This is a genomic window from Saccharospirillum alexandrii, assembly GCF_004000275.1.
GTDB classification, from domain to species: Bacteria; Pseudomonadota; Gammaproteobacteria; order Pseudomonadales; family Natronospirillaceae; genus Saccharospirillum; species Saccharospirillum alexandrii.
Window position 1 is genome coordinate 228,583 of the sequence record NZ_RCIP01000005.1, and the last position, 108,780, is coordinate 337,362.

Annotated in this window: 97 protein-coding genes and 1 pseudogene; 52 read left to right on the plus strand and 46 right to left on the minus strand. The window is 56.7% G+C overall.

The features are described from left to right. Positions 1 to 325 precede the first annotated feature (325 nt). Both EP166_RS18690 and EP166_RS18695 read left to right on the plus strand, forming a co-directional pair. Complete coding sequence (locus EP166_RS18690; protein WP_127559917.1) at positions 326 to 1,279, plus strand: HamA C-terminal domain-containing protein; 954 nt, start codon at positions 326 to 328, stop codon at positions 1,277 to 1,279. After that, a complete protein-coding gene (locus EP166_RS18695) occupies positions 1,269 to 3,848 on the plus strand; it encodes a DEAD/DEAH box helicase (protein WP_127559919.1) in 2,580 nt (859 codons plus the stop codon). Before EP166_RS18690 ends, EP166_RS18695 begins: the two co-directional genes overlap by 11 nt. Positions 3,849 to 3,866: 18 nt before the next feature. Here the strand turns inward: EP166_RS18695 and EP166_RS18700 are convergent, their stop codons facing one another. The 4 genes from EP166_RS18700 to EP166_RS18715 all read right to left on the minus strand — a co-directional run bounded on the left by EP166_RS18700 (position 3,867) and on the right by EP166_RS18715 (position 8,106). Next, positions 3,867 to 5,468 carry a replication endonuclease gene (locus EP166_RS18700; RefSeq protein ID WP_127559920.1) on the minus strand — a complete coding sequence of 534 codons (1,602 nt, stop codon included), beginning with the start codon at positions 5,466 to 5,468 and terminating at the stop codon, positions 3,867 to 3,869. Between the two features lie 234 nt (positions 5,469 to 5,702). After that, the gene (locus EP166_RS18705; protein ID WP_181952734.1) at positions 5,703 to 5,912 is read right to left on the minus strand and encodes a helix-turn-helix domain-containing protein; all 210 of its coding nucleotides are present in this window, start codon (positions 5,910 to 5,912) and stop codon (positions 5,703 to 5,705) included. A 140-nt stretch (positions 5,913 to 6,052) separates the two neighbouring features. Continuing rightward, positions 6,053 to 6,799, minus strand: coding sequence for a hypothetical protein (locus tag EP166_RS18710; RefSeq protein ID WP_127559922.1), 747 nt, complete (start codon positions 6,797 to 6,799; stop codon positions 6,053 to 6,055). Next, positions 6,796 to 8,106, minus strand: a complete 1,311-nt coding sequence (locus tag EP166_RS18715; protein ID WP_164744012.1) for a tyrosine-type recombinase/integrase — start codon at positions 8,104 to 8,106, stop codon at positions 6,796 to 6,798. Before EP166_RS18715 ends, EP166_RS18710 begins: the two co-directional genes overlap by 4 nt. Positions 8,107 to 8,478: 372 nt before the next feature. Between EP166_RS18715 and EP166_RS18720 the strand changes: the two genes are divergently transcribed. Then, the gene (locus EP166_RS18720; RefSeq protein ID WP_164744013.1) at positions 8,479 to 9,018 is read left to right on the plus strand and encodes a cytochrome b; all 540 of its coding nucleotides are present in this window, start codon (positions 8,479 to 8,481) and stop codon (positions 9,016 to 9,018) included. A gap of 15 nt (positions 9,019 to 9,033) precedes the next feature. On the opposite strand, the gene mdoH is transcribed toward EP166_RS18720, so the two are convergent. Both mdoH and EP166_RS18730 read right to left on the minus strand, forming a co-directional pair. Next, on the minus strand, positions 9,034 to 10,920 hold the full coding sequence (gene mdoH / locus EP166_RS18725; protein ID WP_127559927.1) for a glucans biosynthesis glucosyltransferase MdoH: 1,887 nt from the start codon (positions 10,918 to 10,920) through the stop codon (positions 9,034 to 9,036). Next, complete coding sequence (locus tag EP166_RS18730) at positions 10,917 to 12,476, minus strand: OpgD/OpgG family glucan biosynthesis protein (protein ID WP_127559929.1); 1,560 nt, start codon at positions 12,474 to 12,476, stop codon at positions 10,917 to 10,919. Before EP166_RS18730 ends, mdoH begins: the two co-directional genes overlap by 4 nt. A 201-nt stretch (positions 12,477 to 12,677) precedes the next feature. On the opposite strand from EP166_RS18730, the gene EP166_RS18735 reads away from it, so the two are divergent. Both EP166_RS18735 and EP166_RS18740 read left to right on the plus strand, forming a co-directional pair. After that, a complete protein-coding gene (locus tag EP166_RS18735) occupies positions 12,678 to 13,496 on the plus strand; it encodes a CDP-alcohol phosphatidyltransferase family protein (protein WP_127559931.1) in 819 nt (272 codons plus the stop codon). Continuing rightward, positions 13,493 to 14,527 (plus strand): lysylphosphatidylglycerol synthase transmembrane domain-containing protein, encoded by a 1,035-nt coding sequence (locus EP166_RS18740; RefSeq protein ID WP_127559933.1) that lies wholly within the window; start codon positions 13,493 to 13,495, stop codon positions 14,525 to 14,527. Before EP166_RS18735 ends, EP166_RS18740 begins: the two co-directional genes overlap by 4 nt. Here EP166_RS18740 and EP166_RS18745 read toward each other — a convergent pair. Genes EP166_RS18745 through ribA form a run of 4 tightly spaced genes read right to left on the minus strand, consistent with a single transcriptional unit; the run spans position 14,516 to position 17,282 of the window. After that, positions 14,516 to 14,896: a 6-pyruvoyl trahydropterin synthase family protein gene (locus tag EP166_RS18745; protein ID WP_127559935.1), complete on the minus strand. Its 381-nt coding sequence runs from the start codon at positions 14,894 to 14,896 to the stop codon at positions 14,516 to 14,518. The genes EP166_RS18740 and EP166_RS18745 overlap by 12 nt on opposite strands. Positions 14,897 to 14,911: 15 nt before the next feature. Further along, positions 14,912 to 15,943: a zinc-dependent alcohol dehydrogenase gene (locus EP166_RS18750; protein WP_127559937.1), complete on the minus strand. Its 1,032-nt coding sequence runs from the start codon at positions 15,941 to 15,943 to the stop codon at positions 14,912 to 14,914. After that, entirely contained in the window at positions 15,940 to 16,683 is a 744-nt protein-coding gene (locus tag EP166_RS18755; RefSeq protein WP_127559939.1) for a RibD family protein, read from the minus strand. Before EP166_RS18755 ends, EP166_RS18750 begins: the two co-directional genes overlap by 4 nt. Continuing rightward, the gene (ribA, locus tag EP166_RS18760; RefSeq protein WP_246026346.1) at positions 16,680 to 17,282 is read right to left on the minus strand and encodes a GTP cyclohydrolase II; all 603 of its coding nucleotides are present in this window, start codon (positions 17,280 to 17,282) and stop codon (positions 16,680 to 16,682) included. The genes EP166_RS18755 and ribA overlap by 4 nt, the downstream gene beginning before the upstream one ends. A 139-nt stretch (positions 17,283 to 17,421) precedes the next feature. Here ribA and EP166_RS18765 point away from each other — a divergent pair, with 139 nt between their 5' ends. After that, positions 17,422 to 18,480, plus strand: coding sequence for a glycosyltransferase family 4 protein (locus EP166_RS18765; RefSeq protein ID WP_220432635.1), 1,059 nt, complete (start codon positions 17,422 to 17,424; stop codon positions 18,478 to 18,480). 198 nt (positions 18,481 to 18,678) lie between these two features. Further along, positions 18,679 to 19,491 (plus strand): class I SAM-dependent methyltransferase, encoded by an 813-nt coding sequence (locus tag EP166_RS18770; protein WP_127559943.1) that lies wholly within the window; start codon positions 18,679 to 18,681, stop codon positions 19,489 to 19,491. Positions 19,492 to 19,690: 199 nt separating this feature from the next. Here EP166_RS18770 and EP166_RS18775 read toward each other — a convergent pair whose 3' ends face one another. After that, positions 19,691 to 20,446, minus strand: a complete 756-nt coding sequence (locus EP166_RS18775) for an FkbM family methyltransferase (RefSeq protein WP_220432636.1) — start codon at positions 20,444 to 20,446, stop codon at positions 19,691 to 19,693. After that, positions 20,446 to 22,056, minus strand: coding sequence for a sulfatase-like hydrolase/transferase (locus tag EP166_RS18780; protein WP_127559945.1), 1,611 nt, complete (start codon positions 22,054 to 22,056; stop codon positions 20,446 to 20,448). Before EP166_RS18780 ends, EP166_RS18775 begins: the two co-directional genes overlap by 1 nt. A gap of 301 nt (positions 22,057 to 22,357) precedes the next feature. On the opposite strand from EP166_RS18780, the gene EP166_RS18785 reads away from it, so the two are divergent. The 4 genes from EP166_RS18785 to yjfF all read left to right on the plus strand — a co-directional run bounded on the left by EP166_RS18785 (position 22,358) and on the right by yjfF (position 26,924). After that, a complete protein-coding gene (locus EP166_RS18785) occupies positions 22,358 to 23,308 on the plus strand; it encodes an ABC transporter substrate-binding protein (RefSeq protein WP_127559947.1) in 951 nt (316 codons plus the stop codon). Between the two features lie 66 nt (positions 23,309 to 23,374). Then, on the plus strand, positions 23,375 to 24,880 hold the full coding sequence (locus EP166_RS18790) for a sugar ABC transporter ATP-binding protein (RefSeq protein WP_127559949.1): 1,506 nt from the start codon (positions 23,375 to 23,377) through the stop codon (positions 24,878 to 24,880). Between the two features lie 18 nt (positions 24,881 to 24,898). After that, complete coding sequence (locus EP166_RS18795; protein WP_127559951.1) at positions 24,899 to 25,915, plus strand: ABC transporter permease; 1,017 nt, start codon at positions 24,899 to 24,901, stop codon at positions 25,913 to 25,915. Beyond that, a complete protein-coding gene (gene yjfF, locus EP166_RS18800) occupies positions 25,908 to 26,924 on the plus strand; it encodes a galactofuranose ABC transporter, permease protein YjfF (RefSeq protein ID WP_127559953.1) in 1,017 nt (338 codons plus the stop codon). Before EP166_RS18795 ends, yjfF begins: the two co-directional genes overlap by 8 nt. Before the next feature lie 52 nt (positions 26,925 to 26,976). Here the strand turns inward: yjfF and araC are convergent, their stop codons facing one another. Further along, the gene (gene araC, locus EP166_RS18805; protein ID WP_127559955.1) at positions 26,977 to 27,828 is read right to left on the minus strand and encodes an arabinose operon transcriptional regulator AraC; all 852 of its coding nucleotides are present in this window, start codon (positions 27,826 to 27,828) and stop codon (positions 26,977 to 26,979) included. 349 nt (positions 27,829 to 28,177) lie between these two features. Here araC and EP166_RS18810 point away from each other — a divergent pair, with 349 nt between their 5' ends. The 5 genes from EP166_RS18810 (at position 28,178) to EP166_RS18830 (ending at position 32,567) form a co-directional block, all read left to right on the plus strand. Then, entirely contained in the window at positions 28,178 to 28,843 is a 666-nt protein-coding gene (locus tag EP166_RS18810; protein ID WP_127559957.1) for a DUF1826 domain-containing protein, read from the plus strand. 132 nt (positions 28,844 to 28,975) lie between these two features. Further along, positions 28,976 to 29,656, plus strand: coding sequence for a metal ABC transporter ATP-binding protein (locus tag EP166_RS18815; protein WP_127559959.1), 681 nt, complete (start codon positions 28,976 to 28,978; stop codon positions 29,654 to 29,656). Beyond that, positions 29,653 to 30,537 carry a metal ABC transporter permease gene (locus tag EP166_RS18820; RefSeq protein ID WP_127559961.1) on the plus strand — a complete coding sequence of 295 codons (885 nt, stop codon included), beginning with the start codon at positions 29,653 to 29,655 and terminating at the stop codon, positions 30,535 to 30,537. Before EP166_RS18815 ends, EP166_RS18820 begins: the two co-directional genes overlap by 4 nt. Then, the gene (locus EP166_RS18825) at positions 30,534 to 31,523 is read left to right on the plus strand and encodes a metal ABC transporter solute-binding protein, Zn/Mn family (RefSeq protein WP_127559963.1); all 990 of its coding nucleotides are present in this window, start codon (positions 30,534 to 30,536) and stop codon (positions 31,521 to 31,523) included. The genes EP166_RS18820 and EP166_RS18825 overlap by 4 nt, the downstream gene beginning before the upstream one ends. Before the next feature lie 72 nt (positions 31,524 to 31,595). Next, on the plus strand, positions 31,596 to 32,567 hold the full coding sequence (locus tag EP166_RS18830) for an ABC transporter substrate-binding protein (RefSeq protein WP_127559965.1): 972 nt from the start codon (positions 31,596 to 31,598) through the stop codon (positions 32,565 to 32,567). Between the two features lie 17 nt (positions 32,568 to 32,584). On the opposite strand, the gene EP166_RS18835 is transcribed toward EP166_RS18830, so the two are convergent. The 3 genes from EP166_RS18835 to EP166_RS18845 all read right to left on the minus strand — a co-directional run bounded on the left by EP166_RS18835 (position 32,585) and on the right by EP166_RS18845 (position 36,351). Further along, on the minus strand, positions 32,585 to 34,528 hold the full coding sequence (locus tag EP166_RS18835) for a methyl-accepting chemotaxis protein (RefSeq protein WP_127559967.1): 1,944 nt from the start codon (positions 34,526 to 34,528) through the stop codon (positions 32,585 to 32,587). 182 nt (positions 34,529 to 34,710) lie between these two features. Further along, positions 34,711 to 35,712: a tripartite tricarboxylate transporter substrate binding protein gene (locus EP166_RS18840; RefSeq protein WP_127559968.1), complete on the minus strand. Its 1,002-nt coding sequence runs from the start codon at positions 35,710 to 35,712 to the stop codon at positions 34,711 to 34,713. A 243-nt stretch (positions 35,713 to 35,955) separates the two neighbouring features. Beyond that, positions 35,956 to 36,351: a hypothetical protein gene (locus EP166_RS18845; RefSeq protein WP_127559970.1), complete on the minus strand. Its 396-nt coding sequence runs from the start codon at positions 36,349 to 36,351 to the stop codon at positions 35,956 to 35,958. A 154-nt stretch (positions 36,352 to 36,505) separates the two neighbouring features. On the opposite strand from EP166_RS18845, the gene EP166_RS18850 reads away from it, so the two are divergent. Further along, entirely contained in the window at positions 36,506 to 36,982 is a 477-nt protein-coding gene (locus tag EP166_RS18850; protein WP_127559972.1) for a MarR family winged helix-turn-helix transcriptional regulator, read from the plus strand. Here EP166_RS18850 and EP166_RS18855 read toward each other — a convergent pair. Both EP166_RS18855 and EP166_RS21675 read right to left on the minus strand, forming a co-directional pair. After that, positions 36,966 to 38,603 carry a glycoside hydrolase family 13 protein gene (locus tag EP166_RS18855; RefSeq protein ID WP_127559974.1) on the minus strand — a complete coding sequence of 546 codons (1,638 nt, stop codon included), beginning with the start codon at positions 38,601 to 38,603 and terminating at the stop codon, positions 36,966 to 36,968. The two genes, EP166_RS18850 and EP166_RS18855, sit on opposite strands and share 17 nt — an antisense overlap. 162 nt (positions 38,604 to 38,765) lie before the next feature. Beyond that, positions 38,766 to 38,897 carry a hypothetical protein gene (locus EP166_RS21675; protein WP_281276816.1) on the minus strand — a complete coding sequence of 44 codons (132 nt, stop codon included), beginning with the start codon at positions 38,895 to 38,897 and terminating at the stop codon, positions 38,766 to 38,768. A gap of 174 nt (positions 38,898 to 39,071) precedes the next feature. Between EP166_RS21675 and EP166_RS18860 the strand changes: the two genes are divergently transcribed. After that, complete coding sequence (locus EP166_RS18860; protein WP_127559976.1) at positions 39,072 to 39,509, plus strand: Rrf2 family transcriptional regulator; 438 nt, start codon at positions 39,072 to 39,074, stop codon at positions 39,507 to 39,509. Between the two features lie 46 nt (positions 39,510 to 39,555). Here EP166_RS18860 and EP166_RS18865 read toward each other — a convergent pair whose 3' ends face one another. Both EP166_RS18865 and EP166_RS18870 read right to left on the minus strand, forming a co-directional pair. Continuing rightward, the gene (locus tag EP166_RS18865) at positions 39,556 to 39,777 is read right to left on the minus strand and encodes a hypothetical protein (protein ID WP_127559978.1); all 222 of its coding nucleotides are present in this window, start codon (positions 39,775 to 39,777) and stop codon (positions 39,556 to 39,558) included. Positions 39,778 to 39,922: 145 nt separating this feature from the next. After that, positions 39,923 to 41,104 carry an NnrS family protein gene (locus EP166_RS18870; RefSeq protein ID WP_127559980.1) on the minus strand — a complete coding sequence of 394 codons (1,182 nt, stop codon included), beginning with the start codon at positions 41,102 to 41,104 and terminating at the stop codon, positions 39,923 to 39,925. Between the two features lie 88 nt (positions 41,105 to 41,192). Here EP166_RS18870 and EP166_RS18875 point away from each other — a divergent pair, with 88 nt between their 5' ends. From EP166_RS18875 to EP166_RS18885, 3 genes are all read left to right on the plus strand, one after another. Next, entirely contained in the window at positions 41,193 to 41,573 is a 381-nt protein-coding gene (locus EP166_RS18875; RefSeq protein WP_127559981.1) for a SirB2 family protein, read from the plus strand. Positions 41,574 to 41,640: 67 nt separating this feature from the next. Further along, the gene (locus EP166_RS18880) at positions 41,641 to 42,732 is read left to right on the plus strand and encodes an NAD(P)/FAD-dependent oxidoreductase (protein ID WP_127559983.1); all 1,092 of its coding nucleotides are present in this window, start codon (positions 41,641 to 41,643) and stop codon (positions 42,730 to 42,732) included. Positions 42,733 to 42,867: 135 nt separating this feature from the next. Next, positions 42,868 to 43,638 carry a sulfite exporter TauE/SafE family protein gene (locus EP166_RS18885; protein WP_127559985.1) on the plus strand — a complete coding sequence of 257 codons (771 nt, stop codon included), beginning with the start codon at positions 42,868 to 42,870 and terminating at the stop codon, positions 43,636 to 43,638. A gap of 9 nt (positions 43,639 to 43,647) precedes the next feature. Here EP166_RS18885 and EP166_RS18890 read toward each other — a convergent pair whose 3' ends face one another. Then, positions 43,648 to 44,373: a tellurite resistance TerB family protein gene (locus EP166_RS18890; RefSeq protein WP_127559987.1), complete on the minus strand. Its 726-nt coding sequence runs from the start codon at positions 44,371 to 44,373 to the stop codon at positions 43,648 to 43,650. A 224-nt stretch (positions 44,374 to 44,597) separates the two neighbouring features. On the opposite strand from EP166_RS18890, the gene EP166_RS18895 reads away from it, so the two are divergent. After that, positions 44,598 to 45,926 (plus strand): DEAD/DEAH box helicase, encoded by a 1,329-nt coding sequence (locus tag EP166_RS18895; RefSeq protein WP_164744014.1) that lies wholly within the window; start codon positions 44,598 to 44,600, stop codon positions 45,924 to 45,926. Between the two features lie 57 nt (positions 45,927 to 45,983). On the opposite strand, the gene EP166_RS18900 is transcribed toward EP166_RS18895, so the two are convergent. Then, a complete protein-coding gene (locus EP166_RS18900; protein WP_127559991.1) occupies positions 45,984 to 46,196 on the minus strand; it encodes a DUF1127 domain-containing protein in 213 nt (70 codons plus the stop codon). 124 nt (positions 46,197 to 46,320) lie between these two features. Between EP166_RS18900 and EP166_RS18905 the strand changes: the two genes are divergently transcribed. Continuing rightward, positions 46,321 to 47,250, plus strand: coding sequence for a LysR substrate-binding domain-containing protein (locus tag EP166_RS18905; protein ID WP_127559993.1), 930 nt, complete (start codon positions 46,321 to 46,323; stop codon positions 47,248 to 47,250). 400 nt (positions 47,251 to 47,650) lie between these two features. On the opposite strand, the gene EP166_RS18910 is transcribed toward EP166_RS18905, so the two are convergent. The 4 genes from EP166_RS18910 to EP166_RS18925 form a co-directional block, all read right to left on the minus strand. Continuing rightward, positions 47,651 to 48,709, minus strand: a complete 1,059-nt coding sequence (locus EP166_RS18910) for a peptidase M42 (protein WP_127559995.1) — start codon at positions 48,707 to 48,709, stop codon at positions 47,651 to 47,653. 28 nt (positions 48,710 to 48,737) lie between these two features. Next, complete coding sequence (locus EP166_RS18915) at positions 48,738 to 49,283, minus strand: DUF2058 domain-containing protein (protein WP_127559996.1); 546 nt, start codon at positions 49,281 to 49,283, stop codon at positions 48,738 to 48,740. 76 nt (positions 49,284 to 49,359) lie between these two features. Further along, positions 49,360 to 52,209, minus strand: a complete 2,850-nt coding sequence (locus tag EP166_RS18920) for an HD domain-containing phosphohydrolase (protein ID WP_220432637.1) — start codon at positions 52,207 to 52,209, stop codon at positions 49,360 to 49,362. A gap of 299 nt (positions 52,210 to 52,508) precedes the next feature. Next, positions 52,509 to 52,835: a hypothetical protein gene (locus tag EP166_RS18925; RefSeq protein ID WP_127559998.1), complete on the minus strand. Its 327-nt coding sequence runs from the start codon at positions 52,833 to 52,835 to the stop codon at positions 52,509 to 52,511. On the opposite strand from EP166_RS18925, the gene EP166_RS18930 reads away from it, so the two are divergent. After that, on the plus strand, positions 52,834 to 53,418 hold the full coding sequence (locus EP166_RS18930; protein WP_164744015.1) for an alpha-ketoglutarate-dependent dioxygenase AlkB family protein: 585 nt from the start codon (positions 52,834 to 52,836) through the stop codon (positions 53,416 to 53,418). The genes EP166_RS18925 and EP166_RS18930 overlap by 2 nt on opposite strands. On the opposite strand, the gene EP166_RS18935 is transcribed toward EP166_RS18930, so the two are convergent. Continuing rightward, the gene (locus tag EP166_RS18935) at positions 53,415 to 54,005 is read right to left on the minus strand and encodes a hypothetical protein (RefSeq protein ID WP_127560002.1); all 591 of its coding nucleotides are present in this window, start codon (positions 54,003 to 54,005) and stop codon (positions 53,415 to 53,417) included. The genes EP166_RS18930 and EP166_RS18935 overlap by 4 nt on opposite strands. 408 nt (positions 54,006 to 54,413) lie before the next feature. Between EP166_RS18935 and EP166_RS18940 the strand changes: the two genes are divergently transcribed. From EP166_RS18940 to EP166_RS18950, 3 genes are read left to right on the plus strand one after another with little or no spacing between them, the layout of a single operon-like run. Further along, the gene (locus tag EP166_RS18940; protein WP_127560004.1) at positions 54,414 to 55,286 is read left to right on the plus strand and encodes an acyl-CoA thioesterase; all 873 of its coding nucleotides are present in this window, start codon (positions 54,414 to 54,416) and stop codon (positions 55,284 to 55,286) included. Further along, positions 55,279 to 55,932, plus strand: coding sequence for a flavin prenyltransferase UbiX (locus EP166_RS18945; protein ID WP_127560006.1), 654 nt, complete (start codon positions 55,279 to 55,281; stop codon positions 55,930 to 55,932). The genes EP166_RS18940 and EP166_RS18945 overlap by 8 nt, the downstream gene beginning before the upstream one ends. Beyond that, positions 55,857 to 57,053: a tRNA-queuosine alpha-mannosyltransferase domain-containing protein gene (locus tag EP166_RS18950; RefSeq protein WP_127560008.1), complete on the plus strand. Its 1,197-nt coding sequence runs from the start codon at positions 55,857 to 55,859 to the stop codon at positions 57,051 to 57,053. Before EP166_RS18945 ends, EP166_RS18950 begins: the two co-directional genes overlap by 76 nt. On the opposite strand, the gene EP166_RS18955 is transcribed toward EP166_RS18950, so the two are convergent. From EP166_RS18955 to traF (EP166_RS18975), 5 genes are all read right to left on the minus strand, one after another. Continuing rightward, positions 57,004 to 57,768: a pteridine reductase gene (locus EP166_RS18955; protein ID WP_246026347.1), complete on the minus strand. Its 765-nt coding sequence runs from the start codon at positions 57,766 to 57,768 to the stop codon at positions 57,004 to 57,006. The two genes, EP166_RS18950 and EP166_RS18955, sit on opposite strands and share 50 nt — an antisense overlap. Beyond that, positions 57,756 to 58,985 (minus strand): multifunctional CCA addition/repair protein, encoded by a 1,230-nt coding sequence (locus EP166_RS18960; protein WP_127560010.1) that lies wholly within the window; start codon positions 58,983 to 58,985, stop codon positions 57,756 to 57,758. The genes EP166_RS18955 and EP166_RS18960 overlap by 13 nt, the downstream gene beginning before the upstream one ends. Before the next feature lie 230 nt (positions 58,986 to 59,215). Then, entirely contained in the window at positions 59,216 to 60,985 is a 1,770-nt protein-coding gene (gene traF, locus EP166_RS18965; protein ID WP_127560012.1) for a conjugal transfer protein TraF, read from the minus strand. A 134-nt stretch (positions 60,986 to 61,119) separates the two neighbouring features. Beyond that, complete coding sequence (locus tag EP166_RS18970; RefSeq protein ID WP_127560014.1) at positions 61,120 to 62,706, minus strand: hypothetical protein; 1,587 nt, start codon at positions 62,704 to 62,706, stop codon at positions 61,120 to 61,122. Positions 62,707 to 62,726: 20 nt separating this feature from the next. After that, positions 62,727 to 64,181: a conjugal transfer protein TraF gene (traF, locus tag EP166_RS18975; RefSeq protein ID WP_127560016.1), complete on the minus strand. Its 1,455-nt coding sequence runs from the start codon at positions 64,179 to 64,181 to the stop codon at positions 62,727 to 62,729. 306 nt (positions 64,182 to 64,487) lie between these two features. On the opposite strand from traF (EP166_RS18975), the gene EP166_RS18980 reads away from it, so the two are divergent. From EP166_RS18980 to EP166_RS19005, 6 genes and pseudogenes are all read left to right on the plus strand, one after another. Next, a complete protein-coding gene (locus EP166_RS18980; protein WP_127560018.1) occupies positions 64,488 to 65,096 on the plus strand; it encodes an LPP20 family lipoprotein in 609 nt (202 codons plus the stop codon). An 89-nt stretch (positions 65,097 to 65,185) separates the two neighbouring features. Further along, entirely contained in the window at positions 65,186 to 66,412 is a 1,227-nt protein-coding gene (locus EP166_RS18985) for a flagellar assembly protein T N-terminal domain-containing protein (protein ID WP_164744016.1), read from the plus strand. A gap of 294 nt (positions 66,413 to 66,706) precedes the next feature. Continuing rightward, entirely contained in the window at positions 66,707 to 67,186 is a 480-nt protein-coding gene (locus tag EP166_RS18990) for a GNAT family N-acetyltransferase (RefSeq protein ID WP_164744017.1), read from the plus strand. Positions 67,187 to 67,192: 6 nt separating this feature from the next. After that, positions 67,193 to 67,819, plus strand: coding sequence for an FMN-binding negative transcriptional regulator (locus EP166_RS18995; protein ID WP_127560024.1), 627 nt, complete (start codon positions 67,193 to 67,195; stop codon positions 67,817 to 67,819). Positions 67,820 to 68,103: 284 nt separating this feature from the next. Beyond that, positions 68,104 to 68,382 (plus strand): annotated as a pseudogene (locus EP166_RS21810) (GNAT family N-acetyltransferase); the annotation flags it as partial. A gap of 60 nt (positions 68,383 to 68,442) precedes the next feature. Further along, entirely contained in the window at positions 68,443 to 69,018 is a 576-nt protein-coding gene (locus tag EP166_RS19005) for a hypothetical protein (protein WP_127560027.1), read from the plus strand. Between the two features lie 79 nt (positions 69,019 to 69,097). Here the strand turns inward: EP166_RS19005 and EP166_RS19010 are convergent, their stop codons facing one another. From EP166_RS19010 to EP166_RS19060, 11 genes are all read right to left on the minus strand, one after another. Continuing rightward, positions 69,098 to 70,432 (minus strand): MATE family efflux transporter, encoded by a 1,335-nt coding sequence (locus tag EP166_RS19010; protein ID WP_127560029.1) that lies wholly within the window; start codon positions 70,430 to 70,432, stop codon positions 69,098 to 69,100. Between the two features lie 303 nt (positions 70,433 to 70,735). After that, on the minus strand, positions 70,736 to 71,143 hold the full coding sequence (locus EP166_RS19015; protein WP_127560031.1) for a hypothetical protein: 408 nt from the start codon (positions 71,141 to 71,143) through the stop codon (positions 70,736 to 70,738). A gap of 227 nt (positions 71,144 to 71,370) precedes the next feature. Next, on the minus strand, positions 71,371 to 71,766 hold the full coding sequence (locus tag EP166_RS19020; protein WP_127560033.1) for an Imm50 family immunity protein: 396 nt from the start codon (positions 71,764 to 71,766) through the stop codon (positions 71,371 to 71,373). A gap of 14 nt (positions 71,767 to 71,780) precedes the next feature. After that, positions 71,781 to 72,356: an RHS repeat-associated core domain-containing protein gene (locus tag EP166_RS21680; protein ID WP_281276818.1), complete on the minus strand. Its 576-nt coding sequence runs from the start codon at positions 72,354 to 72,356 to the stop codon at positions 71,781 to 71,783. 165 nt (positions 72,357 to 72,521) lie between these two features. After that, the gene (locus tag EP166_RS19030) at positions 72,522 to 72,926 is read right to left on the minus strand and encodes a hypothetical protein (RefSeq protein ID WP_127560037.1); all 405 of its coding nucleotides are present in this window, start codon (positions 72,924 to 72,926) and stop codon (positions 72,522 to 72,524) included. Between the two features lie 8 nt (positions 72,927 to 72,934). Then, the gene (locus EP166_RS19035; RefSeq protein ID WP_127560038.1) at positions 72,935 to 78,196 is read right to left on the minus strand and encodes a DUF6531 domain-containing protein; all 5,262 of its coding nucleotides are present in this window, start codon (positions 78,194 to 78,196) and stop codon (positions 72,935 to 72,937) included. Between the two features lie 184 nt (positions 78,197 to 78,380). After that, positions 78,381 to 79,211, minus strand: a complete 831-nt coding sequence (locus EP166_RS19040; protein ID WP_127560040.1) for a symmetrical bis(5'-nucleosyl)-tetraphosphatase — start codon at positions 79,209 to 79,211, stop codon at positions 78,381 to 78,383. Then, complete coding sequence (gene rsmA / locus EP166_RS19045; protein WP_127560042.1) at positions 79,208 to 79,999, minus strand: 16S rRNA (adenine(1518)-N(6)/adenine(1519)-N(6))-dimethyltransferase RsmA; 792 nt, start codon at positions 79,997 to 79,999, stop codon at positions 79,208 to 79,210. The genes EP166_RS19040 and rsmA overlap by 4 nt, the downstream gene beginning before the upstream one ends. Then, on the minus strand, positions 79,992 to 80,981 hold the full coding sequence (pdxA, locus tag EP166_RS19050; RefSeq protein ID WP_127560123.1) for a 4-hydroxythreonine-4-phosphate dehydrogenase PdxA: 990 nt from the start codon (positions 80,979 to 80,981) through the stop codon (positions 79,992 to 79,994). Before pdxA ends, rsmA begins: the two co-directional genes overlap by 8 nt. Positions 80,982 to 80,983: 2 nt before the next feature. Further along, entirely contained in the window at positions 80,984 to 82,207 is a 1,224-nt protein-coding gene (locus EP166_RS19055) for a peptidylprolyl isomerase (protein ID WP_127560044.1), read from the minus strand. A 71-nt stretch (positions 82,208 to 82,278) separates the two neighbouring features. Beyond that, positions 82,279 to 84,879 carry an LPS-assembly protein LptD gene (locus tag EP166_RS19060; RefSeq protein ID WP_164744018.1) on the minus strand — a complete coding sequence of 867 codons (2,601 nt, stop codon included), beginning with the start codon at positions 84,877 to 84,879 and terminating at the stop codon, positions 82,279 to 82,281. 215 nt (positions 84,880 to 85,094) lie between these two features. On the opposite strand from EP166_RS19060, the gene djlA reads away from it, so the two are divergent. Both djlA and EP166_RS19070 read left to right on the plus strand, forming a co-directional pair. Continuing rightward, a complete protein-coding gene (djlA, locus tag EP166_RS19065) occupies positions 85,095 to 85,892 on the plus strand; it encodes a co-chaperone DjlA (protein ID WP_127560048.1) in 798 nt (265 codons plus the stop codon). A gap of 82 nt (positions 85,893 to 85,974) precedes the next feature. Continuing rightward, positions 85,975 to 87,339 carry a leucyl aminopeptidase family protein gene (locus EP166_RS19070; protein WP_127560050.1) on the plus strand — a complete coding sequence of 455 codons (1,365 nt, stop codon included), beginning with the start codon at positions 85,975 to 85,977 and terminating at the stop codon, positions 87,337 to 87,339. A gap of 8 nt (positions 87,340 to 87,347) precedes the next feature. Here the strand turns inward: EP166_RS19070 and EP166_RS19075 are convergent, their stop codons facing one another. Beyond that, positions 87,348 to 88,262, minus strand: a complete 915-nt coding sequence (locus EP166_RS19075) for a LysR family transcriptional regulator (protein WP_127560052.1) — start codon at positions 88,260 to 88,262, stop codon at positions 87,348 to 87,350. Between the two features lie 104 nt (positions 88,263 to 88,366). Between EP166_RS19075 and metE the strand changes: the two genes are divergently transcribed. The 3 genes from metE to ilvN all read left to right on the plus strand — a co-directional run bounded on the left by metE (position 88,367) and on the right by ilvN (position 93,185). Further along, entirely contained in the window at positions 88,367 to 90,688 is a 2,322-nt protein-coding gene (gene metE / locus EP166_RS19080; protein ID WP_127560054.1) for a 5-methyltetrahydropteroyltriglutamate--homocysteine S-methyltransferase, read from the plus strand. Positions 90,689 to 90,948: 260 nt separating this feature from the next. Beyond that, a complete protein-coding gene (locus tag EP166_RS19085; RefSeq protein WP_127560056.1) occupies positions 90,949 to 92,691 on the plus strand; it encodes an acetolactate synthase 3 large subunit in 1,743 nt (580 codons plus the stop codon). Positions 92,692 to 92,693: 2 nt separating this feature from the next. Next, on the plus strand, positions 92,694 to 93,185 hold the full coding sequence (gene ilvN / locus EP166_RS19090) for an acetolactate synthase small subunit (RefSeq protein WP_127560058.1): 492 nt from the start codon (positions 92,694 to 92,696) through the stop codon (positions 93,183 to 93,185). A 137-nt stretch (positions 93,186 to 93,322) separates the two neighbouring features. Here ilvN and EP166_RS19095 read toward each other — a convergent pair whose 3' ends face one another. Then, entirely contained in the window at positions 93,323 to 93,508 is a 186-nt protein-coding gene (locus EP166_RS19095; protein WP_127560060.1) for a hypothetical protein, read from the minus strand. A 210-nt stretch (positions 93,509 to 93,718) separates the two neighbouring features. Here EP166_RS19095 and EP166_RS19100 point away from each other — a divergent pair, with 210 nt between their 5' ends. Further along, positions 93,719 to 94,918 carry an EAL and HDOD domain-containing protein gene (locus EP166_RS19100; protein WP_127560062.1) on the plus strand — a complete coding sequence of 400 codons (1,200 nt, stop codon included), beginning with the start codon at positions 93,719 to 93,721 and terminating at the stop codon, positions 94,916 to 94,918. A gap of 48 nt (positions 94,919 to 94,966) precedes the next feature. Further along, complete coding sequence (locus tag EP166_RS19105) at positions 94,967 to 95,719, plus strand: Crp/Fnr family transcriptional regulator (protein ID WP_127560064.1); 753 nt, start codon at positions 94,967 to 94,969, stop codon at positions 95,717 to 95,719. An 88-nt stretch (positions 95,720 to 95,807) separates the two neighbouring features. On the opposite strand, the gene ilvC is transcribed toward EP166_RS19105, so the two are convergent. Continuing rightward, complete coding sequence (ilvC, locus tag EP166_RS19110) at positions 95,808 to 97,289, minus strand: ketol-acid reductoisomerase (RefSeq protein WP_127560066.1); 1,482 nt, start codon at positions 97,287 to 97,289, stop codon at positions 95,808 to 95,810. Positions 97,290 to 97,542: 253 nt separating this feature from the next. On the opposite strand from ilvC, the gene EP166_RS19115 reads away from it, so the two are divergent. The 12 genes from EP166_RS19115 (at position 97,543) to EP166_RS19170 (ending at position 108,661) form a co-directional block, all read left to right on the plus strand. Then, entirely contained in the window at positions 97,543 to 98,562 is a 1,020-nt protein-coding gene (locus EP166_RS19115) for a BamA/TamA family outer membrane protein (RefSeq protein ID WP_127560068.1), read from the plus strand. A 51-nt stretch (positions 98,563 to 98,613) separates the two neighbouring features. Further along, entirely contained in the window at positions 98,614 to 99,672 is a 1,059-nt protein-coding gene (locus tag EP166_RS19120) for a hypothetical protein (RefSeq protein ID WP_127560070.1), read from the plus strand. Next, positions 99,669 to 100,793 (plus strand): sensor histidine kinase, encoded by a 1,125-nt coding sequence (locus EP166_RS19125; RefSeq protein WP_127560072.1) that lies wholly within the window; start codon positions 99,669 to 99,671, stop codon positions 100,791 to 100,793. The genes EP166_RS19120 and EP166_RS19125 overlap by 4 nt, the downstream gene beginning before the upstream one ends. After that, positions 100,786 to 101,559: a LytR/AlgR family response regulator transcription factor gene (locus tag EP166_RS19130; protein WP_220432638.1), complete on the plus strand. Its 774-nt coding sequence runs from the start codon at positions 100,786 to 100,788 to the stop codon at positions 101,557 to 101,559. The genes EP166_RS19125 and EP166_RS19130 overlap by 8 nt, the downstream gene beginning before the upstream one ends. A 125-nt stretch (positions 101,560 to 101,684) precedes the next feature. Then, a complete protein-coding gene (locus EP166_RS19135; RefSeq protein WP_127560074.1) occupies positions 101,685 to 102,332 on the plus strand; it encodes a hypothetical protein in 648 nt (215 codons plus the stop codon). A 1-nt stretch (position 102,333) separates the two neighbouring features. Further along, a complete protein-coding gene (locus EP166_RS19140; protein ID WP_220432639.1) occupies positions 102,334 to 103,044 on the plus strand; it encodes an ABC transporter ATP-binding protein in 711 nt (236 codons plus the stop codon). Then, positions 103,041 to 104,255, plus strand: a complete 1,215-nt coding sequence (locus EP166_RS19145; protein WP_127560076.1) for an ABC transporter permease — start codon at positions 103,041 to 103,043, stop codon at positions 104,253 to 104,255. The genes EP166_RS19140 and EP166_RS19145 overlap by 4 nt, the downstream gene beginning before the upstream one ends. Continuing rightward, on the plus strand, positions 104,248 to 104,967 hold the full coding sequence (locus tag EP166_RS19150; RefSeq protein ID WP_127560078.1) for an outer membrane lipoprotein-sorting protein: 720 nt from the start codon (positions 104,248 to 104,250) through the stop codon (positions 104,965 to 104,967). The genes EP166_RS19145 and EP166_RS19150 overlap by 8 nt, the downstream gene beginning before the upstream one ends. Positions 104,968 to 105,091: 124 nt before the next feature. Continuing rightward, entirely contained in the window at positions 105,092 to 105,982 is an 891-nt protein-coding gene (ilvY, locus tag EP166_RS19155) for an HTH-type transcriptional activator IlvY (protein ID WP_127560080.1), read from the plus strand. Positions 105,983 to 106,055: 73 nt separating this feature from the next. Then, positions 106,056 to 106,853: a CDP-diacylglycerol--serine O-phosphatidyltransferase gene (gene pssA / locus EP166_RS19160; RefSeq protein ID WP_127560082.1), complete on the plus strand. Its 798-nt coding sequence runs from the start codon at positions 106,056 to 106,058 to the stop codon at positions 106,851 to 106,853. Between the two features lie 198 nt (positions 106,854 to 107,051). Beyond that, positions 107,052 to 108,023 (plus strand): protein-methionine-sulfoxide reductase catalytic subunit MsrP, encoded by a 972-nt coding sequence (gene msrP, locus EP166_RS19165; RefSeq protein WP_127560084.1) that lies wholly within the window; start codon positions 107,052 to 107,054, stop codon positions 108,021 to 108,023. After that, complete coding sequence (locus tag EP166_RS19170; protein WP_127560086.1) at positions 108,023 to 108,661, plus strand: protein-methionine-sulfoxide reductase heme-binding subunit MsrQ; 639 nt, start codon at positions 108,023 to 108,025, stop codon at positions 108,659 to 108,661. Before msrP ends, EP166_RS19170 begins: the two co-directional genes overlap by 1 nt. Positions 108,662 to 108,780: the final 119 nt, after the last annotated feature.

The following is a 108,780-nucleotide window of genomic DNA, read 5'->3' on the forward strand; positions in this document are numbered from 1 at the left end:
TCAAGCCCAGTATCCATGGTATCTCCAGCGATTCAGACTGATTTCTCAAAAACCAAGTGCCGACTCTGTGCTACTCAGGTGCTACTTTTCAGCCGAACACTATTGTCTTAATTTTTGCACGCAAAAGACCAAATATCTCTCGACCTTATGGTCGTGGCGGCTTAATTCCGGCTCCGGGAACCATTTAAAACAATGGGTTAAGTGGTTACTTTGAAAAGAATGCTATTGTCAATCCTTTCATGTAGTCACTAGGCGCCTCAATAGTTTGCGTGCCGGTAGCTAACTGCATAGTATCAATCCATACTTAAACCACATGGATGTCTAAATGCCTGAATCCGAAGACACTTTCAGCCTGAAAAAAATAGAAAATGCATTGCAAGCTGTGGCGCGTGGCGATATTTTGCCGCTAAGCGGCTGCATCCAATCTGTTCCGATAGAGTCTTCAGAGGGCACTTACGGCACTGTCGAATGCCACTTCTTGAAAGTAGATAAGTCTGGACGGCCCAAGCTCCCTGAGTTAATTGATATTATTCTAGATAGAATTATCGACTTCACAATGCCTCGCAAAAAGCTAGAGGCTGCTCAGAAACAGCTGATTGAAGAAAGGAGCGCTGCTGGTTTTCAACGGCTCAGCAGGGAAGCTAAATCACTATTCACCACGCTTTCAAAAACTGGTGAAGGTGGGGAGCTACTGCTATTCGTTCTCGCCGAATACTACCTGAAGTATCCCCAAGTGGTCCCTAAGATGAGTTTGAAAACAGACTCTAATATGCATGTTCACGGGGCTGATGGGACGTTTTTAAGTGTGCGTAATGAGTCGCTCTCGATCTTCTGGGGCGAATCAAAAGTTTATGGTGACTTCTCGTCGGCAATTAGCGACTGTATTGAAAGTCTCTCGGAGATCTTGAAGTACTCGCAGGAGACGAAGAGGGATATTGAATTAATAAGAGATAATATCGATTTCAATGACCCTGAACTCGTTGCTGCCATCTTAGAATATTTTAATACAGAATCAGAAAAATACGACTATTTAGAGTCTTGCGGTCTGTGTCTTGTGGCATTTGATTACGAAAAGTATAAAGATGGGACGTTAGATAATGAGAAATTGATGCATGCTGTAAAGTCGAATATTCCCTCCTGGATAAAATCTGTAACTCATAGAATAGAAAAGCACGGTTTGGAAAACTACCATATTCACATCTTCTTGATTCCAATTGAGTCAGCAGAGAATTTTCGCGCTTTGTTCTTAAAGGAGCTCGGAGTCAAGGATGTCGCTTAATCATATTTTGTCTACCATCACGTCCTCCGAATACTTTTTGAGCCAGTATGAAGAGGTGATCGAAAAAAGTGGCGCGAAGCACCTTAATAGATATTCCGCGACCAACACGTTGGAATCATATATAGCTCAATCAGTAGACTGGAAGTATCTTTTAAAAGTTGCGAATCTGTTGACTTTCTCGAATAACTTTAAAGATCGTGAAAAGGCACTTAGAATTGTTACTTCATGTATACTTTTTGCAGATGATGATCGAGATCATAAATCTTCATCAATTTCGTTACTAAGGAAAATGTCTAATTTTAGAACTATTGAGCTCGCAAAGAAGAAAGGTTTGATAGAAAAAAGTCTCATAGAAGATATAAACAATTCGGAGCAAACGGTTTCTGAAATTTTAGCAGAAACTAAGATCGATCTTATATCTAAGATTTTTATAGGAAAAAATCAATATTTTATTGGGAATAGTTTTCAAAACCAGCTTTGGGATAGCTTCCATTCAAACCGAGTAATCAGTGCATCTGCTCCAACATCAGCTGGAAAATCATTCGTTTTATATAAGATATTGCTTAATCATCTAGTAAACAATAGTTCTTCTAATTTGCTTTATTTAGTTCCTACTCGTGCATTAATAAATCAAGTTTATTCTGATCTAAAATCGGAAATCGCGGCCTCAAATCTCGATGTCGACATTGTTACCTTACCCTTAGAGTTTCTGTTAGGGAGCTCAAAACGTAAAGTTTTCATCTTCACTCAGGAAAGACTTCATATCCTTCTGGCATCGATTCAACCAAAATTCGATGTAATATTTGTTGATGAGGCCCATAAAATAGGTGACTCTTACCGGGGAGTCTTGCTGCAACATGCGATTTCTAAGGCTGAAAATAGTAATACAAAGATTGTGTATACTAGTCCATTTTCAGAAAATCCGGAAAAGATAAAAAAATTCCACTTGGAAAACGACAGGTTCGAATCTGTCCATACTTCAGAGATAACTGTAAACCAGAATGTTTTTTGGGTAAATTCAGAGCCCCGTTCGACAACCAAATGGATAGCGAAATTAGCTGGCGATAATACACGATTGCAGAGTGTGAGTTTGAGATTTCGCCCTATTACTCAGACCAAAAGATTAGCTTTTTTATCTGCTGAGTTTGGAGGAGATCAAAGCGGCAATCTCGTTTATGTTAATAGACCATCTGATGCTGAAAATGTTTGTAGGTTAATTTCGGGTTATCTTGATAGCTCAGATGTTGAAGACAAGGAAATTGAAAAGCTAATAGAGCTTTCTGAACGTGTCCTTCATAAAGACTACAGTTTAGCAAAGGTCTTGCGAAAAGGGCTTGCTTTTCACTATGGGAATCTACCGCAGATTATTAGATCGAAAATAGAAGAATTGTTTGCCCAAGAAAGAATAAAGTTTTTAGCATGCACCTCTACGCTGGTAGAGGGTGTGAATATGTCATGTAAGAATATTTTTCTTCGGGGTCCTAAAAAGGGTGCAGGGAATCCTATGTTACCTGAGGATTTCTGGAATCTGGCTGGTAGAGCAGGGCGATGGGGTATCGAATTCCAGGGTAATATCTTTTGTATTGATACAGAAGACTCGGTTATTTGGCCTTACGGTCCCCCGAAAGAGCGTCAAGAGTATCGTATTGAAAGCTCAATTGAGCGAAGCCTCAGCAAGACTGATAAGCTGATCTCATATATTGGAGATGGCCTACCTCGAATCGTTGATAGCGACTTTTACCAGTTTAATTATGTAATTTCTTTCTTTTTCGATCTCTATCAAAAAGGTGAGCTGCGCGAATATATAGATAGGTTCGTTGATTCTCATAGCAGCCAGGTCTTGTATGATTTAATTAGGAGCAATTTTGAGTTAATGGGTGTATACGTTGACATTTCTATCAACAACCCTGGTGTAAACCCAGCTGGAATTTTGAGCCTGCGGGACTATTTTATTGAAAGAAAAGACCGTTTAGAGGATTTGATCCCGTCGGATCCTGCCAGTCTGGATGCACTCGATAGTTATGTAAGGGTTTTTGCTCGCATAAATAAAACACTTTCTCAGTCAGGTGATGAGTTTGGAAATCATAAGCGTTCATTTATGCTAGCGCTCTTAGTTGTTAACTGGATGCAGGGAAATCCTATTGCAAAGCTGATCAAAGATCGCGAAAAACAAGTAAAAAAGAAAGGAAGTACTACATCTATTAACACCGTGGTGCGGAACGTGCTAGAAGATGTTGAAAAGTACGCTAGGTTTATCGTACCCAAATATTTAGCATGTTATCTTGAGGTACTCGAGAGTGTGGCAAATGAACAAGAGATAGAAATTGACATAAGCGCCCTTGAACAACTTCAGATTTCATTGGAGTTTGGCGTTTCGAGTCAAACACATCTTGCACTGATTCGTCTAGGCTTGTCTAGAACAAGTGCGATAGCGATTGGTGCTTTAATTGCGGATGACAAACTCACCGACGATGGTGCAAAAGTTGCCTTAAGGGAGATTGATCTTGCTTCCTCCGATTTGCCTGCCCTAGTGAGAGAAGAGATTTCAGCTATAATTGACGAGTTCTAATTGGAAACCTGAGTACAGTTATTGCCAGTACTCCAAGGGAGGCGGCTGCGCCGCCTCTTGAGTAATCAACATACACGCAGGCGTTAAAGTCCACTCGTGAAACCTAGTCTGGATGACCACGGACTGCTCTGTAGAGAGTATTCCAATCAGTCGCTTCACCTCCTCACCAAAAGATGAAAGCCGTTCTTTAACAATGTGGAAGGCTCGAAATGTGAGGTGCTTTCTTTGTACAAACATGCCACCCGTTGCCTTTATAAAGGCTGCATAGTCGCCGTTGTCAGAAGCTGTTCGGGCCCGTTCCGCTTTTTCCGCGTGCTTGCCGACTAGGGGTTTTGGAAGACGTCTGAACTCACGGTACACTGTGGCGGGTGTGCTTCCGATCTGCTGAAACTGACGAATGCCCCACAAAGATGCCCAGGCCGTTACGCGATCAGCCGTGGTGGTGGCCTCCTGCCCAGCCTCCAAGTCTTCGCCTACGTCCTCACCATCAATATTTTTGGCGATGTACTTGGCGATATAGCCGGTAGGGGAGCCATTTTCCAAGTCCAGCTCTTGGATATCGCAACGGTACTGCTCTGCGCCTTGCTCGTCTCCAAACTGCTTTAGGTTATGTTTGATGAAAATAGCCCGAAAGTCGTCAGTCTGAGGCTTTGGTAAGTAAAGCAGGAAATGAAGGTGAGGCGTGCCATCATGATGCGGCTCGCATATTCTGAACCCAGCTATTTTGATTTTTTTCTTCTTTAGATCAGCTCGAATTTGCGCCCACGTAGTGTTTAGGTAATCCATCCCATCTTCGGGTGTGTGCCCCTCAAACTTAGGGTTTTTGCGACCGCTTTCGCCGAGTATTGCATGAAATGAGCTAGGACAGGTCATGGTGAGAAACAAGGCTCCGCAGTCATGCTCTTTGGCCTCTTCTTCATAGCCACGGAGGCGAGCCATCAGCTCTGCATGTCGAACCTTTGGGTTGGAAATCGATGCGTCGACGGCTTCCCGCAAGGGTACTTGGATGCCTTCTTCATTGATCGCCACCATGGTATCGATCCAGGTTCTGTTTCGTGCTCGCTGCGCCTTGACTCTACTTGCACCGTAATTGGATATGTATACACCAGATTGCTTTCGAACGAAGCCTAGCTTTCGAAGTGTTCCCTCTACCGTGCGCTGGGAATGCTCTTTAAGCATTCGTCTCCACGTTTTTTCATCAAAGGCCCGCTTACAAGCAGCCAGCATTTCTTCATTAGAATAGCGGCTCCAGTTCTCATCAAAGCTGGATTTCACGCCAAAACTCTGTACGAACGTACGTACGGAAAAGGCGGACGTACGTATGTCGGAAGTACGCTTGTACGTACCGTCGAAGAGGTGTTTCGAGTCACCGCTGTACAGCAAAGCAAGGTGTTTGATTCTGTCCTGATCGAATACAACGCTGCTACCGTCAGCCCAGCGGAGTACCTGGTCAACTTCTCTGAGTTGTGCATTGGCAGCCTTGTACCCTGACTGTCTGGCCTTTCGAATGTAAGCGTGCTTCAGATACAGGGATATCGGCAGGTGACGTTCAAAGATCTGTTTTGACCATTGGCGGCATTGAACAGTACCAATCTTGGCTAGTTGTTTATTCAGGTCCAAGTCAGACACCTACACCCCCTTGCTGGTAAGGTACCCGCGCAATAATGAGGTCTGAAAAGGGTCGGTTAGCTGCGCACTCAGCGGGGCCTCGTTTGGTCATCCAGTAGCCGAGCGTCAGACTGTTAAGCCCACTATTGATGGCCAAGACGATCAACGTTATTGCCACTATGGCTCTTAAGCGCTGGGCGGGACCACTGGATTTGATGTGATGCTGTTTTCTGCCGCAGTTCCTCTTCATGGCGTATGACCTTCAACACTGACGGTGCGGCCCTCTATGAACGTCATGAGGTCGCAGTGCCGGTAGCGCACGTAGCGGCCCACCTTCACGTATCTGAGGTCGTAGCGTTTGTTGCAGCGCCAGATCGCTAGGGTCTGGGTGCTAACGCCCAGGAAGGAAGATGCTTGCTGGGGAGTAAGTAGCTGCTCCGATATATTTGCTTGCATGAGTCTGTGCCTTCATTTCGGTGAATGTAGGCTTCAGATTGTATGGGGCTATTTCGGGGGCATGTGGTCAGCTAAGCTTAGGTGTCCGGACAGCTAAGCTTAACCACCGCAGTCAGGGGGTGGGCCAGTGTGATTTGTAATCAAGATTTGGTCGTCTTTAGCGCATCTCTGATGATTTTCACGGTTTTTTCTGTAGACAAAGGAATAATGCCATCTTCAAAATAGAGCGGCGATTTCTCCTCCATGACTCTTGCAATAGCACTGGCGCTGACCTTTCCATTGTGAGTGCACTGTTCGCGGTAGTCAGTTGCGATAGCGAGGGCTGCTTTAAGGATTGCTTCCCGTTTATGTGCATGGTGGGTAGTATTTCGGGTTTTTTGGTTTTCTGTAAATTGGCCAAGCTGATCGGGTGTATTGATCAGCTTCGCAAGTGCGTCCTCCACGGGCTTTATTGGGTGAAGCTTTTGGCTTTTTAACCACTGGATATAGTTCAGAGGTTTGCCACGCCATTCAGTGGGCTTGTCTTGTGGATTTATCACCAAATTTTCGTTGAACCTGGCCGCTTCAATGTGGCTTTTGACTTCTTGAGCCCATTCATTGTGTGTGAAAGCCTGGTTATAGGAGTGTCGTGGCTCGTAAGCTTGGCAGATAGCGAGTGCCTCAGAATGTAATAGCCAGGTCTCCCGCTTGAGCCAAAGCTCAAGGAATGCGGCCATGGCTGTCTCATTCTTGAGACGCTCTTCACGTTCCATTAAGAGTTTATTGCGATGGTTTATTCCCTTTTCTTCTAGGTGCTTGAACATATTTGTAAATGCTTTAATCATCGTTTTAGTATCACCTGGATCAAACGACTCGTTGATTCGCTGCTTAGTGTCCTTTTGACTCATAGGGACTCCTTAGTTAATTCAGCCATGAGTTGTTGTTTTTTATCTTCAGACAGACTGGCAATAAGTGCCTGAAAGCGCGTGTCTAGGGTTTGTGCCGGTGGGGTAAGGCCCGCGTGTTGTAGTAGGGCGTCTTCAATGGCCTGGGCAGAAGGGCGCAATTCTTCCGGCGTCAGAACCACGTAACCGGCGGTTACGTCATCGCGCCGGGTCCGGTGGTTAAGTAGCCGCTTTATGGTGTAGGTGCCTACACCCAGGGATTCGGCGGTGGTGGTGAAGGTGCGGCGCAGGTCGTGCAAGGTGAACTCGACGCCGGTCGCCTCCCGGATCTGATTGATCACTTTTTTGGGCTCCCGGATGACGCCATGCAGGTTGTCGGCATTGAAGACGAAGCCGTGTGTGTTATAGAGCCGTTGGCGTCGCTCCAGAATACTGAATACCCGGTCCGTGATGGGCAGTTCCAGGGGGTCGCCGTTCTTGGTGGTGGTGAGGTGGTAGGAACGGTCCGCCATGTTGACCTGGTTCCAGGTCAGTCCCAGCAGTTCGGATTTGCGCAGGCCGGTCAGCAGGGCCATTTCCACCAGATCGCAGACCGCCACGGTAAAATCTTCCCCTGTATCCCGTAGGGTACACACGCCCTGGAACCAGACCGGCAATTGGCTGCGAGTGATGCGGGTGTGTTTGCGCGGGATTTTGTTCCAGGACCGTTGGTGGCTCAGGATGCCCACCGGGTTGTGGTCAAACAGGAATCGATTGTTCAGGCCCCGGTATTCGTATTTGGCAAAGTTGAACAGGGCGCGAAGTACTCGCATGGTCAAATCAGCCTGGGCTTGGCTTGCCTGGGACAGCCGGTGGTGCTCTTTCTTCACCACCTCTTCGGTGATGTTGGCCAGGGGCTTGGTCTTGTAGGCGTCCAGGTAGTTGTTGATGACGGTGGTGTAGCCGCGCAGGGAACTGGGCGTAAGCGGGCGAGCGGCACAGTAATCCTTAAACACTTCTTCCAGGGTCACCTTGGACTTGCGTGCCGCTCGGGCTTCCTCGTTCGGGTTCACCTGGTCGCCCAGGCGGTGGATGGCCTCGGTGGCTTGTCGGCGTGCCTGCTCTATACTCAGGTCCGGGAACTTGCCCAGGGTGACGTTGATCGGGCTGGCGTGGCCTTTGATCTTTTTGTAGACCCGGAAGGTGCGAACGCCTTTGGGCGTCAGTTCCAGAACCAGTCCGGGAACGCCTTCGTCGCGCACCCGGACCCGCTTAGTGGGGATCGGCAGGTCTTCCAGTGCCTTCTTGGTGAAGCGAAATTTGGTCTCCAAAGCCCCTCCCTTGTGGGGTATAGCCATGTTCTGGTGCTACCCTGGTGCTACTTTTGAACGGAAAAATGAGCATACGAGGGAAATGGAGGCAAAACAAGGATTGTCGTAAGTTACTGTATTTTAAGGAAAAATAAACATTTAGACAGTTTGGGAAATGTTGGGAAAAGGGCCTTTTCGCAACTCATAATCGGCAGGTCCTGGGTTCAAGTCCCGGAGGGCCCACCATCTTGTTGTATCAACAACATGCGATCAATCAGTAACCCCTCAAGGACACAGGTCAATCAAATCGATGGTCGCCTGTACCGTTAACCTCTATGATCAATGAAGAGGAAACGAACCATCGTACGCTTGATCAGATTGAGGAAGCAATCCGTGCCCCACATCCAAAAATACCCACTAGCCTGGCGACTGCTGCACTGGCTAATGGCCCTGATGGTCTTTGCATTAATTCCCATTGGCGTTGTGATGGCTGAACGTGCAGAAGCTGAAATTTGGGGTGCCTTAACGAACACCTTGTATAACTGGCATAAGGCAATCGGCTTCAGTGTTCTGTTGCTGATGGTGTTGCGGATTGTGATGAAGGTTTGGCTTAAAGGCCCGCCGTATCCGGATGAATTGCCCCGCAAGTTGCAACTGGCCGCCAAGAGTTTGCACCACTTGCTCTATGTTTTGCTGGTGCTGACGCCCTTGTTTGGTTGGGCAGGTGTTACGGCGTTTCCGGCGTTGATTACGGTGGGTGGTTATCATTTGCCGGCCATGCCGTTTGTGCCGGTGAACGAGGCGTTGGCCGGTCGGTTATTTGCCATTCACGGTGCCCTGGCGATAACGCTGGGTGTGTTGATCGTCGGCCACATTGGGGCGGCGATGAAGCATATGGTTCAGAAAGACGGAATATTTCGGCGCATGCTGTAAGGCCCGGGTGTTTTGTTATCGGGCCTGTATTGCTGCTGAATAAGTGGCCAGAAACTCCTGTCGGCGTTGCATGATACCGGGTGGGGTTGCCTCTTCGGGTATGCCCAGCAGGCCCCATTTAGCCAGCCAACGGCCGGCTGTTTTGCTGCCACTCAGGGCAGAAAGCGGTATGGCCAGTATCAGCCCGATGACGGTGGGTAGCATCCAGTACAGCAGCGTCGACGATAACCACAGCAGTAGTGCCAGAACCAACAACCCAAGTGCGGTTTGCACGCCATGGCTGGCCAGTAAGGGCCGCCAGATTACACCACTCCCTTGCCGCCGCTGGGCAGACCAGCCTGAATCTTGCCCCCGGGCAATTTCCCAGAGGTGGCGGCTGTGCACCAGCATGAAAATGGGGGCGTGCAGTACCGAGAACAGCAGTTCCAGCAGAGCGCTCACGAAAAAACTCAGCCGGCTGGTCCCTCCACGCCGTGCTTTGCTCAGTAAGCCACCCAGCAGCCCAAGCAGCTTGGGCAGCAATAGCAAGGCCATGGTGAACACGAACAGCCCGACCATGCGGTCTGAATCGAACAGGGGCGGCAGGCCACCGGCTAAACCCTGGCTTTCTTGCAGCGCAAAGCGGGTGCTCAGTACCAAACCAACCGTCACCATGGCCAGCCACAGCAGGGAGGTCAGGTAATTCATAACGCCCATGATCATGTGCGCCCGGCTTGGCCAGCGCAGGCCTCGGGTGAGTAATACGGCCAGGTGTTGCACATTGCCCTGGGCCCAGCGCCGGTCGCGAACGGCGGCGTCGAGCAGGGTGGGTGGGCATTCTTCCCAGGAGCCCGCGAGGTTGGGCAGCATTTTTACCGACCAGCCGGCGCGACGAATCAGCGCGGCTTCTACAAAATCGTGTGAGCGTATTTCGCCGCCAAAGGGGCGCGGGCCGGGCAGCTCGGGCAAGCCGGCCGCCGCCGCGAATGCGCGAATGCGGATAATGGCGTTGTGCCCCCAGTAGTTGCCGCTGTCGCCCTGCCAGGCGCTCAGGCCCCGCGCGAACACCGGGCCGTAAGCCACGCCCGCAAACTGCTGCAGCCGGGCAAAGAGGGTTTCGCCGCCGTATTGGCGGGGCAGAGTTTGCAGAATGCCGGTGTTGGGGTCGGCATCCATTTCCCGCACCAGGGTGGCCAGGGTGTCACCGGCGATCAGGCTGTCGGCATCGAGCACCACCATGTAGTCGTAACTGCGGCCCCAACGGTTGATGAAGTCGCGAATGTTGCCGGCCTTGCGTTCGGTGTTCTGGGTGCGGCGGCGGTACCAGACGGGCATTGTCTCGCCCAGGCGGTCGCGCAAGTGCTGCACGGCGGTGGCTTCGGCGGCAATGATGTCGGGGACGGTGCTGTCTGAGAGTATGAACAGCTCGAAATGCCGGTTCAGGTTCAGGCGGCCGAGGTCTTCTGCCATTGCCGCCAGAGCTGCACAGGCGTTGGCGGCGTCTTCGTTGTAAACGGGCATCAGCAGTACGGTTTTGCCCTGCAAGGCGGCATTGGGCTTGGCTAGGAGTTGCTGTTTTCCGGCTTGGGTGCGGTTGAAGAGCAGCCCGGCCAGGGCGGCGGTGGCTGAAAGTGAAATCCACCCGAAGGTCAGGGTGAACAGGCCCAGCAGCATCCACAGCAATACCGTTACCCAAAGGTCGCCGGGGCCGGTTGCCGTCATCGCTTCGCTGAGCGGCAGTGTGAGGTACATCTGGCAGCTGGCGGCCACGGTAAGCGCGAGGCTGCCGCCGAAGGTAAAGTAACGGGCCAGCCAGGGGCTAGGCGTTTGGCCGGCTGCGTGCGTGGCCGGGGGTTGTGAAAGCCGCTGAGTGGGCATGGCCAGGGGCGATGCCGGTGGCGTTAGCGAGAGCGTTGCTTTCATCGCGTCCACCGGTAGAGCCAGGTTTCACCCCAGGGCTGGCCGTCTACTTCAAGCGCCACGCGCAGCTCGGCCAGGTCGGCTTCGCCCGGGTTGAGTTTTACATAGGCCTGGTAATGGCCGGTGGCTTCCACCAGCGTGCCGCTCACACCGGTGATCTCGCCGGCACTGGTGCTGGCATTGATGCGCACGGCACCGGGGTTGTCAGCCAGGTTTGGCAGGGCCTGCCCGCCGCTGTAATCAATCACAAAAACGCGGTCGTCGCTGCCGAGCGCCGTGCCAGAGGCAGTGTTCATAACACGGCCCTGTTCCGGTGCGAACGGCGAGCCGGTGCTCCAGTGCAGGCGGTACTGGTAGCGGTATTCCTGGCCGGTTTTGAAGCCGTCAGCCGGTTGCCAGTAGGCGACAATATTGTCGTGGTATTCACTGTCAGTCGGAATTTCCAGCAGTTCGACGTGGCCTTCGCCCCAATCGCCCAGGGGTTCTACCCAGAGTGAAGGCCGTTTGTCGTAACGGGCTTCATTGTCGTTGAATTGCTCGAAGGCTTGTCGGCGCTGCAGCAGGCCAAAACCGACGGGCGTGGCCGAGTCTGCGGTTTCAAAGGAGGAGACTTGCCAATGCGCGGGGTTGGCCAGCGGTCGCCAGATCTGCTCGCCATTGGCCTGCAGAATCTGCAGGCCGTCGGAGTCGTGTACGGCGTTGCGGAAGTCATCGAACCGGGCACGGTTGGTGCCGTTGAACATAAACATGGAGGTCAGCGGGGCTATGCCCACGCGCGGTCTGTCCCGGCGCGGGTAAAGGCTGGCATCAACGTCGATTATTGTCTGGTCGCCGGGCATAACGGTAAAGCGATAGGTACCCGTGACCGAGGGGCTGTCTAGCAGAGCGTGAATAACCACATCGCCGTCACCCGTGGCGGGCCGTTCAATCCAGAAATCGGAAAAATGCGGAAATTCTTCGTCGCCCTCGCCTACGGTGTTGACCGCCAACCCGCGTGCTGAAAGGCCGTAAAACTGGTTTTTGCCCACGGCCCGAAAGTAGCTGGCGCCCAGGAATACGAGGAATTCTTCGTAACGTTCAGCGGTGTTAATGGGGTGGTGTACCCGAAAGCCGGCATAGCCGTCTGCGGTTAGTGCATCAGCATCAACCGGGCTGTCGTGGTAGTTGAACAGGTCGGTATCGAAAGCCAGGCGACGGGCTAAGCCGTTTTTCACCAGGTGAATGCCAACCGGCATCGTATGCAGGAAGCCGGGGTGAAACAGCTGCAGCTGAAAGGGCCGGGGTTCGTTGCCCCACACGGCGGCGTTCGGGTCAAACACGATGCGCCGGTAATCGTCGTAACTCAGCGCGCGCAGCGCGTTGTCATCGGCCAGGGTATCGGGTGCAAAGGGCTCATTTGCCAGTTCACGAGCCTGGCCTTGAAGCCAGCGGTGGCTGAACGGCAAGGGATCAGACGCGAATGTCGGCTGTGCGATGAGCGGCTGGCTGAACGGCAGGCAGGCCATGAATAGCAGGGCTGCCGCGGGCCAATAACCGGGCCAGGCACTTCTAGGTAACATGGTGTCTTTCCTGTCCGTTAAGGGCGGATCGGGCGTGATGAGTGTGCATGCCAAAAGGGTACGGGGCCAGCCGGGGCCTGGATCAGCGCGGCCACCACCACTGGTCCCATCGCGGCCTTGGGTCGTATACTCCGGGCACACCTCATTCAGGTTCAGGCATTATGATCATTAACCGCCCGCTTCGCATTACCCGGAAGGCTTATGCCGGGTCCTATTGAGCCATTCAGCGATATACCGGGTACCAGTGTACCACCGACATTGCTTCGCGAACTGGTGCACATCGCTTTGCTGGGTGCCGGTGCGTTGCTGTCCGGTGCTCTGGCGTTGTGGGTCGTAGAAGGGCCGGTCACCGGGGTGCGCTGGTTAGTGGGTGGCCTTGCTGGCTGGGCGTTTGTGCTGTGGCAGTGCCGCACTCGGCTTCATTTGAATGTTAGTACCATCGATAACCGCCCGTTCAACCGTCTGGGCATGGCCAACCGCATTACATTGGTGCGCGGTTTGTTAATTGGCGCTACGGCCGGGTTTCTGGCGATGCTCCCCCTTCAGGCTCACGCCGGCTGGCTTTACGTGCCAGCCGTGTTCTATACCGTGGCGGCCGCGCTGGACGGGCTCGATGGGTTTGTGGCCCGGCGTCAGCAGCAGACTACGCGCCTGGGTACCGAGCTCGATACCGCCCTGGATGCCTTCGGCTTGCTCATCGCGCCTCTAGTCGCTGTGTTTACTGGAAAACTCCCGGTTATTTATTTGCTGGTCAGTGTGGCCTATTACCTGTTTCAGTGGGGCATTCTCTGGCGCCGGCAACGCGGACGGCCGGTGTATGCGCTGCCCCCAAGCCAGGTGCGGCGTTACCTGGCAGGGGCGCAAATGGTGCTGGTCGCGCTTGCCTTGTGGCCACCCCTGCCGGGGGCGTTTACCCAATGGTTGGGTATTGCTCTGATGATTCCGTTGCTAATTGGCTTCTGCCGCGACTGGCTGCATGTAAGCGGGCGAATCGGCGCGCGCCGGGAGCCTGCAGCATGACGCAACGCCGTGGCCTAAGCCGATGGAACCTCACCACCCTGGTGCTCTGGCTGCTGGCGCTCGCGCTGGCGGGCTGGACGCTCAGGCAGCTGCCGCTGAACAGCATTACCGCCCAGCTAGGGCAGCTCACCTGGCACAACTGGCTGCTGTGGACGCTGGTTAACGGCACCATTCTGTATTTGGCGGTAAAACGCTGGCAACTGCTCGGGCAGGCACTGCAGGCGCCGTTGTCGCTGGCCCGTCTGTTTCGGATGCGCCAGGCAGGCAGTGCGGTCAGTTTTCTGACCCCGGGGCCGCATTTTGGGGGCGAGCCGTTGCAGCTGTTTTGGTTAAAGCGCTTCTTTGGCCAGCCGTTGCACCGTGCCGTGGTCATGCTGGGGCTGGACCGCTTTGTGGAAACCAGTACCAATATCGCCGTTTTGCTCGCGGGCGTGCTGATGTTGCTGGGCACGGCCATGGTGCCGCTGGATGATGGCCTTCAGGTCTCGGCCATACTGGGCGGGGTGTTGGCGGCCCTGGTATTGGCAGCGGCGCTGGTGGTGCGCCACCCAGTGTGGCTGGCCAATCGGTTTCGGCCGTTGGTGCAACGCTGGCGGGGTGGTTCTGATGAACGCGATTCCAACCAGGAGGGCGGCTGGCAGGCGCTGGTGCGGTTAATGCAGAACGCTCTGGCACTGCACCGGGGGCGACTCTGGGCAGCATTGCTGTTGTCGTTGCTGGGTTGGGCGGCGTTGGTGCTGGAGTTGTGGCTGCTGTTGCGCTTTCTCGGCCTCTCGCCGTCGCCGACCGATTTACTGACCATAATGGTGGGCATGCGGCTGGCCATGTTGCTGCCGGTGCCGGGGGGCATTGGCACTATCGAGGCTTCGATGTTGTGGTCGTTCCAGTTGCTGGGGCTGCCGGTCAGCGCGGCCCTGGGGCTGATTGCACTGACCCGCCTGCGCGATGCCGTTGTGTTATTGGTCGGGTTGGGGTGTCTGTGGAGCTTCCACCGCCCCCGACTTCCCGGCAAGGCGGTGTCAGCCGAATGATTGGCGATAGGCGGCCCAACAACTGTCGTTTTCCCACAGCTTAACCGTGAGCGCGCCAGTGCCCGGGGGCGTGATGTCGGCCAGCAAATGCTCGCTGAGAATCCGGCTGAAATGCTCAATACTTGGGTTCAGCCCGGCGAATTCGGGTTTGTCGTTCAGCATGCTGTCGCGGTAATACCCCACCACCTTGCTCAGGGCATCCTCGATTTCGACGATGTCGACCAGGTAACCGTGCTCGTTGAGGGTGTCACTTTCGATACGCACTTCGAGCACGTAGTGGTGGGCGTGGGGGCTGTTCTCGGCGCCCCAGTCTCCCCCGATCAAATAATGGTTGGCGATAAAATCCTGGGTAACGGCGACGGTATACATAGGCTTCCTGTTCGGTTAGTGAGCGGAGTAATCAAACAGCGGCTGCACCATGCCGGCCTGGGCGTCGTGCAGTTGCTGGTAAAGGGTGCCGGCTTCGCGCAAGGGCAGCCGGTGGGTGATCAGCTGGGTCGGGTCGATGCGGCGAATCATCTCCCACGCCACATCGAAGCGGCGTTGTTTGCTCCAGCGGCCGCCAAGGGCCGGGGCCAGGGTGCTGACCTGGCTGGTAATCAGTTGCAGGCGGTTGCGGTGCGCTTCGCCGCCCAGGTCAACCGACACCGGTTTGTTGCCATACCAGCTGCCGATGACGATGCGGCTGGCATAGCCACTCAGGCCAATGGCCAGGTTCAGGGCGTCGGGGTGCCCGCTGATCTCGTAGATCAAATCGGCATCGGCCAAGTCGGGTTGTTGGTTCGGGGTGGCGTCTTCCGGGTTGAAAACAGCCTGCACGCCCAGTTGGCGGGCCAGGGCCTGGCGGTTGGGTTGGCCTTCAACGGCCTTCAACGTGGCCAGAGGGTATTGGGAGAGCACGCCCGATAACAGCAAACCGACCACGCCCTGGCCGAGCACCACGACCCGTTCGCCGAGCATCGGCTGGCCATCCTGCACCAGGTTTACGGCGGTTTCCATGTTGGGCAGAAACACAGCCGCCTCGGCGGAAATGTCGTCCGGTACCGGCATGAGCTGGTCTGGCCTGGCATTGAAATGGCTGGCGTGCGGCTGGAAGGAAAACACCCGCTTGCCCAACCAGGTCGGGTCGACCTCGGCGCCGGTTTGTACCACCTCGCCGGCGCAGGCGTAGCCGTATTGCACTGGGTACTGGGAAGCGCCCTGCAGAGATTCGAGCGAGCTGTCGAGTGCCATCGAATCTGGCAGTTGCCCGCGGTAAAGCAATAATTCAGAGCCGGGGCTGACGGCGGAGTAGAGGCTGCGCACCTGAACTTCGTCGGCCGCGGGTAGCGCCAGAGGTACGTTGCGCACTTCTACCTGAAACGGCGCGGTAAACCAGAGCTGGGAGGCCGTGTTGTTGGAGGTGCTGTTGGTCATGTCCTGGGTCCGTTTTCGGCGTCACCCTGGTAGCCTAGCCGACCCCAGACAATCAGTTCGTTGCCCAGTTGCCGGCTGTGCAGGGCGTCGATGTGAGGGAAGGGCATGCGGTCGGCGTCGCCCAGCTGGCCCACCGCGTTGTAACCCCCCACGAACACCGGGGCGACGGTCAATATCACGGCGTCGGCCAGGCCGGTCCGCAGGAAGGCGGTAATCACCGAGGCGCCGCCTTCGACCATTAAGCTGCGAATGCCGCGTTCGTGCAAGACGGCCATGGCTTCATGCAGGTTAACGTGCCCGTCGGCATCGCCGGGCACGACGATCAGTTCGCAGTCATCGCGGTCGGTCGCCGCTTCCGGGGTGGTCAGCACCCAGCAGCCATGCTCGGCGCTCTGGCAGAGTTTGCAAGTGGGCGGCATGCGCAACTGGCTGTCGAGTACGATGGGTTGCGGGTCTTTACCGGTCCATTTGCGCACGTTAAGACGGGGGTTGTCGGCCAGCACGGTGCCAATGCCGACCAGAATGCCATCGTGCAGGCTGCGCAGCTGATGCGTCATCTGCATGCTGGCGTCGCTGCTTAGTGCCATGGTTTCGCCGGGGGCGGTGGTGATGCTGCCATCCCAGCTCTGGGCGTAGCTGAGCGTCACGTGCGGCCGCCTGCGGCTGGCACCCTGGGGTGAATTCTGTGCGGCTTGCTGTTCAGCCAGCAGCCAGTGTTCGATGTCCTGATTCAGCGTCATGAGCTCACAGATTTGATGACCGGTTTGATCGGCAGAAAATGATCCATACGCTGCGCCTTGGTGAGCAAGTAGCCGGCGTTATCGGTGTTGGCTGCAACGGCCAGCGATACCCGTTCCGATACGGTAATGCCTTCGGCTTCCAGCGCGCTGATCTTGGCCGGGTTGTTGGTGATCAGTCGCACTGAATCCACCCCCAGGTCTTCCAGTATCAGCGCGGCGAGCGAATAGTCGCGTTCGTCGGCTTCGTGACCCAGCATTAAGTTGGCGTCCACGGTGTCGTACCCCTGGTCTTGCAAATTATAGGCGCGCAACTTGTCGAGCAGCCCGATGCCGCGACCTTCCTGACGCATGTATAACACAACGCCGACCCCGGCGTTCGCCACCATGGCCATGGAGCGGTCGAGTTGCTCACCGCAATCGCACCGCCGGGAGCCGAGTACATCGCCGGTGAAGCATTCGGAATGAACCCGAACCAGAACCGACCCGGCGCGGGTAATATCGCCCATAAAAAACGCCAAGTGTTCTTTATTGTCGAGCGTATTGGTGTAGAAACACAACTGGAAATCACCGTATTCGGTGGGGATGCGTGTGCTGGTCATTCGGGTCACTTCAGGCATGGACATTAGGTACTCGGAATGCTGTTATGACGGTTCACGGATGTCTGGGCGGCTCGCTGTCTCATGCCCGGACGCTACTCAATAAGCTACGACCCCCTGTTGGGAACGGATCAGAACCCTATTGAACATCACTGCTGTGTACTTCGTTTTTCCCGGTAACCTGGAAACGCCCACGGGCGGCTATCATTACGATCGCCGGCTGATTCACGAGCTGCGACAACTGGGCCTGGGCGTTGAAACCATCGCGCTTTCCGATCAGTTTCCGTTCCCGGACGATCAGGCGCTGGAAGACGCCCGCGAGGCACTAGCGGCCGTGCCGGAGGGTGCCGTAGTGATCATCGACGGGCTCGCCTTCGGCACGCTGGAGCACCTCGCCGAAGCCGAAGCGCAGCGTTTGCGCATCATCGCCTTGTGCCACCACCCACTGGCGCTGGAATCGGGCCTCGACCAGGCTCAGCAGCAGCGGTTTCAGGCTTCGGAACAGCGGGCCTTGCATGCCGCCTGCGCTGTGCTGGTCACCAGTGAACACACTCGGCAGAGTCTGATCGACCAGTTCGCGATGCCTCCGGAAAAGGTAGTGGTCGCGCTGCCGGGTACCGACCCAGCCCCTTTCTCCCCCTGCATTGGGTCGCCGTTGCGGTTGCTGACGGTAGCCTCCCTAACCCGACGCAAGGCCCACGATGTACTCATCGATGCCCTGGCACCCCTGACCGACTTGCCCTGGCAGGCACGCTTTGTCGGCGGCAAAGGGTTCGACCCCGACTGGAGCGAAGCCCTACAGCAACAGGTGAACCGACTCCAGTTGCAAGACCGTATTCAACTGGTGGGCGCGGTCGATGACCTGGAGGCCGAGTTCCAGAATGCGGACCTGTTCGTCCTGCCTTCCCGGTACGAAGGGTACGGCATGGTCTTCGCCGAAGCGCTTGCCGCAGGCTTACCGGTGATCGCGGCCCGGGCCGGCGCCGTGCCGGATGTGGTGCCTGAATCCGCCGGCCTGCTGGTGCCGCCCGACGACACCGCCGCGTTAACAGAGGCGTTGAGCAATTTACTGACCCAAGATGACCTGCGCCGCCAATTGCAGGCGGGCGCCCGCAACGCAGCTGCCAACCTGCCCACCTGGGCCGATACCGCCTGTCGGGTGGCTCTGTTGGCAGAAGACACACTGCGGAGTCCGAGTTGACCAGTAGGCTTTGGCCCGCAACGGTGACCGGGGACACCCCTGTGGGGTCGGCGTAGATCCTTCCCTGGAGCCTAGACCGCAGCGTCCCTGCTGCGGACTCCCCCACAGGGGTGCCCCCGGTCACCGCCGCTGGTCTCGGTAGTCAGTGTTGGAAGGTGAGTTACCAGCGCAATACACCAATAAGGAATCTCAGCAACGATGAGTGGATTCAGTATCGACTGGCTGGATCTGCGGGAAGCCGCAGACCGCCGTGCCCGTGACAAGGCCCTGCGGGACCAGGCAATAGAGTGGCTGGAGGCAGGGGTCGCACCACACCAAAACCCGGTGGTGGTTGACCTGGGCGCAGGCACGGGGTCCACCTTGCGAGCGCTCACTTCGCCGGAACAGCAACCACTGACCTGGCGCCTGGTCGACAACGATGCGGCCTTGCTCGACGAAGCCGAGCGCCGACATGGAGAGACTCACCGAATAGAGCCATGCAAAGCTGATCTGGCGTTGTTGACATCACTGCCACTCGAAGGCGCCCGTCTTATAACAGCGTCGGCGCTGTTTGATCTGGTGTCCGAAGATTTTCTGGACGCGCTGGCAACAAAGCTGAAAGCCCTAAGCCAACAACACCCGGTCGGCCTCTATGCCGCCCTGAACTACGATGGCACCACGCACTGGACACCGCATCACCCGCTGGATGACGCCGTACTGGCGGCGTTTAATCAGGATCAGCGCACAGACAAGGGCTTTGGGCCGGCGCTGGGGCCGGACTCCGGTGCGGTTCTGCAGCGACTGTTCACTCAAGTCGGTTTCAAGGTGTATTCCGCTAGCAGCCCCTGGGTGCTGGACGGCGCAGATCAGGCGATGGTAACGGAGCTTATCACCGGTATTGCAGGGGCAGTTGCCGATAACCCGGACATAGAGGCCAGTGAGCTGGAAGACTGGGTTCAGTTTCGGCTATCCAATGTAAGCACTGGTACCTGTACCGTTGGGCATACTGATGTTCTGGCGTTGCCCGCTTAAGTATTGAGCCTCGGAGGTTTGCGTTAGTTCAGCGGCATTGGTTCGCACCGGCTACCCGGGATACTCCTGTGGGGTCGGGCGGAATGCCGCCCACTCAATCCATCCATGGAGCCTAGGCCGCAGCATCCATGCTGCGGACTTCCCCACATGAGCATCCCGAGCAGCCGGTGCTTGCCTGATCAATAAATCCGACTATAAGCTAAAAAAAATACCCCAGGCGTCTGGCATACACATCGCCGCTGCCTTCGCGGGTCGCTTCCAGTTTGTGTGTCATCTCACCCGGGGTTAGCCAGCGCTCGAACTGCAGGCGGTGGGTTTCGCCGGGCGCCAGGTTGTATTCGTAATTGCCCAGTGCTTCCAAACGGTCGATGCAGGCCAGCGCGATGTTAATGCTGGCCGGGATGTACTCGAACGACAGGGCGGCCAGCGGTCGGGATAACCCCTGCAGAACCGCCAGCTCAAAGCCCTCGACATCGATTTTGCAAAACCGGGGTTCGCCGTGAAGCTCGATCAGGGCATCGAGCGTGGTGACGGGTACTGTTACTTCACGGTCCCAGCGCACCGACTGAAACGACGCATCCTGTTGTACCTGGGTTATCCACTCCCGTGACATCGTTGTGACCGTTGGCGTGCGCGTGCTGATGAACAGGGTGGCTTCGCCCGGTTCAGCGCCGATGGCTTTCTCGACCAGGGTAATTTTCGGGTCTTTGCCATAACGGCGGCGCAGGGTGTCCATTAACAAGGGTTGTGGTTCCACGGCCACGACGGTGGCGTCCAGATCACGCCAGGCCTTCAGCCGGTTGCCGACGTGGGCGCCAATTTCGAAACACACATCACCTGGGCGAATGAACTGGCCGTAACAGCGACGCATGCGCGACTGCCTTCCGGGAATGCCGTAATACATCAGCAGTGAACGCCAGAGACCAAGGCGTTCGCGCCATCCTGTGTGTGCCATCAGTTGGGTTCCTTGTCGGGTTCGGAAAAGGCGTCGATAAAGCGGTCGCGAACCAGGTCCATGCGCCAGACCGGGGCGTTGGCATCCGGCAGCAGGCCGGGTTGCCATTGCCAGCTTTCTATCGCCTCGATAACCGCCGGGTCGCTGGCAATCAGGTGTACCGGTACGTCACGGTTCTCGGCGTCGCCGGTGATCATCGGCGCAGCCTGGTGATCGCCCAGCACCAGCAGCACCAGATCGTCGTCACCGTATTCCTGCAGGTAGGAGACCAGCGTCTCCAGCATGTATTCGATCGACTGGCGGTAATACTGGCGAATGGAATTTACATCGCTCCAGACTTCTTCCGGGCTGGGCCCGGCCTGGGCCTGGTCGTTAAAGATTTGGCCGTCGCCGACCTGACCCCAGGGCACCACTCGGGTGTTGGGTGTCCAGGGGGCGTGCGAGGAAATCAGGGCCAGTTCTGCCATGATTGGTTGCCGGTTTTGCGCGCTGCGCTCGCGCGCCTGCAGGGCCGACCAGACGTACTGGTCGGGCATGGTTACCCAGTTAAAAGGCAGGCCCTCGTAGCCGAAATTATGGGCATGGTAGATCTGGTCGTAACCGTAATAAGCGCCTTCGGGCCAGGCCAGGCTGATCGCCGGCATCGCCGCTACGGTGCGCCAGCCGGCCCGCTGAAACAGGCGGTTCAAGGTAACCCGCTCGCTGAGAATGAGGCTTTTGTAACGGGTTTCGCTGTCGATCCAGGCGCCGGAGAGTACCGACGCGTGGGCAAGCCAGCTCAGTCCGCCGACCGTCGGTGCGGTTAGAAAGGCGCTGCGCATCTGCAGGCCTTCGGCGTCGAGCGCGGCTTCCGCCCAGGCCAGTTTGTCGGTTATCGGGTCTTTGAAGGGGTCTTGCTCCAGCAACACCCGGCCGTAAGACTCGGCGAACACAATGTAGACGTCTTTTCCTTCCAGGCGCGAAAACAACGAATTGGCAGGCAATTCGGCGGCGGCATCATCACCGACCGTTGCTGCAAAGTCCTGTATATCCTGAAGGCTGTGAACGGTATCCCGCCCGTGGGCGACCAGTTGATCCCAGGCGAAGGTATCGGCGCGCGACCAGCCCGTGGCCTTCAACCCGCCCCAGGCCAGCAACCCCACTAGCAGTGCAACACCGGCCAGACGCGGCGCGGCTTGCAAGGTGCGTTGAATGCGCCCGAGCATGACATACGCCAGCCAACACACCAGGGCGATGACCAACACCAGCCCCAGGGCAACCAGTGCCGACGCCAGGCTGCCCAGTACCCCGCTCAGCAAGCGGCTGGCATCTGCCAGCAAGTGGCTGTCGAAAACCGGATTAAAGCGCCGCGCAAAGATTTCATGGGTGACCAGATCTGCGCCGCGCAGCAGTATCCCCAGGCCCAGCATCATTGCCAGCAAACCATGCACGCCCTTGCCGACGACGCCCGGTATCAGCAATAAAAAACCGATGACCAGCAATTCCAGCGGGAAAAAGACAAAGGCGGGTGGCGCGATCCAGACCAGTCGGTTGGGCAGCGAGAGGGCGACAAAGAGCCCAATAAAGGCGACAACAGTGATAAGGTGCCGGATGACTGGGCGATGGGGCATGTATACGTCTCAATTGATTAACGGGTGGTTTAAGGGTACGCACTGACGTACCGCTCAGACTCACCCGATGGTTTGAACACCCGAAAGCGATACCAGGCTGACGGCCCGTTACAGGGGCAAGGTTGGCCCCTGTTTTTTCAGTTCGGGAACGCCTTACGCTAATTAGGCTGTGAATATGGACAAAAGGACTAGAGTCCGGGTGACCGGATTTACTTGTTCACCCCATGGCCGTAAGTTTTAGTGGCGCTGACTCACGATCACCGTGTACCCATGCTAACAACAATCTCACAAGGGGTGAATTATGAAACTTAGCAAGACGTTTACATCGATGCTGCCAGCACTGGTTGCCAGCACTGCGGTTCTACTCAGCAGCCCGACGTTCGCCGAAACCTATGGCTTTTCACAAATCGGTTCCGAGAGTGGATGGCGGACCTCAGAAACCAACTCCATTAAAGCCGAAGCCGAAGCGCGTGGCATCGACCTGAAATTCTCCGATGCTCAGCAACGGCAGGAAAACCAGATCAAGGCGGTTCGTTCGTTCATCGCCCAGGGCGTTGATGGCATTCTGCTTGCCCCGGTGGTTGAAACCGGTTGGGATCAGGTATTGCGCGAAGCCCAGCGCGCAGAAATTCCCGTGGTTCTTATCGATCGCGGTGTCGATGCCGACCCGAGTTTGTATCTGACCAAAGTCGCCTCTGACTTCACCGAAGAAGGTGCGCTTGCCGCTTCCTGGCTGGCCGCTGAAACCAATGGCGTCTGCGATATCGTTGAGCTACAGGGTACCGTCGGTTCTTCGGCTGCCATTGACCGTAAAACCGGTTTCGACTCGGTGATTTCCAACTTCCCGAACATGAACATCATTCGCTCGCAGTCAGGTGACTTCACCCGGGCAGGCGGCAAAGAAGTGATGGAAAGCTTCCTGAAGGCAGAAGGCGGCGGTAGTAACATTTGTGCGTTGTTTGCTCACAATGATGACATGGCCCTGGGCGCTATTCAGGCGATCAAAGAAGCCCAACTGCAACCGGCTGAAGACATTCTGGTGCTGTCGATCGACGCGGTTCCCGATATTTTCCGGGCGATGGCCGACGGCGAAGCCAACGCCACCATCGAACTGAACCCGCACCTCGGTGGTCCGGCTTTCGATGCCATCGCTGCGCATGAGCGGGGCGAAGAAGTCGATAAGTGGATCAAGGCGAACGGCCCGCTGTATCTGCCAGACACCGCAGAAGCAGAGTATCAGGCACGCCGCTAAGGCTTGTTCACTACCAGCCCCGCCCCCTTTGGGGGTGGGGCATCATGTTATCAGCGGAAGACTATTATGACGGACGTCAATCAGCCGCCTTTGTTGTCCATCGAGCACATCAATAAACGATTTCCCGGAGTACGAGCCCTGAACGATGTGTCGCTGACCTTTCACGCAGGTGAGGTTCATGCGTTATTGGGCGAAAATGGCGCCGGGAAATCTACCCTGATTAAAGTGCTGACCGGCATCTACACCAAAGACAGCGGCGACATGATGCTGGATGGTCGCAACGTTCACATCAGAAACTCACTCGACGCCCAAAGCAACGGCATTCGCACGGTCTATCAGGAGATCAACCTGATTCCGACCATGACGGTTGCTGAAAACCTGACACTGCTCGACCAGCCACGACGCTTTGGCATGATCCGCTGGCGCAGTGCGCAATCCCGTGCGAAGGAAATGCTGGCCCGGGTGGGGCTCGATATCGACCCGAACAGTTTATTGGTTTCGCACTCCATCGCCGTACAACAGATGGTCGCCATCGCACGCGCCTTGGGTTCGAAAGCCAGGTTACTGATTCTGGATGAACCAACGGCGAGTCTGGACAGCGACGAAATAGCCCGGCTGTTTGGTTTGATGCGACAACTGAAAGAACAGGGGATGGCGATTATTTTCGTGACCCACTTTCTGGATCAGGTTTACGCCATTTCCGACACCATCAGCGTGTTGCGCAATGGCAGCCATGTTGGCACCTTCAAGACCAGTAACCTGTCCCAAACCGAACTGGTTGGCCACATGCTGGGCAAGGACCTGGACATGCTGCAGCACGACCAGCGCGATGTCACCGAAGCGGAAGAAAAGCCTGTCGTGCTATCGCTCAGCCAGGTCGGTAAAACCGGCATGCTGAAACCCGTTGATCTGAATTTGAAACAAGGCGAAATCGTTGGCCTTGCCGGTCTGTTGGGGTCGGGAAGAACGGAACTGTGTGAACTCGCTTACGGTTCGGTACGCCCTGACCAGGGCAACAAAGCCTGGCTTGGAAAACTGCTGCCAATAAACACACCAAAACAGGCGATCGAGCAGGGCATGGCCTATTGCCCCGAAGACCGCAAGCACCGGGGTATTATTGCCGAGCTGAGCGTACGGGAAAATCTGATTCTTGCGCTGCAGTCTTCCCGGGGGTGGTGGTCGCGCATTCCCATGGCAGAACAGCAAGCCATTGTCAGCGAGTTTATTGAGCGCCTGAGTATCAAAACATCGGATATGGAAAAACCCATTGGTGAGCTCAGCGGTGGCAACCAGCAGAAAGTCATTCTGGCTCGCTGGCTGGTAACCAACCCGACTCTGTTAATTCTGGATGAGCCGACCCGGGGGATCGACGTCGGTGCACACCATGACATCCTGACCATCATCAGAGAGTTGTGTGAAGAGGGCATGTCTCTATTGGTGGCGTCGTCTGAAGTAGAAGAAATTGTGGCGTTTGCGCATCGGGTGGTTGTATTGCGAGACCGGGGAAAAGTGTCGGAAATCGCGGGTAACCAGATCAGTCAGAAATCGATCATACAGGCGATAGCGCAATGAGTAGAGTGGGTGGGTTTTATGCGTTTTAAAAGTATTATGAGGCTGGAAGCCAGAACACTGGCTCCCATTGTTTCGTTGTTCTTACTGATTGTTGGAACAGCCCTGGTTGTTCCCGGGTTCCTGAAACTCAGCATTGTTGACGGCCATATTTACGGCAGTCTGATCGACATACTGCATCGATCAACACCCACGGCGTTGATCGCGCTGGGTATGGCGGTTGTCATCGGCACCAAGGGCATCGATTTGTCGGTAGGGGCGATTATCGCCATCTGCGGCGCGGTGACCGCCGTGCTGACCACGTCAACCGAACTGCACCCGCTGATTGTGCTTGGTTGCGCACTGTTGGCGGGCATGGCCTGTGGGTTATGGAATGGCACGCTGGTGGCTGTGTTCGGCATTCAGCCCATTGTTGCCACGCTCATCCTCATGGTGGCGGGCCGGGGTATCGCCCAGATGATTACCGGTGGCCAGATCGTGACGTTCCATTCCGACTTTATCGATGCCATCGGCAACGGCTTTTTCATGGGGTTGCCGGCGCGGGTTGTTCTGGCTGCAGTGATCGTTGCAATCACAATCCTGGTGCTGCGCAAAACCGCATTGGGCATGTTCCTTGAAGCCGTGGGCGGCAATTCAGAAGCCAGCCGGCTGGTGGGCATTGATTCGAAACTGTTGATCATTATGGTGTACGTTTTCTCCGGCTTTTGTGCAGCGCTGGCGGGGGTCATTATCGCCGCCGATATTCGCGGTGCCGATGCGAACAACGCCGGGCTCTGGCTTGAACTGGATGCGATTCTGGCCGTGGTTATCGCCGGTGCGTCGCTCAGCGGCGGTCGAATCTATCTGGGGCTAACCATCGTGGGTGCCCTGATCATTCAAACCCTGACCACAGCGATTCTGACCAGTGGATTGCCAGCCCAATACAACCTCATTGTTAAGGCCAGTATTATCTTGCTGGTGCTGCTGTTGCAATCGAAGGTGACCCAGAACTTTATCAAAGCCCGGGTGCAATCGTTCAGGAGGGCGTCCGATGCTTAATGAACGGTATTTGCCTGTCATCGCGACACTGCTGGTTTTTATTCTTCTGTACGGGTACGGCATGGTTGAGTACAAGGGGTTTCGGGATACGCTGGTGTTTACCAACCTGCTGACTGACAACGCCTTTCTGATTGTCACCGCCGTCGGGATGAGTTTTGTGATTATCTCTGGCGGGATTGATCTGTCCGTTGGCTCGATGATCGCCTTTGTGGGTGTCTTGCTCGCCTACCTGATTACCGGTTTGGGGATTCACCCGGTGTATGCGGCTATTATTGCTCTGTGCACGGCTACCTTTTTTGGCATGATCATGGGCGTAATCATCGCCTACTTCGAGATTCAGCCGTTTATCGTCACGCTGGCGGGGTTGTTTCTGTTCAGGGGGCTGGCTTACATGATCAACCTCAACTCGGTGCCCATCGACCATGAATTGCTGGTGACCTTGTCGGAGATTTATGTGCCTTTGCCCGGCCGCGGCGGGCTGACGTTTATCGCCATGGCCATGCTGGCATTGCTGGCGATTGGGGTTGTGGTGGCCAAGCGAACCCGGTTTGGGCTTAACGTCTATGCCGTGGGTGGTGATGTGCAATCGGCCGCGTTAATGGGCGTCCCGGTTAAATCAACCCTGGTCAGAATTTATGCCTTAAGCGGCTTATACAGCGGCGCGGCCGGGGTTATTTTCGCCATCTACACGGGCTCGGCTTATCCGCTGGCCGCTGTCGGGGTAGAGCTGGATGCCATTGCCGCCGTGGTGATCGGGGGGACCTTGCTCACGGGCGGTGTCGGTTTTGTTTTTGGCGCGTTTTTGGGAGCCCTGATTCAGGGCATCATTCAGACGCTGATCATTTTCGATGGAAGTTTGAACAGTTGGTGGACAAAAGTGGCCATCGGCGCGTTGTTGCTGATGTTTATTCTAATGCAGAAGGCGATTGTTCATTTTACCCGACGATACTCCGGGAAAAATCCGGAGCCCCCGGAACAGCCTGCCTTGGAAAAAGTGGAAAGCACCTAGGCAGAACGCTCGGGTGCAGAAAGGTTGTTCACATCTGCACAATAGAGCCACTTTACTGGTGGCTCTTTCTGAATTCACGGGGGCTAAGGCCGAGGTTTTTGCGAAAGACCCGGGAGAAATACAACGCATCCTGATAACCGAGATACTGCGCTACCTGGCTCACCGCCAGGTCGGTCGTCAGCAATAACTGCCGGGCCAGGCTGATGCGCTGGTCTTCGATCCACTGGCGGATCGGGATGCCTATCTGCTTGCGGAACAGATGGGAAAACCGGGAGCTCGACATGCAGGCGACACTCGACAGCTCGGCAATGGAGAGCTCTTTGCTCAGATTGTCGTTGATGAACTGGCACACGCGGTGTATGCGATTGTCCAGCGGGGCCTGTGGTCGTTGCTGGTCGAATTCCCGGCAGCGAATCAGAATTTGTTCCAGCAAGTTCAGCCCCAGCTCTTCCGAGAGCATGTTCCCGTTTTTCCGGCTGCTGTCGATGTCTTTGAATAACTGGCTGATCAGTTGCACGCGCTCTCGCGACTCGATGGTCATGAACCCGACATTGCGAGTCACCTGGGCCCAGTTGAGCCACTCGCTCCAGGTTGCTCTGGGGCGAAAATAGACCCAGCGGTGGTGCCAGTTGGGCGCATCGGGGTGACGGCCATAATCATGGCAGGCGCCGGCCGGAATCAGCATCATATCGCCGGTGTTCACCCGGGTTTCGTGTTTTGAACCCGGAAAAACGAGCCCGGAACCCGAGGTGGTGAGATTCAGGATGTAGCCCTTCAATCCGGAGGGGCGTTCAATCCAGAAATCGAGTTCTCCCCCCTGGTCGATAGGGGTTATCCCTGCTACCAGGTGGGCGTTGAAGGGGTAGCCGGGCATGAGCGGATCGAGGTTTATGGCTTCAGTCATGGCAGTGCTCTGATTTTTATTGTCTTTTTATAATACAAACTACAGGGGCATGTTAGTCCGCACTGTTCCTGTTTGCCAGCCCTTATGTCGGCCTGGCCGTATTTGGGTGTCGGTTAGAATACTTCATTAGGGTCAAGGGGTTAGATTCGTCTTTGGTCGTGACCTGCCTGTCGCCTTTTGCAAGAAATGACCGGTTACTGAATGTATCTAGTGGGATTGTCCATATTCTGGATTTCCTGTAGCCGGTGCATTCGCTAGTCAGCGCGACTGAATAGAAGGGGTGTTGCTCTTAAATGTTATGATGTAACATCACATTTATATTGGCAGCTTAGAGATCAGGAGCCCCGGCATGTTGTCCGCTACCCCCATACCCACGCATCCGGTGTCTCGCGCCGTGGAAAGCCGAGATTTGATGGTCTTGACAGATATCTATCGGGACGACATCAATCTGGTGTGCTGGCAGGCGCCCGCCCTGGACCCCGACACCATGAATTACCTGCACCGTCTTGCCAGTTCAACGCTGCCGCCAAAAATAACCACCGTGTTGTCCGCCCGCCATTGCACCAATCAAATGCGCGATTGTTTCCAGGAGCATCCGGCGCGGCGCACTCTTGTTGCCTGGTTAGCCGAATGCATCGACCTGTTTGCCAGCCTGTTTGAACAGGAGCGAGTTGGGGTTCGGTTGCGGTACCTGACCAGCGCCATGTGCCCCCGGTTCCATGTAGACAACATTCCCGTTCGTTTGGTTCACACCCTGGTAGGGCCCGGTACTGAGTGGCTTACCGAAGACAACCTTGATCGGAGCCGCCTGGGTCGTGGGAACGGTGGGTTGCCGGATGAGCATTCCGGCCTGTTGTTCGAGCCGCGCAACATTCAACGGTTGAACGCCGGTGATGTGGCGTTACTGAAAGGCAGCGGTTGGGTTGGTAATGAACACGCCGGTCTGGTGCACCGCTCACCGGCGGTGACGCCTGTCGCTGGACGCTGGGTGCTCACCCTGGATCTGGCCGATTGATATGAACCAAGGCGTGAGACAACCATTGAGGTCTGTGCCCAGCCTGCTTACGTCACCCGGTTGGTTTCGTCTGCTATTGGCTGTGACACTCACAGGCGCGATATGGGCGCTGGTTTTTAGCGTGGTATCGGGATGAGCGGTATTCACTTGAAGGGACTGCGGGTTGGTTACGAGCACCCGTTATTGACGGTCGGCGCTGCGTCGATCGGTGCAGGGGAGCGCGTTGCACTCACCGGTGATAATGGCAGCGGCAAATCCACCCTGGTGAAAACCCTGGTCGGATTGCTTTCGCCGCTGGGTGGCCGGTGCACAGGACCTGACCGGCGCCAAATTGGCTACCTCCCGCAACAGGGTAGGGAAGACCGGCAATTCCCCGTGTCGGTCTATGAGTGGGTGTTGTCTGGATTCTGGGGGAAAAGAGGCCCACTGGCGGCTTTCTCCCGTTCCGATCACAGCAGCACGAATGATTTGTTAGGCCGTCTGGGCCTGCTCAACCGGTGTGAAGCGCCGCTTAATGAACTGTCGGGCGGGCAATGGCAACGAACCCGGCTGGCCCGTTTGTTGGTGCAACGGTTTGATTGTCTGGTGTTGGACGAACCGTTCAACAACATCGACGAAATGAGCCAGAGTCTGATTCTGAAAGAACTTCAAACAGCCGCGCAGGCCGGGTGCTCAGTCTTATGCGTTTTGCATGACATGGCCCTGGCCCGACGGGCCTTTGATACCCACTGGCATCTGTGCGACGGCCGGTTGCACTCGGCTGATCTGCACCAAACGGGCAGTCCGGCCCGGCCCCAGAGTTCCCGGGCATGACCGATTTGCTTTATCCCTTCGTGGAATTCGATTTCATGCGGCGCGCGCTCGCTGGGTCTTTGATCATAAGCCTGAGCGCAGCGCCGGTGGGGGTCTTTATGGTGCTGCGTCGAATCAGCCTGATGGGAGACGCCCTGTCTCATGCCGTGTTACCCGGAGTTGCCATCGGCTATCTGGTCGCTGGTCTGTCGGTCACCGCGATGGCATTGGGCGGATTGCTGGCCGGTTGTCTGGTGGCTTTGGCTTCCGGGTTGTCGAGCCGCTGGTCAACCGTTCCGGAGGATCGCAACCTTGCGGCCTGGTATCTGATTGCGCTGGCGCTGGGGGTGTTTCTGATCTCGGTCAGAGGCGGGTCGGTGGATTTGATGCATGTTCTCTTCGGAGCGGCGCTGGGGCTTGGTGACGCTGCTTTGGTGTGGGTGGGCGCAACTGCCACGGCCACAATTTGGGTGTTGTTAATGCTGTTTCGCCCTTTGGTGTTCGACAGTGTCGACCCCGGCAGTCTCAGCAACCAGGGCAGTTGGGGGTGGGTGACGCACGGTGCCTTTGTGGTGCTGATCGTACTCAATCTGGTGGCGGGTTTGCATGCCATGGGCACGTTGATGGCCGTTGGGTTAATGATTCTGCCAGGCACCATTGCCAGCTACTGGTGTCAGCGCCTCGATTCGCTTCTGGTGATGGCCGTTGCGCTGGCCGGACTGGCCTCGGTGGCGGGGCTGCTTGGCTCGTTTTACGCCGACTGGCCGACCAGTCCAACTGTCATTCTGGGGTTGGGTATCGCGTATCTGTTGTCGGTCTTGTTGGGGCGTCGACAGGGGTTGGTGCGGGCCCTCTGGTTCCGCGCTGTTCAGACAAAACAATCAAAGGAGTTACGGAAATGAGGGTATTGCGTTGGATTGGGGTGGCGATTTTTTTGTCGTTGACGACCAGTGTCAGTCAGGCTGGGCAGTTGCGGGTGGTGGCTTCTTTCAGCGTGCTGGGCGATATGGTTGATGAGATCGCCGGAGACCGGGTAACTCTGGATATTCTGGTGGGCCCGAACGGTGACTCACACGTCTACGAACCCAGCCCGCAAGACGCTGTGGCCATAAGCCGCGCTGACTTGGTCGTGCTAAATGGTCTGTCGTTCGAGGGGTGGATGCCACGGCTGATGGACACAGCCGACTTCAAAGGCGAGCAGCTGGTGCTCGGCGAGCACATTGAACCTCTGGAATTTGGGGGTGATGATCACGAACAAGCCCACCAAGACGAAGAACACCACGAGGAGCATAACGGGGAAAATCATACGGGTGAGCATAAACACGAAGACGAACACCACCACAATCACGGCGAGTTCGACCCCCATGCCTGGCACAGCCTGCCGCATGCCATGACCTATGTGTCGGTCATCACTGATACGCTGGCGGATATGGACCCTGAAAACGCCCGCTATTATCGGCAACGAGGCGACCGCTACAGAGAGCGATTGCACCACCTGCACGACTGGGCAACCGACGCTATGGCCCGTATCCCTGAATCCAGACGCCGCATCATTACGCCTCACGACGCCTATGGGTATCTTGAACACGAATACGGGTTGCACATCGAATCACCCCAGGGGCTCAGCACCGAATCTGAAGCATCAGCCCGGCGGTTGGGAGAATTGATCCTGCAGGTGCGGATGAACAATATTTCGGCCGTGTTTCTCGAAAACGTCGCCAGCGATAACCTGATACGCCAGATCGAACGGGATGCCAAGGTAACGTTCGGCGGCACCCTGTATTCAGATGCCTTGTCCGAGCCTTCTGGCCCGGCTGCCACCTACGAAGCCATGATGCGGCATAATCTGGAAACCCTGATCAATGCCTTGCAGGTGCCGGCTCCGTAGGCTTGATTGTTGTAAATAATAGTGATTATCAATATAGTTCGCGTCCATGACCATCACGACAGGACAGGCACAATGGAACGAACTATAGCGGCGGCGTTGAAGGTTGTTATCGGCTGCACCCTTGTACTCATGCAGGCCACCTCGGCTTTCGCCGGGACGAGGACCTTTGTCGATCACAATGGCCCGGTACAGATACCGGAAGTGCCACAACGCATTGTGGCCTTGAACGACCATGTTTTGGCCATGCCCCTGATTGAACTGGGTGCGCCTCTGGTTGGCAGCAGTGGCCGGGTGCGTGACGATGGCAGTATTTACCTGCGCGGCGTAAAAGACCTTCTGGGGGTGGACTTCGACAACAGCCCGATCGAGTTTGTGGGCACCTATGGCGAACTCGACATGGAAAAAATTGTCGCTTTGAATCCGGATCTGATTGTTGCCTTTGCCTACCACGATGCCGAAACCGTGGAGCAAATGCGCAAAGTCGCGCCTACGGTGGTGATTGATACCGACCAGCCCGTTCTGGATTTCATTCACGATCTTGCCGATGCGGCAGGCGTGATGGCTGAGTACAACAAGCGACTGTCGCGCTACCAGGCGCGACTGGCCGAAGCGAGAACAATCATCCCAAACGCCTCCGAGATTCAGGTAACGGTGCTGCAGGCCTGGGATGGTAAATTGTCCGTCTCCGAGTCATACGGCTCGCTAGGGCAGGTCATAGAGGACATCGGGTTCAGGCAGCCGAACATCGTGCAGGGCATCGAGGGTGAAGCAGAATTCAGCGCTGAAGCACTGACCGACTTTGATGGGGATTTTATCTTCGATACCTATCGCATCTCTGCTGGCGATGTACCGGATGATGCTCGCGAGCGCATGGCAGGCGTGTTGCCTGGCTGGTGTGAGGTGTTGCATGCCTGTCGCAACAACCAATACATTACCTTGCCGAGAACCTTTGTCTATTCATCGTCCTTTGCGTCGTTGGAGTTGAATATTCAACTGTTGGTCACGCATATTGGTGGCCGGGATTTTGTTCCCTACGAGCAGTGAAACCTCGTTGCTCCGCACTAACGAAACACGAAGCGGTGCGCGCCTTCGTGCAGGCCGGAGCCGAGGGTGTTTAACCGCTCGGCTGACGCCAGTGATTGTTCACTGGCGTTGAGCGCTTCGTCGGATGCTTCCTGTATGTGAACGAGTCGCTGGCTGATGTCTTCGGCCACTACCGATTGCTCGGCAACGGCGCTGGCAATCTGATGGTTCATATTGCGGATCACGCCAACGGCCTCGCGGACCTGATTGAACGCAGCCTGCGCTTGCGTTGCTTCCGTCTGACACGCCTCCGACAAGGTCGCATTCTCGTTCATTTGCAGCAGAGCTTCAGATGCTTTGGTCTGTAGCTGTTTAACCAGACGATACACTTTTTCGGTGGCATCCTGAGTTCTGAGCGAGAGGCTGCGTACTTCATCGGCCACGACCGAGAACCCCCGGCCCGCTTCTCCGGCCCGGGCCGATTCGATGGCAGCGTTCAATGCCAGCAGATTCGTTTGCTGGGCGACATCGGCGATCAGATCGATGATGGCATCAATCTGGTCGCACTCTTCCTTAACGGTTTGGATCTGGCTTCGGGCCTGGGTCACGGTCTGGGCCAGTTGGCTGCTTAGTACGATGGTCTGATCGATGCGCTGGCTGCCCAGCGTGGTTTGCTGGTCGCAGGCGCCGACGGCTTCTGCCGCGCTCGTGGCGTGTGCGGCAACCTCATGAATGGATACCGACATCTCTTGTGTGGCCGTGGCGACCTGATCGGTCTCCGTCTTTTGTTCGGTGAGCCCCTTGTGACTGCGCTGGGCATGGTCTGCCATTAAAGCGCTGTTTTCGCTCAGTTGATCGATGCCACTGGAGAGCTGACCGACCAGCGCCCTGAGGTTGTCGGACGTTTTCTGGCTGGCGTGAAACAGCAGGCCAATTTCATCGTTGCGCTGAATGTCGACACGTTTGGTTAAATTGCCTTCGCCCAGCGCTGTCATAAAGGCCATCAGTGCGCGGATAGGGCGTATGACAGAGCCAATGGTCACCACGGCGACCAGCGTTGCAACAAGTAAAATAATCAGTCCCAGAATAGATACGCCTGATAGAAAGCGAGTGTCTGCGTTGGCCATGGTGTCGTTCATCTGGCGTTCCCAGGCCGACAGCATCTGTTGCAGCGCTGCATCGTGATTCTGTGTTTCGGCCCTGACCCGTTGTTGCTGTTCGGTGGCGGCCGCGACCGATTGCAAGCTGTCGCCGAAGACAGCCAGGTCGTTATTCACCGCCTGCAATGGGGCCAGTGCCTGGCCGATGGTCATGTTGGCATCGAGTGATTCAGCCAAAGACTGCAGCGTGCCGATACCCGACATGAAGTCGGTGGTTTCCGCGCCTGCGCTCTGTGCCCCTAAAGCGTTTAGCCATTGAATGTGGTTCTGTCGCAAAGCCTGATCGAGCGCTATGGCCCCCTGATATTGCTCGAACAGGGAGGTGAGTTCCGCATCGCTGTACAGGCTGATCCGCGAGGCCAGTTCATTCTCAACGGCTGCGGTCAGTTGCTGCATGCTGGCCGTTGCAGTATGGCTCGCCTGCTCGATGGTGTTTAACGCGGTTTGTTGTTGGCGGTGGCTGGTGCCAAACTGCGCCAGTGAAGCCTGGTACTCGTTTAACAGCGAAAGCAAAAGGGGTTGCTGATCGAATGCGTTGGTGCCACTCGCCGTGGTACTGATGTCTGCGAGCAAGGCGCCCGCCTGTTCCAGCCGGGCTTCGGCACCGGTGGTTTCAAAGTGTCGCTGTGCGATTTGTGCCTGCAGCGCCTGCACGTTCATTCGGCTGACGTTTTCTTTCTGATGAAAGGTGTCGACCACCTGTCTGAACCCGTTCACCGCGAACAGTGACAGCAGAATCACCAGCCCAATAACCACACCGAAGCCTGCTGTCATCTTCCATTTCAGGCTCAGGTTGGTGAGCCAGGTGGTTATTGTTTGCATGGTGGTACCTTTGTGCACTAATAGGTTGTTTAAAAAGGCATCCTGCCTTTTTAAACATATGAGAAGCGAAAATTGCGATTTCCGCTTCTCTCCCAAAATCCATGACTTAATGTCATCGATTTTGCCGGAACATCCATGTTCCGGTAGCAGGGTGCCGAAATTCTACGAATTTCAACAGCCTGCTAATAGCCGAGGTAATAGATGTTCAGGTCCCGCATGACGTCGAGCAGTTCCCGTTCCTGCCGGGCCAGAAATTGTTCGAAGTCCCGCCCTGTATGAAAGGTTGAAACCCAGCCGCGCGCGGACATGGCCTGGCGCCACTCATTGCTCTGGTTCAGTTGTCGAAACAGCTCGATGTACTGGTTGGTTTGGCGGTCGGGCAGATTTGGGGGCGCAAAGAAACCGCGCCAGTTGACGAAGTTAACGTCGTAGCCCTGCTCCTTGAATGTCGGTACCTGGGTGTCGGCCGGGCTGCGCTCGGGTGCGGTGATGCCGAGAATGCGTACCTGGTTATTGCGTTGCCATTGAATGGCTTCGCCAAACCCGGTGACCAGGCTATCAACCTCACCACTGAGCAGGCCAGCCATGGCATCACCGCCACCGTCGTAAGCCTGGTAGTGCAAATACCGGGCTTTTTTACCCACCGCTTCGCGCAAAATGGATGCGACCACAATGTTGTCCAGATCTCCGCGAGCCGAGCCGCCACCGAACTTCACATGGAAGGGATCGGCTTTGAAAGCGGTCACGAGATCGTCGAAGGTTTGATGGTCCGAATCGTTGGCGACGACCAGGGCGCCGTAATCACCGATAAGGGATACCACCGGCGTTAGGTCCTGATAGGTATGATCAAATATATGCGACAGGGAACGAACGATGATGGGGGTTGAATTCACCATCAGTGTGTTGGGATGCTCATTGGGACCATTGACCAGCCTCGACATCGCAATGCCACCGCTGTTGCCCGATAGATTGTTGTAACTCACCCGGCTGACGATGCCTGCTTCCTGCAGTGTCTGGCCGACCGTGCGGGCGGTAAGATCCCAGCCACCGCCTTCGCCACCCGGTATGATGAAATGCAGGTCGTCCGGTGACTCGGCATGAGCGCTCAGGCCAATGCATAGCAATGTCAGGCACGACAGCCTGGCAGCCTGATTCGGCAGCAAACGAAATAAAGTTCGAAGCATTAGGGTTTATCCCATTGTTTTTATAGTAAGGAAGCGGTGTTTCCAAGAATCGCAGCCTTCGATTAAAGAAGGCTGGCTTGAGAGTAAAGAGGCAGGATTATCGGTAAAAGGTTGTGCGCTTAAAGAGTATTAAGTGCATTAACTGCATATTGTTCGCGGGCAGGCCTGTAGTTACTAACATCTCTGAAGTTACTAACAACTCTGTAGTTACTAACATCCGTGTAGCTACGAAACCCCCTGATGTTAAGAACACCCCAAACTGACCGACGCAGCGACGATGCCGCTGGCTGCGGTACCCAGATATACCATCGCCTGCCAGTTGTTTTCTTCTGGCAGGTTGTGACCCCCCAGGTCGGTTACCCGCAAGGTGTGACGTTGATCATCGACATGAAAGGTAATGTCGCTGGTCAGTGCTTGCAGGCTGGTTGGCATGGCCAGTGACACATAGATTTTCAGGTGAGTTTGATCCTGATAATCCAGTTCGGTCATCAGGTGGCACTTAATACGACGCAGCAGCGCTTCTTCTGAGTGTTGCTGACGTGATGGTTTTCCAGTGCGGGGCGATTTGCCATTGTCCAGGCAGTGAACGCTAGCCGAGAGCCGGTGCAGGGTTCTGTTTGATGCGCAATGCAGTGTCATGGCGGTCTCCTCATTGATCGGCCGTGTCGATGAAGTGAGGATGCCAGTCGCCGGTGAAAATTCTGTGAGTTGAACCAACAGAGCCTTGTGGCGGCTGTACTCGGCCGGTTTCATGTGTGACCATTTGCCCACTGCCGTCGCCGGAACCTGCTGTATGCCTGATCAAGCCCCTGATACGACCTTCGATCTAAACCAGTTTTTGCCCTACCGGCTGAACCGGCTGGCCGACCAGGTGAGTGAGCAGCTGGCGCACCTCTACGAGTCGTCGTATTCACTGACCATTGCGCAGTGGCGCGTGCTGGCCTGGCTGAACCAGTGTGAGGTGCTCACTGCCAAGCAGATTCGGGATGCAACCCGCATGGATAAAGCCCGGGTGTCGCGTGCCGTGCAGGTTCTCGTGGATAGGCAACTGATCAGCCGCAGCCCGGACCAGCAGGATCAGCGCGCCCACCACCTGCGGCTAACCGAAGCCGGGTGCGCTCTGCTCAATCAGTTATTGCCCGAAGCTCAGGCCTGGGAAGCCTCGTTGCTTTCGGCCTTGTCCGGCGCTGAACGCGGTGCTTTATTGAAAGCGATGGCCAAGCTGGAAGACGCGCTCGGCCAGTCCGCCGTCGTTAACCCAGCGACATAATAAAAGCATCGTAAGGGGCCAGTTCGACCCTTTGGCTCAGCCCGGTTCTTGATGTGCCGCTGCAAACGAGAACCTGCGCTGAATCGGACAGCAGGTTGTCTGACAGTGGCACGGTCAAGTGTTCGGTTGAAAGGTTACCCACCACCAATAATGTTTCAGAATCGGTCTTGCGCAGGTAGGCGAATACCTGAGGGTGGTCTGCCAGCAACAGTTTAAACTGGCCGTCTATCAGGGTGGGGTTGGTTTTACGCAACTGAATCAACCGCTGATAGTGATGGAAGATGGAGTTCTGGTCTTCCAGGCTGGCCTCAACGTTGATCTCGGGGTAATTCGGGTTCACTTTCAGCCAGGGCTTGGCGGAGCTGAAGCCGGCGTTGTCGCTGGCATCCCACTGCATGGGTGTGCGGGCGTTGTCGCGGCTGTTTTTGTGAATAGCGGCCATCAGTGCATCGGGCGCATCACCCTGTTCCAGCCGTTCCGCAAAAAGATTACGGGTCTCAATGTCCTGGTAATCCTCTATCACCTTGAACGCCACGTTGGTCATGCCTATCTCTTCACCCTGGTAGACATAGGGCGTGCCTTGCATGCCATGCAGCACAGTGGCCAGCGCCTTGGCCGAGGCCTCCCGATACTCGCCATCATCGCCGTATTTGGAGACTGCGCGGGGCAGGTCGTGGTTGTTCCAGAACAGGGAGTTCCAGCCCTGGCCATCCAGTTCGGTCTGCCATTTGGCGAACACGTGTTTGAGCGCAACCAGATCAAACTCCCGCGGGCGCCATTTGCCATGCACCGGGTCGAAGGTCAGTTCGATGTGCTCAAACTGGAACACCATCGATAGCTCTTCGCGTTCCGGAGCCGAATACAGCTGGGCGGTTTCGGGGGTGACACTCCAGGTTTCGCCCACGGTGAGCGCATCCCGACCTTTCAGTGTGGCCTGGTGCATTGCCTGCAGGTGGCTGTGCAGGGTGGGGCCGTTGGCGAGCACTTTGTTGTCGACGTCTTTGCCGATCAGGTCGATAACATCCATGCGAAAGCCGGCAATGCCGCGGTCGAGCCAGCGGTTCATCATTGCGTGCACGGCGTCGGGAACGGCCGGGTTGTCCCAGTTCAGGTCCGGTTGTTTGGTCGAGAACTGGTGAAAATAATAGTCGTTGGTGGCCGGGTTGAAAGTCCAGGCCGGGCCACCGAAGTAGCTGCGAATATCGTTCGGCAGCGAGCCGTCCGGCTGTGCTTCGCGCCAGATGTAGTAATCGCGGTAGGGGCTGTCTTTAGACTGACGGGCCGATTCGAACCAGGGGTGCTCGTCCGAGCTGTGGTTGACCACCAGATCCATAATGATCTTGATATCGCGCAAACGGGCCTCGGCTATCAGCCGGTCCATATCGGCCAGGGTGCCGAATTCGGGGGCGATGTCGTCGTAGTCGGAAATGTCGTAGCCGTTGTCGTCCATCGGTGATTTGAACACCGGCGACAGCCAGATCACATCAATGCCGAGCAGGGCCAGGTAATCCAGTTTGCTGATGATGCCGTTCAGATCGCCCATGCCATCGCCGTTGCTGTCCATAAAGCTGCGTGGGTATATCTGATAGACCACAGACGTTTTCCACCAGGGGTGTGTCATTGCCAGGCTCCTGTTCACTGTTTTTGACATGTGATCCCAGCCTAGCCGTTTAACCGCCGCAGGTGTAATGGTATTGCGTTCGTCAGGGTTGATTTACGAGTAGTTTGAATGGGGGTCGGGCAGGCCACGCAAGGCAGGCGTGACCTGTCAGTTGAGGGGGTATCAGTGATCGTGTTTGTGATGGTCCTGCTCGATGGCATTGCCAACGGTGTTGGGCTTGTTGATCACCTTGTTGTCTTTGTTCATTTTGGGTTTTTTCTTTTCCTTGTGACCTTTGTTCTTTTCTTTACTCATGATGGTGGCTCCGTGGATTTTTAGCTGGAGAGCCTGGCGGGAGCGTTCTCCTGACACAGGTATAGTCGATGGGCGGGCGCTGTCAATTCAACCGTTAGTTTTTGGGTCTTTTAAAGCACCATTTACAATTCATGTTATAATGGGCGGCTTAAAGAGCCTGATAAGAGACCTGTCATGCACATCACCCGTTACTCCGATTACGCCCTGCGCGTGTTGATTTACCTCTCTTCCGACCCGGAGCGCCTGACGACGATTCAGGCCATTGCCGACAGTTACGGCATTTCCAAGAGCCACCTGATGAAGGTGGTGAACCAGTTAAATCAGCTGGGATATGTGAGTGCGGTGCGGGGCAAAAACGGGGGGCTGCGGCTGGGGCAGGACCCGGCGAACATCAACATTGGGGTGGTGTTCCGCGAGACGGAATCCGACATGAACCTGGTCGAGTGTTTTTCTGCGGCCAACGAATGCTCCATAGCGCCGGTCTGTAATTTGAAAAACATACTGAACGAGGCACGCACGGCGTTTCTGGCGACGCTTGATCAATACACTCTGGCCGACCTGATCCAACCCAGAAACCAGGTCGACCTGACCCGGATACTGCGCATTGTCTAGCTGGCTGTTGAAATTCAAAGAATTTCAACAGCCAGCTAACTGAACGTCAGTGCGCTTCCAGCCCCATGCTTTTTAGAGAGTGCAGGCGCAGTACATAAGAAAGCTTAAATGCCGCAGGAAAGACCAGCATCAGCACATGCGACAATATTTGCACCCCGAGGCTCTGGTTAAAATCCCAGACGTAGGCATTCAGGGTGGCAACCAGGAACCCCAGAAAAGCCAGTAGCATAAGGGTGTGGGCCAGTTCCAGTCTTTGATGAGCGTCCATAATTGTCTCCTGTAGAGTGGCAGAGTCCAGCGTGAAACGGCTCTTATAAAGATCTATATAAATTGAATCTTTATAAGAGGTATTATGGATGTATCTTTAATAATGTCAAGACGAGTTTTAGTTGGCGGGCGGGCAGCCCGGCCTGTTATAGCCGGGACGCGTCGGGGCGGGGCGTGATCAGAATCGTCGTGTAGCAGGCGAGAAAGACACCAAAGGCGAGTATCCAGGCCAGGGCAGAAAAGTTTACGGCCCAGCGATAGTCGAGCCATTGTGCCGATGCCGCCAGGCGCAGCAAGGTCGCCAGGGTAATCAGCCAGTAGCTCCAGATGGCATGCCGGGGCAGTTTCAGCGGCCGGCCGGTGTGGCCCAGGGCTACCCGGGTCATCACGCCGAGAATCAGCGTAGCCATGGCGCCCAGCCCCAGGCTGTGTTGCCAGAAATGAGTGGCACTCAGCAGCGACAGATCACTCAAGCCACGGAATACGAGCGATAGGGCCAGCCAGGCGTAAGCCAGATGCAGCACCCAGAGCAGGGGTTCGCGCCAGGTGCGCACGCCTTGCCAGAGCGCCAGACGCAGCCCGTTGGTTAGTCCGGCAAACACCGCCAGTGGCCCGGTGACACTGCTGCTGACAGACAACAGATCCAGCGGGATCAACAACGCGATGCTCAGCAGTGCTGCCCGGTCCAGCCATACCGGGCGACGAATCAGGCTGTTACTGCCGTTCAGACGCAGCCAATTCCCAGTAAAGGCCGGTACGATGCGCCCTGCAATGATGGCCATTAACAGGGTGACCAGACTGAGACCCAGTTGCTCACCGCTGTTTAGCCAATGGCTTGAGCCTGTGATAAAGCCCAGGTGCATCAGGCCGTTGCCCGCCAGCAACACGGTCAGCACGCCAACCAGCATCAGGTTTCGGTAGTTCTTGTGGTTAACCAGTACCACCGCCACATAGGCTGCCAGTGTCGCCAGAAACGAGAGGTCTACCAGGGCGACCAGCCAGACTGGCCAAACGCTGGCGGTCAGAAACATCAGTCGGCCAGCCACCCATAGCAGCAGCAAGGCCAGCAACTTTCCACCCGCCAGCGGTCGTGCGCCAGTCCAATTGGTCATGGCGGTCAGCAGAAAACCGGCTATGGCGGCTGCTACCCAGCCGTAAAGCATTTCATGGCTGTGCCAGTGCAGCGGTGACCAGCCCAAGGGTATCGACCAGCCGCCAAACAGGTAGGCAACCCAGGCCAGTATGGCGACGATGGCGTACAGGGCGCTGGCCAGAAAAAAGGGCCGGAAAGCGTAGCTGAGCCAGGCGGCAGGTAACGGGCTGGGCATAATGATTTCCTTTAAAGAAGCATATAGAATACATCTTATTATGACTGAGGTACACTGTCATTAGAGCAACCGATCAACAGAGGGCAGCATGGCCTACGGATTCATTCGCGACCTCCACGTCACCTTTGTAGTGATCAGCGGTCTATTCTTTGTTGTGCGGGCCGTCGCTTCGGTACTGGGTGCTGCCTGGTTGCAGCAACGCTGGGCGCGAACCCTGCCGCACCTTGTTGACACCCTGTTACTGACACTGGGCATCTGGATGCTGGTCCGGCTTGGCCTCTGGCCAACGGAACTGCCGTGGTTAACGGTGAAGCTGATCGCCCTGGTGTTGTACATCGTGCTGGGCGCCTGGGCGATAAAGCGTTCCAGAACGCCGTGGGGCAGGGCGTTATTCGCGGTACTGGCGCTGCTGGTGTTTGGCTATATGGTGTTGGTCGCACTCACCAAGTCGGTTGTACCCTGGGCCTGATGTGCCGGTCGGGGCCGAATCGGGTAAACTTCAGGCATTCATTGTTACTGTAGATTGTTGAAACCTCATGGATGTCATTGTTATTGGCGCCGGTGTTGTTGGCCTGGCCATAGCCCGCCGCTTTGCGATTGCCGGTCAGTCAGTCATGGTGCTGGAACAACACCCCACGCCAGGCCAGGAAACCAGTTCGCGCAATTCTGAAGTGTTGCACGCGGGTATTTACTATCGCCCGGGGTCGCTCAAGGCCCGGCTGTGTGTGCAGGGGCGTGAGCAACTGGTCGCCTATTGCCAGGAGCGCCAGATACCGCATCGCTTGCTCGGCAAGCTGATTCTGGCGACGGACGAACCGGGTGAAGCTGCGCTGGCCAAACTGCAGACGACGGCGGCGGCCAACGGCGTGTCGCTGGAAGACCTGTCGCAGCCCCAGGTGGCCAGGTTGGAACCCGAGGTTGCCTGTCGCCGGGCACTCTGGTCGCCGAACACCGGCATTATCGATTCCCACACACTGATGCTGGCGTTTCAGGCCGATATTGAAGCTCATGGGGGCGATGTGGTTTGCCATCACCGGGTTGAGCGAGTGATGAAGCAGGGCGATTACTGGCACGTATCGGTGGTCGACAGCGACGGTGAGCGTTCGCAAATAGAGGCAACCAGGGTCATCAATGCGGCGGGCCTGGGGGCTCTGGCTGTCGCGCGCTCGGTGGCGCCGGCGCTGCCGGACCTGCCAACCGCCGCCTACGCCAAAGGCTGTTATTTCGGCTACAGCGGCCAGTTGCCCGTGTCGCACCTGCTTTACCCAACGCCTGAGCCGGGTGGACTCGGTATTCATCTCACGCTCGATCTGAACGGCCAGCCCCGCTTCGGACCCGACGTCACCTTCCTCGACAATGACGAGCCGGACTATGAAGTCGACCCGGCCCGCGCGGCTGACTTTGCCCGCGCCGTTCAAACCTATTTGCCGGGTATTGATCCGGGCAAACTGGTGCCGTCTTATGCGGGTGTGCGTCCCAAAGTTCGAATAGCTGGAACCCTGGCGGATGACTTTGTGCTGAGCACTTCGCTCGCACACCCGGGCCTGATGAACCTGTTTGGTATCGAATCCCCGGGGCTGACGGCATCGATGGCATTGGCCGATGATGTTTTTGAACAAATGCGATAAACAAGGCAGTACTGGCCAATGATTGCAGACAACGCATTGGGCAGGTGAAACGCACTGTATTGCTCGCGTTGCTGGCAATCCATCGTTCAGTCGTTAATCTTGACGCTCCTCTTCCAATCACAGAGCCAATACTGAATGACCTTTGAAACCCTGTTGTCGCTGTTGCCCTGGCTGGCGCTGATTTTTATGGCGTCGGGCATGGTTAAGGGTATTTCGGGTTTCGGCATGCCCTTTATTGCCATACCGGCATCGACCATTCTGTTTAATGTGCCCATTACTCAGGCCATGGGCTGGGTGCTGGCCTCCGGCTTTGCCACCAATATTGTGCAGCTGACGCAGACGCGCAATCAGTGGCGGGTGTTGGGTCAGATCTGGTTATTGGTGGGTGTGTTGTTGACGACGATGGCGATGACGGTGCAGCTGCTGTCGGCCCTGAACACCCATGTGCTGTCGATGGTGCTCGGCGGGGTGATGATCATTTCCATCGCGGCGCAGTTGTCGAAACCCCTGAAAGTCTCGCCTGAGAGAAAGACGATGCTGTACATCATCAGCGGTTTTTTCAGCGGTCTGTTTGGCGGGCTGACGTCGTTTTTCGGATTCCCTTCGCTGCAGGTGTTAATTGCCGCTGGTTTGCACAAAACCGAGTTTATTTTTGCCGCGAGCTTTGTGTTGTTTACCGGCACCATCGTGCTGGCGGTTGGCCTTGGCAGCCAGGGGCTGGTTACCCGGTACGACGGCCTGATGTCGGTGCTGTTGTTTGTGCCTGCCGTGCTCGGCATGCTCATTGGCCAGCGTCTGCGAGACCGGATGTCGCCGCAGGTGTTTGCCCGAGTGGTGCTGATGGTGCTGCTGGCCACAGGGGCCAGCATGTTGATACGGGGTGTGGTGGGGTGGCTGTCGGCGTGACGCCGACCGTCACGCCATGCCGCTAACCTGGTTATCCAGCTCCTGAACGAGTGCCGGGTCCAGTTTTAACTGCCGCGCCAGCTCACCGAGATACGCCTTTTCCATGTAGTTTTGGTCATCAATCACCAGCAAGCTTGCCAGGTACATTTCGGCGCCCATTTCCGGTGTTGTGGCGGCCCGGGCCACGTCGGCAGGGTCGAGTGGTTTTTGCAGTTCCTGGTTCAGCCACCGGGTCATCTCGGCATCGTCACTCAGTTTCTCAAATTCACCGTCGATCAGAGCGCGTTCTTTATCGTCGATGTGGCCGTCGGCCTTGGCGGCCCCGATCACGGCGCGCAGAATGGCATTGCTGTGCTGTTCCGCCTGGGCATCGGGCAGGCGGTCGACCGTTTGCGGTTCGCCCTGGGGGGCGCTGGCCTGGTTTTGCTGATAATTGCTGTAGGCCTTGTAGGCCACCGCACCGAGTGCCGCCAGGCCGCCGTACATGGCGAGGTTGCCCGCCACTTTGCCACCGGTTTTGCGCAGTTTCTTGTTGCCAAGTAGTAACCCGAGTGCACCACCGGCAAGCAGGCCACCACCAGCCCCAGACAGTAGGCCGCCGGCGTTGCCCCCAAGCAGGCCGGACAACTGGGAAGCCTTGTCAGTCGCCACGTTTTTAGCCTGGCTGACAGAGGGGTTTTGCATCAGATTGCCACCGGATTGAAGCAACTGGTCGATCAAGCCACGTGTGTTCATTGTGTGTCCTCTGGGTTGCTGTTCGTTGGCACAGCGCTCGCTGTGGTATTACTTGTCCATAATCTACCGATAAACCGATAGCGGGTAATCGATCTGACGGAACTTTTACCTGACAGTCAGTGTGGCGGTATGCACGGTTGGGGAGTCGTTTGCGGGTGCGGGTCTGCTATACTCGCCGCCAATCCGTGGCTCCTAACCTGTCCGATCAAGAAGGTAACCATTCAGTGTTTGATGAATTAGACATCGTTCCACCGCTTTCCGCTGCGTTAACCAAGCACGGCATTCTCGAAGCCACCGACGTGCAGGAAGCGGTAATACCGCGCATTCTGGACGGCAAAGACCTGATGGTCAGCGCCCAGACCGGCAGCGGCAAGACCGTGGCCTTTGTCTTGCCTATGGTGTCGATGTTCAATCGTCGTTCGTCGCCCAATACCGGCATTCGGGCGCTGATACTGGCACCGACGCGAGAGCTGGCCCGTCAGATTCAACAGGTGTGCCGCCAGCTCGGCAGTGCCATCAACGTGACCAGCCTGAGCATCACCGGCGGCGCCTCGTTTCAGGAGCAGGCTGCGGAACTGCGCAAAACGCCCGACATTCTGATCGCCACACCGGGCCGATTGAAAGAACATCTGGAACGGCGCAGCCTGGAACTGTCTGACATCGAATTCCTGGTTTTTGATGAAGCCGACCGCATGCTCGACATGGGCTTCCGGGATGATGTTATCGCCATTACCGAACATTGCTCGCCGACGCGTCAGACGTTGCTGTTTTCAGCCACGCTGGAGCATGGCGGTGTGCTGGCCATGGCCAAAAAGCTGCTGCACCAGCCGGAAACGATTTCGCTGCACGCTTCGCGCTCGGTGCCCGACAACATTCGCCAGCAGTACATGCTGGCGCATGACGATCGCTTCAAGGAAAAACTGATCTTTGCCCTGCTCGATGAAAACCCCAGCCAGCAGGTCATTATTTTCACCAACACCATCGTCAAAGCCGAACGGCTGCATTCGTTGTTGCTCAGTGGCACCCGTCGCTGCGGCATTCTGCACGGCAACCTGACCCAGGAAGAGCGTAACGCCGTGGTCAGCGGCATGCGCAGCGGCAAATACAAGGTGCTGGTCACCACCGACGTCGCGGCTCGAGGGCTCGATCTGCCCAGTGTTGAACTGGTGGTGAATTTCGATCTGGCGCGCAAGGGCGATGAGTACCTGCACCGCGTTGGCCGCACCGGGCGTGCCGGTCAGCCGGGCAGGGCGGTCAGCCTGATCGGCCCGAACGAGTGGGACCTGATGGCCCGCATCCACAAATACCTCGGCGCCGGGTTCGGCAAGACCACCATGCCGGGCCTCACCAGCACCTACCAGGGGCCGGCTAAGGTACGGGCCTCGGGCAAGGCCTATGGCAAAAAGAAACCGAAAAAGCCGAAGGGCAAAGACAAGGCCAAGGCCAAAAAGCCGGCGAAGTCTGGCCCGCGCCCAAGCCGGCCGAGCGCCCCGACCGAAGACCGCGATGGCGGTTATAAGCCGATGAAACGCAAAAAGCCCGCGGCTGAGTAAGGCGCGGGCTTTTTGAAGGCCCCGCCGTTGGCGGGGCTGATAAAGACTGGGTGTTGCTTAACGCCAGATCGGCTTGATGATCTCACGTACGACCTGATCACGGGTCAGCCCAAGGTCACGCAGGCGGTAGTCTGGCAGGCTAGCGAGGCTCTGACGCGTCTTGTAACGCATGGCAGTGCGCTTGAATTGCGCCAGCAAACGCTTGGCAAACGGAGCGGGTGAGCTGATTTCACAGCAGGCCAAAGGGGTGTTGAGCGTATATTGAGTCATGATTCGCCTCCTGTTCAGGCAGTGGGATGATGAGTGCATTGTCCGGCAGTTTCAGATAAGCCACAATTGATATAAATTGCATTTCAAGTAAGCTGAAGTTAACTGAAACATTCGGTGCTTCCCCATGTCCGACTCCCAACTTGCTCGTTTACCTCCGTTAAACACCTTGCGATGCTTTGCCCTGGCCGCTGAACACCTCAGTTTTAAACTTGCTGCGGAAGATCTGTTTGTCACCCAGGCCGCTGTGAGCCATCAAATTCGAACGTTGGAAGAACATCTGGGCGTTAAACTGTTCGAACGCCTGAACCGGGAAGTCCGGCTGACGCCCGAAGGCCACGCGTTGTTACCCTATGTGCAGGAGGCCTTTGCCAGCCTGAACACGGGCGTCTCCCGGTTGCGCGCCGACCCGAACCCGGACCGGTTGAAAGTCTCGGTCATTCCCTCTTTTGCGTCTGCCTGGCTGGCGCCCCGCCTGGGCAGCTTTCGCCAGCGACAACCCGAATACCGGGTGGTGCTGAACCCGACCCACCACGTCGATACCTTCGACGGCGAAACCGATGTTGCCTTGCGTTTTGGCAGCGGCCGTTACCCGGGCCTGGTGTCTGAATGGCTGATGCACGACACCCTAATGGCGGTTTGTGTGCCTGACATGGTGCCGCCGGAAGGCGCCACCCTGGACTGGCTGCGCACGGTCGATCTGGTCGAAGACTTGGATTATGAGCCGGAACCCTGGGGCCGCTGGGTGCGGCAACAGGGTTATTTCTGGGAGGGGTTCAACGTGGCCATGACCATCGAAGATTCGCGTATGCTGATCGACATCACCCTGGCCGGCGGCTTCGTCGGCCTGGCGCGCAAGTCGCTGGTGCAAAGCCATATCATCAGTGGCCGGCTGATCAAGGTTTTCCCTTTTGAGCTCCCCATGGCCTTTTCCTACTACCTGGTCGCCCCGGAACGCTACCTGAAGCGCCCCAAAGTGGCCGCTTTTCGCAAATGGCTGATCCACGAAATGCAAACCACCTTCCTGCCAGAAATGTGGGACTTCCATGGGACTTGAGGGTTGGTTGTCTGGTTGCCAGGAATCCGTTCCAGCAACTGGGTAGACCTGTGTGGGGTCGGCGTAAATCCATCCGTGGAGCCTAGGCCGCAACATCCATGTTGCGGACTTCCCCACACAGGTCTACCCAGTCGCTGGCACTCGCTAAGGTGACACTTCAAATACAACCATTTCCGTTCTATTAAAGTGGCAGCCAAGCAATAAGGCTAAGTAGGTAAAACAGTGGGATTATGAGGTGGCACCGAAGACTAGGGACGGCGGTCGGGTAGGCTTATCCGGGGGAGTCCACAGCATGGATGCTGTGGTCTAGGCCCCATGGAGGGGTCCACGCCGACCCCGGATAAGCCTACCCGATTGCCAGGCCCGGCCCACAAGCAACCAACCAAAAACAACGGGCCTGTCAGGCCACGCAGTGGCCGATCCCCTGAAGCAACCTCAAAAACGACTGCACCGCAGCCACTTGTGCGGTTTCCTGCATGGTGTGGTAGCCAGTGGTTGGGATTTGCAGGGTGGTGCCATGGACCAGGCCGTTGGAGGCAGCGGTGATGCGGCCGAGTTCGGTGCTGCCGAGTGACTGGGGTTTCTGGCCGCTGGCTTCCAGCTCTGCATTGCGCTGGGCGATGTAGTCGTCTTTGAAGCTGTAGCGGATGCCCTCGCTGTTGCACAGGGCTTCCAGGCTTTCGGTGGTGTCGCGGTTGAACTCGGCGTTGGCGTCGCGATGGCGCAACACCACATCCTGAATGTCGGCGCTGGCTCTGTCCGGGTAGGGGCTGGTGTCGACCACGACCAACTGATTCGTTGAACCGCCGAAGCGGCGAAACCATTCCAGCAAGTAACGCCAGCTGCGCCCGGCCTCTTCCTGTGCGGTAAAGAACGCCGTGCCTTGGTAGCCGAGTGCGAACAGATGCACCAGGCAGGCGGCGGTGAGCACGTTGTCCAACTGGCCGCTGAGCAGGCCGTCCTGATGCAGCAGCCGGTCCTGAAAGGCCACGGGTGTGCCGGCGACCAGGTGGTCGAGCCCCTCGACGTTGAAGATCAGGTTATTGCGGTGCTCGCAGATGTAGCTGTCGACAATGGTACCGGCGCCCCGGTAAGCGCCGGACCAGGGTTCATAGGCCATCAGCGGGGTTTTGGGGAAGCGGTCGACGATCTTGCGCATCAGCTCTTCGGAAACCGAATTGCCCAGCAAATCTGACCGGCTGCCAGCCACGAACGCCGCGTACTGGAATTCATTCGGGCCGGTGCAGACCAGGCCATGTCGGTCGATGTGAGCCGAGAAGTAGGTGGTGTCGGGCTGGTTGCCCTGGGCGACCAACAGGCCCTCGTACCAGGTGACGTTGGCACCGCGCTCTTCCAGTTCCCGTTGCAGAACCCGGAAGAAGGAATGCTCGGCCCCGACCACGCTGGGTTCGCGGATCAGTACTTTCAGCAGATCGATAAAGTCGTCAAAGTGTGCCATGGGGGTCGGGTTCCTGGTAGAGCGGTTGTTACCACATCAAATCGTCGGGGACCACAAAGTCGGCATAGGGGTCGTCTTCATCCGGCTGGTTTGCATCGGGCTCGGCCAAAAATATCACGGCTTCGGCAAAACGCTGCGCGATTTTTTCAGCGACGGCTTTGGCGACGACTACATAGCGCTCATCGACCGAGCAAATGGCCACCCGGCCTTTCGCCAACTGGTCCTGAATTTCCTGGCTGACATAGAGCTGTTTGATCTTGTTGATGCGTGCATCGGTAAAGCTGAAGCGAATGTCGCCGTCGACGCTCAGCGCATTTTGCGCCAGCATCTGAGCCGCCTGGGCTTTCATGGCCTTGGCCTGTTCGGCCTCTTGCCGCTGACGGTTCAGTTCGCGATCACGCTCGGCTTTTTCATCGCGCTCGCGTTGCAGCCGTGCCTGTTTTTCCAGGTCGGCCTCGGTCGGGCCCTTGTGCTGGTGTTTGCTTTGTTTGCGTTTGTCCCGCTCGGCTTTTTTAGCCGCGTTCTTGTCGACCAGACCCGCTTTCATCAATTGGTCTGCCAGGGATTTTGCCATGCTGAGTGCCTGCTTGAGTGGCTGTTACTGTGGCGCCATTCTAGCAGGCACAGAAAGGGCTTGGTATGGCAGCGGGTTAACCGGTTTCGAGCTGTCGCACCAGGGTAGTTTCATCCACGTCATCCAGTTGCTCGGGTTTTAGAAAGCCAACGGCGTAGGTGCGATAAGCACTGGTTTCGATAAAGACCTTCAGCAAGTCCCGGTCACAGTGTCCATTCAGGGCCATCGATACCATGATGCTGAGCGATTCCGACAGAGTCTTCGCTGGTTTGTAGGGCCGGTCGGCGGCGGTCAGCGCTTCAAACACATCGGCAATGGCCATGATGCGCTCAGAGACAGACATGGCGTTGCCATCCAGTTTGCGCGGGTAACCGGTGCCATCCATGCGTTCGTGGTGATTGGCAGCGATGTCCGGCACCCGGGCCAGATGCCGTGGCCAGGGCAGGGTGGTCAGCATCCGGTAGGTTTCAACGATGTGGTTATTGATCTTGAAGCGTTCTTCGTCGTTGAGGGTGCCGCGCCGGATCGACAGGTTATAGCGTTCGCCCTGATTCGCCGAGTACTCCGGCAGCAGCATATCGAACCCCCAGCGGTTGTTGGGGTGGTGGGGTTCCACCGGCGGCTGGTTTCTGCCCCAGGGTTCACGATGCTCGCGCTTGTTGGCCAGCAGCAGTTCCAGGCAGGGTAGCGGTGGTTCGGGTTCACGGGCCAGACGTTCGGCTTCGTCGAAGGAGATGCCGATGCGGTCGCTAAAATGTCGCCACCAGGTCTGGTCGCCAATCCGGTTCATGCGTTCGATGTCGTCGTCACTTACCCGGGCCTCGCTGCCCAGGTTCAAGCGGGCAATAAAGGCAAAGTCATGCTGCAATTGCGCTTGCTGGCGGTCGCGTTTTTGCACCAGCAACTCTGGGTCGCCGCCCTTGTTCAGGTCGGCCAGGTAATCGATTTCCGCATCGCGGTGCAGCACTTCAAAGCGCATGCGAATTTCGTGCAGCCGATTATACAGGGTCTCCAGCTTGGTGGCTTTATCGACAATGTATTCGGGCGTGGTGATCTTGCCGCAGTCGTGCAACCAGGCGGCGATGGTGAATTCGTAACGTTCTTCTGCGGTCAGCGAGAAGTCTGCAAAGGGGCCTTCGGTTTGCGCTTCCACCTTGTTGAGCAGAATGCTGGCGACTTGTGGCACCCGGTCACAATGGCCACCGGTATAGGGTGATTTGGTATCGATGGCGTCGGCCAGCAAGCGGATGATGCCGTCGAACAGGGCTTTCTGTTCTTTGAACAAGCGCCGGGTTTCAATGGCAATGGCTACCGAGCCGGCCATGCGTTCCATGAAACGTTCGAATTCAACATCACTGATGATCGTCTGTTCAGGCCGGTTTATCGCCAGTACACCGATGGGGTGGTTGCTCCGGTTAACCAGCTTGGTCGTGGTGAGTCGCTGGTCTTCGCGTGCCAGGGTTTCAGTGACCGCCGCCACCGGGTCTTCGCCCAGCGTCAGCGTGACGGGTACCCGGGTGGGCCCTACATGGCCGGCGCGAATCAGCCGAGTCTGTTCGGTGTTGCTCAGGTACACCACGGCGTCAGTCGCGCCGACGGCGGAGGCCAGTTCGTGCAGCACTTCGCTGATCATATTGTCCAGATCGGTCGAGCGGTTCAGTGTCTGGCTGATGCGACTGAAGTTGGTGATCATCCCCGCCATGCGTTCGGTGTGCAGCCCCAGGTCATGCACTTCCCGGATGTTGGAATGCACGCCCTGTATTTCAGCATCGAATTCGAAGCGACCAATGGCCTCAACCTGGTCGGCCAGTTCATGCAGGGGTTTGCCAATGCGGCTGCCAAGCCACCAGCCAATGGGCAGGAAGGCGATGACCAGCAATAACGACAGTCCGACCTGCTTGCGCAGCAGGGCTTTGGCATCGGCCAGCAACGAGGCTTCCGGAACGGCCATTAACACGCGCAGATTTTCATTGGCAAAGGTCGAAAGCGGCGACCAGAGCCCAAACCCCGGTTCGTCGCCCATGGTGACGGGAAACAGAGTGCCGGCTGGCTGAGTGCTGTTTGCCACTTCATTCAGGGCGGGCAGGTCCAGCTCCGACAGCAAGGCCAGGCGCAGGCTGTCGTTTATGTCTGGCAGAACCATCTGTTCGATATGTTGATAGCCAATCACCTTGTTGCCTTCGCTGACCAGAGCAAGCTGGGTACCCGGAACCGGAGACAACGTATCGACTTGCATGGACAGGTCTTCAACGGAGGCATCCACCGCGAGAATGGCACCCGTAGCCGACTGGCTGGCCAGGCTGATGCCGATTTCGCCGGTGGTATAAAACACGTAGGGGTTGGTCAGAATACGCCCGTTGTTGGCTTCTGCGTCGATAAACCAGGGTCGGTTGCGCGGGTCGAAGGTGTAGTCGGGCCGAATGACGATGCTTTTGAGGCGCACGTTCTCGTCGTACCAGGCCCAGCGGCCCAGGGTTTCGCCATTGCGGCGCTCAACACTTTGCAGCAGATAGCGGGCGTCGTCCGGTGCTTCCAGCAAGCGGCGGGCGCGCTCGTTGTTGATGGGCCGGAGCAGCAGGAAGTCACCATCCGGATAGCCTACATACACCGCGCTGATCACATCGTTTGACGCCAGCACCTGAGCCAGGGCCGGCACCCGCTTCAGGCGCTCTTCAAAGCGCACGGCTGAGACCAGCGGGTCATATTGCAACTGGGCTACGATGCTCGCGACCGGTTCAATCAACTGGTCGATCTGGCCATCCAGAAGCTCAGAGGCACTTTCGGCTGCAGACACCGTGGCGGAAAGCAGGGTTTCGCGGGTACTCTGGTAACTGAGGGTGACCAGGGCAAGGCTAAGCACAAGCAAGCTCAGTGTAATGGCAGCACTGATCATCCATTGCAAGGGAATGTAAAACCGCTGTGACACAGGTTGGGCCCTCGCCCGGCTGATTGTCAGCCAAGGCAGTAATCACGGGTTACTTTGCTTGCTCAAAAAGACGGAGTTTGGGTCTGTTGATGTGGTTGGAACCCGTGCTGGCAGCCGGGTAAACCTATCCGGGGTCGGCGTATATCCGTCCATGGAGCCTAGACCGCAACATCCATGTTGCGGACTTCCCCGGATAGGTCTACCCGGCCGCCAGCACTCAGCAGTGTGCCTAAACCGCTAGTTGAGCCGAACGTACTTATCGTTAGCCTAGACGGTTTTCCGGCCAGTGTGAGATGAATTTATAAGTCTTTGAATTGGTCTTTCAGCGCGTCGAAGGCGCGGCGCTTGACGTCATCTTCGAGTTGCACCGGGTCGGCCTCGGGAATCAGCTGGCTGCTGTCGAGTTGGGCGTCGGTTGGGGAAGGGGTCTGGTCGGCGGGGGCCTTTTCCGATTCAATGTGGTCCTGTAGCAGAATCAGGGCATCGACCGAGCCTTGTATCGCGTCTTCATCGCCCTGATGCTGGCTGATGCGTTGTTCAAGGCGCGCAACAACCTGCTGTACTTCGTCCAGCGAGGGCTGTTTTTCGGAAAGCCACTGTTGGGCACTTTCTGCGGATGTAGACATGAGAACCTGCGAAACCTTACTGGATGATCAATCGGGATGCCTGCAAGTGTACCGGAACTGGTGGCCAAACGCCGAGGCCTGGATGCAGGATTGTGTCGAGAATTTGCCCTGGGAGCAGAGCCGGGTGCGGGTTTATGGCCAGGAACACCCCATTCCAAGGTTGGAAGCCTGGCTGGGCGACGTGGGTGTTCGCTACGGCTACAGCGGCCAAACCCGCATAATGAATGGCTGGCCCGCCCATTGGCAGCCGCTGCTTAACGCCGTTGGCCAGCAGGCAAACAGTGATTTCAATTTTGCACTGGCCAACTGGTATCGCAACGGCGCCGATCGGATGGGCTGGCACGCCGATAACGAAGCAGAGCTGGGCAGTAACCCAACGGTCGCTACGCTATCCTTCGGTGACGCCCGCGACTTCCGCCTGCGCCGCAACGATAACCACCGGGAGACGCTCACGGTAACGTTGAACCCGGGGGATCTGCTGGTAATGTCCGGAGCCATGCAGCACCATTGGCAGCACAGCTTGCCAGCTCGCGCAAAAGCGGAGGATCGGATCAGTCTGACGTTTAGGAGAGTAATGGCTTAAACCAGAGAATCTGCGTCCCGGTACAGCTCTGTCATCTTGTCGACAATGGCATTGCGGATGCTGGTTTTCTCAAACTCTGATCGACGCGTCAGGTTGGCGAGTTTGACCCTGTGCAGGTGCAGGCAGGGCATATTGGCATTGAACTCTCGAAGGTCACCTTTCACCAACATGGGCAGGAAAGGGTCTTCAGAGTGGCGGGTGCGAATCATCTTTTTCAGAGCTTGCTTGAAGGGTATGGGTACGGGTTTTACATCCCGGCTTTTGTACTTGACGATGACGTAAAAGCCGGTTTTTCCGATCAGCTCGCCCGGGACGATATGAAAGCCGGTATCGCGAACAGCCTCCGGCGCAACGCCATGGAAGGTGTCGTGAAAGGCATAAGGGTTGGGCAGCACGACCATCTTGCTGTTTTCGGTGCTGGGAAAATACAGGCTGTAGTTGGTATAGAATTGCTCGACCGAGGGCGAATAGACGCACAGGCGGCTTTCAAAGCAGCGCACAAAATCAACCGCCTGATTGCGGCTCTGGATGGAGTCCAGGCTCCATTCCAGGTCGCTGTTTTGGGGTTGCTGTGCCATGGTGGTCATTAGCCTGCTCCTTCGCCGGTAAGGCGGTATCACCCGAATGTCGGTGCGCTCAATGCGCAGTCGGTCTGCTACCAGCGCGCTGCCGGGCTAGTGCCAGCGCGGGCGTTTACATGAAATCCGGGGTTATACGGTTACTATAGGGTAAAAGACCCCTACTCGACGACTAACCCCTCGATTGAGTGTAAATTGTGACGCTGGTTCAAAATCGTACAGTGTTTTGCCAGTGTTGGCGTCAAAATAATCACACTCGACCAAGGTTGTTTTTTGAACAGTTTTATATTGACAGTCTTTTGGCGCGACTTAAAGCGCAATTTTTGGAACAATGCGCGGTTTTGTTGCCTGACACCCAACGCTAGCCTTGGGTGAGCAAACCGCGAACATGAGAATAAACTGGTGGGAGAATGCCAAATGGCAAACGCTGTTGTTGAGCGCCTGATCGAATTATTGCAGCTGGAACCAATAGGCCAGCTGCGCTACCGCGGCTTATCGCAGGATCTGGGGTACCCCAAGGTATTTGGCGGGCAGGTGATCGGCCAGGCCTTGTCGGCGGCGATTCAGACGCTCGACAGCCGCATGCCGCACTCATTGCACTCCTACTTTCTGCGCCCGGGTGATACCAACCACCCGATCGAGTATGAAGTCGAAATTATTCGCGACGGTCGCTCTTTCAGCGTGCGCCGGGTCATTGCCAGCCAGTTTGGCAAACCCATTCTGGCCATGACGGCCTCGTTTCAGACCCAGGAGACGGGTCTGGAGCATCAGGATTCGATGCCGAATGTACCGGGCCCCGAGGTGTTGGAATCGGAAGTGAAGCTCTACCGGGACCATGCCGATGAGATCCCCGGCCGGGTGCGGGATCTGTTCACCGCCGAACGACCGATTGAATACCGCATTGTGGAGGCGCAGAACCCATTCCGACCTCGCCATGGTATCGCCAAGCGCCATATGTGGATTCGCGCCAACGGCAGCCTGCCGGATGACCCGCTGGTGCATCAGTCCATGCTCGCCTACACCACCGATTACGGGTTTCTGGAAACAGCATTGATGCCGCACGGCATCTCGCTGATGAAGCCGGGTCTGACGATTGCCAGCCTCGACCACGCCATCTGGTTTCATCGCCCGTTCCGGCTCGACGACTGGTTGCTCTATGTAGCCGATAGCCCAAGCGCCAGTGGCGCGCGCGGCTATGTGCGCGGGCAGATATTCGATCGCGATGGCAATCTGGTTGCCAGCACCGCTCAGGAAGGGCTGATTCGTTATGCCGGTGATACCGATGAGTGAAACAACCAATAAGACACCGCGTCTGCGCATTACCCTGGGCATTACCGGTGCCTCGGGTACGCCCTACGCTGAGCGTCTGCTGCAGGTGTTGCTGGCGGCGGATTATGAGGTGCATCTGCTAGTCTCCAAGGCCGCTTTAATGGTTGCCGCCGTGGAAACCGGCACGCCCTGGCCAGCCCAGCACGAGAAGCTGGCGTCCTATTTGCGGGAGCGGCTGGGCACGGGTGGCGAGCTGATCATCGCCGGACGGGAAGACTGGATGAGCCCGGTTGCCAGCGGCTCCGGCGCGCCGGAGACGATGATTGTCTGCCCCTGTTCCACCGGCACGCTGGCGTCCATTGCCACCGGTCAGTGCGATAACCTGATCGAACGTGGCGCCGATGTGGTGTTGAAAGAAGGCGGCAAGCTGATTCTGGTACCGCGCGAAACGCCCTACAGCGAAATTCACCTGGCCAACATGCTGACGCTGAAGCGCGCCGGTGCCCACATTGTTCCGGCCAGTCCGGGCTTTTACCACAAACCCGACACCGTGGCGGACATGGTCGATTTCATCGTCGCCCGGGTGCTCAAATGCGCCGGTATTCCGCAGACGCTGCTGCCGCCCTGGGGTTACAGCGGGGCTGGCCCGGAGCCCGATACCGATTGATGCGGGTTCTGTTGCTCAGTGCCTATCACAGCGCCAGTCATCAGTACTGGTGCGAGGGCCTTATGGCGGCCTTTCCGGACATCGACTGGACGCTCAAGACCCAGCCGGCGCGTCATTTCAGCTGGCGTGTAGAAGCTTCTGGCCTGCTCTGGGCGCTGGCTGACGACGCCGATTTCGAATGCGACTACGACCTGATCATTGCCACCAGCCTGAGCGACCTGACCCGGTTGCGGGCCTTTCGACCGCACCTGGCGGCCATTCCAACCTGGCTGTATTTCCACGAAAACCAGTTCGCGCACCCACGCTCGGCTTCGCAAGCGACCGATCACCAGATCGGCTGGCAGTTCCTCAGCATTCAGAATGCACTCTGTGCCGACTGGCTCAGCTTCAATACCGAGTTTAACCGGCGCACCTTTTTAAGCGGGGCTCGAAAGCTGTTGCGCCGGTTTCCGGAAAAGCTGCCGGGCAACCCGATTGAACGCATCGAACAGCGCTCGGATGTCTTGCCTGTGCCGTTGACCGAGGCGTTTTCGGCGCTGCGCGACCGGCCCAAAGAAGCCGATCTGATCGTATGGAATCACCGTTGGGAGTGGGACAAGCAGCCTGAGCGGTTTTTGGCGGCGTTGCTGCAGCTGCGTGACGCCGGCATTGGTTTCAGGCTGGCGATGCTGGGCTCGGGCGGTGGCCGGAATGCTGAGTTTGAACGCCAGCGGCAAGCGCTGAGCGACTCGATTGTGCACTGGGGTGAAGCCGCTCAAAGTGACTATCAGCAGTGGATTGGTCGGGCGGGTGTGGGCGTTTCAACGTCGCTGCACGATTTTCAGGGGCTGTCCATGCTGGAGCTGGCGCAGGCCGGTGCTCAGGTCGTGGTGCCACATCGCCTGGCCTACCCTGAGGTGTTGCCTGATGCGCGTTTCTATACCGGTTCTGAAAGCGACGCCCAGCGTGATGTGGCCGACCTGACAGCAGTACTGAAATCCGTGCTGGCGGGCATTGGCGATGCGCCGGCTGCCAAGCCGGCTGTGCCGCTCTGGTCTGAACTGGCCGGGTGCTATGCCGACCGGATGAACACTATTGCTTCAGAGTACGACCGCCGTCGACCGCCAATATCTGGCCGGTAACATAGGGCGCGGTCGCCAGAAACAGCGCCGCTTCGGCAATGTCGGTCGGGTTGCCCATGCGCGCCAGCGGAACGTTGCCGGTCAGCGCTGCTTCATACTCATCGCCTTCCTGCTCGGGCAGCAAAATGGCCCCGGGCGCGATGGCATTGGCGCGAACCCGGGGTGCCAGATCCAGTGCAGCGCTTTTGGTCAGGCTGATCAGGCCGGCCTTGGCCGCGCCGTAGGCCGGGTGATCGGCCAGCGGGCGCAGGGCATGAATGTCGACCAAATTGATGATGGTGCCCTCACAGCGTTTCAGTTCCGGTGCCAGCGCCTGAATCATCGCCATCGGCAGCAGCAGGTTGCTGTGCATCAGGGCATGAATGGCGTCGTCGGTAATCTCGCCCCAGGGGGTGGGGAAGAAGCTGGAGGCGTTGTTGATCAGCACATCGACCTGGCCAAACACGGCAATGGCGTCATGTGCCGCGGCCTGAATGGTGGTTTGGGTGTCGAGCGCTGATTGAATGCAGGCGGCGGTCTCTGGCCGTGCCTGATTGAGCTCATCGACCAGGGCGATGGCATCCTGTTCGCTGCTGCGGTAGTGGATAACGACCCGAAAACCGGCGGCGTGAAATACCCGGGCGGTTTCGGCGCCCACCCGACGCGCGGCGCCGGTGAGAAAAACGACCGGCGCCGCGGCCGATTCCTGTGTGATGGTGCTGCTTAGTCGGACCACGTTGCCTTCTCCTGCGCCACGGCGCGTACCCGTTCCCGGTTCAGCGCCTCGCCCAGCTCAGCGCCCTGATACCCCTGTGCGGCCAGATCGGCCGGTAATACCGACCCACAAGCCGCCAGACAGCGTTCAAATAATGCTGCCTGAGGGTACGGTTGCTGTTCCAGACCGGATCGTCCGCGGGCATCACATTCGCAGGCTTGCAGGAATTGCCGGAAATGGTCGCTCTGGCGAAAGGCCCCGAGCTTGTTCAGGGTTTTGACGATGGTCGCCGGGCGCAGTTCCCGAATGCGATGGCAATGGGTGTGATAGCGCGCGGTATGCTCGGCCAGCGCGGCGGCTTTTTTCGGCCAGCGCCAGTCGCTGGCGTGCTGGCGAATCAGGTCGGCCCCCAGGTCTTCGTGGCCCCGGTGCGAGGGCCAGTTGGTGGGTTCGGTGAGGGCTTTGCCCAGGTCGTGACTGAGCGTTGCGACCCGAACGTCAAGCGGGGCGTCCATCTGTACGGCGATCTGCAGGGCTTTGAGGGTATGAATGCCGGTATCGACTTCGGGGTGCCAGCGCATTGGCTGGGGTATGCCGAACAGGGCGTCGAGCGCCGGGAAGACGACCTTGAGTGCCCCACAGGCGCGCAATACCTGGAAGAAGACTTCGGGGTTGGGCTCCATCAGGGCCCGGCTCATTTCCTGCCAGATGCGTTCCGGTACCAGGTAGCCCAGTTCGCCTTCCTGAACCATGTCGCACATCAGGGCCTGGGTGTCGCCGGCGACGCTGAAGCCGAGGTGGTCGAACCGGGCAGCAAAGCGCGCGACGCGCAATACGCGCAGAGGGTCTTCGCGAAAGGCGGGCGAGACGTGGCGCAGCAGGCGGGCGTCGAGGTCGGCCTTGCCGTGGTAGGGGTCGATTAGGGTGCCGTCGTTTGCCTGCGCCATGGCGTTGATGGTGAGGTCGCGGCGCAGCAGGTCGTCTTCAAGCGTGACATCGGGTGAAAACTGAACTTCAAAGCCGGTGTAACCATGGCCCGATTTACGCTCGGTGCGTGCCAGGGCATATTCCTCTTTGCTGCTGGGGTGCAGGTACACGGGAAAGTCGGCCCCAACGCGCTGGTAGCCTTCCTGTTCCAGTTGCCCGGGCGTGGCGCCAACAACCACCCAGTCGTGATCTTTTACAGCAAGGCCGAGCAAGGTGTCGCGAACGGCACCACCAACGAGGTAGATGTCCATGAAGGGTAGTCAGGCAAGCGTTGAGAATGTGATGCTAGTGTAGTGGAAAGTGGGCTGTGGTTGCAGGGGGTTCGGTGGCTGTAGTTCGTGTCAGCCACCGGGCATATCTGTCCGGGGTCGGCGTGGACCCGTCCATGGGGCCTAGACCGCAACATCCATGTTGCGGACTTCCCCGCACAGATATACCCGTTGGCTGTCACTTGGTTGGCAGCCAATCCTCAGTTTAGGGATTAAAACTCCATCGAGAACTGAGCAACCATGCCTGCGTCCTGAATCACCTCATCCCAGTCATCAAATGACTTGGGTTTGAACCAGCCCGTCAGATCCAGGCCAACACCCCAGGGGGTGAAACCAAAGCCAGCGGAAATGACATGGCTGTCTTCCACGCTCAGGTTATTGCGGTAGCCGCCGCGTAGCTTGAACCAGTTGTACGCGTTGAATTCAGCGCCCAGGCCCAGGTAGCGGGTCGGCACGCCGTATTTCAGGGGCTGGTTTTCGGTGATGTCCAGGTCAGCCGCCAGGGTGGTCCAGCGGGTCATGTGGGCACCGCCGATGCGCATTTTGGGGCCAATGCTGACATCGGCGCCTGAGGTGGTTTCAAAGGTTTGCGGAATCAGGTCTTTGATCACCAGACCACCGCGTACCTGGCCGTTTAATACATCGGGCCAGTTCTTGGCGACACCGACGTCTACGTTGGCGGTAATGACGTTGGTTGAGTTTTCTTCAATCAGCGTGGCTGTGTCACCAAACTCGTCTTCAGCTTCTTCAATGGTGAAGCGCTTTTCGAAGATGTTCAGGCTGACCAGCTTGGGTGTAACACCGGCCGAGAACGACTCGCCCATGTATTCGAAATCCCGTGCGATGGTGACGCCGAATTCTGTGACCGATGCGCCGATGATTTCCATTTCGGAGTCAAAATTATCCAATGTGGGTGCATCGATTTCACCGTTGGCGTAGTAGTTACCATCATAATCAATAAGGGCAGTTTGTTCTGCGTCAACCGCATTTTGAGCAGTAGTAAGATTACCCGATAGTACAGTAAGTTCATCACCCCAGTCAGAAAGGTCACTTATATACGCTGGATCCGCGTTTCCACCTGGATAAGTATCAGTGTCATTAGGATCAGGTAATGTCGCGACATGATTTGTTACTGCCTGGTTGGCATTGGATAGTTCTACTAGTGACCCGCTAAGCTCGGTCGATTGACTTGAAAGTCCAGTCAAGTCTTCAAGCAATAAATCAATTTCATTAAAGTCGTTGTTGTTCAGAAATACCTTGGCACCAATAGTTGTGTTGTTGGAAATATTAAAACCAAAACTGTAACCACTACGAGGAAGACTCAAACTAATGAAGTCAGCACCCAGCCCCAAACTGAATGATTTCTCGTCGAATGATTGAAAGTCAGTTTTAGTGTTTTGAACAACACGATCAAGATTATTAGCCTCGGTGTCGGCTGTATTTGCTTTGTTATCCAAGGTAGTCGTATTAGTTACCAGAGCTTCTGATTCTGTAGTGAGATCATTTATGTCATATCCAGATCCGTCACTGCCATTCAGCTGACCATCGTCGTCAATATCTGCTTCTACATTGGCCGAAACGGTACTTAAGGTAGAGACATTGGCGGTAATGTTAACTAATACATCTTCCATTGATTCAATGCCAGCATCCGTATCCCCAAAAACCGCAACGCTGAATGCATCAGCATCAATGGTTTCAAACTGATCAATGGTACCGCCGTCATCGGTGAAGGCTTTGCCGGAGGTGATGACGCCGTCGGAGTCGTCGATGGAAAAGCGGAATGAAGGCAGTGTCATCGCGAAGGATGATTCCCGGCCCAGTGCCGACAGCAAGGCGGGGTTGAACGAATGCACGCTCGACAACGATGCCGACGCTACCCCGGTATTACCCATGGCGTTCGATTTCGCATCATTCCCTGTGAAGGGAGTTGCCTGGGCGGCACTGGCAGCAATAACGGAGAGAGCAATCAGCGTTTTTTTCATCGGATGACCTTTCGCTTGAACATCAGTGGAACACAAGGTTGGCAAGTCTACTTACAGCTTAGCCGAATTTATCGTTGGTGCAAAAAAGCCGGTCAAACAGTTGACCGGCTTTTAATGAGGGCTTCCTGTTTGCGTTACAGTACGCTATCTACCTGGCTAGCACAGTCTTCGGCCGACTGCGGGCGAGCGACCGAGCTCAAAGCCGCCTGACCGTTGACATTCAGTCTCAGGTCGCCAGATTCACTGGTGCCATCAACGTCCGACGTGAAACGGAATTTCTGGGCTTCACCATCGATTTTGGCTTTGGCTTTCATCTGGCCTTCAAACTCCTGACCTTCATAGTCGAACGATAACTGGATGACACCATCAGACAGCTTGCTCCAGCGACCACCGACGTACTCGTTTTCGAACACCTCATCGTCATCTTCAGGGTTTGCTGCACTGACGTTGACGCAGGTGCCGATACGGCCGCTTGTGGAGTCGGCATTGCCATCCAGTCGCAGGGCGATGTAGCTACCGGCAGCCAGGTCATCGGAATCCTCTGCCGTTGCCTCCAGCACAAACCAGCTTCCGCCCCACTGGGTGCCTGTGGCCAGAGTCGCTTCTGATGCCGCGTCCTCAGCGGCTTCGTTCATTTCCGATGGCGTCAGGGTGGTGACAGCATTCTTGCCGGCATCGACCAGTGAGTTGGTGATGGAGGCAATGTCGAATTCCACAGTGGTATTGCTCAGGTTGCTCACCAGCGATGTCGACAGATTGGCGATGCCGCTGTCCAGCACGCGACTTACGGCATCCCTATCGGTATTTCTGACTTCTTTCTTGATCAGCTGCGATACGACTTCTGAAGCCTTTAGTTGTGCGTTTATAGCGCTCGTGTTTACGGCTGTTTCTATACGCTGGATTTCGGCGTTCAGTTGAGACAGTCGGCTGGCAATGCTGTTTTGGGTGGCCGTGTTGGCACTGACTGTTCTAGCAATTTGAGCAATGTTGGTAGAGGGCAATGAAGTCGGTCTAACGTTGTTTTGAGCGACTTGCGTTGAGATTTGGTTGATGATGCTAACTTGTGTGGCCGACGTATCGGTCACCTCAGTTGAGCTCGTTAGCACGTCCATCATCGTTTGTACGGCAATGGAATTGGCGAGGAATCTTCTGGATTTTTCATCTGAGGCGGTCGAGAAATCGAGTCGCAAATCCAGATCTGACGTAACACCTAATGCGCTGCGGATGCTGGTCCGATCAGAGTTCGAGTTGGCGCCCTGCAATAAAGTCGTGATCGGCGATAGAACAAGCGGGGTTGACGACCGCTGAGATGATGAGGAGATGGTGGATGACATAGCCATCACCCCTTTCAGGCGCTCTCCGGTTGACAGATCGGTCCCGCCCTTAATACGGATGACCATGCTATCGACGCTGCTGCCATAGATCAGGCAGAAACGTTGGTATTCATCAGAGATAACCGGCAGCGCGCAATAGTTGGTGATGGTCAACGGGTTGTAGGAATAGTAGCCGTCGCTATCAGTAAAGGCATAGGGCTCAAAATCATCGATGGCATTGTTGTTGTTCGCGTCGACCCAGACTTTGCCGCCTGCAATGCGACCGTCGACTGCAAGACCGTTCATTCCTTCACGGTTATCGGCACTGTTGCCATCCTGAGGGTCAACATCACACGCCGCCAGCGTTACGGTGGCAGCCAGGGTGAAAAGTAGAAAAGTTGGTTTCATATTCGTTCTCCAGTGCCAGATTAAAAGGCGACGTTTAGGGACAAAGCGGCTGAAGCACTGCGAAGAGCATTGCCCTGCTCGGTCGCGTTGCTGCTGAACAGGTCGCCAAGCACGCTGTTTATGTGAGTGTCGAATTGAACAACATCGAAAAAGCTTAAACCGAGACCCAGTTGTGTGGCCTCAAAATCCAGCAGGTCTTTACCAACGCCCAGGCGCAGGCGCGGCCAATACCAAGAACTGGGCTGGGCTAGAAAAGCCAGGTTGACGTTTTGGCTTTCTTCACCAAATAGATCGGATTTTTGCCACAGGTCGACCGCCCCTGCGACGGCAAGCCGGTTGTTCAGAAAGCTCTGGCTGGCATCAACCGTCAGGTGCGGAAACATGCGGTGTTCTTCGTTGAGATCGATGTCGCCGATTGAGGCAAAATATTCGGCGTGATAGCACTCGGTTTGTGCCGTCTCGTTACTGATGCTGGCGCAATCGCCACCCAGTCGGTTGTATTCCAAGAGTGGCGCATTGAGGTTATAGGCGGTGACGCCAACCAGGGTGTTGTTCCATTCAAAGGTAACACCGGCATCGAGGGCAACATCGAAGTTAAAGTCTTTAAAACCCTCGGATACGTCGTTGGCTATGTCGTCGCTTAGAGTGCTGTCGTCGTCACTCGCCTGGCGCGCCAGATCTTTTAACGGATACAGGTGTTTCTGCAGGTTGTGTGCTATGAGCGTTACTCGCACACCGGCCGTTGCATCAATACCGAACTGATCCAGAAACTGGATGCTGGGTAACGCCTGGGCATAGCCGATGTCCAGGTTGAACACCTGGCCTTGCTTCAAATATACCGAGGAGGTGGTGCGCAAGTAGTCGATGGGATCCAGATCCTCACCGTCATCGCTGGTGTCACTGATGGTTTGCGGGTCGATGTCAAACTCGATGGGACCATGAAGCAGCGAGCCACGAGCTTGTGTTAACGAAGAGGCGCCGAAGCTAAAGGTGCCTGCGGTACCTAGATTGAGGTTAAGCGGCGTCATCGGCAAATTTACCAGAGCACCTGGCTTGATATAGAAGTTGTCGGCAAGCAATTCCACATTTCGGTCGAGCGAGGCTTCCAGTGCATCCACTTCGCCCAGTACATCACCGACTGAGGCATTACCTGCATCGTACGCATCAAAGGTGTCGGAGATCTGGTTGATCTGATCATCCATGTCTTCGAACACCGTATTGAATTCCCCCAGGCCGCGTTGCTGAAGGTTTATGGTGAAATCCAGGACTGGAAAACGTGCCCGCTCGGTGCTGACCATGCTAGCCGATGGGTTGAAGCGCCCTGAGGAGGCAAGTTGGGAGTTGCTAATAGGGCCGACAGATACGGCGGTACTGCTGGCCAGGTAATTGGTGTTACCCGCCAGTGCGGTGCCCGTTAGGGGGCCACCGAACCCACCGATTAGGGTGGCGCAAGTCAGTGTCAGGGTTCGCTTCACAGTATTGCCTCGGGTTTGGTGGTCGGTTGGGCACGACGCTGTCTGTATAAGGTCGGCGCTGAATACATACTGGATTAAATGCCACTTGGTGTGAACTGATCCACACTTAATTAGGTTTTTTGGTTGATTTTTGCACAATATTTTGACGCTTTGAGCGCTCTTTAGATCAGTGCTTCGAATTGAATGGCGAAAATTTGGCGTTCTAAGGGCTTGCGATGAGCTGTGAATACTTAGCGCTAATGTCCTGCCGCTTCATGCCGATAAAACGGGAAATCCCATGTGTTGTATCGGTAGGCGGAGACCTTTATGAAAACCCTGTTCAAGTGGCGTTCCAGTGTGGTGGTGTTGGGCGCAGCGCTGGTAATGAGTGGCTGCTCGATGTGGCCCTTCGGTAACGATGAAGACGAAGTTGAAGCCATTGTGGCCGAGGTTCGGGCCATTAATGAGAAATTGCCGCCTATGGAGCCCATGGTGCTGCGCTCGACCGGTTATGGCGCCATCAACCCCAATTCACAGGGGCTCTCGGAAGTTCAGAAACGACTTATCGCTATGCGCGCCTCAAAGCTCGATGCCTACCGCACGCTCGCCGAGCGGGTCTACGGCACGCAGATTGTCGGTAGTTCTACTGTTGAGAACCTGGTGGTCGAGAATGACCGCTTCAAAGCCTTTGTCGATACCCACATTTTGGGCGCCAAGGTGGTGTATCAGGACATGATGGCCGACGGCAGCTACGAGACCATGGTGGAAATGGTCATCGATGAAGGCTTCCGCAACTGTCTGGCCAACCAGCCTGCCGGCCGGCAAAACAGCCGCTGCGCGTCCGATGTGGTGTACGACGTCGATTCGATGACGCGTTCCCAGCTGCGTCAGCAAGGCATCGACACCACCGGGTCCGGCTTGTACTTCATTGAATAGAGTCAACGGTTAAGTCATACATCGAATAACACGTCGCGATGAACCGTGCCCTTCGGGAAGCGGATGAACCGTCGCGAAGGAGCATAGAGATGCAAGGTTTCATCGGGTTTTTTCTGGTGTTCGCCCTGGTGTTCGGGGCCGCATCGGCAGAGCAAATGCCTGCCGGCAATGTGGTGCTGGTCGATGCCGAAGGCCAGGCTGAAATCGAATACGACGACATCAACAGCGCCCGTATTCGCGCCCTGCGCAAAGCCATTGAAAGCGCCTCCATGCAGGTCAGTGCCCAGGTGCACAGCACCCAGGTTATGGAAGACGGGAATCTGACCGTCGATTACCTACGCGTTAACAGCGCCGCCCAGGTACGTGACATTCAGATCATGAGTGAAGGCCGCGACGGCAACCTCTATACCGTGGCCATTACCGCCCGGGTCTCGCCCGACCAGGTGTGCGCCAATGTCATGGCCAACCATTACCGCAAGTCGGTCGCCGTTACCGGCTTCGCCATGGAGCACCCACAGCAGGCCTCCATGGGCCACCTGGGTTCAGTAGACCGGGGTTTGCCAGCCTACCTGGTCAACGGCCTGAACGGCGTAGCCGGCATGCGAGCCCTGAACGCCAATACCATGACTCTTTACCCCAACACTCGTACCGCACCCACTCAGCTTTCCCCACGCATGACGCTGACCAGCGCCGTCGATGCGGCCCAGAGCCTGGGTGTGCAATTTGTCATCTCCGGCGTGATTCGTGACCTGGCCATGGAAAACCCCGATGCCCCGCGCGAGCGCAGCTGGGATGGCCTGCTGGCCAGAGTGGGCATCGAAAAAGCACCGCGCACCCGCCACTTCGTGTTTGATCTGTTCGTACACGATGGCCACTCCGGCGCCCTGGTGTTCCAGAGCCGCTACAGCACCCACGGCGACTGGAATGAAGCGCGTAATGCCCGCGTCGGCTTCGCCACCGGTAAATTCTTCACCACTGACTATGGCCAACACGTAAGAACCTTGCTCGACCAGGCCATGAGCGACATTCAACAAACCATTCAATGCCAGCCCTTCATGGCCACCATTACTCAGGTAAACGGCACCCGCATCTTTGTAGACACCGGTGCTTCAAGTGGCCTGCGCCCGGGTGATTTCCTGAGCGTGTACCGCACCAGCCAGAACTTCGACCGCCAGGGAGACAGCTTCTGGCAACTGAGCGACACCCGCCTGGTGGCCGAAGTGAAGCAAGTACAGCCGCATTTTGCGATTGCTGAGCTTTCAATTGGTACTGAACGGTTGAATTTGCAAATGGATGATTTGGTAATGGCGTGGTGAGCGTTTAATAAAACCTCTGGTGAGCCCCACTCACCAGAGCACCCCGCAAACCACCACGCATCAGCTCACCACCGCATTTCACGGCACCACCAAGCCCAGTAGGAGGCCAGCCCCCTGGGCGACACGAAGCACCCAAGCCAGTGAGCTGCCCACAGCCACAAAGCCCTCCAAACCAATCCCCCTTCTGCACAAACCAAACACAATTGCGCCACCTCTCTTGCTAATTCCTGATCAACGTTCAAACTAAACATCAAAGGATTATTCAGCAAGAGCGAAGGCCAATGGGAGTCTGGTTTGAAACCGCATAACGAGATACACCTGGAGTCCCTTGCCGCAGGTGAACTTGATGAGGCTTATCAGCTTTACCGGGATTGCTTGTCCGAGTTTATTGACCAGGCATTTGGGTGGCATGAAGCGTTTCAGCAGCAGCGTTTCCGATCGTCATACCCTATAGATAGCCTGCGATGGCTAACGGATATTAACTCGCGGCGCTTCGGCTTGGTGAGTTTCCTTGAAAAGGATCAATCGCTGCATTTATCGTTGTTGTTGCTGTATCAGGCTCACCGGGGTTCGGGGCTAGGTAGTCTGGTAATGAGAGAACTGGAGGGCCTGGCCGAGGCAAGTGGACATAAGATAACCTTGTCGACGTTCAGAGAAAACAAAGGCGCCGTTTCTTTTTACCAGAAGCTTGGGTACCAGATCGATAAACAGGACGAGCACTTTTACGAAATGTCCAGGGGCTTGATGTTCCTGCAGCCAGATGCCAGGGAGTGATATTGAATGTATGTCCCGCAACACTTCAAAGAAGACGATCAAGAGACGCTTCAGCAAATTATTCGTAGCTACGCGTTCGGATTAATGATCGTTGCCGACGGCGAAGGAATAGAGGCAAACCACCTACCTTTTCATCTGAATGACGGGGGCAGTGGAAATCTGGGTCACCTGCATTGCCATGTGGCCAGAAATAACCCCGTATGGCAGCGCTTGCAGCATGGAGCTCGAGTTCTCGTCGTGTTTCAAGGACCAGATGCCTACGTTTCACCATCGTGGTACCCAACCAAAGCAGAGACCGGGCGAGTTGTGCCAACCTGGAACTATTTGGCCGTCCACGCAGAAGGTAAAGCTCGTGTTATTGAAGACCCTGCCTGGTTGATTCAACACCTCAACCAGTTAACCGATCAGCACGAAGCAGGAAGAAGTGAACCCTGGTCAGTAGATGATGCCCCTTCGGATTTCACCGGACGTTTGGTAGAGGCTATCGTGGGTATAGAGGTCAAGATTGAATCCCTGACTGGTAAGCTGAAAGCGAGTCAGAACCTGCCAGAGCGAAACAGAGCAGGAGTAAAGGCTGGGCTTGAGGCGGAAGACAAGGTGCAAAGCCGTGCTATGTCCGAGTTCATCAGTTAACTACATCAATACAGTCAGCCATTATGAATATTTCTCTGAATACAAACCTAACCACAGAAAGGCTAAAACTCCGGCCCGTTGATCTATTTGATGTGGATCTGGTGTGGGAGGTATCGCGGTTCGAGGGTTTTACCGACGGAATGACATGGGAGCCTCCGGCGAGTCGACAAGAAATTGTTGAGATAACTCACCGGAACCTGGCTCACTGGGAGCAAGGCAAGGATTATGTGTTCACTATCAGTCTTCTTAAGCCGGCTTGCCCGATTGGCTGAGTAGGGTTACAAAAGGAAGATCCTCCCGACACGTGGAACCTGGGCTTTTGGGTACACCCAGACCATTGGGGTAAAGGTTATGCATCGGAAGCCGCTCGAGCCATGCTGGAGTTTGGCTTCAATTCGCTTCAAGCTGACCGCATAGTCACCGCGCACGCCACCTGGAACAAACGCAGTCGAAGCGTGATTCAGAGGCCCGGCTTCAAATCTGTTGGGGTGAACCCTGCTGGTTTCTATAAGGATGGTAACCCTGTGGAGGAGGTTGAGTATGTACTCAGGCGTCCCATTTAACTGTTTTATAAGCTGCACTGGCATAGCCAGCGCCAGAAACCTTTAGAGGCGTGGCCTGATATGATTGTACTGGGTGGTGCTTCCAGAACAGGGAAAGGGCTTATATCCCAAGAATTAATGGTTCTGCTGGGCATTCCTTATATGTCTATCGACCCCATTAAAATGGCTATTTCAAAGTCGATTCCCAGTTACAAGCTGAACACCAATGGTACTTCTGTTGCGGTATCAGATGAGATGTGGCCGTTTATCTCTGCTTTGATTCTTAATTTGGTTGAGACAAATGTAAGCTATATCATTGAAGGTGAAATACTGCCCAGGCATGTATTTGAGCTTGCTAATGTCCATGATGTTAGAGTGAGTTCCTGCTTTGTTGGCTATAAAGACATCTCGGTTGAAGAGAAAATTAGTCAAGTTCGTGCCAACTCTGGTTACCCAAACGACTGGACTTCAAATTTAGCTGATAGTGAATTGAGGGGGTTGATAAAAGAAGGTGTTCAATACAGTGAGTACTTGTACGATGAGTGCCAGACGTATGGTGTTCGTTACATCGATTTTTCAGAAAGCTTTGAAATTGGAAGAAAAGCCACGCTGAAATGCCTTTTTGATGATTTTCAGCGGTGGGGTCGGAGTCGGTGATACCCCGGTCTTTGCTGCTTCCTGATGCTCAGATGAATGGCCTCCTCCGAAAGATCGGGTGCTTACCGTTAAGAGCAAGTCATTCCTGACCTAACCGATCCACCCAGCGCCGACACCAATACAAACCTGCCAGCCCTATCATCGCACTGCCCACACCCTGGCCAATCAGCACGCCTGGTGCACCGAACCAGTGAGCGCCCAGCCACACGAAGGGAATAGTAAACACTGTGGCCTTGAGTACATTAAACAGGGTTGAGGTTTTGGGGGCGCCCAGGTTGTTGAACAGGGCGTTGGTTACAAAGGTGATGCCGTTGAAGACGAACACCGCACTCAACCCCAGCGTGAACCAGCGAATCAGTTCAGCGGCCTGGCTCGAGGCCTGGAACAACCAGATAATCGGCTGTGTCAGCGCCGCCAGGGCAAGGCACACCACCAGGCAGTAGCGCAACACAAAACGGACGGATTCAGTGAGCACATCGGTAACCCGGTCGTAAGCGCCAGCACCCCAGTTCTGCCCTGCAATAGGCCCAACCACGCCAGATAACGCAAACAATGCAACGAAAGCTACTTGCTGCAAGCGGGTGATGATGGCGAAGCCTGCCACAGCGGCATCGCCGAACTGGGCCATGGCGGCTGTTACAAAGGCCAGGCCGATGGGTGTCGCCAGGTTGGTGAGTACGGAAGGCACGGCAATGCTGCTGATGGTGGGGAAGTCTCGCGGTACTGCTTTTGCGCCGGGCCAGGATAGCATTCGGTACTGATGCAATTTGAACAGGCCGTAACCGAAGATGGTTAGCCGGGCGGCTGCGCTCGCAATGGCCGCCCCGGTTAGATCGAGGTTCATGCCGAAAATCAGAATCGGGTCGAGTATGGCATTCACGATGGCGCCGCTCAGCGTGACCCAGAGCGCGCCCCTGGCATCCCCTTTGGCCCGCATCACGCCACCAGCTGCCATGCCAATGGAGACCGGAACAAAGGTGGGCAGAATGATGGCAAGGTAGTTGGAGGCCTGGTCCAGCGTATAGCCCTGGGCACCCAGTAACGCCAGTATCGACTCTCGCCACAGCCAGACAGAGCCGGCGACCAGGGTGGTAATGATGAGGATCAAAACGAAGCTGCTGGCGATCAATTCGCGCGCGCGGTCGACTTGGTTGGCTCCCAAAGCCCGTGAGACGGTAGCGCCCACGGCGATGGTCAGGCCAATGCTCAGCGATTGGCAAAAGAACAGGATAGACGCCGCAAACCCCACGGCGGCGGCCAGCTCGCGCTCGCCGAGCAGGGAAATGAAGAACAGGTCGACAAAATCGACAGCGAACAACGCCAGCAAGCCGAGCCCGCCAGAGATCGTCATGCGATGAATGTGGGTCGAGACTGGCCCGGAGAGGTAGCCGGCTGGGGCGTTGGAGGTGGTCATAAACTATTCCGGAAAGGTGATGGCTCAGGCACGATCATTGGTCTACGCGCCAGTTCTAGGCATGGTTCATCGGTCTATTGGGCTCAAGGCTATTGCTGGCATGCGGCAAGATGCCACATTTGGAGTGGCTGGTCACTTACCAGTTTGGTGAGGGGTATGCGTTCTGGTGAGTGACCATTGAGATTTGACGGCGATATCGTTGCGATACCGATCCAGTTTAAAACCCTTTTCTGGTTAGCCGGGCTCGGCTGAGTCAATGAAAACGGGAGCCCAAGATTTCGGGCTCCGTCGCATAAAGACCAGCTATCTAGCCACTTTGAATGCCTTAAGCATCCGGCCATTGAACCAGGCTGTTGCCGAGAGCAACGCTGCTACTACCAAAGTTAATATGGGAGCAAGGCCACTTTCCTGGCCCTGGATGAATGAGATAACACCAACTGCAAGCAGTAACGCAGACAAAACCAGCAAAGCATAACTGCCAACATATAACACTACGGACCAGCGGCGATGCAGCATGTTGATAAGCAACCACCCGAACAGGCAGGGAGCGATAAAGAATATGGCGGATCTTGCACCAAGCAGGCTGAGGGCGTCTGAGAAGCCAATAGCCTGAGCGGCGTTGATGAAGGGCAGAGTTACTCTAACCGTCAGTAGCCATAGCGATAGTGCACAAAATAAAGCGTTGAAAGTGATGAGGATGTTTCTGTTCATTTGGGTTCCCTTTGGTTTTTTCAGTTAAATTATCAATTCGAGACGCATTTTCCTTGCATCCAGAAGTTTAGTTGAAATGGTTGGCCAGTCACCGCTTGGGTGCGTATTGTCTCTACGTTTCTAAGTTAGAAGTAGGGTCTTATAATCGCTACTTTAGGCATCTTTTGACAGTCTCCCGGTTATGCCGCGTTTAGAGGATCCTGCATGATTGCAGTCAATTATCGAACTCATTGTATTCGCTCATCGGTATACCCTTCGATACGTTCAAGTGTAAGTAACCGAGATATGCAGGACATTACTTGGTCATCTTTCTCGTAAACGCTCAGCAATATACCTTCATCTGAGTTCTCCAGTCTCAAGCTGCAGATCATCCTTGGTTTCCATTTTAGAATTTTTAAATCCAATTCGACCGATTGGCTAATGGTAAAGGTGGTGGCGTTACAGCCTTTTTTCTTCCATTTCTCAGGGTAATGTTTGGGTAGGGAAAGGTGGTTGAATTTTAAACTAACTGTTGGTCCATCAGAAAGAAGTATCGACGAAAGCTCTATATTCTCAGTCGAAAGCTCACCGCCAGTTGTCATTTCCAACATCTTAGGATTACTCAATAGCTTCAGTATACTCATGTTGTGGCCTTATATCATATTGGAAAAGTGTAATGACCAGAAGTTCCAGGCACTTTCCCTGTTCTTTCCGCATTTCCGGTATGAGGATCATATGGCCGGACGTTGAAATGAGGTTGGGTTGCAGAACCAGTAAATTGGGAGTGGCCTGCAGAATGTTCTTGTATCACAACCCTTGATCCATCACTAAGTTGGTAATGATATTCCCGTGTTTTTAACGGAAGGAAGTCATTATCAAATATTTTATTGCCGTTCATATCCGTCATATCGACATGAACAACGTCTATTGGATCTTGTACCATTGGTATACCCAGGTCTCGTTTTGCCTCTCTAAATGCATCATGACGGCTATCTAAATGCTTGTCAGGAAGGATGCATTCTTTGCTGCTTAGCCCTAATGGATCTACATAACCCACCGGATTTGGGCAATAACGGTAAGCATTAAGCCCACCCATCAACCCTATCGGGTCCTGGCTGATGTATCGCCCCACATTGGGATCATAGAACCGGTAGCAGTTTTGATAAAGCCCCGACTCTACATCTTCATACTGCCCCTGCTGCCGCAACCCAGGATCGAACGGCAAACCAGTCACCGGGTGGGTGAGTGCGATATTGGTGTCTCTGGTCTTCCCATAAATCTCGTGATCGTTACTCCACGCTTCTTCACCTGTCTCGCGGCAGTACAGAGCCTTTGGAGTGCCAGCATGATCGCAGTCGATAGGGAGTGGACTGATCTGAAGGCTCAGTAGTTATTCGTGTTATAAAGGTGGGTCGTCTTCTCCATCCAGGTGTACATCGCAACTTTGAAAAACCAATCCCGACACAGCTAAGTTCAATCGCCAATCACTTCCATTTTGAGATAAAGTTATCATTTGGCTTTCATTGCTAACAATCAGCTCACTATAAGATATTTTTGACCAGTCTGATGCGAACAAATCTTTAGTTTGCGATCCTAGAAGTTTAATCACGACTGTATTGTAGTCCTTACCCCATGTACCCCATTTTTTTACTGCTATTGTCGGCCTTTTTTTGGTATGAATGTTAATGGAGCATCTACCGCCAACATCTAAACAAAGCTGGCCAAGTTTGACCTCGGATAATATTCCATCAGGATAAAGCTGCTTTAGGAATTTGTTTCTGGAAATCATGTTAATTAGATTCATCTGAGTGCTCAAAAGTTGTAGTGACCATGTGTGCCCGGAAAGCTGCCCGTATTTAAGTTGTCAATAGGCCGAACATTGAAATGGGGCTCTACACCACGATTTGGGGTTGCCTTTTGGTGACCTAAGCTGTGTTCTTGTATAGCGACATGCGTACCATCTGAATTGACATAATAGTATTCCCTGAAAGTAACAGGGATACCATTTTTATCAATGATCCTATTGTCATAACCGTCTTCTAGGTTTGGTCTTAGAACTCGATATGGCTCTTGTGACATTGGAATACCAGCATCTCTCTTGGCTTGTCTAAACGCATCTTGTCTGGATTCTCCCTGGTAGAAAGTCTTTTTGTTCTTTTCACATTCTTTGTTGGCCAGTCCAAGCGGGTCAACCCACTCCACCGGGTTTGGGGTGTACTGATAGGCATTAAGCCCACCAAGCAACCCTATCGGGTCCTGATTAATATAGCGGCCTACATCTGGATCGTAGAATCGATAGCAGTTCTGGTAAAGCCCTGTCTCTACATCCTCATACTGCCCCTGCTGCCGCAAACCCGGATCGAACGGTAAACCAGTCACCGGGTGGGTGAGTGCTATCTTGGTGTCTATGGTCTTCCCATAAATCTCGTGATCACTACTCCACACCTCTTCCCCGGTCTCGCGGGAATACAGCGCCTTTGGGGTGCCTGCATGATCGCAGTCTACATCATGAAGCCCCAGGTTCTCGTCCCACAGTGCCACCGGCACATGGGTGCCCGGTTCGTAAAAATACACCCGGTTGTTTTTCGGTTTGAAGTCGGTGCCGATGTGGCGTACCTGGATGAGGGTTTGAGCCTGCCAGACGTAGGCTTCGCGGTAGCGTAGCTTGAATTCGGCCGGCTCCGGTTTTTTCTCCGGTTGGTGGCGGCTGTAGGGGTTTATAGGTTGTTCCGGCTCGGGGGTTACCCAGCCCTGGACGGCTTTGTCGATTCTGCGACCCAGGGCATCGTAGCGGAAGCTGAGGCGTTGTTGCAGGTCGCCGTTTTTGTAGTCTTCTATGCAAATCAGTTGGTGTTTGGCGTTGTAGCTGAGCCGTTGTTCGAGCTTTTTATTGGTGCCGCGTTGAATGCGGACCAGGTTGCCGTGTTCGTCGTAGTCAAAATGCCGGTCGCCGTGGAACGGGAGGCGGTTGTCGGGCAGGGTGTCCAGGCCTTCCGGAAGGCGGTTGCCGGCCGGGTCTGTCTGTTCTTTGTGAACGGTTCGGGTGCTGTTGCCCAACAGCTGTTCTTCAACTTGGGTGAGTTGATCGATGGGGTCGTAGGCGAAGCGGCGTTGGCCCCGGTGTTGGTCGTCGATCCGGTTGATGCGGCCGTGTTCGTCGAAGCCGTAGCGGCGGTCTTGCAGCGCGGTCGGCGTTGGGTTGTGCAGTGCCTCGGTTGGGTCTTGCGTGGGCCGGTCTGCGTCGGTCGCTTTTATACGGCGGTAACGGCTGAGGCGTTGTTCGGGGTCGTAGTCCCACAGCAGTTGGTGCGCGCCCTGGTGGCGTTCGGTGACCTGGCCCAGTTTGTTGAGCCGTTGCTCCAGCAAGGGGGTGTCGGGTTCGCCCCAGCGTTGCGGTTGGTCGGGCAGGCTGACGCCGATGCGTTTTAGAGTGCCATCGAGGTGCCAGTTGTAACTTTGCTGCCAGCCGGGTTGGGTGAAGTCGTCGTGCAGGGTGGGCCATTTCTGACCACTGAGCTTGGCGACGGTGGCGCTGTGATGCACGTTGCTCAACTGCCCTTGAGCGTTGTAATAAAGTTGCTGACGGTGACTGTAGGTGCGTACCTGGTTCGTCCAGGCGGGGAAGTCCTGGCCGATGTGGTCGAGTGTTAGGCGGCCGGCCGCGTCATATTCAAACTGGTGGTCTGCGTGTTCGTTGCGGGCCTTTATCAACTGCCCTGTGGCGCTGTAGTGGTATTCGGTCCATGTAGTGGCGTCTTGCCGGTCGGCGTGTTGGTAGTGCTCGCGAATGAGTTGGCCGAGGGCATTGCGTTCGAAGGTGGCCGTTATTGGGCCTTCGCTGAGGCCGATGAGGTGGCCGGCGTCATTGTAGTGGTAGTCGGTGGTGCGACCGTCGACGCCGATCTCCCGGGTCAGTCGTTCGCAGCCGTCGTATTCGAAACGGTGCGCCTGGCCGTTGCCGTTGATGACAGCGGTGAGGTTGCGTTCGGTGTCGTACTGGTAGCGAATTTCCTGGCCGTTGGGCAAGATTTTGGCTTCGGGCTGGGCGAAGGGGCCGTAGCGCAGTTGGGTGGTGCGGCCGCCGGGGTCGGTTTGGCCGATTAGGCGCCCGGCGGTGTCGTAGTCGTAACGCCAGGCCTGGTTGTGTTCGTTTAGTTGGGTGATCAGTCGGCCGTTGTCGTCGTACTGGAAGTGTTGTTGCTGGCCGTTTTGGTCGATGCGGGTGTGCAACCGGCCCTGGTCGTCGTAGTCGAACCGGGTGTCGGCAATTGTGGTGATGCGTGGGTCGGCCAGTAGATAGGCGGCGCGCTCCTCGGGTAGGCGGTTCCAATCGTCGGGGAGCAAGGGAGCTGTTTCGCCTTCACGAGCGTCGGTCACCAGGCACAGGTGGCGGGCGAGTTGGCCGCTGCGTTCGTCCCAGAGGTAGCGGTTTTCTCGGCCTTGTGGGTCGCGGTGGGCGATTAGGTGGTCGCCCGCGTAGGCCCAGCGTTCCTCTGTGCCGTCCGGGTGACGCAGGGCGGTTAGATGTCCTTCGCTGTTGTAGTCGTATTGGGTGCGTCGGCCGAGCGGGTCGATGATCTGGCTCGGCTGCTGGCTGTCGCTCCAGTAGTGCAGGCGCACGTCGTGGCCGAGGGCATCGGTGCGTTTTACCAGGCGGTCGCGGGCGTCGTACTCGAAGCGGGTGGCGTTGCCGAGTGGGTCGGTGTGGGCTTGCAGTTGGCTCCGGCTGTTGTATTCCCAGCACTCAACGCTGCCATCGGGCCGGGTGCGTTGCGTCAGGTGGCCTTCGGTATCGAACACGAAGGTCTCGGTATAGCCCCGGCCGTCGGTTGAGGTGCTGGTGCGCTGCTCGGGGTGCCATTCGAAGCGGTAGTCGTAGTCACCGCTGTCGGCGTATTGCCGGGTGCAGCGAGCCGTGGGGCCGGTGCCATCCCATTCGAAACGAAAGGTCAGGCCGGTGGCGGTGCATCTTAGCTGAAACAGATGGTGGTGGTAGCGGTAGTGTTCCACCTGGCCACTGTGGTTCCGGGCGGCAATAAGGTCGCCGGTCTGGTCCAGTCGGTAGTGTGCCAGGGTGCGCTCAGGGGCATGTTCGTGTGCTCGACCGCTAATGCGGTGCCAGCCGTGTCGACCGGTGTGGAAGTGTAGCCGGGCACCCCAGCTGGCGGTGGCGCGAATCAGGCGGCCCAGGCCGCTGTCGGTATCGTCGTGGTGCAGTGCCCAGCGGTGGGTGCGGTCTGGCGTGCTCAGTTGGCTTAGCCGCCACCGGTCCGGTTGCTGAGGGTCGGGCTCGAAGTGGTGAACCACGCCTGCCTGACGCAGGCTGAGGGCGTCGCCAAAGCGACTGATGACTGTACCGTTCTGGTTGCGCCAGCGTTGGCGGTCTGCAGGCAGTGGAAAGCGGATGGACGCGCCTTCGGCATCCCGATGTACCAGTTCGCCATCTTTTAACGTCAGGCTCTGGTCGAATGGGTGGCTCCAGCCGAAACCGAGGTCTCCCTTGCGAGCGCTGGCGGTGCTGCGGTAGAGGCGTTTCCACACCAGGGGCAGCGGGCCGCCGAGTTCAAAATCAACCTGGGAAAACAGTTCTTCCCCGGTGAGCATGTTGATCGGGTCGCCGCAGGTGGTGCTGTTGGCTTCGCACAGGGTGGATTCGTCGGTTTCGGTGGTGCTTTGTGAGTGAGTGTCTGTTTCGTTGGGGCGGGCCAGTGTTGCGGTCGGAATGCTGGACTGGCCGGTGTGGTTCTGTTCCGGGCTTTGCAGGCGAACCTGGTCGTAGCGTCGTTCAATAATACCTGTTGGCAGAAGGTGATAGATGCGGCGCAGTGTGCCAATGCAGTCGGTGAAGTACCGTGAGTATTTGATTGCGGCAGCAGAACCGGCCACGGCTGCTGCCGCGCCAGCCGTGAGTGCGGTAGCAACGGCGAGCGCAATGGCGAAGAGGATGTCGAAGGCGAGGGCGCCCAGGGCTTCGACTTTCTCGACTGTGCTCATCGATTCGAAAAAGCGTTTTGGGAAGCTGACCAGCAGGTCCCAGGTCTCTTCGTCGGTAGCCAGCCACTTGAGCACGGTATAGGCCTTTTGGGCCTGATCCATGGCGTGGCCTGCTTCGGTGACTACATAGGCGAAGTCGTCTTCGAGTTCTTCCAGTGAATAGCCATCGGCCAGTTTTGAATACAGTGCGCTGCTGGCGCTGGCCAGGGTGTCAGCGGTGCCGGTGACGATATCGACGGTGGTGCTGGCCAGGTCTTTGGTGCTGTCCCAGAGGGAAACCATGAACGCGCCGGTGAGGATCAGCCCCTGTTCGAGGTAATTACTCTCGGCCAGCAGGTCATCCATGATCTGTTTGCGGTCGGAGCGTTCATTGATGATGTTGTCGAGCAGGGTGGCCAGTTCTCGGCGCAGTTGGGGCAGCCGGGAATGATCGGCCTGATACAGAATGGTGGCTTCGCCTGCGGGCAGGTTGTACAGCGTAGCTTCACCCTGTTCATTCAAGCGGCCACGGTATTCCTGGTTCTGCAGGGTGACGGTGTATTGGATGTCAGCCACCGGTTCGCCCTGGTCGTCGAGGTAGCTCAGGTGCAGGTCGTGATCGGTGCGGGTGCCTTCTGGCTGGTAGGTTTGAATCGCCTCGGCTTCTTGCTGGTTTGCGGAAGGTCGGTCGCCTGCGGGTGCAGCGGTTGAGCCGCTGCCGGAGCGAGCGGTTCGGTTTGGGTTGGACGGTACTTTTTCCAGGCAAACCCAGCGCTCGGTTGTGCCGGCAACACGGCCCCGGGTTGCTTCCCAGCGGCCGCGCCGGTTAAGGGTAAAGAAACGGGTGCGCTCATTGGCCGTCAGATAACGGGCTTCTTCGGGGCTGAGCAAAGTCCAGGCGGACCAGTGCGGGTTCAACTGATTACGAATGGCCGGGGGAAGGTCGGCGACAGCCTGGCGGTTGCCTCGTGGGCGGACCGGTTCGGAAGATGTACCGGATGCAGAGGCTTCATTCAGCGGATCGTTTGACTGTTGCCAGGCGTTGTTGGATGCCCCGGGGGTGTTGTCACCCCAGGGGTCGTAGCTGAATTCGTCGCTCATGCGTCCTTGTGTCCTTTTAGGCTTCCGTGCGACAACGTGCTGCTTGGAATCGGTTCGAAATATCAGAAAGCGGGGAGCTTACCGGGGTGTTTGGTCTAGACCAATGGTGTGGGGGAGGCGGTGCGTGTTTATGTGATGGATTGCACGAAGTTTGTGGGAATTGGTTACATCGTTGTGAGGGCGCTTAGCCCTCGTTTCTGAACACGATGCCGGTGGTATCGCACTGCCAGCGTTCGCCGCTGTCCATGTTCATCAGGGTCAAATAGTTATCCCAAACGTAGCCGGTATCGAGGGCGATAATGTCGTCGTTACCGGTTTTACCCATCAGCGCGGCCCAGTGGCCGAACAATAAGGTGTGCTGGCGTTGGGCGGGCCACTCGAACCAGGGTTTCATGCCTTTGGGTGAGGTGTCTGCGCCTTCTTTGTTGTCGAATTCCAGTTCGCCGCCCGGGCCGCAGAAGCGCATTCTGGTGTAGGCGTTGGTGATGTAGCGCCAGCGTTCCAGACCGGTCAGATCGTCGCTCCAGACGTTGGGTTCATTGCCGTACATACCCTGAATGAAGGTGTTGAACTGGGTATCGTCGGCCAGCACGGCTTCCAGTTCACGGGCGCGGTCGATGGCTTGCTGGTCACTCCAGTTGGGTGGAATGCCAGCATGGGTCATCAGCAGCTTGCGCGTCGGGTCTTGCAGCAGCAGGGGTTTCTGGCGCAGCCAGCCAAGGAGTTTGCTGGCGTCCTCGGCGTTGAGAATCTCATCGAGATCCGGGTTGCTTTTGCGCGGTTTGTCGCTGTGAGCGAGTGCCAGCAGATGCAAGTCGTGGTTGCCGAGTACGGTTTGGGCCGCATCGCCAAGCCCTTTGACCAGGCGCAGGCAGCCGAGTGAGTCTTTACCCCGGTTGACCAGATCACCGGCGAGCCATAGCTGGTCGGCTGACGGGTCGAATCTAACAGCCTCGAGCAGCAGTTCGAGCGGTTCGCGGGAACCTTGCAAGTCCCCAACGGCGTACAGCGTCATGAGCCCTCCGCGTCGCTCAGTGCATTGGCAATGTTAACAAACTGCTCGATGCCCAGGGTTTCAGCCCGCGCGCCCGGGTTAATGCCGATCGCTTCAAGCTGTTCATCGCTGATCAGGGTTTTCAGGTTGTTGCGCAGGGTTTTGCGGCGCTGGCCGAAAGCCGTACGCACAACGATTTCGAATTTTTTCGGGTCTTTGGCCACAAACGGCAGCGTCTTGCGCGGGTTCAGGCGAACGATGGCCGATTCGACTTTGGGTGCCGGAGTAAAAGCGCCCGGCGGTACCGTGAACAGATACCGCGCTTCGCAGTGGTACTGCATCATGATGCCCAGGCGGCCATAGGCGTTGTCCCCGGGCGCGGCGCACAGCCGTTGCACCACTTCTTTTTGCAGCATGAAGTGCATGTCGTGGATTTTATCGGCGTAGTTGAGCAGATGAAACATCAGCGGTGTCGAGATGTTATAGGGCAGGTTGCCGACCAGACGCATCGGGCGTTCGTCCGTTACCAGGCTGCCAAAATCAAAACTGAGGGCGTCGGCTTCGTGAATGCGCAGGTTTTCAGCCCGAAAGAACCGGGTGCGCAGAATCGGGATCAGGTCGCGGTCGAGTTCCACCACATCCAGTTCGCCGCCGGTGGCGTCGAGCAGGGGTTCGGTTAGAGCGCCCTGACCGGGGCCGATCTCGATGACGTGCTGGCCGGGTTTGGGGGCAATGCTTTTGACAATGCGATCAATGATGCCGGCGTCGTGCAGGAAGTTCTGTCCAAATCGTTTGCGCGCTTTATGCATGCGAGTGCTGGCTCCGGTGGTTGGCCATGGTGAAGGCGGTGGAGAGGGCGACGGCAAGGGAGCCATCGCTGGCGCGGCCGGTGCCGGCCAGGTCGAGCGCGGTGCCATGGTCGACCGAGGTGCGAATAAACGGCAGGCCAAGGGTGATGTTGACGGCGGCGCCGAACCCCTTGTATTTCAAGACCGGCAGGCCCTGATCGTGGTACATGGCAAGCACGGCGTCGGCACGGTCGAGGTAGTGTGGCTGGAATAGCGTATCGGCCGGTAGCGGGCCTTCCAGGCTCCAGCCCAGCGTGCGCAATTCATCCAGTGCCGGTTCAATGATCTCGATTTCTTCCCGGCCCAGGTGGCCGCCTTCACCGGCATGAGGGTTAAGGCCGGCGACCAGAATATGCGGTGCCGGGCAGCCAAAATCCTGAATCAGGGCGGCGTGCAGGACGGCGGTGACGCGTTTGATTTTATCGGCAGTAATGGCCCCGGGCACGGCACTCAATGGCAGGTGAGTGGTCACCAGGGCAACGCGCAAGCCTTCGGTGGCCAGCATCATCACCACCTGCTCGACCCCGGCTTTGGTTTCCAGATATTCGGTATGGCCGGTGAAGGGAATGCCAGCCTCGTTGATCACGCCCTTGTGCACCGGGCCGGTAACCAGAGCCGCCCGGTTAGCCAGGGCGAGGTCAATGGCGACATCCAGGGTTTCAAGCACATAGGCCGCATTGGCCGGGTTGAGCACACCGGGTTCACACGGGGCCCGCAGCTGAACTGGCAGCACCGGAAGGGTGCCGGGCGCGTGGCTGGTTAGCTCAGCGGGCGAGTGAACTTCCTGCAGGGTAATGTCGAGCCCCAGCAGGGTGGCGCGTGATGCCAGCATCCCGGGGTCGGCAATGGCAAACCAGGGGCCGTCGTGACGGTTCAGGGCCTGCTTCAGCACCAGATCGGGGCCGATGCCGGCTGGTTCACCGGGTGTAATGGCCAGGGGCAGTGTCAAAGCCGAACCTCGACAAAACTCTGGGCTCTCAGCTCTACCAGCCAGCGCTCCAGGGCTTCCTGGTACTTGCGTTCGGACAGGGTTTCACGAACTTGCTGGCGCAGGACATCGAGGCCAATGTCCTGGGTGCGCTGGTCCTCAACCCGCAGAATGTGAAAGCCGAATTCGGATTGAAACACCGGGCTGACTTCGCCGGTCGGCATCGAGCGTACTTGGCTGGCAAAGGCGCGTACAAAATCTTCGGCCTGGCGCCAGCCGAGGTCACCGCCGTCGCCCTTGCTGCCCAGGTCGTCGGTGAACTGGTTGGCCAGACTGGCCATGTCTTCTCCATCTTGAATGCGTTCGCGCAAATCGGTCAGCAGGGTTTGAGCCTGCTCTTCGTTCAGCACCACGTTGGGCCGAATCAGAATATGACGAACCCGGTACTGTTCTACCTGAACGGCGCGACGTTCGTTTTTACTGATCAGTTGCGCCAGGTGCAGGGCATCGTCGCGTTCAACCAGTACCGCTTCATTCAGCTCCATGACCGGAACCACGGTGCGAAACACGCTGGGCAGTTCATCGACCTTGCGCAGCCCCAGGTTGCGGGCTTCCGGGTCGTCGTTCAGGCGCTGGCCCTGGTTCAGTTCGTCGCGCAGTGTGCGGGCGGCGTCAGCTTCGTCGGGGCTGAAACGACGATAAGCCAGTTCAAACTGGGCTTCGGCCATCGATTGGCCCGCCAGTGTATTCAGGTAACGCTCGACCTCACCTTCAGTGACCCGAACGGTACGGCCAACATACTGGCGGCGAACCTCACCAATAGTCAGTTCCTGTCGTACCTGTTCGCGCACAGCCGGGAAGTCCTGACCGTTGCGTTGCAGGGCGGCAATGAATTGTTCCAATGACATGTTGCGCTGCCGGGCCAGTCGGTTAACGGCTTCGTTCACCTGTGAATCGGTAATGCGCAGGTTGATGGAATCAGCCAGTTGCAGTTGCAGCCGTTCGAGTATCAGGGCGTCGAGTATTTGCCGGCGCAGTTCATTCTGCGGGGGGAGCACGCCGGGGTTGCTGGCGTACTGGTCCCGCACCGATTGGGTACGCTGCACCAGTTCATTGGCGGTCACCACGTCTTCGTTGGCCACGGCAATAATGCGGTCGAGCAGCTCTTCCGAGTGCGCGGGCAGACTTAACCCGGCGATGACCAGGGCGCAGGCACCCAGGCGGTTAAACAGGTGAAACACGGCAAAAACTCCCAGTAACTAAATAGTGTGGCAACGTCGCCCGCCAGCGTCAGCGAGCGTCGATGGTTCGGTCATCGGTAATTGTACAGGCGGCCCCGGTAACCGGGCACTTTTTCATCCAGTAAACTTTCAACATTACCGGTGCTGCCGCCCAGGCCTTTGAGTGTGACTTCAAATTTAACACCCTGTTCAGCCCGGCTGGCAAACAGACCGGTGCCGATGGTGTCTTCGTCTTCATCCGGCACGCTGTTGTAGCCGACCAGGCGCAGGTTCCAGCAGCAACTGTCGTAGTCGATGCCGTACACCAGATCGGTGTAGGCGTAGTCGTCGGTCACGTTCCCGTCTTCATCCAGCGGACGAGACCAGTTAGCGTACCCAATGAGGGCCAGGTTTTCACGCACTGTCCAGTAACCGGAGGCGCCAAAACTCTGGTAGCCCGCCGGAGATTCGTCCGGGTCGGGCCGGTCGCCACTGACGGCCAGGCGAATGAAACGCCGGTCGCTGGGCAGAAAGGTCACATCGAGGCTGTAGGCTTGCAGGTCCAGGCTCTGGTGTTCGAACTGGGCGCTGGCATTGAGGTTCACCTGTCGGGTTGGCGCCCAGCGGGCATCCAGGTAGTTGGGGCTGTATTCCGGGCTGAAATCCGGGTTTTCGTCGGCGGTCGTCCTCTCGCCCACTCGCTCCTGACTCAGCTTGATGCCTTTGCTGACCCCCAGAAACGCCAGTTCCCGGCCGCTTTGTTTGTCGCGCAGACGTGTGTCGAGGGCGGCGCTCAGGCGGTTCATGTCGCCGATGCGGTCGAGTCCTGAGAACCGGGATTTGGTGAACAGCGCGAAATCGTTGTCGACCGGGCTGGTGTTCAGATCGGGCAAGGCTTCCTGATCGACAAAGGGGGTATAGGTGTAGTGCAACCGCGGTTCAATGGAGTGCACCCAGACGTTGCTGCCGGCGGCGTAGGGGCGTTCGGCTATTAAGCGGCTATCGACGGTTGCGCGCCAGTTAACGGCATTGGGGGTGGCGCTGAAGTCTTCCGGTTTGAAGTTGAAATCCGGGTCTACCGGGTTCGATTGCTGGTAGGACAGGGCCAGGCCTTCAATTTCTGGACGCAGGTAACCCCACTCAACATCCAGCGGGTAACTGAGACGGGTGTTCAGGTAAAACCGCTGAGAATCGGTGGCCAGGTCGAGCTGGGAGGCGCTCAGACTGTCTAGCCGGTCGGTATCGAGCTGGCGGCTGAACAGGCTGTAGGTGCCGGTTGCGCCCAGGTTCAGATTGCCCGGCAAGCTCAGGCTGTTGTAGCGCAAGCTCAGTTCCGGCAGGCGTTTTAGATCGTGACTTGCCGCGGTAACGTCGTCGTCTTTGGGTTCCTGCCATTCGGCAAGCAAGCTTGGGGTGACGTTGCCGAAGCGAGTGCTGGCGGTCACTTTGGCCGTCTGGAAATTTTCCGGGCTGTCCTGAACCGGGGTGGTGAACGCCGAGCCGAACCTCAGGGTGCCGGTGCGGATTCGATGACGCAGGTTCAGGTTCAGTGTCTGGTCTTCAACGATGTCGCCGCCGTCGTTGAAGTTCTGGTCGTAGCGTATGTCGCTGACCCAACGGGTTGAGAGATCGTAACCGGTGGCGTCTCCCAGCTGGCCGGACTGGCTGTGGCCGAACGCCCAGCGACGCGGTGCTTCCGTATCGGCATCCAGGGTGTCGTTGGGTCGCGACACTTGCACGTCGAGATCGGACACGCCGTTGTGGTCTTCCGTCAGGAACCGGAATTCGTTGCGCGCGAGCAGACCCAGGTCCGAGTAATAGTGCAGCGTGAAGGTGTCGTCGTAGTTTGGTGCCAGGTTCAGGTAATAGGGTACGGAGAGTTCATTGAAGCCGGGGTTTTCAGTTGCCAGGCCGTAGGTGCCGGCCAGAAAACCACTGCGTCGCCGGTCGTCGATCGGAAAGGAGACATAAGGCACATAGAGCACCGGGACCGATTTGATTTGGAAGCGGGCATGCCAGGCTTTGGCGATGCCGGTATCCCGGTTCACTTCGAAGCGGGCAGCGCGAATCTGCCAGCCCGGGTCCTGAGGCATACAGCGGGTAAAGGCGACGCTCTGGCCGGTCAGCAAGCTCTCGCCCTGACGCGACATGCGGTTGGCCTGGCCGTGCAAATCCTGATCGTGCAGGGCAAAATAGGCGTCGTTGATATCGGAACTGCGCTGGTCCAGATCGAGCTGGGCGGTGTTGCCGCCCACCATGGCGCCCAGGGTGCGCAATTGCACATTGCCCATCAACTCACCGGTGCCGGTGCTGCGCTGGTAGGTAATTTCATCGGCCTGAAACTGAAAACTGTTCTGGCGCGCGTTGACGTTGCCAACCAGGTGGGCTTCGTCGGGCGTGAGCAGGCGGCTTTCATCGAACCGAAAAAACAGCGGGCTTTGTTCGTCGGGCAAGTTGGGGTCGACATTGGGGTCTGAGCGCAACGGGTCGACAAAACCACCGGGGCAATAGGGTGCAATGCCTGCGCGTTCACGTGCTGGCAACTGATCGTAGGTTCGCCAGTCGGTCAGGATGCTCTGATTGTCAGAGCTCGCGGTACTTTCGGCCCAGGCGTCGTTACCTGAACCGGTTGCTGTCAGTCCCAGGGCGAGCGTCGCCCAAAGGGCGCTGTGAAGTCGGTTTGGTAGCGGCATACGCCCATGAACAGTGGTCAGAGTCAGATGCGGGCATAATACCGGAAAGGGGCTGGGGGGCATACCGTGGCGGTGTGCAAACGGCCCGGATCGGGTTAAGCTGGAACGCGTGAGCCGGGCGCAGTATCGCTGGTATTGGCGTTAGGCTGGCTTTTGGTCAGACGCAGGCGAACGCGGATTTTCACGGGCTTTACGCGCAACAGAGGAACAGCAGGGTGCAGTGGTACGGAAAAATCATCGGCGGTGCCATCGGTTTTTACACCGGTGGGCCGATTGGGCTGGCCCTGGGGCTGTTACTGGGTAATGCGTTCGATCGTGCACGCAGCCAGCCGGGTAACCCTTTTCATGGTGACGACCGGCGCGGTGTGATGCAAACCGTGTTCTTTCAGGCAACCTTCCGGGTCATGGGCAAGCTGGCCAAGGCCGATGGTCGGGTCAGTGAGCGTGAGATAGAACTGGCCCGGATGGTGATGGACCGGATGGGCCTCGACGCCACGCAACGCATGGAAGCCATGCGGCTGTTTAATGAAGGCAAGTCACCCGAATACGACATCATGCCGGTGCTGGAAGAGTTGCGTGAAGTGATTGGCCGGCGCCAGACGCTGAGCCAGATATTCCTGGAAATTCAATTGCAGACAGCCTATGCCGACGGCAACCTCAGTGCCAGTGAGCAGCGGGTTATTCAGTTAATCTGTAAGGCGCTGGGTTTCAACAAGTGGCAGTTCGAGCTGATCAACCAGCGTATTCGGGCTCAGGCACAGTTTCATCAGTCGAGTCAGTCACCCAGGCAGAGTGGGCCAAGCATAGAGCAGGCCTACAAAGTGCTGGGGGTTGAATCCGACTCATCCGATGCAGAGCTTAAAAAAGCCTACCGCAGGCTGATGAGCCAAAACCATCCGGACAAGCTGGTGGCCCGCGGTCTGCCCGAGGAAATGACCGGTGTCGCTAAGGAAAAAACCCAGGAAATTCAGCAGGCCTACGAGATGATCAAGCAGGCTCGAAAGGCGGCTTAGTCTGGCGTCATGAGTCTGCACAAAGGCCATGCTGCAGCCATTCTTAATTCTATTTTGACCTATCAGTGAGTTTATTGTTCCTATGCCTATTTTGACTGATCGATTGCAAGCCGGTACGACCGGCGTGCCCCTCACCGTACTTGAAAGCCGTGAATTCGAAACTTGGGCGCAGAGCCGGCCGGAAGCGCAGCTTGCCTGGCTGCGTGCCAGTGGTTACACCGGCAAAGGCCTGGCGCTAGTGCCGGGTGAGGGCGGGTCGCTGGCTGAGGTTCTGCTTGGCGTGGCGTCACTCGATGACCCCTGGATTCTGGGCGATCTGGCCAAGCGCTTGCCGGAAGGCGATTACCAACTGACAGGCTCTGATGAGTTTCTCGACCGGGCCGGTCTCGGCTGGTTGCTGGGGACGTACCGGTTCGATCGTTACAAGAGCATCGATCTGGTAAAAGCCCGGTTGCTGATTGATGATGAACCGCGAGTAGCGCGCCTGCAGCAGTTGGCGCAGGGGGTGGCGCTGGTGCGTGACCTGGTGAACACACCACCGAACGATATGATGCCCGAGCATTTGTCGGAAGCGGCGCAAGTGCTGGCCGCGCAGTTCGGCGCGCGGTTTACCGAGCTGGTGGGTGAGCAGTTACTGACTGAGAATTACCCGACCATTCATGCCGTCGGTCGAGCCTCCGTTCATGAACCCCGGTTACTCGACCTACGCTGGGGCGATGCCGGGCACCCCAAGGTCACTCTGGTAGGTAAAGGGGTGTGTTTCGACAGCGGCGGTCTGGATATCAAACCAGCGGCGGGCATGCGCTACATGAAAAAAGACATGGGCGGCGCGGCCCATGTGCTTGGACTGGCGCATATGATCATGGCGCTCCAGTTGCCGGTGAATCTTCGGGTGTTGATTCCCGCCGTGGAGAACGCGGTGTCCGGAAATGCCTTCCGGCCGGGCGATGTGCTGAAAACCCGCAAAGGGCTTACGGTTGAGATTGATAACACCGATGCCGAAGGTCGTCTGGTGTTGTGCGATGCCCTGGCAGAAGCTGATACCGAAACCCCGGATATGATCATCGATTTCGCGACGCTGACGGGCGCGGCGCGGGTGGCCCTGGGCACCGAACTGCCCGGCTACTTTACCGATGCCGATGCTCTGGCGCGGGACCTGAATGCAGCGGGCAAGAAAGTCAGCGACCCGGTCTGGCAGTTGCCGTTGCACACTCCCTACGACGACTTCCTGAAAAGCGAGGTGGCCGACCTGGTCAATTGCGCGCCGTCGCCATTTGGGGGCGCGATTACCGCAGGCTTGTACCTGAAGCGGTTTGTCGAACAAACGCCCTGGGTGCATTTCGACATCATGGCCTGGAACCAGCGCGCGTTGCCGGGTCGCCCGGTTGGAGGCGAAGCCTTTGGCGTGCGGGCCGTGTTTGAGATGCTGGAGCAGCGCTATCGATAACGTCCGGGTTAGTCGGTCTTTTTAAACGACCCCGGCCCAAATTGCCCGGCCAGGTCAACAAAGCTGTTCAGATAGGGGCTGTCGCCCTCGGCGCTGCGGATGGCGGCGTAGAGGGTGCCGTGCAGGCCCTGCTCCCCCAGCGGCCTTGAGGTCAGTGAGGTCGTCGGTTGCTGCGAATAGTGCAGCACCCAGTCGGGCAGGGCTGAGAGGCCCCTGCCACTGGCCACCAGCAGCAGAATCACCGCCGTCAGTTCAGACTGGCGAATCGATTTGGGTTCAATGCCCGCCGGGCTCAGGAAGTGTTTGAACAGGTCGAGCCGGTCGCGGGAAACCGGGTAGGTAATCAGTTGCTCGGTTCTCAGGTCTTCCGGGGCAATCCAGGTTTTTTGAGCCAGAGGGTGGTCTTCGGCCATGACCAGACGGCCTTCGTAGTTAAACAGGGGCCGGAATTCCAGGTCGCTGGCTTCTACCGGGTCCGATGAGATCACCAGGTCCAGCTCGCCCTCACGCAAAGCCGTAATTGAGTCGAAACTCAGGCCGAGACGAATGTCGATATCGACCAGTGGCCAGGCTTTCTTGAACCGTTCCAGCACCGGCATCAGCCAGTCGTAACAGGCGTGGCACTCGATGGCGATGAACAGTCTTCCTGCCTCACCACTGGCCAGCCGGCTCAGTTCCTCCTCCACATCCGCCATGCGTGGCAACACCTGATCCGCCAGTTGCACCAGCTTGTAACCTGCCGGGGTTAACCGAATGGGCCGGGTATGGCGCATGAACAGTGAGACATCGAAATGATGCTCCAGACTTTTTAACTGGTGCGAAAGGGCCGACTGGGTAATGTGCAGTTGCTCGGCAGCCCGGGCGAGGTTGCCGCAACTGGCGATGGTCTTCAGGCTATGCAGATGGCGCCGCTCAAGAAACATATGAATCCTATTTGATAAATTCGTGAAAACTATGAGATAGACTTGAAATTGCGACATGGTCACACTCTGCCCTCATTGAATCAACCGTCAATTAGGGATTTGTCATGACTGTCGCACACACGCTGGGATTCCCGCGCATCGGCGCACAACGGGAACTTAAATTCGCACTCGAAGCCTACTGGGCGGGCGATCAGGACCAGGCAGCCTTGCTGGCCGTTGGTCGTACCCTGCGTCATCACCACTGGCAATTGCAGGCCGATGCCGGGCTCGATGCCGTCACGGTGGGCGATTTCTCCTTCTACGATCAGGTACTGGATACGTCAGCGCTGTTGGGAGTGGTGCCCGAGCGTTTTGGCCCCACAGGCGATCAGGTCGATCTCGACACCTATTTCCGCATGGCCCGTGGCCGGGCGCCTTCCGGCAAGCCAGCCGCCGCCTGCACCATGACCAAGTGGTTCGATACCAACTATCACTATCTGGAACCGGAAGTCCGGGCGGACCAGTCGTTTTCGGTCAGTACCCGCGCCCTGTTCGATCAGGTCGATGAAGCGCAAGCGGCGGGGCACAAGGTTAAACCCGTTATTCTGGGGCCACTGACCTGGCTGTGGCTGGCCAAACCAGCCGGTGACGACTTTGATCGGCTAACGCTGCTGGACGGATTGCTGGATACCTATGCGACGATTCTGAATCGGCTGGCAGACCAGGGTGTCGATTGGGTTCAGATCGATGAACCCGCGCTGGTGCTGGACCTGCCTCAAGCGTGGAAGGCGGCCTTTGAACAGGCCTATCACCGGCTGAAATCAGCACCGGTCAATCTGCTGCTGGCCACCTATTTTGGTGCGCTGGAAGACAACGTTACCCTCACCTGCAATCTGCCGGTTGCGGGCATTCACATTGATGCTGTCAGTGCGCCGCACGAGGTGTCTCAGGTAGTGGACTGGTTGCCGGGCCACAAGGTGCTGTCGCTGGGTCTGGTCAGCGGTCGCAATATCTGGCGAACCGACCTGGACCAGGCGTTACAAACGCTGAAAACCGCTCATGCCAAGCTGGGCGACCGCCTCTGGGTAGCGCCGTCGTCGTCGCTGCTGCACGTACCTGTTGATCTGGCGCAGGAGACGGAACTGGACGACGAACTGCACAGTTGGCTGAGTTTTGCGGTGCAGAAGCTGGACGAAGTTGTGTTGCTCAAGCGGGGCCTGGCCACGTCACCCGATGAACCGACGTTAACGGCATTGCGGTCTTCGGCCGATGCGGTTCAGCAACGTCGGCAGTCGTCCCGCTTGAAGGTGGTAGAAGTGCGCGACCGGCTGGCCAAACTCACGGCGTTGACGTCCGCCCGTGCCGAACCGTTCAGCAAACGCCGGGCAGCCCAGCAAGAAAAACTGCCATTACCCCTGTTTCCAACCACAACCATCGGGTCATTTCCGCAAACCCCGTCGATTCGCCAGACACGTAGGGATTATCGCCGGGGTGAGTTGTCGCAGGCGGAATACGAACAGCGCATTGAAACCGAGATTCAGGACACCGTGCGCGCCCAGGAAGCCCTGGGGCTGGATGTGCTGGTGCACGGGGAAGCCGAACGTAACGACATGGTCGAATACTTTGGCGAGCAACTGGATGGCTTTGCCTTCACCCGCTTCGGCTGGGTGCAATCGTACGGTTCGCGCTGCGTCAAACCGCCGGTACTGTTCGGTGATGTGCAGCGCCCGGCACCTATGACGGTGCGCTGGGCGCAGTATGCTGCTGCCCAAACCGACAAGCCGATGAAAGGCATGCTGACCGGCCCGGTGACCATTCTGAACTGGTCATTCGTGCGCGATGACCAGCCGCGTTCCGACACCGCCTTGCAGTTGGCGCTGGCACTGCGCGATGAAGTGCTGGATCTGGAAGCCGCCGGCATTGGCATTATTCAGATCGACGAGGCGGCGCTGCGTGAAGGCTTGCCATTGCGCCGCCGTCACTGGCAGACGTATCTCGACTGGGCCGTGGGTGCCTTTCGTCTGACCGCAAGTGGTGCCGCCAGCGACACCCAGATTCACACCCACATGTGTTATTCGCAGTTCAATGACATTCTGGGGTCCATCGCCCAGATGGATGCGGATGTGATCACCATCGAAACGTCACGGTCCGACATGCGCCTGCTGGAAGCCTTCAAGGCGTTTGACTACCCGAATGACATTGGCCCGGGTGTGTACGACATTCACTCGCCCAACACGCCGAGTGTCGAACAGATCATCGATCTGCTCGAACAGGCCGCCAAGGTCATTCCGGCACAGCAACTCTGGGTGAACCCGGATTGCGGCCTGAAAACCCGGCGCTGGGAGGAAGTAACCCCGGCACTGGAGGCCATGGTGTCGGCCGCCAAGGTGTTGCGTCAGCGTTATGCCGAGCGCAGCCCGGCGTTGGGGCAGACAGAAAAGGCCTGATTTAGCTGGGTCAGATGACTTTCGTCAGTGCAGCAACCAAGGTACACTGCCGGAACCGGCGCGGATGGCTTCTGATCGTCCCCCGGTTCCAATAAAACCCGATTCAAGCAGCAGTGTCGGCGTCGGAGTCGCAGGTTCGCCCTCGACCGGTCGGCTGTATTGGCAAAGTCGCTTACCGGCGGCCTTGCTTGAATACGCGCTGAAGATCGCTCCAACTTCGGGAAGAGCGGCGTTCTTGAGTCATAGCGAAGGTGCTTACCATGACACAAGCTGCGCATGAGCCGGAAATGCTGTCCGGCGGCGAAATGCTGATCCGATCGTTAAAAGACCAGGGCGTTGAATTCATTTACGGGTACCCGGGCGGGGCCGTATTGCACATCTATGACGCCATTCACAACCAATCCGATGTAAAACACATTCTGGTGCGCCACGAACAGGCGGCTACGCACATGGCCGATGCCTATGCGCGTGCCAGTGGCAAGGCGGGCGTGGTGCTGGTTACGTCAGGCCCCGGCGCGACCAATGCCATCACCGGCATTGCAACGGCCTACATGGATTCGATTCCGATGGTGGTCATTACCGGCCAGGTGATGAGTCACCTGATCGGCGACGATGCCTTCCAGGAAACCGACATGATGGGGCTTTCTCGGCCCATCGTTAAGCACAACATCTCGGTACGCGACCCGGCGGACATTCCGACCATTGTCAAAAAGGCGTTCTACATCGCCGAGAGCGGCCGACCGGGCCCGGTGGTCATCGACATTCCGAAAGACATGACGATGCCCAACGAGAAGTTCCCGTACGAATACCCGGATCGCATCAAGATGCGCTCCTACAACCCGGTCAAGAAAGGGCACAGCGGTCAGATTCGCAAGGCGGTCAATGCCCTGCTGCAGGCCAAACGGCCGATTATCTACAGTGGCGGTGGCGTGATTCTGGGCAAGGCCAGCAAAGAGCTGACACAGCTGGCGCACCAGCTGAACTACCCGGTTACTAATACGTTGATGGGGCTGGGTGCCTTTCCGGGTACCGATCGTCAGTTCATCGGCATGCTGGGCATGCACGGCTCCTATGAAGCCAACATGACCATGCACAATGCCGACCTGATTCTGGCCATTGGCGCGCGTTTTGACGACCGGGTGACCAATAACCCGGCCAAGTTCTGCCCGGATGCGACCATCATTCATATCGATATCGATCCGGCGTCCATCTCCAAGATCATTCAGGCGGACATTCCGATTGTCGGGCCCGTTAAGCCAGTGCTGAAGGAAATGCTGGAGCAGATCGAGCAATCCAAACTCAAGGTCGATAATGACGCCCTGGGGTTGTGGTGGGAGCAGATCGAGGAATGGCGTCAGCGTCACGGTGGCCGCTACCGCAGCGACGATTCTGAAAAAATGAAGCCACAGCACGTGATCGAAACGTTGTGCAAGGTCACCAACGGCGATGCCTACATCTGCTCCGATGTTGGCCAGCACCAGATGTTTGCGGCCCAGTACTACAAGTACAACAAGCCCAATCGCTGGATCAACTCCGGTGGCCTCGGCACCATGGGCTTTGGCTTGCCGGCGGCGATGGGCGTGCAGCTGAACTACCCCGATGCGGCGGTAGTCTGTGTGACCGGTGAAGGGTCGATTCAGATGAACATCCAGGAACTGGCGACCTGCAAGCAATACCAGTTGCCGGTTAAGGTACTGTGTCTGAATAACGGTTATCTCGGCATGGTTCGGCAGTGGCAGGACATGAATTACGAATCCCGCTACTCGAACTCCTATGTCGATTCGCTGCCCGATTTTGTCGCGCTGGCCGAAGCTTATGGTCACGCCGGGATTCGCATTGAATCGCCCGATGAATTGGAAGCCAAACTGACCGAAGCCATGGCGATTACCGATAAAGTCGTGTTCATTGATGTTCAGATCGATCCGGATGAGCACGTCTATCCGATGGCGGTTCCTGGCGGCTCTATGGCCGACATGTTCTTGAGCAAGACGGAGAGGACCTGATCATGCGGCACATTATTTCAGTACTGATGGAAAACGAAGCCGGTGCACTGGCCCGGGTTGTTGGCTTGTTCGCCCAGCGCGGCTACAACATCGAGAGTCTGAACGTGGCCCCAACCGATGATCAGACGTTGTCGCGGCTGACACTGGTCACCAAAGGTGAAGATCGGGTGGTCGAGCAGATCACCAAGCATCTGAACAAGTTGATCGAGGTGGTCAAGCTGGTTGACCTGACCGAAGGCTCACACATCGAGCGCGAGCTGATGATGGTCAAGGTTCGGGCCACCGGTGCCCAGCGCGAGGAAGTGAAGCGTACCTGTGATATTTTTCGCGGGCAGATCATCGATGTGACACCGACAACCTACACCATCCAGGTAACTGGTAACGAAGAAAAGGTGAACGCCTTCATGGACGCGCTCAGTGGCGCGACCATCATGGAGGTTGTGCGCACCGGAGTATCCGGCCTGGCGCGGGGCGACAAGACGCTGAGTCTGTAACCCTGTCCTCAACCGGACTGAACAGGCGGGCTTGTCCCGCCTTTTTTGTTTTATTCAGGCAGTGCCAAACTCACTTCGCCACTGGAAGCCCAGCCAGAATGAACCATCTGCGTGCACAGCCAGAGCGTGAGTGCACCTCAGCGATTGTCTCGGTTGGCGCGTCGGTTGCGGGGTTTGATCCGGTATTTTTTGGAGCTTTTGCGGCGTTCGCGCAGAGTGATACGGACCAGCCCAATCGCCAGAAGTGCCAGCAGCGCGGCGATGATCCAGGCGATGGTGTCGCATAACCACTCAGGGTCGCAATTCATGCCAATCTGAATCATTATAACCTCCAGGAATCTGTCGGATTTAGGATGAATTGGCTGCGGAAGCGGGACGACGTCCCACTCCCTCGCTTCAACCCCCTAAGTCCGACAGACTCTTAGAACGAGTGATAGCGGGTTTTGGATGCACGGTGCACTGAATGTTGTACGTTATCGTCACATTCCGGGTTTTAGCTAATTGCTAATAACATACGCCACAGAGGTAAGCGATTGCACGACGTCGTTTTATTTGCCCGCCAACCCATCTTCGACAGCACTCAGCAGGTATTTGCCTATGAGCTGCTGTTTCGACAAGGCACCGCCGTACAGGCAGATTTCAGTGATGGTGATCTGGCCACCAGAACCGTTATGCTCAATGCCTATACCCATTCAGACACCTTCAAGACCCTGAACAACAAGCCGGGCCTGGTGAATGTCACCAAAACCATGCTCAATGCCTTGCCGGATATTCTGCGCGACACCATGTACATTGAGGTCCTTGAAGATTACCACGCTGATGACGACCTGGTGCCACTGCTTCAGGGGTTAAAGGACCGGGGCTTCAAGCTGGTGCTCGATGATTTCGAGGGCCGGGACTACCGGCCAGAGCTGATCGACTTGGTCGACATGGTGAAAATCGATGTGCTCGCCACCCCGCCAGAGGCCATACAACCTTTGCTGGACCGATTGAGACAACACGACATCACCCTGGTGGCGGAAAAAATTGAAGACCATGCCATGTACCAGACTTGCCGCGATCAGGGGTTTGATTATTTTCAGGGCTACTTCTTTTGCCAGCCTGAGACCATTCGCGGTCAGCAGGTAGACCCGGACAGAATGGGCATGCTGATGCTCCTGGCCGATTTATACCGGTCTGATGTGGACATCAACGCGATCTACAAGCACGTTCAGCGCGATACTGTTCTATCCTATAAGTTGTTGCAGCTGGTGAATTCGGCGTTTTATCGCCGGGCGCAGGCCATTGAATCCCTGCACCAGGCCGTCATGATGCTGGGGCTAGACCGCATTCGCAGCTGGGTGACCCTGATCAACATGGGCCAGTTATCGGACAAACCCGGTGAACTGCAGCGTGAAGCGCTGACCCGGGCGTTCTTTTGCGAGCACCTGGCCACCGAGCGGCCCGGTTTGACGGCACAGGCAGGGTTTACCGTTGGCTTGCTATCGGTGTTGGACGCCTGGCTCGACCGCCCGATGCACCAGATCGTCGAGCAGCTACCCTTCACCGAAGAAGTGCGCGCTGCACTGACACGGCGAGAGGGGCCACTGGGCACCATTCTGGGAATCGCTGTCGATTACAGCCACTCTCGCTGGGATGCCTTGCCCCGGGGCTTGCTGGAGTCGGATGAGGCCATGCAGTTGCAGGATGCGTATTGTCAGTCGGTACTGCGAGCCGATGAAATGCTCGATTGAGCAAGTTCCGATCCTGATGAGGTCGGATGTCGAGAACAGAGAGGCGCAATGTTTACACTGGTGCAACACCCGGAAAGCTGGATAACCCATACTCAGGCCCATCAGGTACACAGCCTGAAACGCATGCCTACGCAACCGGACGAGACCCGTTCGTTCAGCCGTGGCACGCTTTCCAAAGCCGATACGTCAAGCTGGGCACTGATTAAACCAGTAGAAGGCGTTATCGGATTGTCGGCCGAGGGTACGCGCCTGTTTGCGCTGGAGACCGACGACTGCTGGTGCGGCCAGGTTGGCGAGGTGCTCGAATGGTTTCAGGAAGGGGCGGTAACGCTCGATATCTGGCACTGGTCCAGCATTGAAGCGATCGATGTACCCACCCTGGTCGGTGGCTTCAACGATGCAGCCCTGAAGCTGGCGCTGCACAATTCGAAGATGCCTCAGGATCCGGCGCCCGGGTTCGAGTTCTTCAAATCCGGTGATGTCATCATTCGCGAGGGTGAACCGGCCGATTGTGTGTTCACCCTGATCGAAGGGCGTGCCCGGGTCATGCGTGAAGGCGTGCAGTTGGGTGTTGCGCGGGAAGGCGAAATTCTCGGGTTGCAGGCCATGTTGCTGCACTCAACCCGCACCGCCTCGGTCATTGCCGAGGGGAATTGCAGCGCGGTCCGGGTCGATTACGACAAATTTCAGCATTTGATTGCCTCTCGCCCTGAACTCGTCCTCTCAACACTGGAAACCATGGCCAAGCACATTGAACGGATGAATACCCGTTTGCTGGAGGCCGGGTCGGACCCTTCCTGACAGGCAAAAAAAAGCCCGCCGGATCGGCGGGCCAATGCTCACTCCCTTTTGGGGACCTCACTGAGACCGGTTAAGGTCTCGTCTGCCATCAGGCTTCGACGAGACGCTTCATGTCAGTCATGTAACCGCGCAGTTCTTCGCCAATCCACTCAATGGGGTGGTTGCGAATGGCGGTGTTTACCTTGATCAGCTCAATGTTATCAACCTGGCCGGATACAGCGCCCAGGCCTTTTCCGATGACATCGGTACCGACTTTCGGCATGAAATGTTCGGCCAGCAAAGGAACGGCCGCGTTGGCGAACAAATAGTTGCCGTATTCAGCGGTGTCACTGATCACCACGTTCATTTCATACAGCTTCTTGCGCGCAATGGTGTTTGCGATCAGCGGCAGTTCGTGCAGCGATTCGTAATAGGCGCTTTCTTCGATGATGCCGCTTTCGACCATGGTCTCGAACGCCAGTTCAACGCCGGCCTTGACCATAGCGACCATCAGAATGCCGTTATCAAAGTATTCCTGTTCGTCCAGATCATTGGCAGACACCGGCGTTTGTTCGAAGGCCGTTTTGCCGGTGGCTTCACGCCAGCCGAACAGGTCTTTGTCGTCATTGGCCCAGTCGGCCATCATGGTGTCGCTGAAGTGGCCGCTGATGATGTCGTCCTGGTGCTTCTGGAACAAGGGGCGCATCAGCTCCTTGAGCTCTTCCGACAATTGGTAGGCGCGAACTTTGGCCGGGTTGCTCAGGCGGTCCATCATGGTGGTGATGCCACCGTGCTTGAGGGCTTCGGTTACGGTTTCCCAGCCGTACTGAACCAGCTTGCTGGCGTAGGTTTTGTCGACGCCTTCGGCGACCATCTTGTCGAAGCACAGCAGCGAGCCAGCCTGCAGCATGCCGCACAGGATGGTTTGCTCGCCCATCAGGTCGGACTTCACTTCCGCTACAAAAGAACTCTCCAGTACGCCGGCACGGTGACCACCGGTGGCCGCAGCCCAGGCCTTGGCGATTTCAAAGCCTTCGCCTTTCGGGTCGTTTTCCGGGTGAACGGCGATCAGCGTCGGTACACCAAAGCCGCGCTTGTACTCTTCACGCACTTCGGTACCCGGGCATTTCGGGGCAACCATCACGACGGTGATGTCATCACGAATTTTCTGGCCGACTTCGACGATGTTGAAGCCGTGTGAGTAGCCGAGGGTCGCGCCTTTTTTCATCAACGGCATGACGGTCTCAACGACGTTGCTGTGCTGTTTGTCCGGCGTCAGGTTGACCACCAGGTCTGCCTGGGGAATCAGGTTTTCATAGGAGTCGACCTGAAAACCGTTTTCGCTGGCGTTTTTCCACGACTGGCGTTTTTCATCAATGGCGGCCTGGCGCAGGGCATAGGAAACATCCAGACCCGAGTCACGCATGTTCAGGCCCTGGTTCAAACCCTGGGCACCGCAACCGACGATGACCACTTTCTTGCCCTTGAGCACGTCGCACTCATTGGCGAATTCAGATTTTTCCATGAACCGGCACTTACCCAGTTGGGCTAACTGCTGGCGAAGATTCAGGGTGTTGAAGTAATTGCTCATGCTGTGTCCTGTAAACGCTGAAGGTGGTTTATCCACCGTTGCAAGGGAGTGTACAGAAGTGGGAATGTTGCTGGAAATGAATTGTTGGCAATCAGGTGTTGCTAAAAAGGGAATAATGGCCGACTCCCAGGGCCCTGCCGCTCAGCCTAAACAGAGACCGCTTGCTACCGGGTAAAACCGTTTGTCGTACCAGAGACTCGTCATCAAGTCGCACCAGTAGTCTGGCGGTCAACATAGCCTGTGGAGCGAATCCGTGACGTTGAAAAGAACGACCCTGTTGCTGGGCCTGGTATTGAGCTGTGCCGGTCTTAAAGCGGAACCGGCGAAACCTTCCGGAAGTGAAGCCTATAGCAACGCCGTATCACCAATCATCGGGTATGGCCCGGTTTATGGCACTGTCCTGGGCGCCGCATGGTTCCGGTATCCGGCCCCTGGAGCAGAACTGGAGCGTCCCGTCTACCAGGACGTTTTTATACAGGGGACGGTTGGGGGGCAGTTCAGTTTGCAGACTCGCCGGCGTCAGCCCCATCTCTGGCCCGAATGGGATCATTCACTGGCGCTGTCGGTGGATAACTTCTTTGACTATGAATTTCCCGATGGCACCTCGGATTATCAGCGTTTCGATCGCTGGCGTCTGTCGCTGGACAACGAAATGAGTCGGACGATCAGCGGTCCGCTGTCGGTGCTGGGACGTCTGTCGGTTGCTGGTCGGTTACACGAACGCGATGGTGACGACGCGAACGCCTACCCGGGTCTGGGGCTGCGTTGGGATAGCCGGGATGCCGGAATCAACCCTCGGCGGGGCACCTATGCGGTGCTTGCTGCCGATGTTCAGCCGGATGTCTTACACAGCAAGCGGCTGGACCAGACAGGTTGGCGTGGCGGATTGGACCTTCGTCGCTACATTCCTCTTGCCGGTGCCTCGGTTGTGGCGCTGCGTTTTGACGGCCATGCCACCGATGGTGAGGTATTTGATGCCGCCCTCGGTGGCGACGAGCAGTTGCGTGGGTATGTTGCCCGGCGGTTTGTTGGCGACTCGAGCATGGCCGCCCAGGCCGAAGCCCGGTTCCCGCTGCTCGGCTGGGTATCGGGTGTCGCCTTTGCCGAAACCGGTTGGATACAAGACGGTGATCATGCGGAAACGCCCTCGAGTGTAGGCGGTGGTTTGCGATTCGGGTTGCCTCCCGATGGCGAGATGAAGGTGCGCGCAGACCTGGGTATGTCTGCTGAAGGCGATGTTCAGTTCTTTGTCAGTTTTAATCAGGTGTTTTAGATGCCGAAGCCAAAGACATGTCAAACCACGGTCACTGGTGGTTGTCTGCTGATGCTAACCAGTCCTGTGGTTTGGGCGCTTGACTGGCGGCTGGATGCCGAGTGGGAGGCGAGCAGGCAGGACACTGTATCGGCGCCTCTGGCATTGATCGATGCCCGCCCTTTCGCCTGGACACAACGCTATGATCTGTCGCTAGCAGATGCCGGTGCGGGACTGGATGTACGCTTCGAGCCAGAAAATTCTGGACCATCAGAACCGGAGTGGACAGTCAGGCAGGCGTATTACGATACCGGGCTGGGCGACTATGAGGTGACGCTGGGGCAAAAACATCTGCACTGGGATTACGGCTTTCTGGCCAACCCGCTCAACTGGGTGGGGCCTGCGGATGGACGCTCGGAATTTCTGGCAGAGCCGCTGGTGTCGGTGCAACAGTTTCGGGGTATCAGTACCGACCAGGCGGTCTGTACGCTGCGCCTGGAGAATCAGCAGGAGCTTTGTCTGGTGCGAACCCAGGGGTTTTCCGGTGCCGTGGACTGGCAGGTGGCGGCGGGTTACGAGGCGGGCTGGCAGTTGGGTGCCGGTGCATCCTGGGTTCCCGGTCAACGCTGGGAGTATCATGGGTCGCTGACCTGGTATGAAGCGGCGCTGCAGCGAAGCTATCGGAATGGCCGACTCTTAACAGAGCACGAATCCGCCTGGAATATACTGGTTGGCGCCAGCACCAGCGGCCAGGGTGGCTGGCAGCTATTGCTCGAACATCATCTGGATACCCGGGCACTGCCAGCGGATGACTGGTCACAGGTACGGCAGGATCTGGAAGCAGAGGCTGATGGTGCGTTGGCATCTGCTTGGCAGGGCGAGCCGCTGACGGCGCACCGCTCACTGGTCCGCCTGACGCAAAACTGGAACGACTGGGACCTGACCGGAGCCCTGATCGGGCTCTGGGCCGGGGAGCCAACGGCATTGACAGAGCTTGAACTGACCTACGCCTGGACGCAAAGCGCAGCGCTGACGCTGGGCTGGCAGACGACGCCTGCCTCGGGCATGCTGGGTCAAATTGGGCGGGGCGACTGCTACACATTGGGCGTTAACTGGGTATTGGCACCATGAAAAAGTTTCCGGGTATGTATCAACACAGCTTTGCCGACAGCTCGTTGCTTGAATGGGTGTTTGGTGTGGGCATCACGCTGGTCGCCTGTGCACTGATCGCCTGGCTGACGGCGCTGATGAACGGCGCCAGTTATTGGATAAACCTGAGGATCTCACTCGGGTTTGGCGTGTCCTGTGTGGTGACAATTAACCTGGCTCACCTGGCCTGGCCGGATCGGACGGACCTGTTTCGTAACAGCCTGGGCATGGTCATCGGGGTTGCGATTGGCATGGTTAATATGATGTCTGTTGTGTTCGGTAACCCGTTTCAGATCGATTTTCGAGAACACTGGGCGATGATGCTTGGGAACCTGGCAATATCGGCTGTTTTCAGTCTTATTGTCTTCTACTTTTTCTACTCCACCTATCGGGTTCAGCGTTTAGGGCGAGAAGTGACTGAGCAGCAACTGGTTGCCTCGCAGAAAGACAAGGATTTGCTGCTAAGCCAGTTGAAGCTGATGCAAGGCCAGATTGAACCGCACTTCCTGTTCAATACACTGGCCAATGTGCAAGGTCTGATAGATCAGGACAGCGCGGCGGCGAAGCGGCTGATTGGTGAGCTGACGACCATGCTGCGGGTTAGCTTGCGCCGGACCCGTCAGGACACCACCCGGCTAGCCGATGAGTTGGCTCTGATTCGCAGTTACTTGGCCATTCAGGCGATTCGCATGGGCAGTCGACTGTCATTTGACGTAGATGCGCCAGACGCTTTGGGCGACCTGCCGTTGCCGCCGCTGATGATTCAGCCACTGGTGGAAAATGCCGTTATACACGGTATTGAACCCAGCACGTCCGGCGGCGAGGTGCAGGTAAGCGTGCGGTTGGAAGGCGAAGCGTTGCATATTACTGTGGCTGATACCGGGTTGGGCTTGGGCAATGCTCCGGTTTCAAACGGTGAGGGAGTCGGGCTCAGTAACATTCGCGAGCGGCTGCGCCTGCTCTATGAAGGTCGGGCTGCACTGACGCTGAAAGCCAGCGTTTCTGGTGGAACGGAGGCGCATTTGATGGTGCCAGTTAATACAGGCGGCGAGGTGTCAATTAGGCCTCTCCAAAACCCGACGGACGATGGAACTCATGGCTGAACTGACCGCACTCATCGCCGACGATGAACCCGTTCTGCGCTATCACCTCAACCGGATTCTGAGCGATCTCTGGTCAGACCTGGACATCGTCGCCATGGCGGCAACGGGCGAAGAAGCCTGGCAACTGATCGAGACCGTTCGGCCCCAGGTGGTTTTCCTGGACATCAAAATGCCGGGGCTGACGGGCCTGGAGGTTGCCGAGCGTATGCAGCAGGCGGGCCTTACCCGGGACTGTGCTGTGGTCTTTCTGACAGCCTATGACGAGTACGCCGTTGAGGCGTTCGAGCGCGAAGCGGTCGACTATTTGCTCAAACCCATCGACGAAACACGACTTGAGCGCACCCGGGATCGCATACTGCAGCGGCTTGAGCGCCCAGCGACGGCTCAGGTCGATCTGGCCGATCTAAAACGACTGTTGTCGGCTGGCGAGGCGGGCAATGGCCCGTTGCGCTGGCTGAACGCTCACCGGGGTGAGGATATCTACGTTATCGATGTTGAATCCGTTTTGTATTTCCTGGCAGAAGACAAATACACCACCGTGGTGACCGCAGACGGCGAATATCTGATTCGCAAGTCGCTCAAACAGCTGGAAGCCGAACTGGATAACCAGCAATTCTGGCGTATCCATCGTTCGACTCTGGTGCAGGTCGCCTGTATAGATCGGGTTGAACGAACCTTTTCCGGGCAGCTGAAAGTTCATATGAAAAGTGGCCGTAACCCGCTCATTGTCAGCCGCCGGTTTTCGGACCGGTTCAAGCAAATGTAATCCATGTCCCGCCATTTGATAGCACCCGCTACCGCTCATTCTGCAGCAGAACCATTTATCGAAAACGCCCATTCGTGCGCTTTCAACTTGCTAGAGTGACGTCGAATTCTTAACGGAGCGACGACATGCGGCAATTTATTCTGATTATTCTGGTCAGCATTAGCTGGGCATCAGCGGCCTTTGCCGAGGTTGACCACACCAACCCGGAACTGACCCGGGCATACCAGCAATACCTGGCAGCAACCGAAGGCGATAAAGGCGCCGTCGATGACGCCGTTGAGGCATTTGAGGCACTGCTTGAAGCGCATCCCGGCGACCCGTTAATACTGGTTCTACTGGGCAGCAGCCAGACCTTGCAGGGGCGCGACGCCTGGATGCCCTGGAATAAGATGAGTCTGACCGAAGACGGCTTGGCCGCTATGGGTACTGCGCAGCAATGGCTGGGCCCCGAACACGATGAGCAGATGTTCGATGGCTTGCCAGTCAGTCTTCAGGTTAAGGCGTTGGCAGGCATTACCTTCACTCAGGTTCCGGACTTCTTCGGCCGCTTTGAGCAGGGGTATCAGCTGTTGCTTGACGCCAGCCAGAGCCCGTTACTGGACAAGGTGCCTGCACAACGCCATAGCCACATTCATTTTTACGCCGCCCGGGCTGCCCGCCAGGCTGACGAGCCTGAACGCCAGATCTTGCTGCTACAGCGCCTGGCCGACCTTCCGGTGGATAATGATTATACCGCTGCGGCGCGCGATGCGCTGGCAGCAGCGGGAGAGTGACATGACCCTGATGACGGTGGACAAGGTGTCCAAAAGCTACCGCGTGGGAGAGACGGACCAGAAGGTGCTCTCGGGTGTCGACTTGTCGCTGCAGGCCGGTGAGTTTGTGGGGCTGGTTGGACCATCTGGTTGCGGCAAGACCACTTTGCTGAATATCTGTGGCCTGATTGATCAGCCGGACAGCGGGCATGTGTATTGGCACGACCGCGCGTTGACCGGGCTGTCCGGTGTGGCTCTGACCGACTTGCGCCGCCGGACCGTTGGCTTCGTGTTTCAGGAGTTCAATCTGATTCCGGTGATGAGCGCACGTGACAATATCGCCTATCCGCTCATGCTGCTGGGGTTGTCCCGACAGGAGCAGGCCGAGCGCGTTACCGCACTGGCCAACGCCGTGGGAATCGGCGCTTTGCTGGACAAACGACCCGCGCATCTCTCTGGCGGCCAGCGCCAGCGTGTGGCCATAGCACGGGCACTGGCGAAACGGCCCGAGCTGATCATCGCCGACGAACCGACCGCCAGCCTCGATGAGGAAACCGCCCTGACCGTTGTTGACTTGCTGCGGACGCTCAGCCGTGAATTTAATACCACGGTTTTGGTCGCGACCCACGACATCCGGCTGTCGCGCTGGTGTGACCGGCTGATTCGCTTGCATCAGGGTCGTTTGCAGAGTGAATCCCGCCCGCCAATACCTGTCAGGGAGGAAAGGGTATGAAGTGGTTTTTACTGGCCTGGAGCAATCTGGGTCGCAACCGCCGCCGCACGCTGGCGACGCTGTTGCTCACCGCGATCGGTGTCACTGGCATCATGGCCACCAGCGGGTTTGCGCTTTTTACCTACGACTCTTTGCGCGAGTTTGCCATGCGCGACAAAGGCCATGTGATTTTGACACACCCGGCATTTTATCAAACGCAGGAAGATTACCCGTTGCACTTCGGGCTCGACAACGCCGATAGCCTGGAGCAGGCGCTGCGGCAGGACCGGCGGGTGCGTAACACCCTGGCGACGGTCGAATTCAGTGGGCTGATCACCAACGGTGATAAATCCACCATCTTTGTTGGCGAAGGGGTTGAGCCTGAATTGTTTCAGGTGCGCGGCCCTTCCATGCGCCTGGATGCAGGCCGGTTGTTTGGTGTCACCCATTCAGATACCGGCGCACAGGCACTGATCGGTAGAAGCCTGGCCAATAATTTGAAGGTGAGCGTGGGCGAAGGGCTGACGCTGATGAGCACTACAGTGGATGGTGCGCTCAATGCTATTGATGTAACCGTGCGGGGCATTGTGTCCACAGGCGTCCCCGAGCTGGACAGTCGTCTGGTCATGACCCGCATCACCGATGCACAGCGCCTGCTGAACAGTGATCGGATCACTCGTCTGGGCGTTTATCTCAATGACAGTGCGCAAGCGGATGCCTTCTATAGCAGCCTGAAGGAGCAGTATCCGCACTTGGGAATAACGGCCTGGCACGAACGGGCTTTTTTCTACACCAGCGTACGTAACCTCTATAACCGCATTTTTGGTGTGATGGGCCTGGTTATTCTGGCCATGGTTGGTTTTGCCGTCTTCAACACCGCTTCTATGAGTGTGATGGAACGCACCCGTGAAATTGGAGCACTGGCTGCGATGGGGACTCGACGAGGCGAGATTCTGCGCTTGTTCTTGATGGAAGCCGGACTGATCGGGCTGCTTGGTAGTCTGGTTGGGCTGGTGTTGTCCGGGTTGCTGTCGCTGGGACTGATGGTTTTTGAGGTACAAATGCCACCGCCACCGGGTCAAACCGAAGGTTACCCGTTGCAGGTTTACTGGTCTGCCGAAATGGCCCTGGTCAGCTCGGCCATTGTCGTGGTATTGGCTGTCCTTGCCAGTGGCGTGGCCACGTTCCGGGGTGTTCGCAAACCCATAGTGGAGGCACTGAATTATGCGTAAACAGGACTTGTGGTTGTGTATTTTATTGCTGTTCGTCCTGGGCGGGCTTCGGGCTGAGCCGTCACCGGAACTGGCGGTGCTCGATCAGGCACGAACTCGCCAGGGCGATGTCCGGGTTGAGAGCCTGATTGAAGTGTGGGAGGCGGGTGAATTGCTCCGTTCCAGTGCTTTTGAGGTGTATGTGGGGGCTGGTCGGCGGTCATTGGCATTAGCCCGAAGTGGCCGGGAAGCGGGGCAGAAGGTACTGATGCTGGATGATCAGTTCTGGCTGTTTCTGCCCGCCAGTCAGCGGCCCATACGCATTACCCCCATGCAGAAAATGCTGGGTGAGGCCTCGATAGGCGACATCGCCTCGTTACGCTGGCAGGAGGACTACCGCATTGTGAACCGGCAATCTGAGCAGGAAACATTGTGGCTGACACTGGAGGCGGCCCGTGTTGGCCTGAGTTATCAGCGTGTCGAGTTGCAGGTGCGTGCCGATGACTATGCGCCCTTGAGCGCCCGCTTCTATCTGACTTCTGGAAAGCTGGCCAAAACAGCCGCTTTTGAGCTTGATGAGGCGGGTGGTGAACTGACCGTGTCGCGTATGACCCTAACCGACGAGGTTATTGGCGATGAAGTGACTCACATCCATTACCAGGGCGTGACCGAAGTAGACATACCGGAGCGGTGGTTTTCGCCAGCCTTTCTGGCTCGCAATCCAATCGATTAGCGAGGCAGGGTAAACGGCTCATACAGCTTCCATAAAATTGCACAACCCCGGGTTTGTATTGCGTTTGCTGCAATATTACCGGGGGCATGGCATAATCGGGGGCCGGTCAGAGGAGTCGATTACTATGGATCTGCGAGCGCTCAAGCAGTTCTTGCACCTGTCTCAAACACTGCATTACGGCAAAACGTCCGAAGCCATGCATGTCAGTCCGTCCACACTGAGTCGGAGCATCGCCCGGCTCGAAGATGAACTGGGTGCTACGCTGTTTGAACGGGATAATCGGACGGTTGTTTTGACTCAGGCCGGGCGGCTGTTTCGTGAATTCGCCGAATCCACGCTGGCCCACTGGCAAGAGCTCAGACACAAGCTGCAGAACGACCCGGATGAACTGCGCGGCCAGGTGCGGCTCTATTGCTCTGTAACCGCCAGTTATTCGTTCATGCTGGAGGTGCTGACCGAGTTTCGCAAACGCTTCCCCAACATTGAAGTAATACTGGAAACCGGCGATGCCGCCCAGGCTGTGCAGAAGGTGATGGACGATGAGACCGACGTTGCGGTCGCGCCCAGACCAGATCATCTGCCCAATCCGTTGATGTTCGCATCCATCGTCGAGACACCGCTGGACTTTATTGCGCCGGTGATCGACTGTCCGGTGCGCAGCCTGATGCAGGAAACGCCTATCCCCTGGGGACAGATTCCCTTTGTGGTGTCCGAATATGGGCTGGCGCGAAAGCGTCTTGATCATTGGTTTCGGGCGCATTCGATCAAGCCCAACATCTACGCTCAGGTGGCGGGCAATGAAGCCATCGTCAGTATGGTGGGGCTTGGCTTCGGGATCGGAGTAGTGCCCGGGCTGGTGATTGAGAACAGCCCGATGAAAGATAAAATAGAGCGAATCAAGACAGATACGGTGCTCGAGCCTTTTGACGTCGGGGTCTGTGTCCTCAATCGGCGTCTGCAGGACCCGCTGGTCAGTGCCTTCTGGCAGACCGCGGTCGACATTACCGGGGACTGACGCCCCCGGAACATCAGTTCATGCTTGCCCGGGTCAACGTTGGCTCGGGCCAAATCAAAAAAAGGGGGGCTCTATGAGTTCCACAGAAGAAAAAACGACGGAGAATGATCAATTGCCGGTACAGCAACACCCGAGCCACCGTCGTGGCATTTATCTTTTGCCCAATTTGCTGACAACGGCCGCCTTGTTTGCGGGATTTTATTCCATCGTGTTGTCGATGAACGGGAGTTTTGTGCGCGCTGCCATGGCCATTTTTGTTGCTCAGATTCTCGATGGTATGGACGGGCGGGTAGCCCGCATGACGCATACGCAAAGTGAATTTGGGGCCCAGTATGATTCCATGTCCGACAATCTGGCGTTTGGCGTGGCACCGGCCATTCTGGTTTATCAGTGGTCTCTGCACAGCCTGAGTAACCTGGGCTGGGTCGCCGCCTTTATCTTCGTTGCCGGGGCAGCCTTGCGTCTGGCGCGGTTCAATACTCAGATCAACACCGTCGACAAGAAGTTCTTTGTTGGCCTGGCCAGTCCAGCGGGTGCTGGTGTGTTGTGGGCCATGGTGTGGGCGCTGGGTCAAAAAGGGGTCGAGGGTGAGTCGGTTGCCTGGTTGATGGTGATTATCGTGCCGCTCATAGGCGCCATGATGGTCAGCCCCATTCGTTATTACTCTTTCAAAGACCTCAGTGACAAGGGCCGGGTGCCCTTTGTGGTGCTGTTGTTGTCAATCATGGTGATTGCCGTAATCGCCCTGGATCCGGGCCCGGTTCTGCTGGCTTTCGCCGTGACCTACGCCCTCTCGGGGCCGGTGTTTGAAGTCTGGCGCCGCTTACGCCTATATAAGAACGCCCGGAAAGTAGAGTCTGGCGACGACTGATCTGCCTCAGTTGGCAGCGCTGTCCCTATAAAAAGGATGTAAAGGCGCTGCCACGGCAGATCAGTTGTGCCAAAGTTAAAGCAGCGTGCTGCTTTGTTGCTGGACTTTAGAAAGAGCCCACCTCGCCAGTGTGAAACCAGTCAGCGCCTGATTCCGTAATCGTAAGTAGCTACGAACAAATCGAACAGGATGCGATGTATGCTAATTAAACAGGCTTCGGACTTAACCGAAAATGACGTAACGCCCCAATCGGCCTACCTGAACCGCCGACATATCATTCAAGCGGCCGGTGGGCTGGCTCTGGCCGGTGCTGTTCCACGTGTGTTTGCAGAAGACCAGAGTGCGCCCCACTGGCTTGACCAAAAGGTGGATCAAACGGTGTTTCGCAGCGTTACTACCGATGAAGGCATGACGGATCGGGCTGATGCGACCTCTTACAACAATTTCTATGAATTTGGGACTGGCAAAGGCGACCCGGCCAAGTATGCCGACAATTTTAACCCTTACCCCTGGGAAATAACGGTAGATGGGGAATGCTCCAACCCCGGAACGTTTGATCTTGAAGCCATCTTGTCCGGTTCAACCGCGACCGAAGAGCGTATTTACCGGTTGCGCTGTGTGGAAGCCTGGTCAATGGTGATTCCCTGGATCGGTGTCGAACTGGGTAAGGTGCTGCAGCAATTTGAACCCACCAGCGATGCCCGTTATGTGGCGTTCGAGACAGTCCATCGTCCGGAAGAAATGCGCGGTCAGCGCAGTCGTTTTTCATTCATCGACTACCCCTATGTTGAAGGCCTGCGTATGGATGAAGCCATGCAGCGTCTGGCTTTCCTGGCCGTAGGTATGTATGGCGAGCCGTTGCCAAACCAGAATGGGGCACCTATTCGGTTGTTGTTACCCTGGAAGTATGGTTTTAAAAGCATCAAGTCGATCTCGCGGATCTCTTTTGTCAGAGAGATGCCACCTACTACCTGGAATCTGTCGGCCGAAAATGAGTACGGATTTTACGCTAATGTGAATCCGGAAGTGGATCACCCCCGTTGGAGTCAGGCCAGTGAGCGCCGTATCGGTGCTAACGGCGATGTCGAGCGCATACCGACTCGAATGTTCAATGGGTATGATGAAGTGGCCTCTCTTTATGAGGGAATGGATTTGAGGACGTTCTTTTAATGAAGGGCATTGACCTCCGGCAAAGTTGGTTCTGGTGGTTATTGTTTGTTTCCGCGTTGGCCCCAGCTGCCTGGTATTGGGGGTTGTTTGTACTGGACTCCCGGGCGTTGGGTGTGGATGCACTTGAAGTAGTACTGCAGGAAATGGGGCGCTGGGCGCTCTGGATGTTACTGGTGACGCTTGCCTGTTCCACACTGCGCCGGCGTACACCTTTGCCCAACCTGGTCCGTTATCGACGGATGCTGGGGTTGTTCACTTTTTTCTATGCCACCCTGCACCTGGGCACCTATGTCATAGGCTGGATCGAGCTTGATCTGGCGACTTTCTGGGATGATGTCAGCAAGCGGCCCTTCATTTATCTTGGGATGATTGGCTGGGCAGGGCTGCTGGCGCTGGCTGTGACATCGCCTAAAGCTATGGTTCGCAAGCTGAAAAAGAATTGGAAACGACTGCACCGGGTAATTTACGCCGTCGTGATCCTCGCTGTTATCCACTTCTGGATGCAATCGCGGGTGTCCTCGCTGGAAGCCTGGATCTACACACTGCTGACACTGGTCTTGCTGGGTGAGCGAGTCTGGGCCAGATATTCAGCCAGAGCTTCGGTATCTTCCGGCAAAACGAGGGCGGCCAGAGCCTAAGTTCAGCGCTCTGGTAAGTGCGGCCTGCCAGTCTTCGGCAGTTTTTTTAAAACACCTCTTGACCCTCTCTCAGAAAAGACTATTATACGCCTCCCTCGCCGCACAGCGGTGACGGGAAG

Excerpts from the sequence above, each read along its gene's own strand:
- EP166_RS18690 (WP_127559917.1), top strand. The coding sequence starts at position 326 with ATGCCTGAATCCGAAGACACTTTCAGCCTGAAAAAAATAGAAAATGCA.
- EP166_RS18695 (WP_127559919.1), top strand. The coding sequence starts at position 1,269 with ATGTCGCTTAATCATATTTTGTCTACCATCACGTCCTCCGAATACTTT.
- EP166_RS18705 (WP_181952734.1), bottom strand. The coding sequence starts at position 5,912 with ATGCAAGCAAATATATCGGAGCAGCTACTTACTCCCCAGCAAGCATCT.
- EP166_RS18710 (WP_127559922.1), bottom strand. The coding sequence starts at position 6,799 with ATGAGTCAAAAGGACACTAAGCAGCGAATCAACGAGTCGTTTGATCCA.
- mdoH (WP_127559927.1), bottom strand. The coding sequence starts at position 10,920 with ATGAAAGCAACGCTCTCGCTAACGCCACCGGCATCGCCCCTGGCCATG.
- EP166_RS18730 (WP_127559929.1), bottom strand. The coding sequence starts at position 12,476 with ATGTTACCTAGAAGTGCCTGGCCCGGTTATTGGCCCGCGGCAGCCCTG.
- EP166_RS18735 (WP_127559931.1), top strand. The coding sequence starts at position 12,678 with ATGCCGGGTCCTATTGAGCCATTCAGCGATATACCGGGTACCAGTGTA.
- EP166_RS18740 (WP_127559933.1), top strand. The coding sequence starts at position 13,493 with ATGACGCAACGCCGTGGCCTAAGCCGATGGAACCTCACCACCCTGGTG.
- EP166_RS18745 (WP_127559935.1), bottom strand. The coding sequence starts at position 14,896 with ATGTATACCGTCGCCGTTACCCAGGATTTTATCGCCAACCATTATTTG.
- EP166_RS18750 (WP_127559937.1), bottom strand. The coding sequence starts at position 15,943 with ATGACCAACAGCACCTCCAACAACACGGCCTCCCAGCTCTGGTTTACC.
- EP166_RS18755 (WP_127559939.1), bottom strand. The coding sequence starts at position 16,683 with ATGACGCTGAATCAGGACATCGAACACTGGCTGCTGGCTGAACAGCAA.
- ribA (WP_246026346.1), bottom strand. The coding sequence starts at position 17,282 with ATGACCAGCACACGCATCCCCACCGAATACGGTGATTTCCAGTTGTGT.
- EP166_RS18770 (WP_127559943.1), top strand. The coding sequence starts at position 18,679 with ATGAGTGGATTCAGTATCGACTGGCTGGATCTGCGGGAAGCCGCAGAC.
- EP166_RS18775 (WP_220432636.1), bottom strand. The coding sequence starts at position 20,446 with ATGGCACACACAGGATGGCGCGAACGCCTTGGTCTCTGGCGTTCACTG.
- EP166_RS18780 (WP_127559945.1), bottom strand. The coding sequence starts at position 22,056 with ATGCCCCATCGCCCAGTCATCCGGCACCTTATCACTGTTGTCGCCTTT.
- EP166_RS18785 (WP_127559947.1), top strand. The coding sequence starts at position 22,358 with ATGAAACTTAGCAAGACGTTTACATCGATGCTGCCAGCACTGGTTGCC.
- EP166_RS18790 (WP_127559949.1), top strand. The coding sequence starts at position 23,375 with ATGACGGACGTCAATCAGCCGCCTTTGTTGTCCATCGAGCACATCAAT.
- EP166_RS18795 (WP_127559951.1), top strand. The coding sequence starts at position 24,899 with ATGCGTTTTAAAAGTATTATGAGGCTGGAAGCCAGAACACTGGCTCCC.
- yjfF (WP_127559953.1), top strand. The coding sequence starts at position 25,908 with ATGCTTAATGAACGGTATTTGCCTGTCATCGCGACACTGCTGGTTTTT.
- araC (WP_127559955.1), bottom strand. The coding sequence starts at position 27,828 with ATGACTGAAGCCATAAACCTCGATCCGCTCATGCCCGGCTACCCCTTC.
- EP166_RS18810 (WP_127559957.1), top strand. The coding sequence starts at position 28,178 with ATGTTGTCCGCTACCCCCATACCCACGCATCCGGTGTCTCGCGCCGTG.
- EP166_RS18815 (WP_127559959.1), top strand. The coding sequence starts at position 28,976 with ATGAGCGGTATTCACTTGAAGGGACTGCGGGTTGGTTACGAGCACCCG.
- EP166_RS18820 (WP_127559961.1), top strand. The coding sequence starts at position 29,653 with ATGACCGATTTGCTTTATCCCTTCGTGGAATTCGATTTCATGCGGCGC.
- EP166_RS18825 (WP_127559963.1), top strand. The coding sequence starts at position 30,534 with ATGAGGGTATTGCGTTGGATTGGGGTGGCGATTTTTTTGTCGTTGACG.
- EP166_RS18830 (WP_127559965.1), top strand. The coding sequence starts at position 31,596 with ATGGAACGAACTATAGCGGCGGCGTTGAAGGTTGTTATCGGCTGCACC.
- EP166_RS18835 (WP_127559967.1), bottom strand. The coding sequence starts at position 34,528 with ATGCAAACAATAACCACCTGGCTCACCAACCTGAGCCTGAAATGGAAG.
- EP166_RS18840 (WP_127559968.1), bottom strand. The coding sequence starts at position 35,712 with ATGCTTCGAACTTTATTTCGTTTGCTGCCGAATCAGGCTGCCAGGCTG.
- EP166_RS18845 (WP_127559970.1), bottom strand. The coding sequence starts at position 36,351 with ATGACACTGCATTGCGCATCAAACAGAACCCTGCACCGGCTCTCGGCT.
- EP166_RS18850 (WP_127559972.1), top strand. The coding sequence starts at position 36,506 with ATGCCTGATCAAGCCCCTGATACGACCTTCGATCTAAACCAGTTTTTG.
- EP166_RS18855 (WP_127559974.1), bottom strand. The coding sequence starts at position 38,603 with ATGACACACCCCTGGTGGAAAACGTCTGTGGTCTATCAGATATACCCA.
- EP166_RS21675 (WP_281276816.1), bottom strand. The coding sequence starts at position 38,897 with ATGAGTAAAGAAAAGAACAAAGGTCACAAGGAAAAGAAAAAACCCAAA.
- EP166_RS18860 (WP_127559976.1), top strand. The coding sequence starts at position 39,072 with ATGCACATCACCCGTTACTCCGATTACGCCCTGCGCGTGTTGATTTAC.
- EP166_RS18865 (WP_127559978.1), bottom strand. The coding sequence starts at position 39,777 with ATGGACGCTCATCAAAGACTGGAACTGGCCCACACCCTTATGCTACTG.
- EP166_RS18870 (WP_127559980.1), bottom strand. The coding sequence starts at position 41,104 with ATGCCCAGCCCGTTACCTGCCGCCTGGCTCAGCTACGCTTTCCGGCCC.
- EP166_RS18875 (WP_127559981.1), top strand. The coding sequence starts at position 41,193 with ATGGCCTACGGATTCATTCGCGACCTCCACGTCACCTTTGTAGTGATC.
- EP166_RS18880 (WP_127559983.1), top strand. The coding sequence starts at position 41,641 with ATGGATGTCATTGTTATTGGCGCCGGTGTTGTTGGCCTGGCCATAGCC.
- EP166_RS18885 (WP_127559985.1), top strand. The coding sequence starts at position 42,868 with ATGACCTTTGAAACCCTGTTGTCGCTGTTGCCCTGGCTGGCGCTGATT.
- EP166_RS18890 (WP_127559987.1), bottom strand. The coding sequence starts at position 44,373 with ATGAACACACGTGGCTTGATCGACCAGTTGCTTCAATCCGGTGGCAAT.
- EP166_RS18900 (WP_127559991.1), bottom strand. The coding sequence starts at position 46,196 with ATGACTCAATATACGCTCAACACCCCTTTGGCCTGCTGTGAAATCAGC.
- EP166_RS18905 (WP_127559993.1), top strand. The coding sequence starts at position 46,321 with ATGTCCGACTCCCAACTTGCTCGTTTACCTCCGTTAAACACCTTGCGA.
- EP166_RS18910 (WP_127559995.1), bottom strand. The coding sequence starts at position 48,709 with ATGGCACACTTTGACGACTTTATCGATCTGCTGAAAGTACTGATCCGC.
- EP166_RS18915 (WP_127559996.1), bottom strand. The coding sequence starts at position 49,283 with ATGGCAAAATCCCTGGCAGACCAATTGATGAAAGCGGGTCTGGTCGAC.
- EP166_RS18930 (WP_164744015.1), top strand. The coding sequence starts at position 52,834 with ATGAGAACCTGCGAAACCTTACTGGATGATCAATCGGGATGCCTGCAA.
- EP166_RS18925 (WP_127559998.1), bottom strand. The coding sequence starts at position 52,835 with ATGTCTACATCCGCAGAAAGTGCCCAACAGTGGCTTTCCGAAAAACAG.
- EP166_RS18935 (WP_127560002.1), bottom strand. The coding sequence starts at position 54,005 with ATGACCACCATGGCACAGCAACCCCAAAACAGCGACCTGGAATGGAGC.
- EP166_RS18940 (WP_127560004.1), top strand. The coding sequence starts at position 54,414 with ATGGCAAACGCTGTTGTTGAGCGCCTGATCGAATTATTGCAGCTGGAA.
- EP166_RS18945 (WP_127560006.1), top strand. The coding sequence starts at position 55,279 with ATGAGTGAAACAACCAATAAGACACCGCGTCTGCGCATTACCCTGGGC.
- EP166_RS18950 (WP_127560008.1), top strand. The coding sequence starts at position 55,857 with ATGCGCCGGTATTCCGCAGACGCTGCTGCCGCCCTGGGGTTACAGCGG.
- EP166_RS18960 (WP_127560010.1), bottom strand. The coding sequence starts at position 58,985 with ATGGACATCTACCTCGTTGGTGGTGCCGTTCGCGACACCTTGCTCGGC.
- traF (WP_127560012.1), bottom strand. The coding sequence starts at position 60,985 with ATGAAAAAAACGCTGATTGCTCTCTCCGTTATTGCTGCCAGTGCCGCC.
- EP166_RS18970 (WP_127560014.1), bottom strand. The coding sequence starts at position 62,706 with ATGAAACCAACTTTTCTACTTTTCACCCTGGCTGCCACCGTAACGCTG.
- EP166_RS18980 (WP_127560018.1), top strand. The coding sequence starts at position 64,488 with ATGAAAACCCTGTTCAAGTGGCGTTCCAGTGTGGTGGTGTTGGGCGCA.
- EP166_RS18985 (WP_164744016.1), top strand. The coding sequence starts at position 65,186 with ATGCAAGGTTTCATCGGGTTTTTTCTGGTGTTCGCCCTGGTGTTCGGG.
- EP166_RS18995 (WP_127560024.1), top strand. The coding sequence starts at position 67,193 with ATGTATGTCCCGCAACACTTCAAAGAAGACGATCAAGAGACGCTTCAG.
- EP166_RS19005 (WP_127560027.1), top strand. The coding sequence starts at position 68,443 with ATGATTGTACTGGGTGGTGCTTCCAGAACAGGGAAAGGGCTTATATCC.
- EP166_RS19010 (WP_127560029.1), bottom strand. The coding sequence starts at position 70,432 with ATGACCACCTCCAACGCCCCAGCCGGCTACCTCTCCGGGCCAGTCTCG.
- EP166_RS19015 (WP_127560031.1), bottom strand. The coding sequence starts at position 71,143 with ATGAACAGAAACATCCTCATCACTTTCAACGCTTTATTTTGTGCACTA.
- EP166_RS19020 (WP_127560033.1), bottom strand. The coding sequence starts at position 71,766 with ATGAGTATACTGAAGCTATTGAGTAATCCTAAGATGTTGGAAATGACA.
- EP166_RS19030 (WP_127560037.1), bottom strand. The coding sequence starts at position 72,926 with ATGAATCTAATTAACATGATTTCCAGAAACAAATTCCTAAAGCAGCTT.
- EP166_RS19035 (WP_127560038.1), bottom strand. The coding sequence starts at position 78,196 with ATGAGCGACGAATTCAGCTACGACCCCTGGGGTGACAACACCCCCGGG.
- EP166_RS19040 (WP_127560040.1), bottom strand. The coding sequence starts at position 79,211 with ATGACGCTGTACGCCGTTGGGGACTTGCAAGGTTCCCGCGAACCGCTC.
- rsmA (WP_127560042.1), bottom strand. The coding sequence starts at position 79,999 with ATGCATAAAGCGCGCAAACGATTTGGACAGAACTTCCTGCACGACGCC.
- EP166_RS19060 (WP_164744018.1), bottom strand. The coding sequence starts at position 84,879 with ATGCCGCTACCAAACCGACTTCACAGCGCCCTTTGGGCGACGCTCGCC.
- EP166_RS19070 (WP_127560050.1), top strand. The coding sequence starts at position 85,975 with ATGCCTATTTTGACTGATCGATTGCAAGCCGGTACGACCGGCGTGCCC.
- EP166_RS19075 (WP_127560052.1), bottom strand. The coding sequence starts at position 88,262 with ATGTTTCTTGAGCGGCGCCATCTGCATAGCCTGAAGACCATCGCCAGT.
- metE (WP_127560054.1), top strand. The coding sequence starts at position 88,367 with ATGACTGTCGCACACACGCTGGGATTCCCGCGCATCGGCGCACAACGG.
- EP166_RS19085 (WP_127560056.1), top strand. The coding sequence starts at position 90,949 with ATGACACAAGCTGCGCATGAGCCGGAAATGCTGTCCGGCGGCGAAATG.
- ilvN (WP_127560058.1), top strand. The coding sequence starts at position 92,694 with ATGCGGCACATTATTTCAGTACTGATGGAAAACGAAGCCGGTGCACTG.
- EP166_RS19095 (WP_127560060.1), bottom strand. The coding sequence starts at position 93,508 with ATGATTCAGATTGGCATGAATTGCGACCCTGAGTGGTTATGCGACACC.
- EP166_RS19105 (WP_127560064.1), top strand. The coding sequence starts at position 94,967 with ATGTTTACACTGGTGCAACACCCGGAAAGCTGGATAACCCATACTCAG.
- ilvC (WP_127560066.1), bottom strand. The coding sequence starts at position 97,289 with ATGAGCAATTACTTCAACACCCTGAATCTTCGCCAGCAGTTAGCCCAA.
- EP166_RS19120 (WP_127560070.1), top strand. The coding sequence starts at position 98,614 with ATGCTAACCAGTCCTGTGGTTTGGGCGCTTGACTGGCGGCTGGATGCC.
- EP166_RS19125 (WP_127560072.1), top strand. The coding sequence starts at position 99,669 with ATGAAAAAGTTTCCGGGTATGTATCAACACAGCTTTGCCGACAGCTCG.
- EP166_RS19130 (WP_220432638.1), top strand. The coding sequence starts at position 100,786 with ATGGCTGAACTGACCGCACTCATCGCCGACGATGAACCCGTTCTGCGC.
- EP166_RS19135 (WP_127560074.1), top strand. The coding sequence starts at position 101,685 with ATGCGGCAATTTATTCTGATTATTCTGGTCAGCATTAGCTGGGCATCA.
- EP166_RS19140 (WP_220432639.1), top strand. The coding sequence starts at position 102,334 with ATGACCCTGATGACGGTGGACAAGGTGTCCAAAAGCTACCGCGTGGGA.
- EP166_RS19145 (WP_127560076.1), top strand. The coding sequence starts at position 103,041 with ATGAAGTGGTTTTTACTGGCCTGGAGCAATCTGGGTCGCAACCGCCGC.
- EP166_RS19150 (WP_127560078.1), top strand. The coding sequence starts at position 104,248 with ATGCGTAAACAGGACTTGTGGTTGTGTATTTTATTGCTGTTCGTCCTG.
- ilvY (WP_127560080.1), top strand. The coding sequence starts at position 105,092 with ATGGATCTGCGAGCGCTCAAGCAGTTCTTGCACCTGTCTCAAACACTG.
- pssA (WP_127560082.1), top strand. The coding sequence starts at position 106,056 with ATGAGTTCCACAGAAGAAAAAACGACGGAGAATGATCAATTGCCGGTA.
- msrP (WP_127560084.1), top strand. The coding sequence starts at position 107,052 with ATGCTAATTAAACAGGCTTCGGACTTAACCGAAAATGACGTAACGCCC.
- EP166_RS19170 (WP_127560086.1), top strand. The coding sequence starts at position 108,023 with ATGAAGGGCATTGACCTCCGGCAAAGTTGGTTCTGGTGGTTATTGTTT.